This is a genomic window from Herbiconiux liukaitaii, assembly GCF_041927495.1.
GTDB classification, from domain to species: domain Bacteria; phylum Actinomycetota; class Actinomycetes; order Actinomycetales; family Microbacteriaceae; genus Herbiconiux; species Herbiconiux liukaitaii.
In genome coordinates, this window is the sequence record NZ_JBHFHG010000004.1 from 395,913 (window position 1) to 509,511 (window position 113,599).

Here is a 113,599-nt window from a genome sequence, read left to right on the forward strand (position 1 = left end):
CGAGGATGCGCCGGTCGCACCGGGCCGCGAGCTCCTCGTCGTGGGTCACCACGATGAGCGTGATGCCGCTCTCGCGGTTGAGGGAGAACAGGATGTCCTCCACCACGGCGCCCGTGGCGGTGTCGAGGTTGCCCGTGGGCTCGTCGGCGAAGATGATGCGCGGGTTGTTCACGAGGGCGCGCGCGATGACCGTGCGCTGCTTCTGCCCACCCGAGAGGTCGACGGCCTTGTTCTTCGCCTTGTCGGCCAGCTCGAGCTGCTCGAGAGCGGCGAGGCCCCTGCTGCGGCGCTCGCCGCGGGCGACACCTGCGATCTTCATCGGCAGCACCACGTTCTCGAGCACCGAGGCGTTGGCGGTGAGGAAGAACTGCTGGAACACGAACCCGAAGGTCTTGTTGCGGGTGCGGTTGAGGCGACGGCCGCGGAGGCCTGCGGTGTCGACTCCTTCGAGCTCCACCGTGCCCGAGGTGGGCGCGTCGAGGAGGGCCAGCACGTGCATGAGGGTCGACTTGCCCGATCCGCTCTTGCCCACGATGGCCACGCTCTCGCCCTCGAGGATGTCGAAGCTCACCCCCTTCAGCGCCTCGAAGCGGTTCTGGCCGCGGCCGTACGATCGGCGCACGTCCCTGACCGAGATGATGGGTGTCATGGTGTTCTCCTCCACAGCGCCCCGGTGTCTCCGGAGCTCTTCCAGGCTCGCCTCTGCGCCCCGCCGTCGCGTCGCCCAGCGGTGGACACCTCGTGTACCGCGATCGCGGTACGAGGGATGCCGCGTGGGGGTGAGTCGCCGGAGGGCGTTCCCCGGCACACTGGGAGCATGATCGAGGCGGAGGAGCGCATACCGGGCTTCGGAGCGCCTCGCCTGCGACCGCCCGTGTGGGTGGGCGACGTGGTGGCGGCGCTCATCGTGGTGGCCGCCGCGTTCACTCCGTTCCCCCAGGCCGAGTTCCGGCCGGGCAGCGCCCTCGCCTTCGCGCTCGTGATCGCGCCCGCGGCCTTCCTGCCGCTCCGCCGCCGGTGGCCCATCCCGGTGCTCGTGGCCGTGGTGGCCGTCTACGGTGCCGCGGCGCTCGCGGGCACGCTGTCGCCGGGAGTGGTGATCGCCGCGGCGATCGCGATGTTCGGGGTGGCCAACCGGTCGACCCGCCGCACCACCGGCGTGGTGGCCGCCATCGCCGTCGTGGCGGTGGTGCTGCTCGGCCTGTTCGCGGTGGTGGGGACCGTCTTCGATCCGCGCACCCTCCAGTTCGCCGTCACGATCGCCTTCGCCGCGGCGGCCGGGGATGCCACGCGGTCACGGCGTGAGTACATCGTGGCCATGACGGAGCGCGCCGAGCGGGCCGAGCAGACCAGGGAGGCCGAGGCGAGCCGCCGCGTGGCCGAGGAGCGCCTGCGCATCGCCCGCGACCTGCACGACGTGGTGGCGCACCAGATCTCCGTCATCAGTCTCAACGCCGGCGTCGCGTCGTCGACCCTCGAGTCCCGCCCCGACAAGGCGAGGGAGGCGCTCGGCACCATCCGGCTCGCCTCCCGCACCGTGCTCGGTGAGATCGGCACTCTGCTCGAGATGCTGCGATCGGGCGAGCAGGGCGAGAGCTCCCGGGCGCCCCAGCCCGGTCTCGACCGGCTCGACGATCTGGTGACGGGGTTCGCCGCGGTGGGCCTCGCCGTGACCACCCGGATCGAGGGCGACGTGTCGCGCGTCACGGGTGCCGTGGCTCTCGTGGCCTACCGCACCATCCAGGAGGGGCTCACCAATGCGCACAAGCACGGGGCCGAGGGGCGGGCGCACGTGCTGGTGCGTGTGGAGGAGCACGAGGTGACGGTCGTGGTGACGAACCCGGCGCCGGCCACCACCGCAGCGACCGCAACCGCAACCGCGACAGCGACTACGACCTCGACCGCGGCCGAGGGCCGCCCGGCAGGCGGCCACGGGCTGACGGGTGTGCGCGAGCGCGTCGCCTCGGTGCAGGGGAGCGTCGAGGCCGGCCTAGTGCCGGGCGGCTGGCGGTTGGCGGCAACCCTGCCGCTCGGCGAGGGGAGGGCGGCATGACGACCGTGCTCGTGGTCGACGACCAGTCCCTCATCCGCCAGGCCGTCACCGACATCCTCTCGTCCGAGCCCGGCGTGACGGTGCTCGGCGAGGCCGTCGATGGAGCCAGGGCCGTGGAGCTGGCCCGCGAGCTCCGACCCGACGTCGTGCTCATGGACATCCGCATGCCCGTGCTCAACGGCATCGGCGCGACCGCCGCCATCTGCTCCGACCCGGCGCTCGCCGAGACGAGGGTGCTCATCCTCACCACCTTCGAGGAGGACGAGTACCTCCTGGCGGCCCTCCGCGCGGGAGCGAGCGGCTTCATCGGCAAGGGCGCCGAGCCCGACGAGATCGCCCGCGCCGTGCGGGCCGTGCACGCGGGAGACGCGCTGCTCTCGCCCGCGGCCACGCAGAGCCTCATCACGCGCTACGTGCTGCCACCGGCTCCGGCCGCTGCAGGCGAGGGCCCCGCCCCCGTGCCGCCCGCGCTCTCCCACCTCACCGATCGGGAGGTCGAGGTGCTCTCGCTCGTGGCGCGCGGCCGCTCCAACCAGGAGATCGCCGACGAGCTCGTGATCTCCCCGCACACGGCCAAGACCCACGTGAACCGCATCATGACCAAGCTCTACGCCCACGACAGGGCCCAGCTCGTGATCACGGCGTACGAGAGCGGACTGGTGGCACCGGGCTCCTCCTGATTCCGGGAGGAACCCGGCCCCGAGTCCGTCTGGCCTACGCCCCCACCTCCGTGATGTGCAGCACGAGCGCCTGCTCGGGCGCGAGCAGCGGCAGCGGCAGGCCGGCGACGGCGAGCTGGCGCCCGGTCGCCACGACGGATCCCGTGCTCCACCAGGCGGGGGGCGCATCCTGGATGAACCGCACGGGCGCTCCGAGGTCCACCGGCGCCACGCGGTAGCGGCGCTCGGGGTCGAGCCCCGCGAACAGCGTGGGCGAGGGCACGGCGTCGCTCGACGACCCGAGCGCGACCACCGAGAACAGCGCCTCGGAGGCATCGCGCGCCACGACGCCGTGCACCCAGCGCAGCGGATCGGCGGGATCGTCGCGCACCACGGCCCCCGTGCGCAGCAGACCGCGGAACCGCTTGTAGACCGCGATCCACTGCGCCACCGCCTCGCGTTCGGCGGCGGTCGCACGCGTGAGGTCCCACTCGATGCCGGCGTGGCCGAACAGCGCCGTGGCGAGGCGGAAGCCGAGGTCGTGGGTGCGGCCCGTGGTGTGCGCGGTCGCCGCCCCGAGGTGGGCTCCGAAGTACTCGTGGGGCACGAGCAGCGTGGTGTACCGCTCGATCGTCTGCCGCTCGAGCGGGTCGTTGGTGTCGCTCGGCCAGACGCGGTCGGTGCGCTGCATCACGCCGAGATCGACGCGACCGCCTCCCGAGGAGCACGACTCGATCTCGAGGCCGGGGTGCCTGGCCCGCAGCTCGTCCATCAGCCGGTAGCAGGCGAGGGTCTGCGCGTGCGCCGATCCGCCGAGCAGATCGCGGTTCTGATCCCACTTGAGGTAGGCGATGGGGTACTCGTCGAGCAGGGCGTCGAGCTGACCGAGCACGTGCGCGAACGCCTCGGCGTTGGCGAGGTCCAGCACGTGCTGGTGCCGCCACGGCAGGGGCAGCCGGTCGCCGCCCGAGAGCACCCACTCGGGGTGCGCCCTGGCCACCTGCGAGTCGAGGCTCACCATCTCGGGCTCCACCCACAGCCCGAAGTCCATGCCGAGCGCGTGCACGCGGTCGACGAGCGGGTGCAGCCCCGCCGGCCACTTGACCGGATCCACGATCCAGTCGCCGAGAGCGCGGGTGTCGTCGACCCGACCGAGCATCCAGCCGTCGTCGAGCACGAAGCGCTCCACACCCACGGAGGCCGCGGTGTCGGCGAGCTCGCCGAGCCGCTCCTCGGAGTGGTCGAAGTAGACGGCCTCCCAGGTGTTGAGCATGACCTTGCGGGGGGCGTTCGGGTCGGTGGGGGACTGGGCGCGCGCGTAGGCGTGCAGTCGGGCGGAGAGGCCGTCGAGGCCCTCATCCGACCACGCGGTCACGAGCCACGGTGTGCTGTACTCCTCGCCGGGCTCGAGCACGAGCTCGCCCGGTTCGAGCAGCTCGCCGCCGCCGAGCATGCGGAGGCCGGTGGCCTGCGCCTCGGCCCAGAGCCGCTTGTCGCCGCTCCAGGCGAGGTGGGCGGCCCAGACCTCGCCGGAGCGGAAGCCGAAGCCGGGGGTTCCCGCCACGAGCAGGAAGGCGTCGTCGTGGCCGGGGCGGCCGTGCCGGGATTCGCGGAGCCAGGTGCCGTGGCCGAGCGGTCGGCGCTGCGGCTGGCGTTCGCGCGGCCAGCGGCCGGTGAAGTCGAGGAGTTCGGTGGCACGACCGGGCAGGGGCAGCATCGCGTCGAGCGAGTCGAGCTGCCAGGAGGCCGCGCCGGTGGTGAGGGCGCTGTCGTTGCGGGCGATCATGCGCATCCGGAGCACCCCGTGCTGGGTGAGCTCGAGCTCGATCGTCACACCGAGCTGCACCGGCACCGGCGCTGCCGCCTGGTCGGCCTGCTCGAGACGGATGACCACGGATGTCGCGGTCGGCCGCTCGACGCCGGCGAGCTCGAAGTGCGGAGCGCGCCCGGAGGTGCCGGCCACGGCGGATCCGCTCATCCCGGGCCGGCCCGACCAGCCCTCGGCGAGGCCGGGGAGGAGGCTCGGCCGAAGCGGAACGTCGATCGAGCTGGGGCTCACGGCGGGCGCGCGGGAGTCGGCGAAGTCGGCGAGCTCGCTCTCGGAGAGCTCGCCCAGGTCGGCGCCCCAGTGCAGCACGGTGGGAACGCCCGTGCCGCGGGCGTCCAGCACGATGCTGGAGCCCGCGGCACGGAGCAGGATCATTTCAGTGGTCACTCGGCGACGGGGATGCTCTGCGCCTCGAGGGCGGAGATCGTCTTCTCCTGACCGGACTGCAGGGCCTCGCTGAGGGTTCCGCTGCCACCGAGCGCGCGGCCGAAGCCGTCGGCGATGTCGGCGTAGGTCTGCGTCATGGTCGGGCCCCAGGTGAAGTCGGCGTCGACCTCGGTGGAGGCGTCGGCGAACACGTCGTAGATGGGCTGGTCACCGTAGAACGCTACGCCCTCGGAGAGCACGGGCAGGTCGAGACCCTCGACCGTGGCCGGGTAGAGGTTGGCCTCCTGGTTGAGCATGGTGAGCGCCTCGTCGGAGGTGTTCAGCCAGAGCGCGAACTGCGCGGCCTCGTACGGGTGGTCGGAGCCCTTCAGCACCGCGGTCGAGCTGCCGCCCCAGTTGCCGGCCGCCGAGGCGCCCGCCTCCCACTGCGGCATCGGCGCGACGGCCCAGTTGCCCGCGGTGTCGGGAGCGCCCGACGAGATCGAGTTGGCACCCCACACGGCGGAGATCCAGGTCCAGTCCGAACCGGTGTTGTAGGCGTTGTTCCACTCGTCGGTCCAGGCCGGAACGGTGGAGACGAGGCCGCCCGAGATGAGCTCCTGCCAGTAGTCGGCGACCTTCTCCGACTCGGGCGAGGTGAGGGTGACGTCCCATGAGCCTGAGGAGCTGTCGAACCAGCGGCCCTCGGCCTGCCAGACGAGACCGGCGAACCAGTTCACGTCGTTCTGCGGGAAGTTCGTGATGTAGCCGCCGGCTTCGCGCACGGCGGTCGCGGCGCTCGCGTACTCCTCCCACGTGGTCGGCACGGGGATTCCGGCCTGCTCGAAGAGGTCCTTGCGGTAGTACATGGCCATGGGGCCGGTGTCCTGCGGAATGCCGAAGACGGCGTCGTCCTCACCGAAGGTGACCTGGTTCCAGGTCCAGTCGATGAACTGGTCCTTGCTCTCGAGCACGTTCTCGCACGAGGCGATGTTCTCGAGGCCGTCCTGCACACGGAAGTTCGGCAGCGCGTCGTACTCGATCTGGCCGAGGTCGGGGGCGTTGCCGGCCTCGAGCTGGTTGAAGAAGTTCTGGTAGGTGCCGCCGTTGCCGTTCGGGCCCGTCTGCACGGTCACCTGGATGTCGGGGTTCTCGGCGTTCCAGAGGTCGACGACCTTGTCGATGCCGGGGATCCACGAGGTGTAGCTCAGCTCCACGGGGCCGTCGGCCGGCGCGCACTCGGCGGCGGCGCTCGAGTCCGATCCGCCGGAGGCGGCGCAGCCGGTGAGTGCGATCGCCGAGGCGACTCCCAGCGCGCCGATGCGCAGGATGTTCTTGGTGTGCATGTGTGTCCTATCTCTCTCAATGCGGGATGGTGCGGAGTTGTGGTGCGGGATGGATGGTGCTCTGGAATGGTGCGGGTCGGGTCTACTTGAGGCTTCCGCTGCCGAGGCCGGACTGCCAGAAGCGCTGCAGGCTCAGGAAGGCGATGATGAGCGGGATGATCGACATCAGGGCGCCGATGATCACGTAGGTGCGGATCTCGGGGATCTGGTTCACCTGCGAGTTCCAGGTGTACAGACCGAGCGTGACGGGGAAGAGCGCCTCGTCGCGCAGCATGATGAGCGGCAGGAAGAAGTTGTTCCAGATGGCCACGAACTGGAACAGGAAGATCGTCACGAGAGCCGGGGTCATCAGCCGCCTGGCGAGGGTGAAGAACGTGCGCACCTCGCCGGATCCGTCGAGCCTGGCGGCCTCGAGCAGTTCGTCGGGCACGCTCGCCGCCGCGTAGATGCGGGCGAGGTAGACGCCGAACGGGTTCACGAGGCTGGGCAGGAAGACCGCCCAGAACGTGTTGGTGGCTCCCACCTGGCTGAAGATGAGGAACAGCGGCAGGGCGAGGGCCGTGGCGGGCACGAGCACGCCGCCGAGCACGACGTTGAAGATGAGCTCGCGGCCCGGGAAGCGGTACTTCGCGAGGGCGTAGCCGCACATCGCCGAGATGACGGTGCCGATGAGCGCACCGGCGCCGGCGTACAGGATGCTGTTGAGCATCCAGCGCAGGTAGATGCCGTCGTTGTAGGCGAAGAGGTTGCCGATGTTGGTGAAGAGGTCGAAGTCGGCGAAGAGCAGTCCGTTGCTCGACCCGAAGTCCTCGCGGCTCTTCGTGGCCGAGGTGAACAGCCACCACACCGGGAGCAGGAAGTAGATGGTCGAGACGAACATCACGATCATGGCGGCGGTGCGCGACATGAGCTTCTCGCGCGGGGCACCGCTGCCACGGCGCTTGGTCGAGCGCTCGGTGGACGGACGCTCGGCCGACGAGCCCGCCGTCTCGGGGGAGAGGGTGCGGCTCATTGCTCGGCCTTTCGCTGGGTGAACTTGAGGAAGGCGAACGACAGCGCGAAGGTCGCCAGGGCGAGCACGACCGACATGGCCGCCGCGAGGTTGACGTTCGGCACCGCGGAGGTGGCGTAGACCGCCATGTTGGGCGTGAAGGTGCTCGACACCGAGGCCGTGAAGCTGCGGAACACCTGCGGCTCGGCCAGCAGCTGCAGCGTGCCGATGATGGAGAAGATGGCCGTGAGGGTGATGGCGGGCACCACGAGCGGGATCTTGATGCGCAGCGCGATCTGCAGCTGGCTCGCGCCGTCGAGCTTGGCCGCCTCGTAGATCTCGGAGGGGATCGAGAGCAGCGACGAGTAGATGATGAGCATGTTGTAGCCCACGTAGACCCAGGTCACGACGTTCGCGATGGCCCACAGCACGAACTGCGGCGAGAGGAAGTCGAACGAGCTCGTGATCGCGCTGAGCGGCGACAGGTTGGGGGAGTAGAGGTAGCCCCACATGATCGCCGCGATCACGCCGGGAACGGCGTAGGGCACGAAGAAGGCGAGCCGGAAGAACTTCTTGCCCTTCACGAGCGGCGAGTCGAGCAGCAGCGCCAGGATGAGCGCGATGCCGAGCATCACAGGCACCTGCACGGCTCCGAACAGCAGCACGCGGCCGACGGCGCTCCAGAACGCGTCGTTCTGGAACACGGCGATGTACTGCGTGAGGCCGCCGAACACCTCGGTGGGCGGGCCGAAGGTGCCGTCGCGCTCCACCACGAGCAGCGACTGGTAGATGGCGTAGCCGATCGGCAGCAGGTAGAACAGCGCGAACAGCACGCCGAAGGGGGTGAGGAAGAACAGGATCGCCCTGACGTGCTTCACGCGGGTCTTCGAGCGCCGCTTCGGCGTCGCAGAGCCTGCTGAGCCCGCTGCGCCCTCGGCGCCGGGGGTGGGCCGGGAGCCGGCCACATCGACGGTGGTCACAGGAGTTCCCTCACTTCTTCTCGGTCGTTCCGGGCGCCATCGGTGGGGTCGCCCTCGCTGCCGCCCTCGGCCGGCACGCTGTCGAGGCGCACCACACGCACGCCGCCGGCGGGCACCGTGAGGGTGCCGTCGACCTCGCGGCCCTCGATCAGCTCGGTGCCCGAGGCCGTGAGCCCGGCATCCGCCAGGCCGTGGTTGATGGCGAACAGGTAGCTGCCACGCTCCCCGCGCCGCAGCACGATCTCGAGCCCGGCCGCGGCCGAGGCGGGGTCGGTCGCGACGCCGGCCGCCGTGGCGGCGGTGCCGAGCGTCTGGGCAAGACTAGCGGCGTCGAGGCTCGTGGCGAGGTACCAGGCGGTGCCGTCGCCGAGGCTGTTGCGCGTGATCGCCGGGGTTCCCGGCAGAGGCCCATCGAGGTAGGAGGCGAGCGTCTCGGCGGTCGTGGTGCGCAGCTTCTCGGTCCAGATCGTGGCGCGCGATCCGTCGTCGAGCTCGACGGACTCACCCATGTGGAGGGGGAAGAACTCCTCCGTCGAGATGCCGAGCAGCTCGCGGAGGGCGCCGGGGTAGCCGCCCGTGCGCACGCGGTCCGTCTCGTCGGTGATGCCGCTGAAGAAGGTGACCACGGCGTGACCGCCACCGGCCACGAAGCCGGTGAGGCCGTCGGCGACCGCATCCGACATGCTGTGCAGCGCGGGGACCACGACCAGGCGGTAGCCCGAGAGGTCGGCGCCGGGTTCGACGACGTCGACCGTCACGCCGTTGGCGCGGAGGGCGGCGTAGGCCCGGTGCACCTGGTCGAGGTAGGCCACCTCGACCGAGGGGTGCGAGTCGAGATCGGTGATCCACCAGGCCTGCCAGCCGAAGACCAGGGCGACCTCGGCCACCACGCGGCTGCCCGTGACCTCGGCGAGGCGCTCGAGGGTCTCGCCGAGGCTCACCACGTCGCGCCACACGGCGGTGTCGGTGCCGGCGTGGGGGAGCATCGCCGAGTGGAAGCGCTCGCTTCCCTGCACCGAGGCGCGCCACTGGAAGAAGCTGATGCCGTCGGCGCCGCGTGCCACGTGGGTGAGGGAGTTGCGGATCATCTCGCCAGGGCCCTTGGCGATGTTGAGCGGCTGCCAGTTGACGGCGCTCGTGGCCTGCTCCATGAGCATCCACGGTGCACCGCCCGAGAGGCCGCGCGTGACGTCGGCGGCGAAGGAGAGCTCGGTGGTGGGGTCGGCCAGGCGGTGGTCGAGGTAGTGGTCGTTGGCGATGACATCCATCTCGCCCGCCCAGCTCCAGTAGTCGAGGTTGCGGATGTGCGCGGCGACCATGAAGTTGGTGGTGGCGGGCACCGCGCTGTGGCGGCGGATGACGGCGACCTCGGCCCGGTACTGCGCGAGCAGCTGGTCGGAGGAGAAGCGCATGAAGTCGACGGCCTGCGCGGGGTTGCCGGTCGAGACGGTGAGCATGGGGGTGCCGATGTGCTCCCAGGCCGCGTACTTCTGGCTCCAGAACGCCGTGCCCCACGCCTCGTTGAGCGCGTCGAGCGTGCCGTACCTGGCTTCGAGCCAGACCCGGAAGGCCGAGGCGGAGACGGCGCAGTGGCAGTGCGCGTTGTGGCAGCCGAGCTCGTTCGAGATGTGCCAGAGCTTCACGGCGGGGTGGGCGCCGTAGCGAGCTGCGACCTGCTCGACGAGGCCGAGGGCGCGCTCGAGGAAGATCGGCGAGCTCGAGCAGTACGCCTGGCGGCCGCCCACGTGGCGGCGGGTGCCATCGGCCATCATCGGCAGCGTCTCGGGGTGCAGGGCGGCGAGCCACGGCGGCGGCGAGCTCGTGCCGGTGCCGAGGTTCACCCCGATGCCGTTCTCGTGCAGCAGGTCGAGCACGCGGTCGAGGCGGCTGAAGTCGAACTGGCCGGGCAGCGGCTCGAGCTGCGCCCAGCCGAAGATGTTGATCGCCACGAGGGTGACGCGGGCTTCGCGCATGAGCCGCACATCGTCGAGCCAGACGGATTCGCTCCACTGCTCGGGGTTGTAGTCGGCACCGTAGGTGAAACGGTGGTCGCTCGAGCTGATGAGCTCGGAGACGGCGGTTGTGCTCACGGGCGGGTTTCTCCTAGGACGATCTCTGTGAACGCTCCCAGACGAGATGCCGACAACTCCTCATCGAGAGTCTGTGAACGCTCCCAGAGTAAACATCCCGACGATTTCTTGTCAACTCGGAATCGGATCGGCCGTCATTCCAGCAGGGGATCCGGGAGGCATCGGCCTCCGGATGGGGCGCTGCCGCCGGTTCGCGGGGGCACCGCTAAAGTGGGGCCATGGTCGGCCGCCGAAAGGATTTCCACCGCGCGACGATCAACGATGTCGCCCGGGTGGCCGGCGTGTCGCGCGGCACCGTCTCGCGGGTGCTCAACGCCGAGGTCTACGTGTCGGATGCGGCTCGCTCCGCCGTCGAGGCGGCCATCGGCGAGGTCGGCTACGTGCGCAACGCCGCGGCCAGGAACCTCGTGACCCGCCGCTCGCAGGCCATCGGGCTGATCGTGCACGAACCGCACTCGCTCTTCCTCGAAGACCCCAACATCGGCAGCATCCTGCTCGGCATCAACTCCGCGCTCTCGGAGGCCGACTACCAGCTGGTCTCGCTCGTGATCGAGTCCGATCGCGACAGCAGCCGCGTGGCGCAGTACCTCAGCGGGGGGTTCGTCGACGGCGTCGTCATCATCTCCGCGCGCGCCGACGACCCGATCGGCCAGATCGTCTCGGTCACGGGCATCCCCGCCGCCTTCGTGGGTCACCCGTTCGACATCGAGGGTGTTCCCTTCGTGGGGATCGACAACGTCGCTGCGGCCCGCGGCATCACCGAGCGCCTCATCGGCACCGGCCGCTCACGCATCGGCATGATCGCGGCCGGGCTCGACCGCGACTCCGGCCGCGACCGGCTGGCGGGTTTCACGGCGGCGATGGGCGACCGGTTCGACCCCGAGCTCGTGGCGGAGGTGCCGCTCTACTCGCACGGCAGCGGCGTCGACGGCATGCGACTGCTGCTCGAGAACCGACCCGATCTCGACGGCGTGTTCGCCTCCTCGGACGCCTTGGCCGCCGGCGCGCTCGACGTGCTGCGGGAGGCGGGCCGCTCGGTTCCGGGAGACGTGGGGGTGGTGGGGTTCGACGACAGCGCCTGGGCCCTGCGCACCCAGCCGCCGCTCTCGACCGTGCACCAGCCCGCCGGCCAGCTCGGTCGCCGGGCCGCCGAGCTCGTGCTCGCGCAGCTGCGCGGCGAGGAGGTCGGCACCGACGGGCTGCTGCTCGACACGAGCATCGTCTGGCGCGCCTCGGCCTGAGTCCGGCCTCCCCGTGCACGCAGGTCAGCCCGCGCGGCGCCGCCCGTAGAGCGAGATGACGATCAGGATGATGGCGCCGTAGATGAGCTGCTGGATGTTGGCGCCCAGGTTGAGCACGGTCACGAGCGTCGACACCTGCCCGAGCACGAGCGCGCCACCCACGGTGCCCACCACCGAGCCGCGCCCACCGAAGATCGACGCGCCACCCACCACCACCGCGGCCACCGAGGCCAGCAGGTAGCTCGCGCCCATGGTGGCGGAGGCCTGCTGGTAGTAGCCCACGATCACGATGCCCGCGAAGGCCGCGAGCACGCCGCTCAGCATGTAGCCGGTGATCCGGATGCGGTCGACGGGCAGCCCCGCGAGCCTCGCGGTCTCGGCGGCCGAGCCCACCACGAAGAGCGAGCGGCCCCACCCGGTGAACGACAGCACGAGCTGCAGCACCACCATGAGCGCGAGCCCGAGCGGCAGCACGGCCGCCATGGTGACGCCGAGGATCGAGATCTTCGCCGAGGTGATGGCGATCACGAAGTCGGGGGTCACGGTGAGCTCGGAGAAGTTGAACGCGAGCAGGATCACCCCGAAGAGCAGCCCGTTCATGGCGATCGTGGTGACGATCGGTGTGAGCCCGAGCTTGGCGATCACGGCGCCGTTGAGGAAGCCGATGAGCGCACCGGCCGCGAGGGCCGCCACGAAGGCGCCGATCGGTCCGAGCGGCCCCACGAGGGTGAGGAACGCGAGCGCCGAGAAGCCGATGGTGTTGGGCACCGAGAGGTCGATGCCGGCCTGGATGACCGCGATGGTCTGCCCGAACGAGGCGATCGAGAGGATGATCGCGAACGTCGCCGTGCCGATGAGCGAGTCGACCGTGATGAGGTTGGGGCGGATGATGCCGCCGATCACGAACAGCACGAGGAACGCCACGAGCGGCCACACGCTCCGCGGCACCCGCGAGAGCAGGGAGGCGTGCGAGCCGCGGGTCGAGGCCTCGGGATCGGGCCCCGAGGGGGCGGCGAGCGGCGGGGTGGAGGTGGTGGTCACGAGCGTGCCCCCTTCGCGAAGAACGCGGCTTTGCGCCAGACGACGGGGATGCCGACGACGGCGACGATGATGAGCGCCGAGATCACGTACTGCCAGTACGAGTTGACGCCCGCGAAGAACAGCAGGTTGCCGATGAGGCCGAGGGTGCAGGCGGCGAGGATGGTGCCGATGATGCTGCCCCGCCCTCCCGTGAAGGCAGCTCCCGCGAGGGCCACGGCGGCGATGGACGAGAGCAGGTAGGGGTCTCCGGATCGCGGATCGCCCGTGACGGTGGAGGCGGCCAGCATCATGGCGCCGAACGAGGTGATGACCCCGGCGAGGCCGAACGCGAGCAGCTTGGTGAGGCGCGCGTTGAGGCCGGCGGCCCGCACGCTCTCCATGTTCGACCCGACCCCGTAGAGGTGGCGGCCGAACGCGGTGCGCTGCAGCAGCAGCCACAGCAGCACCGCCACCACGGCGAGCCACACGAGCGAGACGGGCACGAACGGCAGCAGCTCGCCGCTCGTGGCGAGGTAGAGCTCGGTGGTGATGCCGCCGCCCGGGCGGTCGAGCACCTCGCGGGCGAGCGAGCCGAAGATGAAGGCGCTCGCGAGGGTGACCGCGATGGCCGGCAGCCCCGCGTAGGCCACGAGGAAGCCGTTGAAGAGGCCGCAGGCGAGGCCGACCCCCACCGACATGAGGATGGCGACGGGCACCGGCACGCTCTCGAGCTGCACCGCGAACACCACGTTGCAGAGGCTCATGATGGCGCCGATGGAGATGTCGATGCCACCGACGAGCACGATGATGAGCTGGCCGAGAGCCACGAGGGCGAGCGGCACCACGAGGTTGGCCGCGGTCTGCAGCTGGAACCGGGTGAGCAGCTCGGGATTGATGATGACGTAGACGACGAAGAACACCACGAACGCGCCGATGGGGGCGATGGCGCCCTCGCGGCGGAGCCGCACGATGCCCGTTCCGTTCCAGACCCGCGAGGGGAGGCCCGCCGGGGTGGGTCTGGGGGTCGGCTTGGGAGTGGGGGTGGAGGTGGCGGCGCTCATCCGGCGGGCCTTTCGGTCGAGGTGGAGGCGTTCTGCGCCGCGATGCTGCCGGTGGCCCCCACGGCGGCGCCCACGATGTTGTCGGCGGTGAGCCGGTGGTCGATGAGCTCGTCGGCCACCTGGCCCTGGTAGAGCACCACCACGCGGTGGCACACGTGCACGAGCTCCTCGACCTCGGTGGAGAACCAGAGGATGCCGACGCCCTGCTTCGCGAGCTCCACGATGGCGCCGTAGAGCTCCTGCTTGGCGCGCACGTCGATGCCGCGCGTGGGGTCGTGCAGCAGGATGACGCTCCGCGAGCGGTCCATCCAGCGCCCGAAGACGAGCTTCTGCTGGTTGCCGCCCGAGAGCGATCCGGCGAGTTCGTTGGGGCCCCGGGTGCGCACCGAGAGTGCGCCGAGCACACCGTCGATCCACCCGCGCTCGCGGGCCAGGCGGGGGCGGCCGCCGAGCTGGTGGGCCCGGAACCAGGGGGCGAGCAGGTTCTCGCCCACACTCATCTCGAGCGCGAGACCCTCGCTCTTGCGGTCCTCCGGCACGTAGCCGAGGCCGTTCTTGACCGAGCGCACGGGTGTGGTGCGCGAGATGCGGCGGCCACCCACCGTCCACGAGTCGGCGACGGCCGGAGTGGCCCCGAAGAGCGCGCGCAGCAGTTCGGCCTGGCCGTGCCCCTGAAGGCCCCCGATGCCGAGGATCTCGCCCGCGCCGAGCGTGAGGTCGATGCCGTGGAGGCCCTCCGCCCGCAGGTTCGAGACCGACAGCGCCACGGCATCCGTGGTGCGCGGGGGAGGGGAGGGGAAGAAGCGCTCGGCCTCGCGGCCGGCCATCATCGAGATGAGCTCGTCGTCCGTCCAGCCGTCGCGCACGAACTCGCCCGCCACGAGGCCGTCGCGGAGCACCGTGCCTCGGTCGGCGATCTCGGCGATCTCGCCGAGCCGGTGGGAGACGTAGATCACGCTGCCGCCCTGGGCGGTGAGCTCTCGGATGCGGTCGAAGAGCCACGAGACGCCGGGCGGCGTGAGGGCCGAGGAGGCCTCGTCGAGGATGAGCAGTCGAGGGGCGCCGGCGAGCGCCCTGGCGATCTCGACGAGCTGCCGGTCGGCGAGCGAGAGGGTGCCCACGGCTGCGCGCGGATCGATGTGCGGCAGGTGGAACGACTCGAGCAGCGCCTTGGCCTTCACCACCGACTTCTTCTGCGAGAAGCCCCTGAGCGGTGAGCCGTCGGGCAGCGAGAGGTTCTCGGCCACGGTCCAGTCGGGCACGAGGGCGAGCTCCTGGAAAGCGCAGCGCACGCCCGAGAGCCGCGACTGCCGCACGCTGCCGGAGGCGAGCGGTTCACCGGCCACCGTGATGGTGCCGGAGGTGGGGGTCACGGCCCCCGCGAGCATCTTGGCCACCGTGCTCTTGCCCGCGCCGTTCTCGCCCACGAGGGCGAGCACCTCGCCGGGGTTGCAGTGGAAGGTGACGCCCTGCACGGCCTTCACCGGGCCGTAGCTCTTCACCAGGTCGGTGGCCACGAGCAGCGGCGCCGCCGAGGGGGTGGGGTCGGTCACGAAGGACTCCGTTCGGGAGAGGAAGTGAGGGCACGGATGCCGCGGCGACGCCTGAGCGCACGCCGCGGCATCCGTGCAGGGGGGTCGGGCCTACGAGCCGGAGTAGAACTCCATGACCTGGTCGAGCGTGAGGTCGAGACCGGGGAAGTCGTAGCCGAGCTGGAAGTTAGAGGGCTTGTCGGCGATGCAGTACTCGGCCGCGTTCTCCTCGGTGATCTCGAGCGGCGGGAAGTACTGCTCCCGCTCGATCTCCTCGCCCTCGAGCAGTGCTACGGCCTGCTCGAGGCCCTTCGCGTAGATGGCGGGCTGGCCGAAGACCATGTTGCCCGTGAGGCCCTCGGGGGCGTACTCGGCCAGGGTGCAGGCCTCGCCGTTGTAGCCCGAGCCGCCGACGACGGGCACGAACGGGAGACCGGCGGCCTTGAAGGCCTCCGGAACGCCCTGACCGCCCGTGAGGAAGGAGTAGACGCCGCCGATGTCGGGGTTCGAGCGCAGGATGTTCGACATCGCCTCCTGCGCGGTGGCCTCGTTCCAGCCGTTGGTGTCCTGCGCCACGACGGTGGCGCCGCCGCCCTCGAGCGTCTCGATCACGCCGGGCATGGTGCCCTCGTTGAGCGGCACCCCCGCGAGGCCCTCGAGCACGGCGATGTTCTTGTCGTCGCCGAGGTTCTCGAGCAGCCAGTCGGCGCCGATGGTGCCTGCGCTGCCCCAGTCGGTCGAGACCACGTAGACGTCCTCGCTGTCGTACGGGCCGCCGTTGGCGATCACCGGGATGCCCTGCGCGGTGGCCTGGGTGATGGCGGCATCCGCGCCGGAGGAGGAGGCGGGGTCGAAGAGGATGAGGTCGACGCCGTCGGCGATGAGGTTCTGCATGGCCGCGTTCTGCTGCGCGGCGTCGTTGTCGTTGGTGCGGACGATCTTGAGCTCGACCTTGTCGGCGTACTCGGGCGAGGCCGCGAGGGCCTGCAGTGAGGCGAGGCCCATCTCGCGCCAGGCCTGGCCGCCGAGGGGCTGTTCGAAGCCGATCACGAACTTGCCGTCGTCGCCGCCGGCATCCGCGCTCCCGCCGCCTTCGGCGGGGGCGCTCGTGCAACCGGCGAGAAGGGCGAGCGACGAGGCGGCCGCGAGCAGTGCGGCCCCCTTCGCGAAGCGGTCTGTGCGCTGTGAGTGCATGATTTCTCCCTTGAAATCGAGTGGGTGATCGGGACACTAGCGCAAAAATGGCAGCGCTACCAGTAGCGCTGCCAAATCTCGCCCCCAACCGATATGAAGGAGAGTGCGCGAAAGGGTCAGGGCCCTCGGAGGTCGGCGATGACGGCACGCGCCGCGCGGTCGCCGGAGACGAGCGCGCCCTGGATGGACGCCGTGTCACGGTGGTCGCCCGCGAGGTAGAGGCGGGGGCCGACCCGGGGCGGGCGAGCCCGCAGGGGCGGTGGTTGAGCGGGGAGGGCGTGCGGGACGTCGTCGCGGCGGAGCAGCCTCCACGCCCCGACACCGGCCCCGGCGCCCCAGATCTCAGCCAAGTGGGCCCTTACGGATCGCTCGTCAGGAGCCGCGGCATCCGACCCCGGCAGCAGGCAGGTCGCCTCGATCAGGTGCTGCCCCGCCGGCGCATAGCTAGGCGCGGTGTGCGAGATGACCGCCGTGTTGACCACCGGCCCCCGTCGACGTCCGTCGACGGCCAGCATCCCGGATGCGGTGGGCGGCTCCTCCGCGTGGAACCACCAGGTCTGCAGGCCCCGCGTCGCGCGCTGTGGCGTTCCGGTCAGCCCGGCGGCGGCCTCCGGGCCGACCGCCACCACCACGGAGCCCGCCCGCAGGGTGTCGGCCCCCTCGACGTCGACGTCGACTCCCCCGGGCAGCGCGCGCACCCGTCGCACGGAGTTCTCCAGACGGATGTCGACCGAGAGCGCCCGGGCGCGGGTCGCGAGCTGCAGCGGAAGGGCCTGGATGCCCCGCTCGGGCAGGCCGGGCGACCCGAGCGCGAACAGGCGGACGAGCATCCGCACGAACGCATCCGAGGTGTCGAAGCGCGCATCGGCGATGACGCCCGACAGGAAGGATTCCAGCACCTCGTCGCGAAGCGGCCCCGAGAACCCGGCTCGATCCCACCCCTCGCGCACCGTGCGGTCGGATCCGTGGAGTGCTCGCCCGGGCGCGACGAGCGCGGGTGCGATCCAGCGCGCGAGACCCACGATCCCGCGCGGGGAGATGAGGCCGCTCCGAAGCGACGCCACGAGGCTCGTGGGGTGGCGCCGCGGATCGGCGATCGCGACGAGTCCGCGCTCGCGCCGCACCTGCACCCCGGCCGGGAAGCTCCGCATCCGGAGTGCCCGGGCGTCGGTCCACGTCCGGATCGCGGGATAGGCCGGGTTCAGCACCTGGAAGCCGCGATCGAGCAGGAAGCCGTCGATCGCGTCGGTGCGCTGCCGCCCCCCGACGTCGTCGCCGCCCTCGACGATGACGACGCCGTACCCCTCCTGTGCCAGTCGGATCGCCGCCCGCAGTCCGGCCAGACCAGCGCCGATGACCACCACGTCGTGCTGTGAATCCGTTGCCACGGTCGTCATCCGTTCTCGTGTGGTGGGAGACCCAGGACGATCAGAACGACGATGGCCCATGTGAGCGCCGAGAGCGCCACGGTCATGACGGCGACATCGCTCGGCCGGGCCGCCCGGGGGCGGCGCCAGGCGATCCACCAGCCGATGGCGGCCACCGCCAGAGCGGCGATCGTGACGATCCGCACACCGGAGGCGGGTGCGCCGGACGTGATCGTGGCGCCGATCTGCGCGAAAGCGATGACGCCCCAGGGCACGATGCCGAGCACCGCGGCCCAGGCGGTCGGCCGGCGCCGGCGCGGCGACGACCCGTCGTCGATCCCCAGCAGGCACACGCTCCCCGCGCCGAGGGCGAAGAGGGGGATGAGTTCCACCGGGTCGGCGATACCGTTCAGCCGGGCGATCAGGAAGATCAGGATGCCGAGCCCCTGCGACCACCCCGCGACCACGAGTGCACCCGGCCTCGCGGCCTCCGCCCTCGCGGCCCGCGGCCGCGCTCCGGCCGCGGCGAGCGCGTGCGCCGCGGCGCCGCCGAGCAGCATCGCGACGAGCGCCCAGCCGAGATCGACCGCCCCCAGCGAGGTGGTGACCGTCCGCTCGCCGTCGCGGAAGACGGCCTCGATCGGCAGGGCGACGACCCGCGCCGTGCCGATGAGCACGACCATGAGCACCACGGCCTGGACCGAGTAGATCAGGCTCGCCCAGCCCGTCGCGGTGCGCATCGTCGTGGCTGCCATGCTCCGACGATATCCGGATGACGCGGATTGTCGTTGACGGATGCCGCCCGCGACGATACCGTGGGGATGGCAGCGCTGCCAGTAGCGCTATCAGTCGCACTTCGCTAGTGTGATCGAATCGTCGCAACGACGCGATAGGAGACGATGTGACCCTCACACCCGACGTGGAGATCCGTACCCGCAGCCACCGCATCGGCTGCATCGGAGCCGGTGCCATCATGGCCGACCAGCACCTCGAGGCCTACCGCCTCGGTGGGTTCCCGGTCGTGGCCATCGCCTCGCGCACGAAGGCCAACGCGCAGGCCGTCGCCGACAGGTACGGCATCGCCACGGTGCACGACACCCCCGACGACCTCATCGCCGACCCGTCGATCGAGATCCTCGACATCGCGTATCCGCCCGACCTGCAGCCGGCCCTCATCCGTGCCGCGCTGAAGCAGCCGCACATCAAGGCGATCCTGGCCCAGAAGCCGCTCGCCCTGAGCCTCGACGAGGCCATCGCGCTGCGCGACGAGGCGGCGGCCGCGGGCAAGCCGCTCTCGGTCAACCAGAACATGCGGTACGACCAGTCCATCCGCTCGCTCAAGCAGCTGCTCGACGAGGGGGCGCTCGGCGACCCGGTGTTCGCGCAGATCGACATGCACGCGGTGCCGCACTGGCAGGGCTTCCTCGAGGGCTACGACAGGCTCACCCTCTCGAACATGAGTGTGCACCACCTCGATGCGCTGCGGTACCTCTTCGGCGACCCGAGCGAGATCAGCACCGTGGTGCGGCAGGATCCGCGCACCGAGTTCGAGCACGAGGACGGCATCGTGGTCTCGACCCTCCGCTTCCCGGGCGACGTCCTGGCGCTCAGCGTCGAGGATGTCTGGGGCGGCCCCCGCGAGGAGGGCTTCGACGACGACTTCTTCATCAAGTGGCGCGTCGAGGGCACGCGCGGCGTGGCCACGGGCACCATCGGCTGGCCGAACGGCACGCCCTCGACCATCCGCTACGCCTCCGCCCTCACGACCGACGGCAAGTGGGTCGAGCCCACGTGGGAGACCCATTGGTTCCCGCACGCCTTCATCGGCGTGATGGAGCAGCTGCAGCACGCCGTCGAGACCGGCGCCGCCCCCGAGCTCTCGGTGGCCGACAACGTCAAGACGATGGCGCTCATCGAGGCCGGCTACCGCTCGGTCGCCGAGAAGCGCCCCGTGCGCCTCGACGAGTTCACCCTCTGACCGGGCCCGGCCCCCGCCCACTTCGCTTTTCACCCACGAACACGACCACCGGACAACAAGGAGCAACGACGCCATGATCCAGCTGGGCATCTTCACCGCCTACTACCCCTACGACCTCAAGACCACCGCCGAGAAGATCCGCGCGCAGGGCTTCAACACGGTGCAGCTCGACCTGCACTTCAAGGATCTCGACCTGAGCGCCGGCCAGATCACGAAGGAGAAGGCGAAGCTGGTCAGCGACACCTTCCGCGATCACGACCTGCCGATCTCGGCCATCTCGGGCTACACGAACATCGTGCACCCCGACCCCGAGCGCCGTGCGGCCAACGTGGCGTACCTCAAGGAGATCATCCGCAACGCGCGCAACTTCGGCTCGAAGTACGTCATCTCGGAGTCGGGCACCTTCAACCCCGACAGCGAGTGGGACCACGACCCGCACAACCGCTCGGAGGACGCCTACGAGCAGGTGCGCACGGTGCTCGCCGAGCTCGCCCAGGAGGCCTACGACCACGGAGCCACGTTCCTCCTCGAGACCTACGTGAACAACGTCATCGGATCGGTGCGCGAGACCGTGCGCGTGTTCAACGACATCCGCACCCCCGGCCTCGAGCTGCTCATGGACCCCACCAACTACTTCGACGCGACCAACATCGACGACCAGGCGCTCGTGCTCAACGAGGTCTTCGACACCCTCGGCGACCGCGTGCGCGTGGCCCACGCCAAGGACGTCAAGCGCGCAGGCGACGACAAGAGCGAGAAGCACGCCGACATCGGCGACGACGACGCCCTGGCCTCGCACACCTTCCGCGGCGTCGGCGAGATCGAGCTGCCGGCCGCGGGCCTCGGCTCGCTCGACTACGAGCTCTACCTGCAGCGGCTCTCGGAGCAGAACCCCAACGCGCCGCTCATCATCGAGCACCTCGACGAGTCGGACATCCCCCGGGCCAAGCAGTTCGTCACGGATATCCTCAAGAAGTACACGATCTAGCCGGTATCGGGGAGCGGGACGAGAGGGAGAGACGTGCAGCAGAAGGTAGCGGTCATCACGGGAGCGGGCGGCGCACTCGGGCGGGCGACGGCGTTGCGGCTGGGGGCGGACGGCTTCGCCGTGGGTGTGCTCGGCCGGGCGAGCGACGACCTGTCCGAGACGGCGGCGCAGCTGGAGGCCGAGGGAGTGCCGGTGCGGGTGCTCGAGGTCGACCTCCGCGACGCCGCGGCGATCGAAGCGGCGATCACCTCGACCGAGGCCTCGTTCGGCCCCATCGAGGCGCTCGTGAACAACGCCGCGATCTACCCGTCGACACCCTTCCTCGAGATCCCGCTCTCCGAGTACGACGACGTGGTGACGGTCAACCAGCGCGGTTACTTCTACACCGCACAGGTCGCCGCCCGAGGCATGGTCGCTCGCGGCCGCGCCGGGCAGTCGGCCGGTGCCATCGTGAACGTGGGCTCGATCACCTGGAACGGCGGCTGGTCGAACCTCGCCAGCTACGTCTCCACCAAGGGTGCCGCCGTGGCGCTCACGAGGGCGCTCGCCCGCGAGCTCGGCGAGTTCGGGGTGCGCGTCAACGCCGTGGCCCCCGGCGCGTTCCCCACGAAGGCCGAGGAGATCCAGGGCGATGCGGCCGAGTACTCGGCGCACGTGATCGAGCACCAGGCGCTCAAGCGCCGGGGTGCGGATGCCGAGCTCGCGGCCGTGGTCTCGTTCCTCGTGGGCCCCGACTCGTCGTTCGTGACGGGGCAGACCATCAACGTCGACGGCGGCTGGGTGATGAAGTGATGGACGTCTTCGGATTCGACCTCACCCGCGAGCAGCTCGCGGAGCGCACGGGCGACCTCTCGGCCGTGGCCGGCATCCGCCAGGTGGTGCTCGACAACGGGGTGGAGCGGGGCGTGCGCGCCATCGACCTGCGCACCGCCGCCGGCCTCGAGCTCGAGGTGCTCGTGGACCGTGCCTTCGACCTCGGCTCCGCCCGCTTCAAGGGCGTGCCGCTCGGCTGGCGCTCGGGCAACGGCTTCCGCCACCCCGGCCTGCACGAGCACAACGACGAGGGTGGCCTCTCATGGCTGCGCGCCCTCGACGGCCTGCTCGTCTCGGGCGGCCTCGACCACACGCTCTTCGGCGGCGAGGTCGACGCCACGCGCTACAACTACCCGCCCAAGCAGAGCGTGAGCCACGGTCTGCACGGCCGGCTGACCGCCATTCCGGCGCGACTGCTCGAGGCCCGCGAGGTGCCTGGTGCCGTGGTGGACGGCGTGGCCGGGACCCCCGTGCTGCGCGTCGTCGGCGAGGTCGTGCAGGCCACCTCGTTCGGCGAGCACCTGCGGCTCACCCGCACCATCGAGCTCGACTTCGACGGCCGCGAGATCCGGTTGCACGACGTGGTCGACAACCTCGGCTTCGAGCCCACGCCGCACATGTTCCTCTACCACCTCAACTTCGGCTGGCCCTTCGTCGACGAGGGCACCGAGTTCGTGGCCCCCATCGCCTCGCGGCTCTGGACCTCCGACTCGGTGGCCGAGCAGGGCTTCTCGTACCGCACCCTGCCCGCCCCGCAGAAGGGCTTCGTGGAGCAGGTGTACGAGCACGAGCTCGTGGCCGGCCCCGACGGCGACCACCGGGTGGCACTCCTCGCCGCCGACGGCTCCCGCGGAGTCGAGGTGAGCTGGGCCTCGGCCGGCATGCCGCACTTCTTCGAGTGGCAGAACCTGCGGAGCGGCCAGTACGCCGTGGGGCTCGAGCCCTCCACCCACCACGTGGACGGCGATGGCGCGGCGCGCGACGACGGCTCGATGGTGTTCCTCGAGCACGGCGAGAGCCGCGAGTACCGCACCCGCATCCGCGTGCTCGAGGGCCGCGCCGAGACCGAGGCCGTGCGGGCCGCCATCCGCGCCATCGCGCCGCAGCCCGAGTAGAGGCCGTGCCGTGCTCCGCCCACCACCGAATCACTGTAGAATGTTAGCGCTGCCATCCGTTTCTCGCGGAGGTCGCCCCCCGACGACGAGGATCCACGCATGAGCGACTCACTCCCCACCGAGGCATCCGCCGCTCCCGAGGTGCTCTCGGGCATCCGCGTGCTCGACTGCTCGATCGCCATGGCCGGCCCGTTCGCCGCCCAGCGGCTCGGCGACCTCGGCGCCGACGTCATCAAGGTGGAGCCCACCACGGGCGAGTGGCAGCGCCACGCGGCGGCCGGCGGGGCCACGGGCAACCGGATCAACGTCTCGTTCCTCTCGCTCAACCGCAACAAGCGCTCCATCGGTGTCGACCTCAAGTCGGCCGAGGGCAAGGAGATCCTCTACGAGCTCGTGAAGACGGCCGACGTCTTCCTGCAGAACTACCGCCCGGGCGTCGCCGCGCGACTCGGCGTGGACTACGAGACGCTGCGCGAGCTCAACCCCTCGCTCGTCTACGTCTCGATCTCGGGCTACGGCGAAGACGGCCCGTACCGCAACCGGCCGGGGCAGGATCTGCTGCTGCAGGCCATGAGCGGCGCCATGCTCTCGGCGGGCAGCCACGGGCATCCGCCCGCCCCCGCCGGCCAGTACCTTGTCGACGCCGTCACCGCCTCGACCGCGTTCGAGGGAGTGCTCGCCGCGCTGTTCCACCGCGAGCGCACCGGCCAGGGGCAGCTCGTCTCGGTCAACATGCTCGATGCCATCACGACGCTGCAGATGCAGGAGCTCTCGGTGTTCACCGTCGGCGGCGTGCCGCAGACGCGCGGCGCCGAGCCGCACGCCCACGTCTACATCCGGGCGCCCTATGGCACGTTCTCCACCACCGACGGCTACATCGCGCTCGCCATGCCCGACCTCAACACGCTCGGCGAGGTGCTCGACGAGCCGTTCTTCCTGGGGCTCGACACCGAGACCGACAGCTGGAAGCACCGCGACGAGATCTTCGCGCGCACCGCAGCCCGACTCGCCACGGAGTCGTCGGAGCACTGGCTCGCCGCCCTCTCGGCCGTGGGCATCTGGGCCGGCCCCGTCTACGACTACCAGGCGCTCGTCGACGACGAGCAGATCAAGCACAACGGCACCTTCATCGAATACGAGCACCCCACCGAGGGGCTCGTGAAGACTCCCGGATTCCCGTACAAGCTCTCGGAGACGCCTGCGCGCATCGACAGGGGTGCGCCGCTCACGGGCGAGCACACCCGCGAGATCCTCGAAGAGCTGGGGTACGGCGACCGGGCCGAGGCGCTCATCGGCGCGGGCGTCGTGGCCGCCGAGCCCGAGCCCGAGCCCGAGCCCGAGGTCGAGGTCGCGGCCGCGGGAGCCGCCGCCGAGTCTGGTGCTGCGCCGGCTGTGCTCGACGGCGCACCCGTGCCCGCCGGGGAGCGGGCGTGACCTCCTACCGCGGCATCACCTGGGACCACCCCCGCGGGCGCAACGCCCTCGAGGCAGCGGCCCGGGATGCGGCGGCTCGGCAGGCCGCGGGCTCCGGGGGTGTCGACATCACCTGGAGCGCGCACTCGCTCGAGCACTTCGAGTCGCACCCCATCGACGATCTCGCGGCCAACTACGACCTCATCGTGCTCGACCACCCGCACCTCGGCGAGGCGCTCGAGAAGCACTCGCTGCAGCCGATCGACGCGGTGGTGGGAGCGGCGCGCATCGAGCGCTGGTCGCGCGAATCGGTGGGGCCCTCGTTCGACTCCTACTCGGCCGACGGCTACCAGTGGGCGGTGCCGCTCGACGCGGCCACCCAGGTGGCGGTGCACAGCACCACCCTGCTCGACCCCGCCGAGGTGCCGACCACCTGGCACGAGGTCGAGTCGCTCGCCGGCCGTGCCCCCGTAGCGCTCTCGCTCGCCGGGCCGCACGCCTTCCTGAGCTTCGCCTCGATCTGCGTGGCGTTCGGCGAGGAGCCGGGGCGGCGGCCGGGCACACCGCTCATCTCGAGCGAGACCGGATCGCGTGCGCTCGAGCTGCTGCGTTCGATCGGATCGCGGGCTCCCGAGGGAACGGCCGCGCAGAACCCCATCGCCCTGCTCGAGCGGCTCTCGGGGGCGGGCGGATCCGACGCATCCGACTCCTCGGGCGGATCCGCATCCTCGCGTGCATCCGGCCCATCAGGCGCGTCCGGTGACATCGCCTACATCCCGCTCGTCTACGGCTACGTCACCTACTCCTCGCCCACCGTGCGCTTCGTCGACGCGCCGGCCGGCTCGCCGGGCGGGCGTCGCGGATCGACGATCGGCGGCACGGGTCTCGCGGTGAGCGCTCGCTGCGAGGTGACCCCGGCGCTCGTCGAGCACATCGACTGGCTCATGTCGGCCTCCACGCAGACGGGCTTCATCCCGCAGCACGATGGACAGCCCTCTGCGCGCGCCGCCTGGGACGACGCCGAGGTCGACGCGGCGAGCCACGGCTTCTACCGCTCCACGGTCCGCACCATCGACGAGTCGTGGGTGCGCCCGCGCTACAACGGCTACATCCCGTTCCAGACCGAGGCCTCCGCCATCGTCCGCTCGGTCGTGGCGGGGGAGACCTCGATCGAGAGCGGCCTCACCGTGCTCCAGAAGGCGTTCGACGCCTCGAACGCCTCCGTCATCGAAAGGGTCTGACATGACCGATTCCGCCACGCCGCCGGCCACCGGCACCCCCGAGATCGTGCTCGAGCTCGACGCGCAGGTGCTCACGATCACGCTCAACCGGCCGCAGAAGCTCAACGCGGTGACGCAGGAGATGTCGGATGCGCTCGTCGAGGCCGCCGAGTGGGCCAACGACTCGGATGCGGTGCGCGCCGTCGTGCTCACGGGTGCGGGCGAACGGGCGTTCTGCGCGGGCTCCGACATCCGTCAGCTCGACAAGTACGCCACACCCTGGGACTTCCGCAACCGCGCCGACTACTGCGACGCCCTGCGGCTGCTGCGCAAGCCCGTGATCGCGGCCGTCAACGGCTACGCCTTCGGAGGAGGGCTCGAGACGGCGCTCACGTGCGACATCCGCCTCGCCTCCACCACGGCGTCGTTCGCGGCGCCCGAGATCAAGCTCGGCTGGATCGGTGGCGGTGGCATGAGCACGTTCCTCGGCCACTCCATCGGTGCGAGCAATGCGGCTCTCATGCTCATGACGGGCGATCCGATCGACGCCCAGCGTGCTCTCACCTGGGGGCTCGTCTCCGAGCTCGTGGAGCCCGCAGGCCTCGTGGCCAGGGCGCAGGAGCTCGCGCGCACCATCGCCTCCCGCCCGCCCATCGCGGCCGAGACCGCGAAGGCCAATCTGCGCGCGGCCTACAACCTGCCCCAGGACCAGGCGATCGCCTACGAGCGCGACCTGCAGACCGTCACCTTCGCCACCGAGGACGCCGCCGAGGGCCGAGCCGCCTTCGCCGAGAAGCGCGCCGGCACCTTCCACCGCCGCTGACCCGGCCGCCAGAACCCTAGGAGAGCACCATGACCGAGACAGCCAGCACCGGGCCCACCAGCGCCGAGCCCACCAGCGCCGAGACCACCACCGCCGAGACCGGCGCCGCCGAGACCACGGCCGCGCACTGGGCCGGCACCGCGGCCGAGGCCCTGCCCGCCGACGGCTACGCCGGCACGCTCCTCGGGCGGGTGTGGGACCCTGCGGTCGAGGGGCCGTCGCCCGTGCTCATCCGCGAGGACGGCGTCTTCGACCTGAGCGCCCGGTTCAGCACCGTGAGCGCGCTCGCCGAGACCGCCGACCCCGCCGCCGAGGCCCGTTCCGCCGCCGAGGGTGCACCCCGGCTCGGGAGCTTCGACGAGATCTACGCCAACACCCCGCCCGCCTCGCGCGACGGCGCCCGCCCGTGGCTGCTCGCCCCCGTCGACCTGCAGACCCTCAAGGCGGCAGGGGTCACCTTCGCCATCAGCATGATCGAGCGCGTGATCGAGGAGCGGGTGAAGGGCGACGCGGAGGCGGCGGCGAGCATGCGCGACAGCATCCTGGCCGAGATCGGCACCGACCTGCGCGAGGTGAAGCCCGGTTCCGAGGCGGCCATCGCCCTCAAGAAGTACCTCGTGGGCGAGGGGCTCTGGAGCCAGTACCTCGAGGTCGGCATCGGCCCCGACGCCGAGATCTTCACCAAGGGCCCCACCCTCTCGGCCATGGGCACGGCCACGCAGGTGGGAGTGCTCTCGACCTCGAAGTGGAACAACCCCGAGCCCGAGGTCGCGCTGCTCATCGACTCGACCGGCCGCATCGTGGGGGCGACCCTCGGCAACGACGTGAACCTGCGCGACGTGGAGGGCCGATCCGCTCTGCTGCTGCCGAAGGCCAAGGACAACAACGCCTCGTGCGCGCTCGGCCCGTTCATCCGACTCTTCGACTCCGAGCCGGGAGGCTTCGGTCTCGACACCGTGCGCGCTCTGCACGTCACGCTCGAGATCGACGGCGACGACGGCTTCCACCTCGACGGCAGCTCCCGCATGGCGGAGATCAGCCGCGACCCGGTGGAGCTCGTGGGGCAGCTACTCGGCCCGCAGCACCAGTACCCCGACGGCGCGCTGCTCATGCTCGGCACCATGTTCGCCCCCATCGTCGACCGTGACGAGCCCGACCGCGGCTTCACGCATCACACGGGCGACATCGTGCGGATCTCGGCGGCCGAACTGGGTAGTCTGGTCAATCAGGTCGAGGAGAGCGAGAGGTGCGAGCCGTGGGAGTTCGGGATCCGCTCGCTGATGAGGAACCTGGCGAGGCGGCAGCTGCTGTGACTCCTCCGCGCGTGGCGGCCTCGAGGCGCTCGACCAACACGGTCACGCTCGAAGACGTGGCGCGCCATGCGGGTGTCTCCCCGCAGACGGTCTCGCGCTCCATCCGCACCCCCGCCCTCGTCTCCGAGTTCACCCTCGAGCGTGTGCGCTCCTCCATCGACCAGACCGGCTACGTGCCCAACCTGGCCGCCTCCAACCTCGCGTCGAACCGCAGCATGACGGTGGCGGCCATCATCCCGGCCATCTCCGCCTCCGTGTTCGCCGACGCGCTGCAGGGGCTCGAGCAGGTTCTCGCGCCGGAGGGCTACCAGCTCTTCATCGGCTCCACCGGTTACCGGCCGGCCCACGAGGAGGCGCTCGTGCGCGCGTTCCTCGGCCGCCGCCCCGACGGCATCTTCATCGTGGGCACCAACCACTCGCCGGCCACCGACCACCTGCTGCGCGAGTCGAAGGTGCCCGTGGTCGAGGCCTGGGATCTGAGCGACGACCCCGTCGACAGCGTCGTGGGCTTCTCCAACCGGGAGGCGATCCGCGCGGTGGTGGAGTTCGCCATCGAGCGCGGCTACTCCCACCCCACCTTCGCCGGATCGCTGCAGCGCGGCGACTTCCGCGCCACGGCCCGACGCGCGAGCTTCGAGGAGTCGGTTGCGGCCCTGCTGCCCGGCGAACCCGTGCGGGTCGTCGACTCCGGCACGGCCACGGTCGACTACGAGACCGGCAGGCGGCTGCTCGACGAGGCGCTGCGCGCGCATCCGGAGACCGACGTGCTCATGTTCGCGAGTGACGTGTTCGCGGCCGGCGCTCTGCTCGAGTGCACGCGGCGGGGTCTGCGGGTGCCCGAGGACATCGCCATCACGGGATTCGGCGACTTCGAGATCGGTCGCCACCTCGTGCCGACACTCACCACCGTGGCCGTGCCCAACCGGCAGATCGGCACCGTGGCGGGCGAGGTGCTGCTCGCCCGCATGAACAACCGCTCGACCGCGACCTCGGCGGTCGACCTCGGCTTCTCGGTGGTGGCGCGCGAGAGCGCGTAGCCGCCCTTCCCCTTCTTCCACGTTCCCCTCTCCCACTCCACGCCTCCCCCCCTCACCTGAAGGACATGAAAATGTTGACCACGACGGATCCGCGTACCGGTGTTAGCGCTGCCACCGACCTCGAGCCCACGAGCACGGAGGGCGTCGACACGATCGCCCGCTGGGCGGAGGGCGCCGCCCACGAACTGCAGAGCAGGGGCCGCGAGTTCCGCGCGCAGCTGCTCGACGCCATGGCGGCGGAGGTGCTGTCGTCGCGCGACGAGCTCGTGGCCACCGCCGACGCCGAGACCGGCCTCGGCATCGCCAGGCTCACGGGCGAGGCCGGCCGCAGCGCCTTCCAGTTCTCGCTCTTCGCCGAGGCCGTGCGCGAGGGCTCGTTCGTGGAGGCCGCCATCGACCACGCGGGCGACACCCCGCTCGGCCCCGGACCGGATGTGCGGCGCATGCTCGTCTCCATCGGCCCGGTCGCGGTGTTCGGCTCGAGCAACTTCCCCTTCGCCTTCTCGGTGCTCGGCGGCGACGTGGCGTCGGCCATCGCCGCGGGCTCGCCCGTGGTGGTCAAGGCGCACGGATCGCATCCGCTCACCTCGCGCCTGTCCTACGAGGTGCTGCTGCGGGCGGCGCAGAGCGTGGGCGCCCCTCGGGGCACCTTCGGCATCGTCTACGGGCAGGTCGCGGGCGTCGACCTCGTCAAGCACCCCGCCATCAAGGCCGCGGGCTTCACCGGGTCGCTCGGTGCAGCCTCTGCCCTGCAGAAGGCCATCGACACGCGGCCCGATCCGATCCCCTTCTTCGGCGAGCTCTCGAGCATCAACCCGCTCGTGGTGTCGCCGGAGGCCGCTGCCGTGCGCGGCGGTGAGATCGCCACGGGGCTCTTCACCTCGTACACCGGATCGGCCGGTCAGCTCTGCACCAAGCCCGGCATCGCCTTCGTGCCGGCGGATGCGTCGGGGCAGGCGATCGTGGATGCGCTCGCCTCGCTCACGCGCGAGGCGCCTGCTCAGGTGCTGCTCAACGGGCGCATCCGCGGGTCGTTCGACGAGATCGAGGGGCGGCTCACGGCGGCGGGCGCCTCCGAGCTGGCTCGGGGTGTGGAGGCGCCGGCCGATGCGCCGGAGGGCTTCAGTGTGGCGCCGACCCTGCTCGAGACGTCGGCGGCCACGCTCGACGAGTCGCTCGCGGAGGAGTGCTTCGGTCCGCTCATCGTGGTGGCGCGGTACACGAGCTTGGACGAGGTGCGCGAGGCCTTCGGCCGCATCCCGCACTCGCTCACGGCGACGCTGCACGTGGAGGAGTCGGAGACGGATGTGGTGACCTCGCTCACGCCGACCCTCTCGGCGAACGCCGGTCGCGTCGTGTTCAACGGGTACCCCACGGGGGTGCGCGTCACGTGGGCGCAGCAGCACGGGGGGCCGTGGCCCTCCACGAACTCGCAGCACACCTCGGTGGGCGTCACCGCGGTGCGCCGGTTCCTGCGGCCGCTCGCCTGGCAGAACGCGCCGGCCGCCGCCCTCCCCGAGGAGCTCCGCGACGACTACACCGCCATCCCCCGCCGCATCGACGGCACCCTCCACCTGGCGGGCTGACGCAGCCCTGCTTCCCTCTGGTCGCGACGATCAGAGGGAGGCGGATGGGGGTGCGAAGAGGGCGGCCAGGCGGGCGAGGTCGGCCTGCACGAGGCGTGCGTCGGCGGCGAAGGCCTCGTCGGAGGTGCTGGGCAGCTGGAAGAGCGTGAAGACCACTTCGCTGCCGCCGTCGTTGGGCAGGATGCGCAGCGGGTTGTGGGTCACGGAGCCATCAGGCAGCACCACGTCGTGATCGAGGATCCCCTCGTCGACGGCCCCGGTGAACCGCACCTCCACGAGCCCCATCGGCGACTCCGTCACCCACCGCCCGCCCCCACCCGAGCCGTCGGGCTCCCAGCGGATGCCCGAGCTGAGACCCGCCGCCCACCGCGGCAGCTGCGCCGGATCGCCCGCCACGGCCGCGACCTCCGCGGGCGCGGCGTCGATCGACCGGGTGAGGTGCCGCACGTTCCACGTCATCCCCTGACGCTACGCCGTGCCGGCGAGTGCGTCACCCCGCACGCGGTCAGGCGTCGTCGGGCTCCGGGGTGTCCGGGGCGGGTGGGCGGCGGCGGATGCGGATGGGGCCGCGGGCGGTCGCCAGCTCGACCGGGGTGCTGCCCTGGGTGATGTCGACCTCGCCGCGGTCCACGAGGCGCTGCGCGGCCTGGCGGGCGGGCTCCATGAGCGGGCGCCAGTCGTCGGGGTCCACGGCACGTGCGGCATCGGAGGGGCAGATGGTGGAGGTGGCTGCGCGGCGGGAGAGCAGCTCGAGGATGGTCGTCTCGAGCCGCGCACCCACGTCGTCGCCGACGGGCTCAGGAGCGGGCATGATCCTCCTCGGCGTCGGTCTCTTCCTCGTCGAGGGCGGTGAGGGCCTCCAGGGCCTCGTGGGCGCGGGCGAGGCGGGCGGCGACGGGCTCCTCCCACCAGTACGGCCCGCGCTCGCCCAGGCCGTGCTTCGCGAGTCCCACGCGCTCGCGCGACGCCGCGACGGCAGGTTCGTCGCCGTGCCGCTTGGCCGCGCCCACTCCGGAGCGCCCTCTCCCCAGGTGCGACTTGAGCGCCATCACCACGTCCTCGGGCAGCGACGGGTCGGTGCGTCGCCAGCGCCGCCCGCCGATCACGAGCCAGCGCTCATCCTCGGTGGCAGCATCCTCCGCCGACTCCGCCGACTCCGCCATGCCGCACCTCCGAACCACGATCGCCGTCGACGCTACGCCCCGCCGCCCGCATCGCCCACCCTCCTGACCCCGCGCCTGGCATGCTGGAGGGATGTCTGAGGGAGAGCCGCCCATCGAGCTGACCGTCGAGCGGGTGCGCACGGGCGGCGGCATGGGGGAGCACTCGCTCGCGACCCGCGTCACGAAGGTCGTCACCCGCGAGGGAGAAGCGCAGGGCGCAAAGGGCCGGGACTTCGTGCTCATCGCCGGTGTGGGTGTCGCGGCCACGTACTTCGAGTTCCTCGCCCCCGCCCTCGCCAGACACGGTGACGTGTACGCGCTCGACCTCCCTGGCTTCGCCGGCATGAAGCGCCCCACCGCACAGCCCACCGCCGCCTTCTTCGCCGACCAGGTCGAGAGCGTGCTCGAGCACTACGGCCTCGAGAACCCCGTGCTCATCGGGCATTCGATGGGCACCCAGGTGGTGACCGAGGTGCTCCTCCGCCATCCCGAGTTCACCCACGGCGTGCTCGTGAGCCCCGTCATCAACGAGGCCGAGCGCACCCCCGCCGTGCAAGGCATCCGCTTCGCGCAGTCGGCCGTGCACGAGAGCCTGCACCTCATGCTCACGGCGCTCTCGTCGTACATCCTGTGCGGCGTGGTCTACTTCCTCACCGTGCTGCCGCACATGCTGCGCTACCGGCTGAGCGAGCGGATCGGGCTCGTCGAGGCCGAGACCCTGCTCATCCGCGGCGAGTTCGACCGCACCTCGCCCCGGCGCTTCCACTCGAGGCTCACGCGCTCGGCGCGGAGGGCGAGAGCGGTGCGCACGTGGGAGATCGGGGGAGCGGCGCACTCCATCATCAACGCGCACGCCGTGGGAGTGGCCGAGCTCACCGTCGCCCACGTCGACGGCTCGCTCGCCCGGCGCGGCCGCATGACGTCGTCGGAGGCGGCGGTGCCCCCGCCCAAGGTCGTCGACATCGCCATGGTGCTGGGCGCCACGGGCAGCCGCATCGCCGAATGGGTGAGCGCCCTCCGCGGCGACGAGGCCGGCGTGGGCCGAGCCAAGGCCGCCCACGCCAAGATCCTCTGGCGCGCCTTCGCCCCCTCCCGCGATAGGGGCTAGGCGGCCACGCGCCCGGGCTCGGGAGTCGCCGTCACCACCATCGGCGGGGCCTTCGACACGAGCAGCCACGCCGGCAGGATCGCCACGCACAAGAGCGGCAGCGCCACGAGACTCCCCGTCACCACGATCGCCAGGAACAGCGCGAGCCACCCGTCCCGACTGATCGCCAGCACGAGCCCGAGCACCCCGGCCGCCACGCACAGCGTGAGCGGCACCCCTGGCAGCACCAGATTCGCCAGGATGCCGAACGCCAGCCCCAGGAACACCGCCGGGAAGATGTGCCCACCCCGGAACCCGGCCGCCGCCGCCACGGCCAGCGCCACGAGCTTGACCGCGATGACGAGCAGCACCTGCCCCACCCCGAGCGACGACCGCGTCTCGAGCAGCTCGCCCATCTGGTCGAGCCCCTTGAAGAGCGTCAGCGGCCCCCCGAGCGCACCCAGGGCGCCGAGAACCACCCCGCCGAGCGTGATGTACAGAACGGGGTTGCCGATCCGATGGAAGAGCGGATGCAGCACCCTGAACACCAGGATGCACAGGATGCCGACACCCGCCGCGACCGTCGCGAGCACCGCGGCGCCCAGGATGTCGAGCTGCACCACGGTGTCGTAGGCGGGCAGGCCGAGCGCGAAGGTGGGTCGCGCGAGCAGCGTCATGGTGAGCGATCCGGCCCCGGCGGCCGCGAGCGGCAGGAACAGCCTGTCCCACAGCTCGCCGCCCGTCGGCAGCGCCGCCACGATGCCCGTGAGGATGAGCGCCGCCGCCACGGGCGTGCCGAACAGCGCGCCCACGGTTCCGGCCGCCGCGAGCATGACCGTGAGCTGCGGCGGCACCTTCGGCAGGAAGCGCGCCATCAGGGCCACGAACAGCCCCGCATTGATGGCGATGATGGGGCTCTCCGGGCCGAGGCTCACGCCTCCGGCGAGCCCGAGCACCGCCACGAGGGCGAGGGAGGGCAGCACCCTGAGCGGCTGCGGCGTGGAGATGAGCTCGGTGGTGGCGGAGTCCTGGCCGCCGTGGCCAGGCACGAACCGCACCACGAGCCCCACGGCGAGCCCGGTGAGGCTCAGCACCGCGAGGATGAACCAGCCGCTCGACGGATCGAGCCCGACCGCGGCCGGCAGCGCATCCCAGATGCCGTGCTCGAGCAGGCCGGCGAGCTGCTCGAGGCCGAACAGCACGAGTGCCGAGAGCACCCCGATCGCCACGGCCGGCACCGCGAGCACGAGCTGTCGACGCGTGGTGGGCCCGGATGCACCGCCGGCGGCCGCTGTGCCCCCCATGCCGCTCCCCGTTCAGACGCCCCTCGGAATGGACACCAGTATGGCGTCAGAGGGCCGGGATTGTCATCACGTGCGGCTGTCGTCGCCGACCTCGGCGGTGGAATCCGGCTTCTCCGGATCGTCGAGGTCCGGCCCGTCGGCGGGCTGCTCGATGCGCTCGAACTCGTCGATGAGCAGCGTCTCGGGCAGGAAGTGCCCCGTGCGATACGCCGCCCGGCCCGTCATGTGCGCCGAGGCGGGAGCGGTGAGCCCCTGGAAGAACACGATCGCCACCGCGAGCGTGACCGTGCCCACCGAGAAGTTCGAGATGGCCACATCCACCACGATGGCGATGAGCCCGAGGATCTGCGGCTTGGTGGCCGCGTGCAGCCGAGACAGCACGTCGGGGAACCGCACGAGGCCGATGCCTGCCGCGAAGCACATGAACGCCGAGAGCAGCACGAGCAGCACCGTGATGACATCGCGCACACCCACCCCGCTCACGCCGTCGAGGTCGAATCCCAGGTCGAGGTTCATGTGTCGTCCCTCGCGGAGACGAAGCGGGCCACGCTCACTGAGCCCACGATGCCGAACAGGGCGAGACCGAGCATCACGGGCAGGGTGTCGGTGTGCCCGTTGATGGCCATCTCGGCACCGAGCGCGCACATGACGGTCGCCACGAGAACGTCGGAGGCGATGATCCGGTCGAGCGCCGACGGCCCCTTGATGATGCGCCAGATGGCTCCGATGGCACCGACACCCATGAGGATCCCGGCGATGATGACGACGATGATCACGAGCGACCCCTTTCGGTGCCGGTGTCCGTGCCAGTGCCGGCGCCGGTGCCGTCGTCGGTGAGATCGATCGCGCCGGTTCCGACCCCGTACGGCGCCTCCGGATCGGGCACCGTCTCGATCTCGGCCCCCGCGGCGAGGGCGTCCTCCGACTTGCGCAGCCGCACCAGGTCGTCGTTCGACCCGGCCGCGAGGATGAGCCGCCGCTCGGTCGCGAGCACGGCCCGCCGCCGCGCCGGCAGCTCGTCGAGCGACGTGACGTCGAACGAGTGCAGGTAGAGGGTGGCGTTCTCGCGGTCGATGTCGAGCACGATCGAGCCGGGCACGAGCGCGATGGCCTCGGCCGTGAAGGTCATCACGAGATCCGACCGGGTGCGCAGCGGCACCGCGATGATCGCGTTCGAGGCCACGTAGCCGGGCTTCACGGCCACCCACGCGATCTGGATCGAAGCCACCACGATGTCGATGAGCAGCTTGGCCAGGAAGACCAGGGCACGCCACGGATTGATCCGCCCGCTCAAGCGCACGGCGGGCAGGAAGAACACCGCCGACACCACGAAGGCCAGCGCGACCCCCGTGATGAGCGCGAGCCACGTGAACTGCCCCCAGAGCAGCATCCACAGCAGCACGAGCCCGAGGAACGGCACGAGGCCGCTCGCGATGCGGGCGCGGAGCAGACGGGCGCGCGTGCGGGGGCTCACGGGGTGCTCCCCTCGAACACGGTGTCTGTGCCCTCGGGGAACACCGAGTCGACGTAGTTCTCGGGCGTCGCCACGTTGAACGCCGCGCGCTGCGCGAGGTCGAAGAGCGGACCGGCGAACACCGTGAGGCACAGCGTGAGCGCCACGAGCCCGGTGGTGGCGCTCACCATGAGCTTCGAGCGGCGCAGCCCTGTGTCGGAGGCGGTCGCCACGCCCGAGGGGGATCCGTTGGTGTCGTCCGGGCTCTCCTGCAGCGACTCCATGAGGGGTGACTCGTAGCCCTCCACGTCTTCCTTCGGCCGCCAGAACGCCATGTTCCACACGCGCATGAGGGCGTAGAGGGTGAGCAGCGAGGTGGCCGTGCCCGCCCCGATCATGACGTAGACGAGAGGGCTCGGGCTCGCAGCCCCCGCCTCGAACAGGCCGAGCTTGCCGAGGAAGCCGGAGAACGGCGGGATGCCGCCGAGATTGAGCGCGCCGAGGAAGAACAGGATCGCCACGAACGGCGCCTTCTTGAGCAGCCCGCCGAGCCGCGTGATCGACGTCGAGTGCCCCACCCGCTCGATCAGCCCCACCACGAGGAACAGCGCGGTCTGCACCAGGATGTGGTGCACGATGTAGTAGATCGTGGCCCCCGTGGCGAGCTCGGTGCCGATGGCGACACCGAAGATCATGTAGCCGATGTGGCTCACGAGGGTGAACGAGAGCAGCCGCTTCACATCCGCTTGCGCGATGGCGCCGAGGATGCCCACGATCATCGTCAGCCCGCCCACGATCAGCAGGGGAACCGCCAGGGGCACGTCGAAGAACAGCAGCTTGTCGGTGCGGATGACGGCGTAGACGCCGACCTTCGTGAGCAGCCCCGCGAACACCGCCGTGACGGGCGCGGGCGCGGTGGGGTAGCTGTCGGGCAGCCAGAACGAGAGCGGGAACACCGCGGCCTTCACGGCGAAGCCGATGAGCAGGGCGGCGCAGAGGATCATCTGGATGTCGAGCGGCAGGTCGCGCATGCGCTCGGAGAGCAGCGCCATGGTCACGGTGCCCGTCGCACCGTAGATGAGCGCGATGGCCCCGAGGAAGAGCAGCGACGACACGAGGCTCACCACCACGTAGGTCACTCCGGCCCGGATGCGCGAGCCCGTGCCGCCGAGCGTGAGCAGCACGTAGCTCGCCGCGAGCAGCATCTCGAAGCCCACGTACATGTTGAAGAGGTCGCCGGCGATGAAGGCGCCGAAGAGCCCGGCCGCGAGGATGAGGTAGGTGGGGTGGAAGATCGACACGGGGGTGTCGCGATCCCGGTCGGCGATGCCCTGGCCCACGGCGAAGATGAGCACGCCGAGCAGCACGAGCGCCGAGACCACGACCATGATGGCGGAGAGCCTGTCGACCACGAGCACGACGCCGAAGGGCGGCTCCCACCCGCCGACCTTCACCACGAGGGGCCTGCTGGTCTCGTCGACCACCGCGAGCAGCACGGCCGCCGCGATGGTCACGGCGGTGAGCGCGGTCACGCTGATGGCGATCTGCAGGCGCGGGTAGCGGCCGAGGATGAGGGTGATCGCGGATCCCACGAGGGGGATGATCACGAGGAGCGGGACGAGGGCGTTCATCGCATCACATCCCTCTCGTTCTCGCTGGGTTCCTCGGTGGCGGGCGGGTGGTCCTCGCTGCCGTCGCCGCCCTCCTCGAGCACGTGGCGCACGGCCTCGTCGTCGTCGTCGAGCGAGGCGTGGAACTGCTCGGTGGCCTCGGCCTCCATGGCCTCCTCGAGCTCCTCGTCGGCGAGCACGTCGTCTCCCTCGTCGCCGAGGTTGGAGAGCCACCACGAGCGGTAGATGAGCGCCAGGATGAACGCCGTGATGCCGAAGTTGATCACGATCGCCGTGAGCATGAGCACCTGGGGCAGCGGATCGACGATGTCGGCACCCGTGGTGTCGCCGTCGATGATCGGTGCCTGGCCCGACCGCCCCGACATCATGAAGATGAGCAGGTTGGTGGCGTTGCCCACGAGCAGGAAGCCGATGAGGATGCGGGTGAGGCTCTTCTCGAGCATCACGTAGACGCCCGTGCCGTACATCACGGCCATGAGCACCACGAGGGTGAGGGAAGCGCTCATCGGGCATCACCCCCCGCGCTCTGCGCGGCATCCGACCGGCTGGGGGCGGCATCCGCACGGCTCGGGGTGGAGCGGCCGCTCGTGTCGCTGCCGGCGACACGCCCTCGGGTGTCGGCCTCCTCGGCCACCACGGAGTGGTCGTCGGGCTTCGCGTCCACGTCGTCCTCCGCGAGCTGCCTGTCGACCTCGCCGCCGAGTGCGCGCAGGATGTCGAGCACCACACCGATCACCACGAGGTACACACCCACGTCGAAGATCGTGGAGGTGCCGAACGAGACGTACCCCACGAGGGGCAGCTCGGTGGAGAAGTAGGCGCTCGTGAGCACCTCGGCGCCCAGGAAGAGCGAGCCCACGGCGGTGCCGGTGGCCAGCAGCATGCCGGCGCCGAGCAGCACGCCGGGGCCGATGGGGAGCGTCTCGCCGAGTTCGTAGCGGCCGCCGGCGAGGTAGCGCGCGATGAGTGCGAGACCCGCCACGAGACCGGCCGCGAATCCGCCGCCCGGGGCGTTGTGGCCTGCGAAGAGCAGGAAGATCGACACCACGATCGCGGGGTGGAAGACGAGGCGCACGAGCACCTCGAGGATGAGCGAGCGGTTGGCGGGCGAGAGCGTCTTGCCGCCGAGCAGCCACGAGTGCTGCCTGTCCTCTGGCATCTCGTCCGAGGTGTGCGGATCGTCGACGAGCTGGATGCGCTGCGCTCCCTGGCGGCGGCCGCGCGATTCGCGGAGGCGCGGGATGGTGAAGTTGCGGCCCGTCACGAAGATGAGGCTCGCCACGCCCGTGGCCACGACGATGAGCACCGAGAGTTCGTTCATGGTGTCCCAGGCGCGGATGTCGACGAGCATGACGTTGACGATGTTCTGGCCGTGGCCCTCCTCCACGCTCAGGCGTGCGAGCTCCTCCGAGAGGTCGCCCACCTGGCGGGCGCCGAGCGCGACCATGCCCACGACGCCCATGGTCACGCCCACGAGGGTGCCGATGAGCGCCCGACGGCGGCGCCGCATGGGGCGGTTGTGCTGGGCGATCTTCACCGGCAGGCGGCGCAGCACGAGCACGAAGACCACGATCGTGACGGTCTCCACGAGAGCCTGGGTGAGGGCGAGATCCGGGGCGCCGTGGAAGGCGAAGAGCGCCACCATGCCGAAGCCCGTGACCCCCACGAGCAGCACGGCCGCGAGTCGGTGCGTGGCCCGCGCGGCCATGATGGCGGCCACTCCCATCGCGAGCGCCACGAACACCTGGGCCGGGTAGTCGAAGAGCACGATCTCGCTCGGCCAGGTGCGGTTGAAGGCCGTGGTGGCGCCGAGGCACAGCACGAACACCACGAGGATGGTGCCGAGGTACTGCGGCAGACCGCCCTTCTGCGCGAACAGGGTCACGCGGGCCGCGGTCTGATCGACGCCGCGCACGATCGTGACGTAGGTGCGCGAGGCGTCGATGAGGTGCGGCATCTTGCGCTGCAGCCTGGCGAACGGGCGGCGGATGGCGAACAGGCCGAGACCGCCGGCCACCACGAGCGCCGAGATGCCGAGCGCGGGCTCGAAGCCGTGCCAGAGGGCGAGGTGGTAGGTGCTCGGCACCTCTCCTGAGCCTCCGACGAACGCGAAGTCGGTGGTGTGCGGGATGCTGTCGGCGTAGACCTCGAGCGCCGTGCTGATGGGCCCGGCGAAGAAGCCGCCCGCGATGGTGGCGAGGGTGAGCACGATCGGGGCGAGCAGGATGGCCTTGGCCGGCGGGTGCGGTTCGTGGCCCGCCTCGCGGTGCGCGCGGTCGCGCTTGGCGGCAGCCGCATCCGCTGTCTCGCCTGACTCGCCCTTCTTGGTGAAGAAGGCCCCCCAGAAGAAGCGGGCGCTGTAGGCCGTGGTGAGCAGCGAGCCGATGCTCACGCCCACGAGTGCCACCCAGCCCCAGAGGTCGCCCTCCTCGCCCGCGTGGAGGAACGCCGTGAGCACGGCCTCCTTGGCCACGAAGCCGAGGAGCGGAGGGATGCCGGCCATGCTCGCCACGGCGATGAGCGCCACGGCCGCGAGCACGGGCCGGCGTCGGCCGAGGCCCGAGATCTCGCGCAGATCCCGTGTGCCCTCGTCGTGGTCGATGATGCCGACCACGAGGAAGAGGGTGGCTTTGAACAGGGCGTGGGCGAGCAGCAGGGCGGCACCGGCCAGTGCCGAGTCGCGGGTGCCGAATCCCACCACCACGGTGAGGAAGCCGAGCTGGCTCACGGTGCCGTAGGCGAGCAGCAGCTTGAGGTCGTACTGGCGGAGGGATCGCCAGGCGCCCACGAGCATGGTCCACACGCCGAAGGCCACGAGCACGGGCACCCAGCCGGGGGTGTCGGCGAAGCCCGGGGCGAAGCGGGCCACGAGGTAGATGCCCGCCTTCACCATGGCGGCCGCGTGCAGGTAGGCGCTCACGGGGGTGGGGGCGGCCATGGCGGCCGGCAGCCAGAAGTGGAAGGGGAGCAGGGCCGACTTCGAGAGGGCGCCCACGAGGATGAGCATGATGGCGGTCGTGACGAGGCCGCTGCCCTCCGGGGGGTTCGCCACGAGGGCCTCGATGGAGCTCGTGCCCGCCTCGGTGGAGAGCAGGATGATGCCCACGAGCATGGCCAGGCCGCCGAAGGTGGTCACGAGGAGCGCCTGCAGGGCCGCACCTCGGCTCTCCTTGCGCTCGGTGTAGTGGCCGATGAGGAGGTACGAGAGCACGCTCGTGATCTCCCAGAACATGAACATGATGTAGATGTCGTCGGCGGTCACGAGACCGTACATCGTGCCGGCGAACGCGAGCAGCAGGGCGGCGAACCGGCCGAGCTGGGGCTCGCGCTCGCTGAAGTAGCGGGCGCAGTAGATCAGCACGAGCGCGCCCACGCCCGTCACCACGAGGGCGAGCAGCCACGCGAGCAGGTCGACGCGGAACGAGAAGGCGATGCCGAGCTGGGGGATCCACGGCACCGACTGCACGGCCTGGCCGCCCTCGAGCACCGTTCCGGTCTGGCTCAGCGTGTACACGAAAGCCGCCGCCGGGAGGATCGCGACGAGGTAGAAGACCTTGGTGCCGAGCAGCCGGGTGAGTACGGGCGTGAGCGCTGCAAGCCCTGCGAACAGCAGCAGGACCAGGATCACGCGGACTCCTCGGGTCGGGGAGAGGGCAGGTTTCCCAGTCTACCTTGGGCTAGCGGTGGCCCGTGCCCGGGTGGTGGTTGTGGAGGGCGCTGTGCTCGGTCGGCGCCTGGCTCGGGGCGGGCGGCGCTGGGCGGGGTCGGTGGGGCCGGCGGGCCGGGCGGGTGCTGGGTGCGGCGTAGGCTCGGGCAGCATGAGCTCTGTTGCTGTGCACGCTGTTCCCGGGGGAGCCGACGGGGGGCCGTACGGGCTCGCGGTGACCGAGGACGGGGCCGTGTGGTGCACACTCGTGCACGGCGGGGCCGTGGTGCGGTTCGCGGCGGGTGCCGCCGGAGCGACCGGCCGTGCCGCCGGTGCTGCGGATGACGGTGCCGCGGCGGGGGACGGGTTCACTCGCATCGAGTTGGGCTCCGGGGCTCGGCCGTCGCAGGTGGCCGCGGCGGGGGAGGACTCCGTGTGGGTGACCGACACCGATGGTGGCCGGCTCGTGCTCGTCGGACCGGCCGGGGAGCTGCGATCCGTCGCCGTCCCCACCGCGGGCGCCCAGCCCTTCGGCGTGGTCTCCCTCCACGACGGCACCGCGTGGTTCACCGAGATGGCGAACGACTCGCTCGGGCGCATCGACATCCTGGGCGGGGTGGCCGAGTTCGCCGCCGGAACGTCGGGCGGTCTCGTGTCGATGCTCGCGGCATCCGGTGACTCGCTGTGGTTCACGGCGCACGAGGCCAACGCGGTGGGCTACGTGCGGGGCGGGGATGCCGCGCCCGTGCTGCACACGCTGCCGACTCCGGAGGCGGGGCCCGTGGGCATCGCGGTGGGCGACGACGGGGCCGCGTGGTTCTGCGAGATCCTGGCGGGGGCCATTGGGCGCATCGACCGCGCGGGCCGCATCACGGAGTACCCGCTGCCCGCGTCGGGCTCCAAGCCGCACGCGATCGTGGCCGATCCGCTCGGCTCGGACGGGGTGTTCGGTGCGGGGTGCTGGTTCACGCTGTGGGGGGCGAACCAGCTGGGGCATGTGGCGCTCGACGGATCGTTCTCGTTCGTCGACCTCGCGTCATCGGGGCACGACGAGCCGCACGGGCTGGCCGTGGCCGCCGACGGGGCCGTGTGGGTCGCGATGGAGTCCGGCGCGCTCCTCGAAGTCCGCCCCGCTCGCTGAGCTCACCCCGGTGGGGCGCCTGGGCGCGGCGGCTCAGGGGAGGGCTGCGGCGAGCGCGTGCAGCACGTGCTCGGCCGTGGGCACGCCGGATGCGCGCATCCGCTCGGTGCCGTCGGCGCCCGTGATGACCACGGTGGGTGTGGCGGTGATGCCGGCGGCCTCGCTCGCGGCCGGGTCGTCGGCCACGTTGATCTCGTGCCACTCGACCCGCTCGCCCACGAGCGGAGCGATGCGGTCGAGCGTCTGCCGCGTGCTCGTGCACGCGCCGCAGAAGCTCGAGGAGTAGAGGGTCACGCTGAGTTCCGACACCTCCTGCACAACCGCGGATGCGCCCCGCTGATTCCCCAGGCCGGTCGCGCGCGCGGAGCACGAGACCCGTCCACGATAGAATCAGCTGTCGACCGGCACCGTCCGTCGGGCACTGACAGAGGAACCGAGAGGGAATCCACATGCCAGCGATCGTGCTGATCGGCGCCCAGTGGGGCGACGAGGGTAAAGGCAAGGCCACCGACCTCCTCGGCAGTCGTGTCGACTACGTCGTCAAGTTCAACGGCGGCAACAACGCGGGCCACACGGTCGTGGTGGGCGACAAGAAGTACGCCCTGCACCTGCTGCCGTCCGGCATCCTCACGCCCGGTGTCACCCCGGTCATCTCCAACGGTGTGGTGGTCGACGTCGAGGTGCTCTTCCACGAGCTCGAGGCGCTGGGCTCCCGCGGGGTCGACGTGTCGAAGCTGCTCGTCTCGGCCAACGCGCACGTCATCACGCACTACCACCGCACGCTCGACAAGGTGACCGAGCGCTTCCTCGGCAAGCGCCAGATCGGCACCACGGGTCGGGGCATCGGGCCCGCCTACGCCGACAAGATCAACCGCGTGGGTGTGCGCATCCAAGACCTCTTCGACGAGGGCATCCTGCGCCAGAAGGTCGAGGGGGCGCTCGACCTCAAGAACCACATCCTCGTGAAGGTCTACAACCGCCGCGCCATCGAGGTCGACGAGGTGGTCGACGACCTGCTCTCCTACGCCGAGCGGCTGCGGCCCATGGTGGCCGACACCTCGCTCGTGCTCAACCAGGCGCTGAAAGACGGCAAGACCGTGCTCTTCGAGGGCGGCCAGGCCACCATGCTCGACGTGGATCACGGCACGTACCCGTTCGTCACCTCCTCCAACGCCACGTCGGGCGGGGCGGCCACCGGATCGGGTGTCGCGCCCAACCGCATCGACAGCGTCATCGCCGTCGTGAAGGCGTACACCACGCGGGTCGGCGCCGGCCCCTTCCCCACCGAGCTGTTCGACGAGTCGGGCGAGTTCCTGCGCTCCAAGGGCTTCGAGTTCGGCACCACGACCGGCCGTCCCCGCCGCACCGGCTGGTACGACGCGCCGATCGCCCGCTACACCGCGCGCATCAACGGTGTCACCGACTTCGTGCTCACCAAGCTCGACGTGCTCACGGGCCTCAAGACCATCCCGGTCTGCGTGGCCTACGAGGTCGACGGCAAGCGCGTCGACGAGGTTCCCGTCTCGCAGACCGACTTCCACCACGCGAAGCCCATCTACGAGGAGTTCGAGGGCTGGAGCGAAGACATCACGGGTGTGCGCGAGTTCGCCGACCTCCCGGCGGCGGCGCAGCGCTACGTGCTGGCCCTCGAGGAGATGAGCGATTCCCGTATCTCCGCCATCGGAGTGGGCCCGGCCCGAGACGCGATCGTCACCCGCCACGACCTCCTCCCCTAGCGCCGGCCGCAGCCGCCGCGCAGCGCCGAGGTAGTCGCAAGCCCGGTAGCCACGCGTCCGGCAACCGCCGTGCTGGTCTCCTCGACGATCCGCTACCTCGGCGATGATCGACGGTTCGGGTGGGTCAAACCACGGAGTAGCCGGCGGGGAGGGGGGTGCGGCCGGTGAGGGCGAGGAGGAGCGTGTCGCCGTCGCCTCGGGCCGCGGCGACACCGCAGGCGAGCGTGACGGTGGAGGCGACGGCGTCGGGCGACTGGCCGTGCGGGATGTCGAGGGCGCGGCCGAGATCGATCGAGTGCACCACGAGCTCGAAGACGCGTGTGCGCAGGTACTCGTGCAGCTCGATGCCGAGGCCGCCGATGGAGACGATGCGTTCCTGGTGCGCGGCGTCGATGAGCGCGGTCGCTCTCGTGATGGCGTCGGCCACCGCGCGCGCCGGATCGTCGCCGAGCCAGATGCCCGCCTCCACGCCGCGGTCGTGCACCGACGCGGGATCGGTCAGGTCGCGGTAGACGCGGGCGTAGTAGCTCTCGGCGTTCGGCACGTTCGGGAACCCGGGGTCGTCGAGCAGCAGATAGCTCTCGACCGTGAGGATGGCGCGAGTGGTGTGGCCCACGAGCGAGCGCACGGTCCACTCCCCGAGCGCCGGCGAATCCCACCGGTCACTCGGAACCCTCGTGACGAGGTCGTGGAACGCGGTGGAGGAGTGGAAGAACGTGGCGGCACTGCCCATCTCCCCATCGTGGCACAGCCCCACCCCCACCGGCGCGCGCGCCCGCGACGCACATCGGTGTGCACCTCTACTCGATGCGGCGCAGGCGCTCGGTGAGTCCGAGGCGCACCGTCGGCCACTCCGGCGCGATGATCGAGAAGACCACCACGTCACGCACCGTGCCGTCGCGCCACAGATCGTGGTGCCGCAGCACGCCGTCCTGCTTGGCCCCCAGTGCCTCGATGGCGGCGCGGGAACGACGGTTGTGCCAGTGCGAGCGCAGCTCGACCGCGATGCAATCGAGCTGCTCGAAGGCGCGCGAGAGCTGCAGCAGCTTGACCTCGGTGTTGAGCCCCGTGCCCTGAGCGCTCGGCGTGATCCAGGTGGAACCGATCTCGAGCCTCCGATCCTCCCGCCGGATGTTGAGGTACGTCGTCATCCCCACGGCCCGTCCATCCGACACCCGTCGTATGGTCCACGGCACCACGAGACCTGCCTCGTGCCGCACCAACCGCAGAGCGATGTCCTCCGCCATCCCCTCCGGTGAGGGCACCCGTGTGAACCAGAGATCGCCGAGCGGCGCGACCGCCTCGGCGAGCTCCTCGGCGTGCGACGGGTGCAGCGGCTCCAGCACGGCCAGGCGCCCGCTCAGCACCGGGATCTCCAAGAACTCCGCACCCACCATGCCCCCATGCTACGGAGGCCACCGACGGCTGAGCGCGTGCCCCACCGGGTGCGCGGCGCCACCGGCTGCCGTGCCCCACCGGGTGCGCGGGGGCGGCGGGGGCGGTGCCACACTGGGGGGATGGTCGCCACGATGCCCGTGCATGCCCCCCTGCAGGGCCGCTACATCCGTCTCGAACCGCTCACGCGAGAGGCCCTGCCCGAGCTGCACGCGGCCATCGGCCATCCGCAGGTCTTCGCGAGCGGCTACGGAGGCGGGCCGGAGGCGTACCGCGCCACTCCCGAGGAGTTCACCGCCTGGGCGGAGGGCTACTACCAGTGGCAGGGCGGCCTCGCCTACGCCATCCGTCTCACCGGAGGGTCCGACGACGGCCTGCTCGTGGGCACGACGACCCTGGGCGACGTCGATCCGGCGCTCGAATACGCGCACATCGGTTGGACCGCCTACGACCCAGGGGTCTGGGGCACCGTGGTGAACCCGGAAGCAAAACTCCTCCTCCTCTCCCTGGCCTTCGAGCACGGCTTCGGCCGCATCAAGATCCAGGCGGATGTGCGCAACGAACGATCGCAGGCCGCGATCGCCAAACTCGGCGCGACCTTCGAGGGCATCAGCCGGCGCGATCTGCCCCGCGCCGACGGCAGCTGGAGGGACTCCGCCGTGTTCTCGATCATCATCGACGACTGGCCGCGCGTGCAGGCGGGCCTGACGCAACGTGTGGAGAACCAGGGCGGCGGAGTGCCTGTGCAGAAGAGGACGACCTAGCCCCTCACCGGCACTGACCCCCGGCCGCCCTGAAGATCGGGAGAACGTGCACCCAACTCCGTGCAGACCACCCCCGATCAGTGATGAACTAGAGCCATGGAAGCTATCTACACCGCAATCGCCCATGCCTCAGGCGGAGGCCGCGACGGACACGTCCGCAGCGAAGACGACCGCCTCGACCTCGACACCCGCCCGCCCAAGGAGATGGGCGGATCCGGCGACGGAACCAACCCCGAGCAGCTCTTCGCCGCAGGCTACTCCGCCTGCTTCCTCGGTGCCGTGCACGCCGCCGGCCGCGAGCTCAAGCTCGACACCACCGACGCCGCCGTCTCGGCGAGCGTGGCCATCGGCAGCAACGGTGAGGGCGGCTTCGGCCTCGCCGTCGAGCTCGACGTCTACGTGCCGAACGTGAGCCCCGAGGAGGCCAAGCAGGTCGCCGACAAGGCCCACACCATCTGCCCCTACTCCAACGCCACCCGCGGCAACATCGAGGTCAAGGTCTCGATCGTCGAGTAGCGACTGCCATTCTCCCGGCGGCCGACTGCCAAAGCCCGCGAGGCTCGCGGTCGGCCGCCCGGGGCGACTCCCCCAGGCGGTAGTCTCTGGCGAGTGCCCCGCAACCGCCTCGCCGTAGCCCTCCAGTTCTCGGCACTCGGACTCATCTGGGGAGCCAGCTTCCTGTTCATGAAGGTCGCCCTCGAGGGTGTCTCGTTCGGACAGGTCGCCTGGACCAGACTCGTGCTCGGCGCCCTCACCCTCGGCATCCTGCTGCTCGTCACCCGCACACGGCTGCCCAAGGGTCGCGCCGTCTACCTGCACTTCGTGGTGATCGGTGCCTTCGGCTGCGCCATCCCATATCTGCTGTTCGCCTGGGCCGAGCAGTACGTCACCTCCGGGCTCGCGAGCATCTACAACGCGGTCACGCCCATCACCACCGCCCTCATGGTGACCCTCGCGTTCCGGGTCGAGCGTCTGGGGCGGGATCGGGTTCTCGGCGTGGTCGCCGGCATCGTCGGCGTCATCATCATCATCGGCCCGTGGACCTTCCTCTCGGGCAGCGCCGACGGCAGCGGCGGAGCACCCCACGGGGATCTGCTGCTCGAGCTCGCCGGTCAGCTCGCGTGCCTCGGCTCTGCCGTCTGCTACGGCTTCACGTTCGGCTACATCCGTCGTTTCGTGAGCGGCCGCCATCCGGTCTCCGGGCTCACCGCCGCGTTCCTGCAGGTGGGCATGGGGGCCGCGATCCTGCTCGTGCTCACGCCGTTCGTGGCCATCGGCTCCGTGCGGCTCGACCCCGCGATCGTGGGCAGCCTCATCGTGCTCGGCGTCGCCGGCACCGGGGTGGCGTACCTCTGGTACATGAACGTGCTCAACGCCTGGGGCCCGACCGCCACCTCCACGGTGACCTACCTGACTCCGGTGGTGGGGGTCGCCCTCGGCATCCTGCTGCTCGGCGAGACCCTGAGCTGGAACGCTCCCGTGGGGGCTCTGCTCGTGTTCGTGGGCATCCTGTTCGCCCAGGGGCGGCTGCGGATGCCGTCGCGGGGCTCGGGTGGTGCCGACGGCCCCGGTGGACCCGGTGGATCCGGTGGTCCCCTGGCCGGTGCGGGCGACTCGAAGGGTGCTCGCCGCGAAGCTGGCTAGAGTCTACGTATGGTCACGCACTCCTCGGCATTCGACGACGCACCCGACGACGACGGCCTCCACACGGAGGCTGCGGTGTACGCGCACCTGGAGAGCATCCGTCAGTCGATCGACAACATCGATGCGGCCCTCATCCACATGCTCGCCGAGCGGTTCAAGTTCACGCAGAACGTGGGTCGGCTGAAGGCCGAGCACGGGTTGCCGCCCGCCGACCTCGAGCGCGAGGCCCGTCAGATCAAGCGCCTGCGCTCGCTCGCCGAGGAGGCGCACCTCGACCCGGCGTTCGCCGAGAAGTTCTTGAACTTCATCGTGGCCGAGGTCATCCACCACCACGAGCGCATCGCCGACGGCAAGAAGCTCTGATCCGCGGCCACCGCGTTCGCGGCGGCTGCGGGGGCGTCAGACGGTGGCGGCGGGCGGGGCGACCGGGCCGAAGCGACCCGGGAGGGTCGCCGTGTGGGCGCCGGAGAGCTCGGCGATCGGCACCGTGAAGAGGCCCTGCACCTCGAGCGAGTCGGACTCCGCATCCGTGACCCCGATGCGCAGCACCGGGAACGAGCGGCCCTCGCACAGGCCCTTGAACTTGACGTCGTCTTCGCGCGGCACCGAGACGAGCACGCGCGCGGTCGACTCGCTGAACAGGGCATCGGATGCCGAGACGCCGTCGCGCTCCACGATCTCGTCGAGCCACACCCGGGCCCCGATGCCGAACCGCAGCACCGACTCGGCGAGGGTCTGCGCGAGACCGCCGTCGGAGAGGTCGTGCGCCGAGTCGATGAGGCCCTCGAGCGCACCGGCCCGCAGCAGCTCGGCGAGAGCGGCCTCGGCGGGCAGCGAGACCTCGGGCGGGAGCCCGCCGAGGTGGTCGTGGATGACGCCTGACCACGCCGAGCCGTCGAGCTCCGAGCGCGTGACGCCGAGCAGGTAGAGGTTCGACCCCTCGTCTTGCCAGCCGGAGGGCACACGGCGCGCCACATCGTCGATCACGCCGAGCACCGCCACCACGGGGGTGGGGTGGATGGGCTGCGAACCGGTCTGGTTGTAGAACGAGACGTTGCCGCCCGTCACCGGGATCTCGAGCTCGAGGCAGCCGTCGGCCAGACCCTCGACGGCCTTCGAGAACTGCCACATGACCTCGGGGTTCTCGGGCGAGCCGAAGTTGAGGCAGTCCGAGACCGCGACCGGCGTGGCACCCGTGACCGCCACGTTGCGGAACGCCTCGGCCAGCGCGAGCTGCGCACCACGGTAGGGGTCGAGCTGGCAGTAGCGGCCGTTCGCATCGGAGGCGAGCGCGAAGCCGAGACCCGACTCCTCGTCGACCCGGATCATGCCCCCGTCATCCGGGAACGACAGGGCCGTGTTGCCCAGCACGTAGCGGTCGTACTGATCGGTGATCCACGCCTTCGACGCCATGTTGGGCGAGGCGACGAGCTGCAGGAACTCCGAGCGCAGGTCTTCACCCGAGGTGGAGCGGGGGAGCCGCGAGGCCGAGTCGGCTTGCAGCGCATCGATCCACGCGGGGTAGGCCACGGGGCGCTCGTAGACCGGACCGTCGACGGCCACGGTGCGCGGCTCGACGTTGACGATCTCCTCGCCGTGCCAGTTGATGACGAGACGACCGGTGTCGGTGACCTCGCCGAGCACGCTCGTCTCCACATCCCACTTCGCGGTGACCGCGAGGAAGCCCTCGAGCTTCTCGGGCTGCACGATGGCCATCATGCGCTCCTGGCTCTCGGACATGAGGATCTCCTCCGCCGTGAGCGTGGGGTCGCGCAGCAGCACCTTCTCGAGCTCGATGAACATGCCTCCGTCGCCGTTCGAGGCGAGCTCGGAGGTGGCGCACGAGATACCGGCGGCGCCGAGGTCTTGGATGCCCTCCACGAGGTCGCCCGCGAAGAGCTCGAGGCAGCACTCGATGAGCACCTTCTCGGCGAACGGATCGCCCACCTGCACGGCGGGCCGCTTGGTGGGGCCGCCGGCCGAGAACGTGTCGGAGGCGAGGATCGATGCGCCGCCGATGCCGTCGCCACCCGTGCGCGCTCCGAAGAGCACGACCTTGTTGCCCACGCCGCGCGCGTTGGCGAGGTGCAGGTCTTCGTGGCGGAGAACGCCCACGCTCAGGGCGTTGACGAGCGGATTGCCCTGGTACACCTTGTCGAAGTAGGTCTCGCCGCCGATGTTCGGGAGGCCCAGGCAGTTGCCGTAGAACGAGATGCCGCTCGTGACGCCGTGCACCACACGCGCCGTGTCGGCCTCGTCGATGTCTCCGAACCGCAGCTGGTCCATGACGGCCACGGGGCGGGCGCCCATAGAGATGATGTCGCGCACGATGCCGCCCACGCCGGTGGCGGCTCCCTGGAACGGCTCGATGTAGGAGGGGTGGTTGTGGCTCTCGACCTTGAAGGTGACCGCCCAGCCCTCGCCGACGTCGACCACGCCCGCGTTCTCGCCCATGCCCACCATGAGGTTCTTCTTCATGGCCGGGCTGACCTTCTCGCCGAACTGGCGGAGGTAGATCTTCGACGACTTGTAGGAGCAGTGCTCGCTCCACATGACCGAGTACATGGCGAGCTCGCCGCTCGTGGGGCGACGGCCCAGGATCTCGCGGATCTTGGCGTACTCGTCGGCCTTCAGACCGAGGGCCTCGTAGGGCTGCTCCCGCTCGGGGGTCGCGATGGCGTTCTCGACGGTATCGGCATTGCTCACGCGGCCAGGACTCCTTGGATAGCGGGGGAGGGAAGCGCCTCGATTCTACCGGCCCGCCGTGTCGCACCCGTCAGGGGCTGCGAGCTGTGGATAACCGAGGGTGGGCTGGGGACTGGGGACAATGCGTGAAGCTGATTCACGGACTCGCGGGGTAGCGTCGCCTCCATCGCGCCGACCGTCCGGCCGCCGCTCCTCTCCCGGAAGAAGTCGATCGTGTCCCGCAACTGGCAGCGTTGGATCCCCGCAGTAGCCGTGCCGGCCGTCGTGGCCGTGGTGGCCGTCACCGGAGGGGTCGCCGCCTCCGCGAGTGCCGACCTGCCCGAGAAGACTCCGCAGGAGGTGCTGGCGCTCGTGGGCTCCAGCGACGTCACGGCGTTCTCCGGCACGATCGAGCAGAGCTCGGATCTCGGACTGCCCGACGTCTCGGCGCTCTCCGGTGGAACGGGTGGGTCCGGCGGATCCGGTTCCGGCAGCTCGGGCGACTCGACCGCGGCCGTCTCCGGTGCCCTCGAACTCGCCACGGGCAGCCACACCGCCCGCGTCTACGCCGACGGGCCCGAGAAGCTGCGGGTGCAGGTGCTCGACCAGCTCGCGGAGCGCGACGCCGTGAGGAACGGCGACGACCTGTGGCTCTACGACTCGGACGAGCAGACCGCGGTGCACGCGACCCTGCCGGAGCGCGATGGTGCCGAGGGCGCCGATGACGGCGCCGCCGCCGCCCTCCCCGGCGAGAACGGCACCGTGCCCACGCCCGACGAGCTGGCCACGAGGTTCCTCGACGCCGTCGACCCGTCGACGGATGTCTCGCTCGGCTCCGAGACCACGGTCGCGGGCCGCGATGCCTACGCCCTCGTGCTCACGCCCCGCACCGACGACACGCTCGTGGGCTCGGTCACGATCGCCGTCGATGCCGAGACGGGCATGCCGCTCGAGGTGCAGGTCTTCGCCCGCGGAACGTCGTCGGCGGCCTTCGAGGTCGGCTTCACCGACCTCTCGCTCGACACCCCCTCGGCCGACCTCTTCGAGTTCACGCCGCCTGCGGGCACCGAAGTCACGGAGAAGGAAATCGACGGATCGCATCAGGATGCCTCGGGCCCCGGCTCCGAGGGATCCGCCGATGCCTCGGCCCCCGGGTCGGGAGCCGCCACCGAGCCGACCGTGATCGGATCGGGCTGGGGTGCGATCGTCGAGACCGCTCTGCAGGGCGATCTGACCGAGCTCACCTCGAATCCGCTCTTCGCCCAGCTGGCCACTCCGGTCGACGGCGGCAGCGTGCTGCAGACCACTCTCGTCTCGGTGCTCCTCACCGACGACGGCCGGGTGCTCGCCGGCGCCGTGCCCGCCGAGCTCCTCCAGCAGGCCGCGGCCGAGTGACCACCCCGTCCGGCCGCCGCATGGCTGACACGGGGTTCGCCATCGAGACGTCCGGGCTGAGCAAGCGGTTCGGGCGGGCGGCCGTCGTCGACGGGATCGATCTGGCGGTACCGCGCGGGTCCGTGTTCGGGTTCCTCGGGCCGAACGGGTCGGGCAAGACCACGACCATCCGCATGCTGCTCGGGCTCGCGTCGGCCTCCGCGGGCGACATCCGGGTGCTCGGGCAGAGCATGCCCCGGCACGTCGCCGACGTGCTCCCTTCCGTGGGTGCGCTCATCGAGGGCCCCGGCTTCTACCCGTTCCTCTCCGGTCGGGCCAACCTGCACCGCCTCGACGCGGCCGACGGATTCGCCACCGCCTCGACGCGGTCGGCCCGCGTGGAGCGGGCGCTCGAGCGCGTGGGGCTCTCCTCGGCGGCCGGCAAGAAGGTGCGCGCGTACTCGCTCGGCATGAAGCAGCGGCTCGGCATCGCCAACGCACTGCTCACCCCGCGCGAGCTCATCGTGCTCGACGAGCCCACCAACGGGCTCGATCCGCAGGGCACGCGCGAGGTGCGCTCCCTCATCCGCTCGCTCGCCGCCGAGGGCACGACGGTCTTCGTGTCGAGCCACCTGCTCTCGGAGATCGAGCAGATGTGCTCGCACGTGGCCGTCATGCGCGCCGGGCGACTCGTGGCCCAGGGCGACCTCGACGACCTCCGCCGCGCCGGCGCCACCCGCGTGCGCCTCACGGTGGCCGCCCCCGACGCCGCCACGGCCGCAGCCACCCTCACCCGCCTCACCCTCCCCGCGGTCACCGTGACCACCGACGGTGGCGTCCAGGTGAGAGATGCGGGGGCGGGCGATGCGGGGGCGGGCGATGCGGGGCCGGGCGATGCCACGCTCGAGGCGGAGCTGCCCGAGAGCGTGCCCGCCGAGGCGGTGGTGGCCGCACTCGTGGCCGGAGGCGTGCGGGTGCGAGGCTTCGCCGCCGAACGCGCCTCGCTCGAAGACCTCTTCGTGCAGCTCACAGGGGAGGGGTTCGACGTTGTCCAGTGACGCAGCACCGCAGACCGGTGACAGCACCGGAGCCGGGCCCACCAACGCCGGCGCCGGGGCGACAAGCGCCGGTACCAGCGCCGCACCCACGCGCCCCCGCCGCGCCCTCGGCTGGGGCTTCTTCCTCTCCGAGCTCGCCGTGCTCTTCCGCCGCCGTCGCACCTGGGCCATGCTGCTCGCGCTCGCCGCTGTGCCCGTGCTCATCGCGGTCGCCATCCGCCTAACCGACGACGGCAGCGGCGAGGGCGGCGGCCCCGCCTTCCTCGACCGCATCACCCAGAACGGCCTCTTCGTGGCCACCACCGCGCTCGTGGTCGCCATCCCCCTCTTCCTCCCCCTCACCGTGGGCGTCGTCGCGGGCGACTCGGTGGCGGGCGAGGCAGGAGCCGGCACGCTGCGCTACCTGCTCGTGTCGCCCGTGGGGCGCATCCGTCTGCTCGTGGTCAAGTTCGCGGCGGCGGCCGTGTTCTGCCTCGCCGCGACCCTCGCGGTGACGGCGGCCGGCATCCTCATCGGGCTCGCGCTCTTCCCCGTGGGGCCCGTGGCGCTGGTCTCGGGAGACACCGTGAGCGTGGGCGAGTCACTGCTGCGCTCGCTGCTCATCGCCCTCTACATCACCGTGGGCCTGCTCGGCCTCTCGGCGATCGGCCTCTTCATCTCCACGCTCACGGATGCCCCGGTGGGCGCGATGGCCGCCACCGTGGTGGTCTCGATCGTGGCGCAGGTGCTCGGGCAGCTCTCGCAGCTCGAGTGGCTGCATCCCTACCTCTTCAGCTACTACTGGCTCGACTTCGCCGACCTGCTGAGGCAGCCCATCGAGTGGTCGTCGTTCAGCGCCAACGCGGTGCTGCAGCTCGCCTACGTGGCCGTCTTCGGTGCCCTCGCCTACGGCCGCTTCGCCACGAAGGACATCCTCTCCTAGACCCCGCTCGGAGCGGAGCCGCCGGGCGCCCAGCCGCCAGGTGCCCAGCCGAGCAGCGGCCCGAGCTGCTCCGCGATGTCGTGCAGCAGCTGCACGTAGTCCTCGGGCTCGAATGAGAACGGCAGCGCGAACGCCACCTCCTCCACCGCCCGGAACGTGGGATCGGCCAGCAGCCGCTCGGCGATGGACGACGACGAGCCCACCAGATCGGCGGCGAACAGCATGCGCTTCGGGCCGTGCGGCACCCCCACGCGCCCGGCCCGGGACGCCACATACGCCTCGTACCGCGCACGCTGCGACGGAGTCGCCGAATCGGTCGGGATGACCACGAGCCCCTGCGACACCCGCGCCGCGGAACCGGCCGGGTGCACGCGGCGATACGCCGAGACCTGCCGCCACTGGTTGTGCGCGAAGTCGTCGCCCTCCTCGCCCTGCACCACACTCGAGGTGAGCAGGTGGAACCCGTTGGCCCCCGCCCACTCCGCCGAGGCGAGACTCCCCGCCCCGTACCAGAGCCGCGAGGCCAGCCCCGCCGAGTGCGGCTGCACGGTGTCGGCGAACACCTCGATGCCGCGAGTGCCCGAGAAGTCGCTCACGGGTGATCCGCTCACGAAGCGCCGGAAGCGCAGCAGCCGCTCGTAGCCGAACTCCTCCTGCTCGAAGGTGTCGGGATAGATGGCGTCGCGGAACGCATCGACGTTCATGGGGGTGCCGGCCGAGAACCCCGGATTGATGCGGCCGTTCGAGAGCAGGTCGACGGTGGCCAGATCCTCGGCCAGTCGGAACGGGTTCTCGAGACCGATCGGCACCACGGCCGTGCCGAGCTCGATGCGGGAGGTGCGCTGCGAGGCCGCCGCCATGACGGCGACGGGCGACGAGATGCCGTACTGCAGGTGCCGCGAGCGCAGCCACGCGCTGTCGAAGCCGAGGCGCTCGCCAAGAGCGATGGTCTCGAGGGTGGCTTCGTGCCCGGCCACCGGATCCGCGGGGTCGAACACCCCGATGGTGAGGAAGCCGAGCCGACGCAGCGGGCGGTTCGGCGGCAGGTCCAAGCCCAGCTCGTGCATGCCGAGAGCCTAGACGAGCGCCGGCACGCGCTCGTCGGCGGGCGGCGCGGGCGGCGGGGTGCCGTCGCCGAAGGGCCGACCGCCGAGCTCCGACCGGTGGTGGGGCGTGAGCCACCCGCTCGGGTCGGGGCCGAGCGGCACCACCCCGGTGGGATTGATGTCGCGGTGCACCTTGTAGTAGTGGTCCTTGATCTGGCCGAAGTCGATCGTGTCGCCGAAGCCGGGGGTCTGGAAGAGGTCGCGAGCGTAGGCCCACAGCACCGGCATCTCGCTGAGCTTCGACCGGTTGCACTTGAAGTGCCCGTGGTAGACGGCGTCGAAGCGCGCGAGCGTGGTGAAGAGGCGCACATCGGCCTCGGTGATGGTGTCGCCCACGAGGTAGCGCTGCGTCGACAACCGCTCCGACAGCTCGTCGAGACGTGTGAACAGACGGTCGTAGGCCCGCTCGTAAGCCTTCTGCGACCCCGCGAACCCGGCGCGGTACACGCCGTTGTTCACATCGCGGAAGACGCCGTCGTTGACCTCGTCGATCTCGGCCCGCAGCGCCTCCGGGTAGAGGTCGGGCGCGCCGTCGCGGTGGAACTCGCCCCACTCGGTGGAGAAGTCGAGCGTGATCTGCGGATAGTTGTTGGTCACCACACGCCCGGACGGCACGTCGACGAGCGCGGGCACGGTGATGCCGCGCGGGTAGTCGCGGAAGCGCGCGAAGTAGGCCTCCTGCAGACGCTCGATGCCGAGCACAGGATCCACTCCGCCCGGGTCGAGGTCGAAGGTCCAGCTGCGCTCGTCGTGCGTGGGGCCGGGGAGGCCCAGCGAGATCGCCTGCTCGAGGCCGAGCAGGCGGCGCACGATGACCGTGCGGTTCGCCCACGGGCAGGCCCTGGCGGCCACGAGCCGGTAGCGACCGGCCTCCACAGGCCAGCCGTCCCTTGCGTCACGGGTGATGCGGTCCTCGATGTAGTTGGTGTCGCGGTCGAACTCGCCTGGCTGCACATAGCTCATGCTCCGACCCTACGTGGGGTGCCTGAACCTCAGTACAGCAGCGCCGCCCGCTCCATGCGTCCCGACGCCTCGCCCACGAGCGACGGATCGCGCGGATCCAGACGCAGCACCTCGGTACCGTCGGCCAGCGCGTCGAGCCCCACCCAGAACACGCTCGGGCTCTCGGTGGCGCCGAAGTAGTAGTAGCGGTGGGTCAGATCCGCCCCCGCGTGCCACCACGTCGGGTACACGCCGCCGTCGCTGTAGGGCGCTCCGAAGGGCACCGAGACGTTCGAGATGAGCTGGAAGACGTTGGCGACGGCCTGCTCCGGCGTGGCCGGCTGCGGCAGGTAGTGCAGGAAGTAGGAGGCGCGCACGAACCGGTCGCTCGAGGTGATGTCGCCGGGCGGCGGCAGCTCCCCGCCGAACGGGCGGTAGTTCGCGCGGTTCGCGAGCTGCTCGTCGAGGGTGGGGGAGTTCGACATCACCGTGAACTCACGGCCGTGGTGCACCACGAGGCGGCCGTCGATCGGCTCGATGATGGCGGAGTCGCCGCTCGGATCCTCGAGCGCGATGTGCACGCCGAGCTCCTGGCCCCGGAAGAGCGGCGAGAAGATGCGCACGTCGTCGATGCGGGCGATCGCCTCGGCTACCGTGGAGAAGCTGTCGAGCAGGTACTGCACCCAGAGGGCGTTGGCCACGGCGGGCCGCCCATCCGCCTCGGGGAACGACACGTCGGCGGGGTCGAGGTAGAGGGCGTGCGCGGCGAGGCCCTTCTCGTTGAGGCCGTCGACCGTGCCGAGGCCCCACATGCTCACCACCACGCTCGAGTAGGTCGAGGTCCAGCGGAGGGCCTCCGGATCGGGTCCGCCCGTGCGGGCCGTTCCCCGCGGCACGAACCACAGCTCGGGCTCGTCGCTCACCGCCCAGTCCATGCACCTGCTCACGGTCTTCGCGACGTCGCTGGTGTTGGAGAAGATCCGAGTGCACATGCTCGGATGCTATCGGTGCAGTCCGTCGTTCGGAACGCCCCCGTCCGGGCCGTCAGCCCGCGCCGTCAGCCTGCGCCGTCAGCCCTGGCCAACACCTCAGGGGCGGCCGAGTCCGAGCCGCAGGCGCAGGCGCTCCGCCGGATCGTTCTCATCGCGAGACCCCTGCGGCGCACCGGGCGGCATCGACCCGGGGTGCAGACCCTCCGTCATGGCCACGAGCGACCCGGGGATGGCGGTGCGGGTCTGGATGGCCCAGCGGCCGTCCTTCCGCACGAAGTGGTCGGCGTAGCGGCCGGACGAGATGGCCTCCACAGCACCCTGATCGCCCCCGGAGGCGGCCCCCGAGGGCGGCATCGCGTTCGGGTTGACGCTCTGCCAGGCCAGGAAGTACGTCTCCACGAACGCCGAGTCGTCCGAGACGAACTCGATCAGGGTGTTGGTGATGTGGTGCGAGGAGAAGGCGATCTGCTCGTGCCGCCCGCGCACCCACTCGATGAATCCGTCGACGTCGCCCTGGTAGGCCCCGTGGTCGTCGTAGCCGTCGGCGTGGTAGACCTCGCGGAGCTCCTCGAGGTCGAGCCGGTCGATGGCGCGGCAGAACTGGTTCACGCGATGCTGGATCTCCAGCCGATCGTGAAGCCGATCGGCGGAGAAGCTCTCTGAGGCCACGCAGTCAGCGTACCTGGACAGCCAGACTGAACAAGAAGTAGGGTTGTGTTTAGTCTGCTTGTACACCGAGGGAGCTGTAGAGACTATGGACGGATCGAGAATCGCGGTCGTGGGCACCGGCGCCAATGGTGCGTCGATGGGCGCCGACATGGTGCGAGCCGGGCTCGATGTGACGTTCATCGAGCAGTGGCCCGCCCACGTGAAGGCCATGCGCGAGAACGGCCTCGTGGTGCACCTCCCCGACGGCAGCACCGAGACCACACCCGTGGAGGTCTTCCACTTCTGCCAGGTCGCCGAGCTGCGGCAGCCCTTCGACATCGTCTTCGTCTCGGTCAAGAGCTACGACACCCGCTGGGCCACCGAGCTCATCAAGCCGCTGCTGCACGAGACCTCCGTGGTGGTGGGGCTGCAGAACGGCATGACGATCGACGACGTGGCCGACATCGTGGGGCCGGAGCGCACTCTCGGCGCCGTGCTCGGCATCGCGGCCAACATGTTCACGCCCGGTGTGGTCGTGCGCCAGGTGGCGCCCTCCGGCACCTGGCTCACGGTGGGCACCCTCGACGGCTCGCGCACGCCCGCCCTCGAGGCCGTGGCCGACGCGCTCGGGCACGCTGGGGCCATCTCGGTGTCGGACGACATCCGCTCGTCGAAGTGGATGAAGCTCATCGCCAACATCCCCGAGATGCTGCCCTCCGCCATCCTCAACGTGCCGCTGCTCACCGCCTCCCAGGCGGAGGGCGTGCGCCCCGTCATGGACGAGGCGTCTCGCGAGGCCTACCGCGTGGCGAAGGCGCTCGGCATCACGATGGTGCCGATCTTCGGCAAGACCGCGGCCGACGTGCCCGACGACGACCAGTACGGCATCGACCTGCTCGAGTCGGTGCTCGAGTCGTACTCCCTGCCCGACACCCGGGTGGCCGTGCTGCAGGACTGGGACAAGGGCCGCAGGGCCGAGCTCGACGCGTTCAACGGCTACGTCGTGGCGAAGGCCGCCGAGCTCGGCATCCCGGTGCCCGTGAACGAGGCCATCCTGGCGATCGCCCAGCGGGTGGAGCGGGGAGAGCTCGCGCCGGACCTCTCGAACGCGAGCCTGCTCGTGGACGTGCTCGCCGCCACCCGCTGAGTCCGGCGCACGCCAAACACTGAGGCGCTCAGCGCGCGGGCGCTCCCGCCAGCTCCAGCAGCGTCGGCAGGTTGTGCAGCCCCGGTTCGAGCTCCCCGCGCTCGATGCGCCCGGCCAGCTCCACCACGGCCTCGTTCACGGGCGCCCGCCCGCCCTGCGCCCGCAGCGTCGAGGCCACGAGCCCATTGAGCTCGCCGACCTCGCTGCGCCGACCCTTCATCCAGTCCTGCAGCACCGTGGTCTTGCTGTCGGGCATCCCGAAGCCACCGAGCAGCGTGTCGAGCAGCGTCTCGACCACGGTGGCGGGGTCGCTCACCGCCGCCGGTGTCAGCCCGAAGATCGGCAGCACGGGGTTGCCGAGGCCGATCGTCGCGTCGAGCGCCTCCTGACCCGAACGCAGCATGAGCTCGCGCATCTCGGGGATGGCGGCGGCCTCGACCATCGGCAGGCCCACGATGCCGGTCGTCACGAGCGTGGTGGCGTTGCTCACGAGCTTCATCCACTTGGCCGCCCGGATGTCGTCGACCACGTCGACGGCCCCCACGAGGTCGAGCAGCGCCGTGATCTCACCGAGTCGAGACGCCGTCGCCGGGTGGATGCTGCCCACCGCGAACCACGAGCGGTCGTGCGCGGAGTGGCGCTCGACCACGCCGGGGTCGAACATCATGGAGGTGATCTCGATGACGCAGCCGATGGTGCGCTCGGGCCCCACCACGTCGGCGATCGTGTCGACGGTCATGCCGTTCTGCACTCCCACCACGAGGCCGTCGGGCGCGAGCACGGGCTTGATGAGCTCGGCGGCCCAGCGCGAGTCGTAGGCCTTCATGAGCATGAGCACGATGTCGAACGGCTCGCGCACCTCGGCCACCTGGCAGAGGTGCAGCACCCGCACGCTCTGCTGCAGCGTCTCGCCCGGCATGCGGATGGTGGCGCCGTGCTCGCGCATCGTCTCCACGTGGGCCGGCCACTGCTCGATGAGCGTCACATCGAGGCCCGCCCGGGTGAGGTCGACGCCGATCGAGGCGCCGTTGGCCCCGGCACCGAGCACCGCGATGCGGCCACCGGTCATCCGACGGCGCCCCGATCGGGCTGCCCGCTCCCGGGCGGGAGCTCGCGCAGGGCGCTCAGCACGTCGACCGCCGACTTGCGCGGGCGCTCGCCCGCGAGCGCCATGCCGTGCTCGGCGAGCAGGTCGCTGCCGTCGCCCGAGTCGTGCCGCCCGAGCACGAACCACATGCCCTGGGTCTCCTGGTCGGTGTGGTTGATGTAGATGTGCGGGCGCAGCGAGTCGAAGCACAGCGAGTCGCCCGGTCGCAGGATGTAGGTGTCGAAGTCGAGCTTGAGCGTGAGCTCGCCGTACAGGATGAAGCCGTACTCGATGCCGGAGTGCCGCATGAGCCGGCCCTCGATCGAACTCGATCCGCCGGGAGCGTAGGTGGTGATGAGCGGATCGACGATGCTGTAGCCGCCCACCGCGAGCCGCTGCCAGGTGACGCCGTTCTCCATCTCGATGGTGGGGTTGTCCTCCACCCGCTGGATGGCCGAGGCGCCGGGGTGGGCCCTCGGGAAGTCGGCACCCCGGCGGGTCACGGGATCTTCGGGAGGGATCACGTTGCCCATGACCTCGTCGATCGAGATGCCGAGGTAGGTGACGATGGCGTAGAGCGTGCTCACCGAGGGGTGGGTCTTGCCCGTCTCCACCTGCGAGAGCAGGCTCGGGGAGATGCCGACGGCCGCAGCCACGGCGCGCAGGCTCAACCGTTTCTTCTCACGCACGGCCCTGAGTCCCGGCCCGAGTTCGCTCTTCATGTGCTCTCCGTCGTCAGTTCGACATGACTCTAGCGGCCAGAACTCACGAGAGCCTCAGTGGGCACCTCCCCTTCGGTGGCCACGATCGTGCGGAGCCGGGTGAGGCGTCGCCGCCTCGAGGCCCGCACGATGAGGAAGTCGGCCACGAGCAGGAGCACGAGCAGCACGCCGAGCACGAGGTTGTTGAGGTACGACGGCGCCGCGAGGGTGGCCATGCCGGCCTGCAGCGTCCCAGTGATGGCGACACCCACGACGACGTGCCCGATGGTGCCCACGCCGCCGTAGAGGCCGATGCCGCCGATGAGCGCCGCGCCCACCGCGAGCAGCAGCAGGTCCGGGAACCCCTCGGGGGCGGCGCTGCCGCCCTTGAGGCAGGCGATCGCCCCGGCGAGCCCCGCCGTGGCTCCCGAGATGCCGAACGCGAGCGTCATGGAGCTCGTGAGCGGCACACCCGCGGCGATCGCCTCGGTGCGGGCTCCGCCGATGGCGTAGATGTGCCGGCCTGGCCTCGTGTAGGCGAGGAAGACGCCGAGGATGACGAACACGATGATGGCGATGATGCTCGACGGCGAGAAGAACATCGCGAACCGCGCGTGCAGCGGGTCGGAGATCTCGAAGTCGGTGAGCACCACGGGCGCGTTGTCGCTCGCGATGTAGGCGAAGCCGCGGATGGCGATGAGGCTGCCGGCCGTGAAGACGAGCGAGTTGATGCCGAGCTTGGCGATGAGCCAGCCCTGCAGGGCGCCCAGCACGAAGCCGCCCACGACGGCCGTGAGAATGGCGACCACGAGACCGAACTGCGCCACCTCGATGGCGATCACACCCATGAGCGCGGCCGTCGACGCCACCGAGAGGTCGAGCTCGCCCGCGATCATCGTGACCGAGAGCCCGAGGGCCACGATCCCCACGAACGCGAACGACTCGAGCACCGCGTAGACCGACGACGGACCGCTGAAGCCCTTCGAGATGATGAGGAACGTGGCGATGACGGCCACGAGGATGATGATCCGCAGCCCGTATTCCCGGGAGGTGGTGGCGAGTGCACCGCGCATCAGATGGCCTTCTTCCGGATGACGTGGAGCACGGAGACCATCACGACGACGAGCACACCCACCGCGGCGAGGCGCACTCCGTGCGAGAAGTCGTGGAGCAGCATGACCTGGCTGAAGATCGCGATCATGAGGGCTCCGAGGGCGGAGCGGAGTGGTGAGCCGAATCCGCCCTGAATGGCGGTTCCACCCACGAGCACCGCGGCGATGACGTTGGAGGTGAGGGTGGGCAGGTCGAGGGTCGTGGCCTGACCGGCCTGGGCGGCCACCACGATCCCCGAGATGGCGGTGCCGATGCCGAACACCACGAACGCCGCGATCGTGGCCGAGCGGAAGGAGACCCCGCTGAGCCTGGCTGTCTCGCGGTTGGCTCCCGCGAGCGAGATCCGGCGGCCCGTCACCGTGCGATCGATGAAGAACGTGGTGACGATGGTGAACCCGATGAAGATGTAGATCGGCAGCGGCAGCCCGAGAGGGCTCGCGAGCGCGATCCACTTCGTGTCGACGGCCGGGGCGGAGACCACGCGTCCCCCCGTCACGAGGGTGGCGAGCCCGAAGATGATGGCGCCGGCCGCGAGCGTGGTGATCATGGGGTTGAGGCCGAGCGCCACGAAGGCCCCCTGCGCGAACCCGGTGGCGGCGAGGATGAGCACGACCAGCAGGATGGTGATGGGCAGCGGCACCCCCACCGCGAGCAGCGGGAAGAAGATCACGGCCGCGAGCATCGCCTGCTGCGTGACCGCGAGCGAGACGAGGTTGCCCGAGAGGGTCACTGGCGTGAGGCCGACCGCCGCGATGCCGATGACGGCGGTGTTGATGAGGATGCCGCGCAGGTTCTCGAACGAGAGGAATCCCGGCGTGGTCGCGGTCGCGATCACCAGGGTGAGCACGAGCAGCAGCGGCAGCGACCAGGTGATCACGAACTCGGCCCCGCGGCGAGACGGAGCGGGAGGACCCGCCGCGGCGACGGGCGCCGTCTCCAACTGTGTGCTCACTTCTCGCTCCTGTTCATGACGGCCGCCACGAGGGCGTCCTCCGTCCATTCGTCGGCGGGCCGCACGCCCACCATCTCGCCGTGGTAGAAGGTCGCGATGGTGTCCGAGAGGCCGTGGATCTCGTTGGTGTCCGAGCTCGAGACCACGACCGTCATCCCCTGCTCGCAGAGCCCGCGCAGCTTGGCGTAGATGTCGGAGCGCGCCCCCACGTCGACGCCCCGCGTGGGCTCCTCCACGAGGAAGAGCGTGGGGTCGTTGCCGAGCCACTTGGCGAGCGCGACCTTCTGCTGGTTGCCGCCGGAGAGCTTGCCCACGCTCGAGCCGAGGCGCTTGCTGTCGATGGCGAACGCCGTGGCGAGCGCTTCGGCGGCCGTGCGCTCCCTCCTCGTGCTCACGGTGCCCGCGGTCGAGACCGACGAGAGCCACGAGGAGGAGAGGTTCCTCACGATCGAGAGCCCGGAGAAGATGCCGCTGCGCTTGCGATCGGGGGAGCAGTAGGTGATGCCGGCGGCGAGGCCCTTCGAGCGGTCCTTCGCATTCAGCGGCGATCCGTCGACCGAGACGACACCGCCGAGGATGGGCGTCTCGCTCGCGAGCGCCTTGACCACGAGGTCGGCGCCCGAGCCCAGCTGGCCCGTGAGGCCGAGGATCTCGCCGCGGCGGGCGCGGAGCGACACGGGGGCGTTGAGGCCCGAGATCACGACGTCGTCGAGCACGAGTCGCTCGTCGCCCGAGACGGGCCGCCGCTCGGGGTACATGCTCTCGAGCTTGCGGCCGAGCATCATCTGGATGACGCCGGCCACGTCGATGTCGCCGATCTCCACGCTCGGCAGGCTGCGGCCGTTGCGGAAGATGCTCACCCGGTCGGCGATCGCGAAGACCTCCGGCAGGCGGTGGGTCACGTAGACCACGCTGATGCCCTTGCCGGCGAGCTTGCGCACCACCGCGAGCACCTTCTCCGTCTCGGCATCCGAGAGGGCGGCGGTCGGCTCGTCGAAGATGACGACCCTCGCCTCTCTCGCGAGCACCCTCGCGACCTCGAGCAGCTGCATCTCGGCCACCGAGAGCTCCTCCACCTTGGTCGAGGGGTCGATGTGACCGAGGCCCACCTCGGCGAGCAGCTCCTTCGCCTCGGTGCGCAGGCGACCCCTCGTCCAGAAGAACGGGGAGTGCGCCTTGCCGAGCACGAGGTTCTCGGCCACCGAGAGGGTGCCCACGGTGCTGTATTCCTGCTGCACCACGGCGATCCCGGCAGCCTGCGAGCGGGCGCTCGACGAGAGGGAGACGACCTCGCCGTCCATCGTGATGGTGCCCGTGTCGGGCGTCACGAGGCCGGAGAGCACCTTCACGAGGGTGCTCTTGCCCGCCCCGTTCTCACCGAGCAGTGCCACCACCTCGCCCGGCTTGAGGTCGAACTCCACGTCGATCAGAGCCTGCACGGCGCCGTAGCGCTTGCTGAGCCCCGAAGCCACCAGTCGCGGCTGCACGGGATCGCCGGTCATCACTGGCTGCCGAGCTCTTCGTAGCTGAGACCCCAGAACTCGAAGCCCTCGATGTCGGCGAGCCGGATCGGCGGGTTCGGCATGTAGGTGGTCTTGGCGGGGGCGTCGGCGGTGAGTTCCGGCTCGGTGGCCTCGAGCTCGAGGTTGACGACATCGTCGGTGACCTCACCAGAGGCCAGGTACTTCGCCACCGTCTGGATGATGAGCTTGCCCTCCACCACGGGTGACTGGATGACGGCGCTGTAGACCTGGCCGTTGAGCAGCGGCGTCTTGTCGCCTGCGTCGTTGCCCGCGATCACCCAGACGTCCTCGCCGGGGGTGAGCCCGTTCTGCTCCAGGGCGGTCACGACACCCGCCGCCATCGAGAGGTTCTGCGCGAACACGAAGTCGATGCCCTCGGAGGAGAACTTGGGGATGACCTGGCTCGCGATGTCGAACGCGCCCTGAGAGTCGAAGCCGGCTGCGGTCGGCTCGCTCGCGAGCAGGTTGAAGGGGGCGTCCTCGGTGGAGGCGAGCATGCCGTCGTGGCGGTCGATGCCCGACTGGTAGCCGGCGGGGAAGGTGATCTCGATGAGGTTGCCCTCCTCGGAGTTCAGCTGCTTGCCGGCCGCGAGGGCCTCCTCGCGAGCGGCCTCGAGCATGTCGCCCGCGGTCTCACCGATGCCGTAGGCGCGCACACCGGCGTAGGCCGTGATGTACTCCTCGCCCTCGGGGAGCACGGACTGGTTGACCTGGAAGACCGGGGCGATCTGCGAGAGCAGACGGCTCGAGTTGATGCCGGCCTGCGAGTTGGAGGGCCACCAGATGAAGGCGGCGGGCACCTCGCCGGTGGCGATGAACTGCTGCACCTGCTGGTCCTGCTCGGTCTGGTCGGTCTTGTTCTCGAAGATCTTGACCTCGAAGCCGAGCTCCTCGGCCTCGGCCTTGACGGATGCGGCCTCGTCCGACTGGTAGATGGTGGCCGTCGACGGCATGAACATGACGATGGTCTGGCCGCCGCCCTCGAGCGATCCGGATCCCTCGCCGCTCGCGGCAGCTCCTGCACCCGAACCGCCACCCGATCCGCCGTCGGACGAGCAGGCCGCGAGCCCGAAGCTCATCACCGCCGTCAACCCGATCGCTGCTGCCACCCGCGCGAAACGCGATTTCGATTGCCTCATTGCAACTCCCAGTGATGTCCTAAGCGGCGTCCTCGTTGACGCTGTTTACAACTACTACACGAAGTGTGCAGCCAAGTCGATCGTTTTGCGCGACATTCGTCGAGATCGTCAATACTCGTTGGCCACGAAGAGCTCCTGGGCGGGGAACTTGGTGAGCACCACGGGGCCCTCGTCGGTCACCACGATCTCCTCCTCGATGCGCGCCGCCGAGACGCCGTCGGAGGCCGGGCAGTAGGTCTCGAGGGCGAACACCATGCCGGCTCTGAGCTCCACGGGGTTCTCCAGGCTGTTGAGCCGCGAGATGATGGGCCGCTCGTGCAGCCCGAGCCCCAGCCCGTGCGCGAACTGCAGCCCGAAGGCCTCCATCTCGCTGTCGAACCCGAACTCCTCGGCCTTCGGCAGCAGGGCCGCGATCTGGTCGGTGCCCACTCCGGGGCGGATGGCCTCGATCCCGCGGTCCATCCACTCGCGCGCCCGCTTGTAGGCGTCCCGCTGCACCGTGGTGGCGCTGCCGACCCCGAAGGTGCGGTAGTAGCACGTGCGGTAGCCGTTGAAGGAGTGGATGATGTCGAAGAACGCCTGATCTCCCGGGCGGATGATGCGATCCGTGAAGTTGTGGGGGTGCGGATTGCATCTCTCGCCGGAGATGGCGTTGACCGCCTCGACCTGGTCGGAGCCGAGCTCGTAGAGGCGCTTGTTCGCCAGGGCCACGATCTCGTTCTCGCGGATGCCGGGCTTCAGCACGTCCACGATGTCCTGGTAGACGCCGTCGACCATGGCGGCGGCCTGGTTGAGCAGCACGATCTCGTCCTGTGACTTGATGACGCGCGCGTCGAGCATGAGCTGCTGCGCGTCGACCACGGTGAGGCCCTGCCGCTGCATCTCGAACAGGAAGGGCGGCTCCACGATGTCGATGCCCACGGGAGCGCCGGCCACGCCCGCCTCGGCGAGCAGCCCCTTGATCTCGGTCACTGCTGCCGCCATGAGTCCGGCGTCGGGGGCCACGGCGCCGCGGAACCCGAGGAAACCGGCCCGCCAGTTCTCCTCCGGCAGCCACTTCGAGTAGAGCTTGTGGTGCTTCACCGCCGAGCCGAAGTCCCACAGCACGGGCTCGTCGTCGCGCGTGAGCAGGCAGTAGCGGATCATCTTGTCGCCGAGGGCTCCGCCGATCCAGGTGCTCGTCGTGTAGCGGATGTTGTAGAAGTCGAACAGCAGCAGCGCGCCGCAGTCGCTCGCCTCGAGGGCGGCCTTGGCCCGCTCGAGACGGTAGCGCCGGAGGCGGTCGAAGTCGACGCGCTCCTCGTAGTCGACTCCCATGTGGCCTGGGGCGGCCAGCGGGCGGGGTGCGTTCATCGGCGATCTCCGTTCTCGGCGGGCGGAGGCCGCCGCGTGAGACGCGCGGACAGCGCCCGTGCTGTCCCGCACAGTGTATGTCCAGGCTGAACACAGGGCCAGGTTCGGGGCGTCCGCGGGCGCTATTCGGAGGCCCGAGTTAGCTAAGGGTTACCTCAGTTTCTGCTCAAGATCGGCGCAGGTTCGGATCAGTATCAGGCAAGGACGACACCTCCATACGGGTGCATTGAAATTCATAGAAAGGCAGATCAGGGATTGATTGTCTCTGCCAGCCGACGTGCTGACATCGACGATCCGGGGCCCAACCGGGCCCCATGGCCCCCTCTACTCAAGGCGGGTTCCGGCCGGTAGTGTCGCTCTCGACCCGGACCGGTCCCACGGATCACCCGCCGTGCGGTCCGCGGCATCATCTGATGCCGTATGTGTGATGCGCGTGGCATACCCCGAGCACCCCCGATGCTCGCCACGCGCATCACACTCTTCTTCCGGGATTACCCTTGAGCAAGTGACCTTCGCATCCTCCCTCCGACGCTTCGTCTGGGGTCGAGGAGCCGGTCTTCCGCGCGACGTGGTGGTGCTCGGCGTCGTGGCGTTCTTCGTGATGCTGGGCTTCGGCGTCGTCATCCCCGTGCTGCCCGTCTACGTGCGGAGCTTCGGCGTGGGCTACCTCGAAGTCGGCGCCGTGGTCTCGGTGTTTGCCGTGATGCGGCTCGTCGCCAACCCGTTCGTGGGGCGCCTCGTCGACGCCGCGGGGGAGCGCGTCATCCTGGCCATCGGGATCGGCATCGTGGCCGTCTCGAGCGCCCTCGTGGGCCTCGCCGACAGCTACCTGCAGGTGCTGCTGCTCCGCGGGGCCGGCGGCATCGGATCGGCCATGTTCTCGGTGGCGGCCATGACGCTGCTGCTCGCCTCCACCGACCCCTCGGTGCGCGGCAGGGCCGTGGGGTTCTACCAGGGCGGCTTCCTCATCGGAGGCATGGCTGGGCCCGCCGTGGGCGGGCTCCTCGCCGCCATCTCGCTGCAGGCGCCGTTCTTCTTCTACGCCGGAACGCTCGTGGTGGCGGGCGGGGTGGGCTTCGTATTGCTGCGGCGGCATATACGCACCGACGTGAAGACGGCCGAGCCACCGAGGCCGTTCCGCGAGGTGCTCAGGGATCGCCGCTACCAGTCGGCGCTGCTCGCGAACCTCGCTCAGGGCTGGTCGGCCATGGGGGTGCGCACCGCCCTCATCCCGGTGCTCGTGGTGGAGGTGCTGCACGGGGAGCCCGCCTGGACGGGCATCGCCTTCGCCGTGGCGGCCGTGGTGCAGACCCTCGCGCTCGTGCCGGCGGGGAGGTTCGTCGACACCGTGGGCCGGCGACCGGCCATCGCGGGCTCGTTCGCCGTGGGGGCCGTGGTGATGCTCGCCATCCCGCTTGTCGACTCGCTGTGGCTGCTCATCGTGCTGCTGTGCATCTACGGGGCGGCGGCGGCCTTCATGGGCACGGCACCGGCGGCCTCGGTGGGCGACGCGGCCGGCGGGAGGGGCGGCCAGCCGGTCGCGGTCTTCCAGGCGGTGGCGGATGCGGGGGCCATCGTGGGCCCCCTCGTGGCGGGCCTGCTCGTCGACGCGTTCTCGTTCGAGGCCGCCTTCGCCTCGGCCTTCCTCCTCATGGCCGCCGCCTCGCTCTTCGCCCTCCGCATGCCCCGCGGCGGCGCCCCCGAGCCCACTCCGGCACCCGTCGACGCGCCCGACCCCACCAAGGCGGCCTGACCCACGAGGGCGGCCTGACCCACTAGGGCGGCCTGACCCCGCTCGACTCAGTGGGCGGCGGACTGCGCGGCGAGCACCTCGGCGTAGCGGCCCTCCGCGGTCGCGAAGCGCTGCCAGTGCACGCGGCCCACGAGCACCTCCGGAGCATCGGGATGCGCCGTCAGCAGGCTCATGACCTCGTCGAGGAACTCCTCGAGCGGCATCGCGTAGTCGGTCTGGTCGAGCCCCATGAGGGTCGTGCCCACGGCGGGCGGCACGAGCTCGACGACCTGCACCGAGGTGCCCGCGAGCTGCACCCGCATCGACTCGGTGAACGCGTGGGTGGCGGCCTTCGTGGCGCTGTAGGTGGGGGTGGCCGGCAGCGGCACGAACGCGAGGCCAGACGAGACCGTCATGAACGTCGACGCCGGGCGCGTCAGCAGGTGGGGCACGAACGCCGCGGCGAGACGGATCGGCCCGAGCAGGTTCGTGGCCACCGTGCGCTCGGCGAGCTCGAGGAAGCCGGGATCGCGCAGATCCTCCGGCTGCATGATGCCCGCCATCGCGATCACGGCGTCGAGCGAGGGATGGGCGGCGAGCACCTCGGCGGCGGCCCGCTCGATCGAGGCGGGGTCGGTGGTGTCGATCTCGACGCCGACGAGGCCAGGGTGCTCCTCGGTGAGGCGGTCGAGCAGCTCGCGGCGGCGACCGCCGATGATGACGGTGCTGCCCGCGGCCTGCAGGCGGAGTGCGAGCCCCAGGCCGATGCCCGAGGTCGCGCCGGGAAGGAAGACGGTGGTTGAGGTGATGTCCATGACCCGAGTCAACGCTCCCCGACGCATCCGCACCAGGACAAGCGCAGCCACTGAACGCCATGCAGTGGCTGAGGCGACGGGAACCCGCGAGAGTGGGGGAGGCGCCGGATGCAGCGGTGCCAGGAGGGACGGCGATGGACCGGTCGGCATTCGGAGCGTTCGTACGCGGCAGGCGCGAGGCGCTGCAGCCCGAAGACGTGGGGCTCGGCCGCGGTGCGCGCCGCCGCACGAGCGGTCTGCGGCGGGAGGAGGTGGCCGGCCTCGCCGGCATGTCCTCCGACTACCTCGCGCGGCTCGAGCGCGGAGACGGCCCGCAGCCCTCCGAGCAGATGGTCGCGGCCCTCGCCAGAGGCCTCCGCCTCACCACGGGGGAGCGCGACCACCTCTTCCTGCTCGCCGGCCACCGCCCGCCCGCCCGAGCGGCGTCGAGTCGGCACGTGGGGCCCGGCCTCATGCGCATCCTCGACCGGCTGGCCGACGACACCCCCGCCCAGATCATGGGATCGCTCGGCGAGACCCTCGTGCAGACCCCGGCGGCCGTGGCGCTCCTCGGCGACCAGACCTCCCACACCGGCCCGGCGCGCAGTTCGACCTATCGCTGGTTCACCGACCCCGCGAGCCGCGACATCTACCCCGCGGAGGACCACCCGCGGCACGCTCGCGTGCAGGTGGCGCAGCTGAGGCGGTCGGCCGCGGTGCACGGCCCCGACTCGGAGCCCGCGGCCCTCGTGGCGCACCTGCTCGAGAGCGTCCCGGAGTTCGCCGCCCTCTGGGACCAGAACGACGTCGACGTGCGCTTCACCGAGGAGAAGCGCTTCGTGAACCCCGAGGTGGGCGAGCTCAGCCTCTACTGCCAGGTGGTGCACGACCCCGACCAGGCGCAGTCGCTGCTTGTGTTCACCGCGACCCCGGGCACCGAGAGCGCCGAGAAGCTCGCCCTGCTCGTGGTGCTCGGGGCCCAGGTCGTGCCCACACCCCTCCGCGTCACCGCCCTCTAGAGGAACTCGGCGAGGAAGCCGCGCATCGATTCGATGAGGGTGAGCCGGGAGGACGCACGCCGGTACTCGTGGCCCTCGCCCTCGAGCTCGAGGTACGAGACCGGGCGATCGAGTGCCCGCAGCGCGGCCACGATGCGGTGCGCCTCACCGATCGGCACGTTCGTGTCGAGCTCCCCGTGCACCACGAGCAGCGGCACGCGGATGCGGTCGGCCTGCTCGAGCGGTGAGATGGACCGCAGGAACTCGCGGTCATCCTCCGGGTGCCCGTACTTCGTCAAGGCGGCCGCTGCGATCCACGGCTCCGTCTCCTCGTAGAAGTGCAGCAGGTGCGACATGCCGCAGATGTCGACCCCCGCCGCGAACACTCCCGGAGTGAACGCGAGGGCCGCGAGCGTGAGGTAGCCGCCGTAGGAGCGCCCCGTCACCGCGATGCGGTCGGGCGCGGCCACACCGATCTCCACGAGGTGCCTGGCCGCGGCCGTCACATCGTCGAAGGCGCCCTGCCTGCCGTGCACGTCGTCGGCGTGCACGAACTCGCGGCCGAAGCCCGAGGAGCCGCGCACGTTGGGCGCGAACACCGCCACTCCCGAGGCCGCGAGCACCTGGTGCTGCGGGCTGAAGGTGGGCCGCTCCTGCGACTCGGGGCCGCCGTGCAGGTGCAGCATGGCGCGGCCGGGCACCGCGGGCGGCTCGGGCGAGCGCAGCAGCCACGGGGTGGGCGATGGCGCCTCGGAGTCGCCGAGGTCGTGGGTCTCGGGCACACGGTAGAGCCACCCCGTGATCTCGAGGCCGTCGCGCGAGCGGTAGCGCTCGAGCGTGGGCACCACGAGCCGCACGGGCGGCAGCTCGGGCACGGCGGTCACGCGCGTCCACGCGAAGCCCGCGGTGTCGAGCCGCCAGAGCTCACGGGGGCGCTGGGGGCCCTCCACGGCGAGCAGCACGCTGCCCCCGTCACGGCTCAGCACGGGGCTGGTCGCCACGGCTCCCGGCAGCCCGGGCACGGGCTCGAAGCGACCGCTCACGGTGTCGTAGAGCTCGAGCTCGCTGCGCCCCTCCACGTTCCACACGAGCAGCAGCATGCGCCCCTCGTCGTCGGCGTCGAGGGCCTCGAGCTCGGCGTCCGGTCGCTCCGCGAGCACCCGGGGCGGCCGCGACCAGTCGTCGGGATCGACCGGGTAGGCGATGAGCTGCCGCCGGGGCAGCCCCACCTCGGTCGCCGCGTAGATCATGCCGGGGGCGGCCTCGCCGGGAGGGGAGGGGCGGATGAACGCCACCTCGGTGGCGCCCGTCGCCGGGTGCGGCATGACCGGGTGGTCGACATCCGTCTCGCGGTCGACGACCACGCAGAACTCGCGGCCCCGCCGGCCGTCGCGCATCACGAGCATGCGCTCGTGCGCCGAGAGGTCGAGCACGTGGATGAGATCGCCGGTGGCGAGCAGGTCGAGCGATCCCGTGGCGGGATCGGCGAGGTAGGAGCGGGTGGGCTCGCCCGCCTCGGTGGCGGGAACGGTCACGACCACGCGGTGCCCGCTCCTCGTCCACGGGCCGAGCTCGGCGTGCCGCTCGGCGGGGCCTGAGACGCGCTTCGCGTCGGTGCCGTCGGGTCGCACCACCCACACCTGGGTGCGCACGCCGCCGTCGGTCGCCACGGCGCACGCGAGCCAGGCGCTGTCGGCCGACCAGCTCACCGAGATCACGGGGTCGCTCGAGAACGATACGAGCAGGGCCTCGGGGAGCTCCGTGGCGCCGGGATCCGGCACATCCTGCACCCACACCTCGGGCGAGCCGCCGCGATCGCTGATGAACGCGACCCTGGCGGCATCCGGGGTCATCGACGGGCCCCAGCTGCCCCAGGCTCCCACGAGCTGCTCGGCCAGGGTCTCGGACACTGTCTCTGTCACTTGGCTGCCCGTCATCGGATGCCGTGCTCCTGCAGCCACATCTCCAGCAGCGCGAGCTGCCAGAGCGCGTTCGAACCGAGCGTCGTGCGCGTGGTGTTGGGGTCGGCGAGCAGTCCCCGCACGGTGCCCTCGTCGAAGAGACCTCGCGCTCGGGCGGCCGGATCGCTGAGCGCGTCGCGCACACGCTCGAGGTAGGGCCCCTCGAGCTGGCGGATGGCCGGCACCGGGAAGTAGCCCTTGGTGCGGTCGATCACCTCGTCGGGCACGATGCCGCGGCTCGCGCGCTTGAGCACGCCCTTGCCGCCGTCGCTGAGCTTGAGGGCGGGCGGGATGGCGGCCACGAGCTCCACGAACTCGTGGTCGAGGAAGGGCACGCGCGCCTCGAGCCCCCACGCCATGGTCATGTTGTCGACGCGCTTCACGGGGTCGTCGACGAGCATCACGGTGGTGTCGTTGCGCAGGGCGGCATCCACCGAGGTCTCGGCGCCGGGCTCGGCGAAGCGGCGGCGGATGAACTCGGTCGGCGCATCCACGGGCGCCCCCTCGAGCCAGGCGGGGTTGAGCAGCGCGGTGAGCTCGGGCCAGCGGCGGTCGAAGAACACGCGCGAGTACGCCTCCACGGCGTCGGCCCGCGGAACGTCGGAGAGCGGCGGGTACCAGTCGTAGCCGCCGAGCACCTCGTCGGCGCCCTGGCCCGACTGCACCACCTTCACCGACTTCGACACGTCTTCGGAGAGCAGGTTGAAGGCCACGCAGTCGTGGCTCACCATCGGCTCGCTCATGGCGTGCACGGTGGCGTCGATGCCGGGCAGCAGGCGCGAGCTGTCGATCGAGATGCGGTGGTGGTCGGTGCCGAAGCGCTCGGCCACGAGGGTGGAGTACTCGAACTCGTCGCCCGACTCGCCGCCCGCCGAGTCGAACCCGATGCTGAAGGTCTGCAGATCCGTCTGCCCCGCCTCGGCGAGCAGCGCCACCACGAGGCTCGAGTCGATGCCGCCCGAGAGCAGCACCCCCACGGGCACGTCGGCCACCATGCGGCGCTCCACGGCGGTGCGGAGGCTCGCGATGACCGCGTCCTCCCAGTCCCGCTCGCTCCAGCCGGCCCTGTCGGCGTCGCGCACGAAGTCGGCGCGCCAGTAGACGTGCTCACGCGAGGTGCCGTCGGCCTCGATGACCCGCACGGTCGCCGGCGGCAGCTTGCGCACACCCGAGAGGATCGTGAGCGGAGCGGGCACCACCGAGTGGAAGGTCAGGTAGTACTGCAGCGCCTCGCGGTCGATCGACGCGTCGACGCCACCGCCCTCGAGCAGGGCGGGCAGGGTGGAGGCGAAGCGGATGCGCCCGCTCGAGGGCTCCTCGGCGAGGTAGAGCGGCTTGATGCCGAGCCGGTCGCGCGCGAGCACCGCGCGCCCGGAGGCGTGCTCCACGATCACGAACGCGAACATGCCGAGCAGGTGGTCGACGCAGTCGGTGCCCCACTCGGCGTACGCCTTGCCGATCACCTCGGTGTCGGAGTGCGAGAAGAAGCGGTGGCCCTTGCCCTCGAGCTCCTGGCGCAGCTGCCGGTGGTTGTAGATGCAGCCGTTGAAGGCCACGGTGAGGCCGAGCGCCGGGTCGACCATGGGCTGCGCGCCCGCGGCGCTCAGGTCGATGATCGAGAGCCGGCGGTGGCCGAGGGCTGCGCGGCCGTTCGACCAGAGGCCCGTGCCGTCCGGCCCCCGGTGGCGCTGGCAGGCCGTCATCCTGTCGACGGCGCCCAGGTCGGCGCTCGATCCGTCGAAGCGGAGCTCTCCCGCGAATCCGCACATGTCAGTGCTCCCATTCTGTGTTGTCGCTCGTCGGCGCGACGATCCACGTGTCCTTCGCACCGCCGCCCCTAGACGAGTTGACCACCATGCTCCCCGCCGGTGCCACGCGGGTGAGCGCGAGCGGGGCCACCACGAAGCCGCTCGGATGCGTGTCGCTCGCGTAGACGAACACCCGCAGGTCGACGTGCCGCGGCTCGAGCACGCTGCCCGCCGCTCCGGCGAGACCCGTGGCCGGCAGCGAGAAGGTGGGGTGCGACGAGAGCGGCACGACCTCCTGCGCCACCCACGCCGAAGGGTCGGCGGCGATGGCGGCTCGGCGCTCCGCCACGGCGGCGGCGCCAGCGGCGGGCCCGATGAGCACACCCTCCCCGCCGTGTCCGTCGACGGGCTTGGTCACGAGCTCGCCCACGCGCTCGAGCACCCCGCGCCGCTCGACCGCGTCGCGCGTGCGGTAGGTGGGCACCTGCTCGAGCAGCTGACGTTCGTCGAGGTAGTAGCCGATCATGGTGGGCACGTTGCAGTACATCGCCTTGTCGTCGGCCACGCCGTTGCCCGGCGCGTTCGCGAGCCGCACGGCGCCGGCGGCTGCCACCGCCATCACCCGCTCGCCGATCGGGTCGCCCGAGGAGCTCGTCGCCTCGGGCAGCTCGCCGTCGAGCCGCAGGTAGAGCGCGTCGATCCGCGTGCCGGTGGCACGGTCGACCACGTGATCCTCGGCCACGTCGATGTCGTCGACCCCGAGGAGCAGCAGCCCGGCACCCTCGGCCAGCGCGCGGTGCTCGAACCAGGCACCGCTCGCGGGGCCCGAGGAGAGCACCGCCGCCGTGCCGCTCGAGCCCTCCACGCCGAGCGCTCCCCTCAGCAGCGTGTACGTGCTCTCCGGGGCCAGCAGCTCGGTGGGGCGGGGCACGTTCGGCGCCACCTCGTCCATCATCGAGCGGATGGCGATGGCGTAGGCCGCGCCGCTCGGATTGCGCAGGTTGTCCTCGAGCACCCGCCAGCCGCCGAACTCGTTGCGCACGAGGTCGAAGCCGATCACGGCACTCCGCAGGCAGCCGGCGGGCAGTCGGCGGGCAGCATCGTGCCAGCCGGGCGCCCCCTCCACGTCGTCGCGCGGGATGACACCGTCGCCGAGGATCCGCTGCTCGCCGTACACGTCGCCGAGGAAGGCCTCGAGCGCGCGTGCGCGCTGCACGACCCCGGCCTCGATGGTGGCCCACTCGTGGGGGTTGATCACGCGGGGCACGAGGTCGACCGCGAACGGGCGGGGCCCATCGGCCGAGGCGAAGGTGAGATCGTGCTCGAGGATCCACGCGTCGGCCGCCCGCAGACTCTCGGCCACGGTTCCGCTCGTGAGGTTCTCGAAGTGCGCCACGATCTCCTCGTAGGCGGCGCGCGGCCGGGAGTTGGGGCCCACGGCCTCGTCTCCTGCTCGCGTGCGATAGGTGCGCAGCGCCGGAACGGCGGGCGGGATGCCGGAGGCCGGGCCCTGGGTCTCCTCCACGGCGAGCTTCACCACCGCGTCGAGCTCACCGCGCTCGGCGAAGGCCGCCCGCTGCCTGTCGGCGGAGTTGCCGCGGGCGAGCAGCGTGGTGGCGAGCTCGGTGACCTCCTCGAAGTCGCCGAGCTCCTCGAGCTGCGGCCGCAAGCGGCGGATGAGGTGCCGCACGGCGTGGGCCGCCGCCGTGGGGCGGGGGTGGGGCGTGTCGTCGAGCAGGTCGCCCGTGAGGCCGCTCCTGGCGGCCTGCCACATGGCGGCGCGGTGGATGGGCTCGGCCACGGGCACGAACGGCCGGCCGGCCTCGATGTCCTGCTCGGCCGCGCGCACCGTGGCGCGGAAGAGGCCGGCGATGAGCACGGCGTCGTCGACGATGGGGCACGCGTCGCACACCCGCAGTTCGAGCGTGGGGGCGTGCGCGGAGGGTCGCACCTCGAAGTAGGCCATCTTGTCGTCGGCGATCACACCCGTGGAGATGAGGTCGCTGAGCAGCTCGTCGTACTGGGCAGCGCTCGCGAGCGGGCCCGTGGAGCCCGCGCTCGGCCAGCGCTGCCAGATGATCGAGCGGATGCTCGAGTAGCCGGTGTCGTGCCCGTTCCAGTACGGCGAGCTGGCCGAGAGGGCGAGCAGCACGGGCAGGTCGCGCGAGACGCGCTGGGCGATGTCGATCGCGAGATCCCGATCCGACACCCCCACATGGATCTGGGTGCCGCAGATGAGCTGCTCGTCCACGAGCATGCGGTACTGCTCCTGCATGCGGCCGTAGCGGCCCGTGGTCGTGAGCTCGAAGTCGGCGAACTCGGAACGAGGCGCCGTGCCCACGCACGCGATGCCGATGCCGTCGGGGGCCGCCGCATCCACCACGCCCTTGCGCAGCCGCATGAGCTCGGTGCGGAGCCCGTCGAGACTCGAGACCACGTCGGTGTTGGTCTCCACCGTGGTGCGCTGGATCTCGGCCGAGTAGTTCTCGGCGGGCAGCCGCGAGAGCAGCTGCGGCGCCCTCGCCGAGAGCTTCCCGCTCTCGAGATCGATGAGGTGGAGCTCTTCTTCCGCGCCCAGCGTCAACTCCGCAGCCATGCCGCACACCCTACGGGGGGAGGGGCCCGATCGTCTGCTGTTCCCGCCGATTCGCCAGACGATGCTTCGAGCCTTGATAGCCTGGGCGAGACGGAAATGGAGAGGCACATGGCAGAGCTGCTGTACGGACTACTCGGCTTGATCACCCTGGGTGGACTGATCACGGGCCTCGCTGCGCTCGTCGCGATCATCCGCGCTCCCTACGACGAGAGCTGATCCGGAACGGCCGAACTGAACCACGCGCTCGCCGCTGTCAAGCCCGTAGCGGGTCGGTCGGCCGTCGCCGTTCACTGACAAGGTGCCCTTACCAGCTGCGCCCATCCCCGCTGTGCCCTCACCCGCTGCGCCCGTACCCGCGGTGACCGTCTCGGTCGTCATCCCCGTCAAAGACGATGCCGAACGCCTCGCGGTCTGCCTCAGGGCGCTGCGTCGGCAGACCGTGCTCCCCTCCGAGATCGTCGTGGTCGACAACGCCTCCACAGATGACTCGGCCGCCGTGGCGAAGGCCGGCGGCGCCCGGGTGGTGCGGGAGAACCGGCCCGGCATCCCTGCGGCCGCCTCGGCCGGCTACGACGCGGCGCACGGCGACGTCATCCTGAGGCTCGACGCCGACACCATCCCCTCCCCGACCTGGATCGAGGCGGCCGTCACGGCCCTCGCGCGTCGCCCGCGCGTCGGTGCGGTCACGGGGGGCGCGACGTTCTCGGGCGGTCCACGCTGGCTGCGCGGGGTGGGGGCCGCCGTGTACCTCGGTGCCTACTACGTGGCGCTCACTCCCGCCCTCGGCCACGTGCCGTTGTTCGGCTCCAACTTCGCGATGCGGCGGGAGGCCTGGCACACGGCCGCGTTCGCGGTGCACCGACGCGACCCCGAGCTGCACGACGACCTCGATCTCGCCTTCCATCTCGGGTCGCGCCGTCGCATCCGCTACGCCCCCGGCATGGTGGTGCAGATCTCGCACCGGCCGATGACCGACGCCTCGTCGATGGTGAAGCGGTTCCGCCGGGGCTTCCGCACGGTGTTCGTGCACTGGCCGCACGATCTGCCGTGGCTGCGCTGGGCCCGCTCCGTGTGGGGGCGGCTGGGGCACGGCACGTCGAAGGTGCCGGGTGCGCCTGGATCGCTCGGATCACCCGGATCGCGCGGATCGCGCGGGTCACCCGGATCGCTCGGCGGCGTCAGGCCTGCCGGGCTCGTCGCAGTGGCACGGCCGCCAGCACGATCCCGGCGATGACGGCGCCGAGTCCGCCCATCGCCATGTCGCCGATCGTGTCGTCGTACTCCACGAAGATCTCGCCGCTGATGAAGGTGTGACCGATCCACTCCACCATCTCCCACACGGCGCTCAGGGCGAGACCGAGGGTCGCTGAGAGCACGAGAGCGGTGGCGGGGGTGAAGCGGTCGTCGGCGGGATCCATCACGACTCCCATTTGGGCGAGCAGCAGGTAGAGCATCACGGCGATCACGCCCGTGCAGGCGAAGTGCACGAGCACGTCCCACCAGGGGATGCGGGTGTAGAGGTCGAGCACGTTGCTCCACCCCGCCACGAGCAGCAGCGCGCAGTAGACGATGTCGAAGCCGGGGCGCACCCCGAGGAACCTCGGCAGCAGCAGCCCGGGCAGCACGAAGGCGAGCACTCCGGCGTCTGTGGGGCCGAAGGCGATGGCCGCCACGAGCACACCCACGGCGCCGAGCACGCGGAGGGCGTCGGCGACCATCTCAAGCGCGCCGTGCGGGCGGCGGAGGAACGCGGCGATCATCGGATGCGGGGCCGCCTGCGCCGGGTCGATGGTCAAGAGGGATCGGGCAGGCGCAGCACGGCCTGCACCGACAGGTGGTCGGACGGCCAGGCGCCGCGGGGTCGGCGCGCGTTGAGGCCGATCCGCTCCACCCGCACGTCGGGGGTCACGGCGATCCAGTCGATCCGCTTGCGCTCGAGCCGCGGTGCTCGGTAGTTGGGGAAGGTGCCCCACTCGGGAGTGAGGCGCTTCTCGGCCGCACCCCACGCATCCACGAGCGTGCCGTCGCCGAGGAGCTCGGTGAGCGGGGCGGTGCGCTCGCCGCTGTTGAGGTCGCCCGTCACCACGGCGGGGAGCCCGCGGTCGGCCACGAGGAGGCGCACGAACTCCGCGGAGCGCACCCTCGCGCGGCGGGAGAAGTTGTCGAAGTGGGTGTTGACGGCGAGAAAGCGGGTGCCGGTGGTGCGGTCGCGCAGCTCGGCCTCCACGAGCACGCGCGGGGTGAGGTTGCCCCAGGATCGCGAGCCGTCGACGTCGGGGGTGTCGGAGAGCGCCACTTGCGACCAGCGCAGCAGGTCGAGCCTGGTGGAGTCGTAGTAGAGCGGGCAGCCCTCGCCCTGGCCGTCGGCGTCGCGGCCGTGGCCCACCCGGTTGTAGGTGCTGCCGAGGGCTGCGGAGAGGGCGCGGTCCTGGTCGGGGAGCGCCTCCTGGGTGCCGAGCAGGGCCGGGCGTTCGGTCTGCAGAAGCGTGGCCACGGCGGGGGCGCGCACCGACCAGCGGTCGGCGCTCCTCGGGCCGGCGAAGGGGCCGAGCTGGGGCAGGCGGCGGCGGATGTTGAAGCTCATGACGTGCAGCTCGGGCGGTTCGACCTGCCCGATGAGTGCTGTTCCGGTCATCCTCCGAGCCTACGGTGGTCGGGCCGGTCGGACGGCGATCCTGGCCGACCCGTTGCGGGATCACCCGAACCCGTCCACGGTTAGTGGGTTACCCGAACTGAAATGGAACTCACAGCATGAGCTTTATCGCCTTCCTCATTCTCGGCCTGATCGCCGGCGCCATCGCCAAGCTGATCCTCCCCGGCAAGCAGGGCGGCGGCATCATCGTCACCCTGATCCTCGGTGTGGTCGGTGCCCTTCTCGGCGGCTGGCTGGGCGGCCTCCTCTTCAACGTGAACCTCGAAGAGTTCTGGTCGATCCAGACCTGGGTCGTCGCCATCGTCGGCTCCATCGTGGTGCTGCTCATCTACGGCCTCATCTTCGGCCGCAAGAACCGCCGCGCGTAGAGCGCACTCTCCGTCGGCCGGCGGTGCTGCCCTCAGGGGCGGTGCCGTCGGCCTTCGTGTTTCTCGGGTTCTTCGTCTTTCTCAGGTTCTTCGTGTCCCGGGTGTTTCTCGGGTTCTTCGTGTCCCGGGTGTTTCTCGGGTTCTTCGTGGTCCCGGTGAGCGATGACCACCGTGGCGTCGAGCTCATCGGAGCGGCGGATCTCGGCTGGCAGGCCCGCTGAGAGGAAGATGCTCCGGGTGGCGGATGCCTGGGATTCGCTCGTCTCGATCAGCAAGTGCCCGCCCGGGGCCAGCCAGCGGCCGGCCTCCTTGGCGATACGGCGATGCACGTCGAGCCCGTCGTCGCCTCCGTCGAGAGCGACTCGTGCCTCGTGCAGCCTCGCCTCGGGTGGCATGGTGCGGATGGCGATACTCGGCACGTAGGGCGCATTCACCACGACCACGTCGAGACGCCCCACCAGCTCCCGCGGCAGCGCCTCGAACAGATCCCCCTGCCGCACCCGCTCCGCCCCCACATTGCGCCGAGCCCACTCCACGGCCGCGCCGTCCACGTCGCACGCCCACACCTCCCCCACCCCCGCGAGATCCGCCTCACCGGCGCGAGCGACCTCCCGCTCCGCGAGTGCCAGGCGGGCCGTGATCGCGGTCGCCACCGCGCCCGACCCGCAGCACAGGTCGAGCACCACGGAATCGTGACGCACGACCTCCATCGCGCACTCCACCAGGAACCGGGTGCGTGTGCGCGGCACGAACACCCCGGGCCCCACCAGCACGCGCAGCCCGTCGAACTCCGCCCACCCCAGCAGATGCTCGAGCGGCGCGCCACCCACGCGCCCGGCCACGAGCTCATCGAGCAGCGCGATCCCGCCCGCCCGCTCGGCCACCACCTCGACGATCAGTCGCGCCTCCTCCTCGGCGAACACGCACCCGGCCCCGCGCAGCCGCACCACCACCTTCTCGAACTCCGCCCCCGCATCCGCACCCGCCCCCGCACCCGCATCCGCGTCTACGTCCACATCCGCACCCGCACCCGCACCCGCATCCGCGTCTACGTCCACATCCGCACCCGCGTCCACGTCCGGATCCTGGCGCGAGGCGGCATCCGCGTCCGTGCTCACGGCGACGGCTCGGGGTCGGTGGCCATCGCGTCGCGGAGTCGCCTCGGGGCCCGGCTCTCCCAGGCCTCGCGGAGCAGCTCGCCGAGCTCCGCTTGCCCGATCCGCTCGAGGCGCACGAGCACCGACGCGTGACCGTCGTAGTGGGGCACGGTGAAGAAGGTCCCCGGATCCCGCTGCAGCAGTGCCTCGCGTTCGCCCAGGTCGGCGCGCCAGCACACGAGCACCCCGGGCTCCTCGTGCAGCCGTGCGAAGATGCGGCCGGCCACGTACCACGACGCCATGCCGTGCGAGGGCCGCTCCTCCACGGAGGGCAGCCCCATGGCCAGCCGTCGCACGTCGTCGTCCGCACTCATGCCCCCATAGTTCCACGGCCGGGCCCGCGGCTGAAGGTGGGCGGTAGGAGTCGCCGGGCGGGGAAGGGTGGTGGGCGCCAGCGGGGTGGGGTGGGCAATGTGGGCGGGGTGGTGGGCGCCGGCGGGGTGGGCGAAGTGGGCGGGCCGGGCAGGGTGGGCGTGGATAGGCTGGGTGGGTCGGCGGCGCGGAAGGAGCGGACGTGGCTCTGAGCGTGCGCACCCTGCTCGCCGACGGGCGGTTCCGGCTCGAGCTGGCTCCCGGCCCCTGGAACGCGGGCGACGCCGCCGCCGACGCGCTGCTCGACGCCCCGCTCACCTGGGCGCACAGCTCCGACCTCGCCGACCCCACGCCCTGGCTCGACGAGGGCCAGCTCCTCCTCACCGACGGCGCCCAGTTCGCCCCCGACGGCACGGTCTCCGACCGCTCCCTCCCCACCCGCCGCCCCGCCGCATCCGCCCCGCCCGCCAACGCCACCTTGCGCACCATCGCATCCGCCGGCACCGCCGCCTCGCCCGCCGCCGCATCCGCTCCGCCCGCCACGTCCCCCGCTGACCCGCCCGGCGCCGCCGCATTCGCCGCCACCGCCACCTCGCCCGCGCATGCGGCGGCGGCGGGGGGCGGCGGGGCGGGCGGGCCCGTGCGGGCGTATGTCGATCGGTTGAACGCGCGGGGGATTCGGGCGCTCGGGTTCGCCACCGGGGTCGTGCACGACGAGGTGCCTGCCGCCCTCGTGGAGGCGTGCGCCGCCACCTCCCTCCCCCTCCTCGTGATGGACGAGACCACCCCCTTCATCGGCATCGTCCGCTCCGTGGCCGACGCCATCGCCACCGAGCAGCGCGAGCGCCTCGAGTGGTCGCTCGACGCCCAGCGCGCCGTGGCCCGTGCGGCGCTCAGGGTCGACGGCCTCGGCGCCATCCTGCTCGAGCTCTCCCGCCGCCTCGACTGCTGGGTGGCGCTCTTCGACTCCGTGGGCAACGTGCTGCGCGTGCCCGGCCTGCGCGGCGTGCCGGCCGACCTCGACCGGGTGGTGGCGGATGCGGTGGCGTCGGCCCTCGGCAAGGGATCGCGGGCCGGCCTCAGCATCATCGAGGCGGGCGGAGGCATCTCGCTGCAGACGCTCGGGCAGCGAGGTCACCTGCGCGGCGTGCTCGCGGTGGGCGCGACCGAACCTCTCGACTCCGCGGGCCACGACCTGCTCGCGAGCGTGATCGGCCTCGCGAGCATCGCGCTCGAGCAGCGCCGCACCCTCGATGCCGCCAGGCGGCGCCTCCGCACGGGCCTCTTCGAACTCGTGCTCTCGGGCGTGGCCGACCGCACCGCCGGCGGTCTCTGGGGCCCCCTGCCGACCGAGCCCGTGAGGCTCGCCGTGGTGGTGGGTGAGGTGCACGGCCAGTCCCTGCTCGACGAGCTCGAGCTGCAGGCCGACGAGAACAGCGGCCGCCTCTTCTTCGCCGAGCGAGGCGACGAGATCGTGCTCGTGACCGAGCACGACGATCTCGCCGCCTCGCAGGCCCTCCTCGCCAGGCACGGCCTCGCAGCGGGGGTCTCGGGCCCGGTGTCGTGGCACGAGCTCACACGCGCGCTGAGCGAGGCCAGGCACGCCGCCGGATCCGTGACCCGGGACGCCCCCGTGGTGCTCTTCGAGCACCTCGCCGAGCAGGGCATGCACGGTCTGCTCGTGGCCTCGGGCGGCGACCGGGTGGCCAGGCGCATGCTGCAGCCCGTGCTCGACCTGCCCATCGCCGAGCGCGACACGGTGCTCACCACGCTGCGTGTGTGGCTCACGCACAACGGCGCCTGGGACCCCGCCGCGCGCGAGCTCGGCACCCACCGCCACACCCTGCGCAACCGCATCCGTGCCGCCGAGACACTCCTGGGCCTCGACCTCGACACCTTCGCCGGTCGCGCAGAGCTCTGGTCGGCCCTGCAGCTGGTGGCCTGACCTCAGTTCTGCGGGAACCCGAGGTTGATGCCCCCGTGGGAGGGGTCGAGCCAGCGCGAGGTGATGGCCTTCTGCTGCGTGTAGAACCGCACGCCCTCGGCGCCATGGGCCTTGGTGTCGCCGAACAGCGAGGCCTTCCAGCCGCCGAACGAGAACGTGGCGACGGGCACGGGGATGGGCACGTTGATGCCGATCATGCCCACCTGGATCTCGTTCTGGAACCGTCGCGCCGCCCCGCCGTCGTTCGTGAAGATGGCCGTGCCGTTGCCGAACGCGCCCGCGTTGATGAGAGCAACGCCCTCCTCGTACGACTGCACGCGCACGATCGACAGCACCGGCCCGAAGATCTCCTCGGTGTACACGCGCGACGACGTGGGGACCGAGTCGATGAGCGTGGGGCCGAACCAGAACCCGGCCGGGTCGCCGTCGGGCTGCACGTCGCGGCCGTCGACCACCACGGTCGCCCCGTCCGCGATCGCGACATCGACGTAGGACGCCACCTTGTCCCGGTGCGCCGCCGTGACGAGGGGCCCCATGTCGCAGCCGCGACGGCCGTCGCCGATCCGCAGCCCAGCCATGCGCTGTGAGATCTTGGCCACGAGCTCGTCGGCCACGGGCTCCACGGCCACGACGACCGAGATGGCCATGCACCGCTCGCCGGCCGAGCCGAAGCCGGCGTTGATGGCGGAGTCGGCCACGAGGTCGAGATCGGCGTCCGGCAGCACGAGCATGTGGTTCTTCGCCCCGCCGAGGGCCTGCACGCGCTTGCCGTGCTTCGTGCCCGTCTCGTAGACGTACTGGGCGATGGGGGTCGATCCCACGAACGAGATCGCGGCCACGTCGGGCGAGGTGAGCAGGCCGTCCACGGCCTCCTTGTCGCCGTTCAGCACGGTGAAGACACCGTCGGGGAGTCCGGCGTCCTTCCACAGCGCGGCGAGCCACAGCGCTGCCGACGGATCCTTCTCGGAGGGCTTCACGATGACGGTGTTGCCGGCGGCGATGGCGATGGGGAAGAACCACATCGGCACCATGGCGGGGAAGTTGAAGGGCGAGATGATGCCGACGACGCCCACGGGCTGCTTGGTGGAGTAGACGTCGATGCCCGTGGAGACCTGCTCGGAGTACTCGCCCTTGAGGTGGTGGGCGAGCCCGGTGGCGAACTCCACGACCTCCTGGCCGCGGTTGATCTCGCCGAGCGCGTCGGAGAGCTCCTTGCCGTGCTCGGACGTGATGATCTCGGCGAGCTCGCCCTTGCGAGCATCCAGCAGTTCGCGGAACTTGAACACGATCGACTGACGCTTCGTGAGCGACAGGTCGCGCCACGCGGGGAACGCGGCCACGGCCGAGGCGATGGCGGCGGCGATCTCGGCCTGGTCGGCGAGGGCGACACGCTTGGTCTCCACACCGAGGGCGGGGTCGTAGACGGGGGCCGTGCGGCCGGAGTGCGAGGGCGAGAGGGCGCCGTCGATCCAGTGGGGCACGACGGGGAGCTCGGAGGTGTCAGGCATACGCCGAGGCTAGGGGGCGGATGCGCGCCCGCGAGCTGCCAGATCGTCCATCGCGACGTGCGGCGCTGTACAGATCCGCGATCAGGTCAAACAGACCCATCAGATCAATCGATCAAGCCAGTTCAGGCCGGCAGTGCCGCTTCGATCGCCGCGATGATCGCCGGGTCGTCCGGCAGCGTGTTCGGTCGGAACCGCTGCACACCGGAGGGGGTCACGAGGAACTTCTCGAAGTTCCACTTGACGCGCCCGGCCTTGCCCTCGGCATCCGGCGTCTCGGTGAGCGTCTTGTAGAGCGGATGCGCCGAGCGCCCGTTGACCTTGACCTTCTCGAACATGGGGAAGGTGACCCCCCACGTCATCGAGCAGTACTCCTTGATCTTCTCCGTGTCGCCGAGCTCCTGCAGGAACTGGTTGCTGGGGAAGCCGAGCACGGTGAAGCCGCGGTCGCCGTAGCGCTTCTGCAGCTCCTCGAGGGTCTCGTACTGCGGCGCCAGGCCGCAGCGCGAGGCCACGTTCACGATGAGCCTGACCGGCGCGAAGTCGGCCAGGGTGGCGGGGGTGCCGTCGATCGTGGTCAGCGGGATCTCGTCGATGTTCACGCGCGTCACTCTACCCCCGGCCACTGACCGGTAGCCCTGACCTGCACCACACCCGCACCGGACCCGAAGCCCCGCCCCGACGACCTCCCAGGTGCGGCATCATCGCGCCATCTACTCTGAACGGCACATGGAACTCCTCACCGACATCGTGCTCCTCGCCGTGGCCGTGCTCGCGGTCATGGCCGGCTGGCGCCGCGGCGCTCTGGTGACCGCCGCCTCGCTCGCGGGCATCGTGGCGGGCGCCCTCCTCGCCACCCTCGTGGCGCCCACGGCGGTCGAGTGGCTCGCGGGTCTCGGCTGGGCGGAGGCCTGGCAGCGCGCGGTGGCGGCGGCCGCCGTGCTCATCCTGAGCATCTCGCTCGCCATCGGCCTGCTGACCCTCGTGGCGCGTCTCCTGCGCCGGGTCGTCGGCGTCGTCAAGATCGGCCGCGGCATCGACTCGCTCGGTGGCGCCGTGCTCGGCCTGCTCACGTGGGGCGTGGTGGTGTGGCTGCTCGCCGGGCTCCTGCAGACCACGGGCCTGCTGCCCGTCACGCAGCTCGTGCAGAGCTCGCGCGTGGTGGCGACGCTCGACGCCCTGGCCCCCATGCCCTCCGAGACCGCTCTCGGCAGCATCGGCGAGGCGCTCGACGGCTCCGGCTTCCCCGAGGTCTTCGCGTTCGACTCCGAGACCATCCAGGGCGCCCCTCCGCCCGATCCGAATGTGCCGGATGCGGTCAACGCCGCGGCAGGCGGCGTGGTCAAGGTGCTCTCCTCCGCCCCGAGCTGCAGCGGGGGTGGCGGTGCGGAGGGCAGCGGCTGGGTGGTGGCCGAGGATCGCATCGTCACGAACGCCCACGTGGTCTCGGGATCCGAGGAGCTCTACGTGCAGAAGGGCGGCATCGGCCGCCTGCTCGACGCCGAGCTCGTGGTCTTCGACGCCGATCGCGACCTCGCCGTGCTCGCGGTGCCCGGCCTCGACGCTGCCCCGCTGCCGCTCGGCACCGAGCTCGCCGCGGGCGACTCCGCCGTGGTGGCGGGCTTCCCCGAGAACGGCGCCTACAAGACCATCCCCTCCCGCGTGCGCGAGGTGCTCTCGGCGGTCGGCAGCGACATCTACGAGGAGGGTCCCGTCACGCGCGAGATCTACTCCCTGCGATCGGATGTGCGCCCAGGCAACTCGGGCGGCCCGCTCTTCGATGCGGCCGGCCAGGTGGTGGGTGTGGTGTTCGCACGCTCCACGATCGACGCCGAGACGGGGTACGCGATGACCCTCGACGAGATCGCTCCCGTGCTCGCGGCGGTCGGATCGACCGAGCCGGTCGCCTCCGGAGCTTGCTCGGGCTGACCCGTCACCGATCGGCCATCCCGAAGAGGTGCGCACAGGTATGTGTACACCGTTCACATGCTCTGCTAGCGTGTGCAGCACATCGAGCTGAGGAGACCGACATGACCACTCTGAACCCGTACATCAACTTCCGCGGCGAGGCCCGTGCGGCCGGCGACTTCTACCAGTCGGTCTTCGGCGGCGAGCTCACACGGAGTACGTTCGCCGACTTCCAGACCCCCACCGACGAGGCCGAGCAGGAGTGGATCATGCACTCCCAGCTCTCGACCGAGGGCGGCCTGACCTTCATGATCTCGGATGTGCCGACCGGCATGGAGTACACCCCCGGCAACAACATCTCGGTCTCGCTCAGCGGACCGAGCGAGACCGAGCTGCGCGGCTACTTCGACAAGCTCTCCGAGGGCGGCACCGTGGAACTGCCACTCGAGCAGGCACCGTGGGGAGATCTCTTCGGCCAGGTGACCGACAGGTTCGGCATCCACTGGCTCGTGAACGTGCTGGGCGCCGCGGCGTAGCGGCACGCCGGCCCGTCAGGACTTGGAGGTCTTCTCCGCCTTCTTGGCGGCCCGGCGCGCTTCGAGCGCCTCCTTCTCCGCCTTGAGCGAGGCGACGGTGGAGTCGGAGAGCCCCGGGTCGGGCAGCTCCACGAAGGGGCTGGTCGACCCCGTGCGCGAGTGCAGCACGGAGTCGTAGTGGATGACGGCGGCGCGCAGACGGGCGGTGGCCCTGTCGCGCTTTCCACGGTTGGCCTTCGGGTCCTCGAGCACGGACACGTGCTTCTCGAGGGCCCTCGTGAGGTCCTTCAGAACGGTGCGGGTCTTCTTCGGCATAGGCGACATTATGCCCGTCGAAAGTTAACGACCGAGCGCTCGGAGAGGATCGGGGGCATGCTGTCCTCATGATGACGACGACGCAGTCGACCGGCGAGCCGGAGACGACAGAACTCAAGAAGGTGATGGGCCCCAAGCTTCTCCTGCTCTTCATCATCGGGGACATCCTGGGCACGGGCATCTACGCCCTCACCGGGCAGGTGGCCGCCGAGGTGGGCGGGGCCGCCTGGCTGCCCTTCCTCGTGGCCTTCGTGGTGGCCACCATCACGGCGTGCTCCTACCTCGAGCTGGTCACGAAGTTCCCGCAGGCGGCCGGTGCGGCGCTCTACGCGCACAAGGCCTTCGGCATCCACTTCGTCACCTTCCTCATCTGCTTCACGGTGATGTCCTCCGGCATCACCTCCGCGTCGGCCGCCGCCGGCGCGTTCGCGAGCAACTTCGCCATCGGCTTCGGGCTCGGCGACGGTCCGGGCCTCGCGCTGTTCATCGCGCTCGGGTTCATGATCCTCATCGCCGCCGTCAACCTGCGGGGTGTGGCCGAGAGCGTGGGCCTCAACGTGGTGCTCACTCTCGTGGAGCTCTCCGGTCTGCTGCTCGTGCTCTTCATCAGCTTCTTCGCCATCTTCGGCGGCCAGGCCGACTTCTCCCGCGTGGTGGCCTTCGACACCCCCGACGACAAGAACGTGTTCCTCGCCATCTCCACCGCCACCTCGCTCGCCTTCTTCGCGATGGTGGGCTTCGAGGACTCGGTGAACATGGCGGAGGAGACGAAGAACCCGTCCAAGATCTTCCCGCGCACCATGCTCACGGGTCTCGGCATCACGGCGGTCGTCTACGTGCTCATCTCGATCGTGGCGGTGGCGATCGTGCCGGTGGGGGAGCTGGCCGGCAACGACACCCCCCTCGTCACGGTGGTGCAGACGGCGGCGCCGGACTTCCCCATCTCGGCGGTCATCCCGTTCATCTCGCTCTTCGCGGTGGCCAACTCGGCGCTCATCAACATGATGATGGCGAGCCGACTGCTCTACGGCATGAGCAAGCAGGGCGTGCTGCCGCCGTTCCTGTCGAAGGTGCTGCCGAAGCGCCGCACGCCGTGGGCCGCGATCCTCTTCACCACCGTGATCGCCCTGGCGCTCACCTCGTACGTGTCGATCGACCCCGACAACCCCATCGCCGTGCTGCTCGGTGGAACCACCTCGCTGCTGCTGCTCGCCGTGTTCGCGGTGGTGAACGTGTGCGTGCTCGTGCTGCGCAAGAAGCCCGTGGAGCACAAGCACTTCCGCACCCCCACGGCGCTGCCGATCGTGGGTGCCGTGGCGTGCCTCTACCTGGTGTTCCCGTGGACCTCGGGGCGACCCGTCGACCAGTACCTGATCGCCGGCATCCTGCTCGCCATCGGCATCCTGCTCTGGGTGGTCACCTTCCTGCACCGCAGGAAGAGCGGATACGGGGGAGCCGCCGCCCTCGACACCCAGGCGCTCAAGGTCGTTGAGAAGGGGCCCTAGGCCCCCAGCCCCGAAGACCTACGCTGCGAGCAGCGAGCGGAGCGCCGAGGAGAACATCGTGAGGCCGTCGACGCCCGAGCGCATGGCCACGGCCGTGTCGGGCCCGAAGCCGGGCTCGACCGCGTGCTCGGGGTGCGGCATGAGGCCCACCACGTTGCCGCGCTCGTTGGTGACGCCCGCGATGTCGTTGAGCGAGCCGTTGGGGTTGACCCCGACGTAGCGGAAGACCACGTGGCCCTCGCCCTCGAGCCGCTCGAGTGTCTCGGCCGAGGCGATGTAGCCGCCCTCGCCGTTCTTCAGCGGGATGGTGATCTCCTGCGAAGCGGTGTAGCCCGAGGTCCATGCCGTGGAGGTGTTCTCCACCCGCAGCACCTGGTCGCGGCACACGAAGCTGCCGTGGTCGTTGCGGATGAGCCCGCCGGGCAGCAGGTGCGCCTCGGTGAGCATCTGGAAGCCGTTGCAGATGCCGAGCACGGGAACACCGCGCTCAGCCGCCGCGACGACCTCGCGCATGATGGGCGAGTGCGAGGCGATGGCGCCTGCGCGCAGGTAGTCGCCGTAGCTGAAGCCGCCCGGCAGCACCACGGCGTCGACGCCCTGCAGGTCGTGGTCGCCGTGCCAGAGGGCCACGGCCTCGCCGCCCGCGAAGCGCACGGCGCGCTGGGCATCCCGGTCGTCGAGCGATCCGGGGAAGGTGACGACTCCGACGCGTGTGCTCACGCGAGGGCTCCCGAGGCGCCGGCGCCGCTGTGGGCGCCCGACTCGTCGAGCACGGTGATGTCGACGACGTCTTCGATCACGCCGTTCGAGAGCAGATCCTCCGCGATCTCGCGCACGGAGGCGAGCACAGCGGCGTCGACGGGGCCGTCGACGGTCAGCTCGAACCGCTTGCCCACGCGCACGTCGCTGAAGGTGCTGGTGCCGAGCCGCGCGAGGGCGCCGGCCACGGCCTTGCCCTGCGGGTCGAGGAGTTCGGCTTTGGGCATGACGTCGACGACGATCTTGGGCACGTGACTGCTCCTCGGGTCGGGCGGAGGGGACCCCGCCAGTCTACCGCCCCCGCCCGGTGGCGGAGGCGGAGGCGGCGGCGGGGGCGGAGGCCGCGACCACCATGCGGCCGAGCTCCCGACGCGTGCGGGCACCGAGCTTGCCCCGAGCGGTGTAGACGTGCGACTCGACGGTGCGCACCGAGAGGAAGAGCCGCTGGGCGATCTCCTTGTTGCTCAGGTGGCCTGCCACGAGCAGAGCGACCTCCAGCTCGCGCTCGGTGAGCTCCACCTGCTCGCACCCTGCGCCCGGCGGAGTCAGGGGCGAGAAGGAGAACGGAGCGGTTCCGAGCCCGGCCAGCCGCGCCGCCGTGGCGACGCCGGGGCTCGAGTCGTGCTCGACGTCCCTGCGCACCAGCCGGAGCCCGCTCTCGGTCGCCTCGCCCACGGATTCCTTCAGAAGAACGGCGCCGCTCAGTCTGTCGATCCGCTCCTGGTCGATCGCGGACGGCCGGTCGGGCAGTCCGCCCTCCCGGCGGATGGCGGCCGCCGCCACGGCCTTCTCCCTCGCCGCCTCGAGGTCGCCTGCCGCCGCCAGCAGCTCCGCCTCCACGGCCTGGCGGGCGAAGCGCACGAGCCGTTTGTTCGCGAGCCCAGCATCCTCCGAGCTCTCGAACACGTTCATGGCCTGATCGACGCGGCCGAGATCCGCCAACGCAGCAGCCCTGAAGGCGGCCACGATGGGCCGCCAGGCGGCGAACTCCACACGGTCGAAGCGGCGGAGGGCCGCGCCGAACTCGCGGTCGGCCCCCGCCGGGTCGGAGGAGAGCCCTCCCGCGAGCTGGCCGGCCACGATGTTCGCGAGGGTCAGGGCCGTGCGGTCGTCGCGCCTGGCGGCGATCTGGGCGGCTCGTCGCAACCGGACGAGCAGACTGGGCTTCGGGGTGCCGGCCAGCTGCATGCCGATCGCCTCGAAGGCCATGGCGGCCAGCTCGGCGGTGGTCGACCGCGGTCGGCCCGTCACGGCATCGCGGTTTGCGTACTCCGCCGCGGCGAAGGCCTTCGCGCTCTCGGCGAAGCGCCCGAGCTCGGCCAGGGCCGTGCCGGTCACCACCGACGCGCGCACCCGGGTGAGCGGGCTCACGCCGGCGGCGGTGAGCACTCCGGCCGCGAGCTCGATGGCGCGCTCCCACTCCATCTGCAGGCCTGCGGCCTCGGCGCGGCCCTGATCGATCTCGGCCAGCACGGCCGCATCCGGCACGACACCGGTCGAGGCGATCCACTCCTCGATCTCGTCGAACGTGTGCTCGCCGCGCACATCCCAGGTGACGAGGGTGGCCCACCAGCGCACGAGTCGCCGCAGCACCCCGGGCGTGAGGTCAGAGGCCGGGTGCTCGGTGAGCGCGGTGAACGCCTCCGGCATGCGGTGCAGCCTCGTGTACGCCCTCGAGGCCTCGATGAAGAGCGAGGGGCAGCCGTCCGTCTCGAGGCCGAGACGCACGTAGGCGAGTGCCAGGTCGGCGCGCCCTCGTGCGTTGGCGGAGCGGGCTGCGCTCGCGAGGATGCGGCAGCGCACCTCCTTCGAGACCTGATCGGGCGAGGGGATCCCCTCCCGGGAGGAGTACCAGGCGGCCGCGATGAGCTGGTCGACGGGAGCCCCCGGTGGGATCTCGGTGGTCACGAGGGCGCGACGGGCGATCGCGTCGAGCGCCGCATCGAGGCGCCCGGGCTCGAGCCGGCGTTCCGCCTCGCTCGCGAGCAGGGGGTTCGCCTGCAGGTGCTTCTCGGGCGAGCCGTCGGTGTGCACGGCGGAGCGGCTGATGAGCGTGTCGAGGGTCTGCGGGCGCATGCTCCTCGCCGCATCCGCGAAGGCGACGCCGGGCAGGCGGCCGATGAGTGCGAGGGTGAGACGCTGCTCGTGGGTGTACTCGGCGATCATCGAGGCGAAGGCGTCCGACAGGCGTGAGCCGGGGGCGGCCTCGAAGGTGGGGTCGAGCGGATCGCGGCCGGCCGCCACTCGCGAGGCCGCTTCGACCGAGAGCTCGCGCAGCAGCATGCGCGATCCGCCCGCCCGCACGATCAGGGCGCTCCGCGTGGCCGTGTCGAAGACCTCGTCGCCCACGAAGGCGGTGATGAGCTTCTCGGCGGCTCCGGGGTCGAGCGGATGCAGGTCGTACCGTGCAGCCCCTCCCTCGAGCCACAGATCGGTGATGGCGGCCGGGGCCGAGACGTCGAGCGCGCCCGCCGGGTCGGCGGTGACCGAGAGCAGCGCCGTGACCCGCCCGGTGTAGACGGCTCTGGCGATCACCGCGAGCGATTCCGGATCGAGGGCGTGCGCGTCGTCGACCACGAGCAGCAACCGGCCGTGGTCGTCGGGCCTGTCGTCCGGCCGGTCGTCGGCGAGTCGCGCGAGTCGCGCATCCCCGCTCGCCTGAAGGGCTCCGAGCGGCGTCTCGGTGAGCGGGGCGGCCGCCCGCGCGATCACCGGATCGGCGCCTCCCGCCCGCAGCGCGGAGACGATGGCGCGCGAGAAGTGGCTCTTGCCGGAGCCCAGAGCTCCCACCACGATGACGCTGCCGCCCGCTTCGAGCCGCTCGACGATCTCCGCGACGTTGCGGTCGTCTCCGACTATTCCGTGCTCGACTTCGTCTGACCCGTGTATTTTCTCGTCGCCGAAGCGACCTGATGTTCCTGTCACTGTGACCCCCACGATCGACAGTTGGCTACCCGATTGTCCCCCCACGGCGCTGCAGTCGACGTGTCCCGCACGTCGCTTCAACCCCAACCGGGGGGTCCCCTCAGACTACCTACCTGCGCCGAAGTCGCTAGTGGCTCGTGGGCATCCCAGTACTCAGTTGCTGAGTCGTCACTTACCGAGGAATACCGAGACGGCCGCACACGCCCTACCTCCTTCTGCGGAGCACCACCGACCCGGGATACCGGTCGGCACCGACGGCCTGCCGAAGGGCCACCGAGGGCGGGGCGCAGCCTGTCCGGCCGCCCCTACGTGGATCTCGTGGCGCCGGTCAGCGCCGTGCTGCCACCCGGCGCGACCGCCACCTTCACGATCGGCATCGTGCCGTCAGCACGGCGACCGCCCCCGTGGTGACCGCTCTGTCGAACCTGCTGTTCTTCCTGCCGGACGTGGTCTCGATCCAGGCCAACGTGCAGCCGGATCAGCCGGGGGGCAGCGGGGTCCACACCCCCGCGGACCCCGTGACCCGATCCAGCGCCCAGTACCTCGTGACGGCGCTGCAGCTCGAGCTGCTCAGCCTCGCACCCCTGCCGGGAGGACTCTCGACCCTGCAGTTCGGCACGGCCTCCGTCGGGCCGATCACGGCCCCATGACGAGCCCGTCTGCGGCGTGTCGCCCGGGATCCCGGGGTTGATCCGCTGACCCCCGTGCGGGTGACGGAAAGTCACTTACCTAGTGTTAACCTCCGCGAAATGTCCACTCTCTCTTGGCCTTCTAGCATGACCACATCCATGTGACCGGTCTGCAGTAGGAGAACCATGTCAAAGTCAGCCACGAGATCCGTAAGAACGGCTCTCGCGACGATCCTCGGAGGCGCGCTCATCGCGTCTCCGCTCGTAGGGGTCGCGACGTCCGCATCCGCCAGCGTCGACGGTACCGGTGTCGTGATCAATGAGATCTACACCAAGGGCGGATCGGCGAGCGCCCCGTACAGCAGCAAGTTCGTCGAGCTCTACAACCCGGGAGACGCAGCGGTCTCCCTCGACGGCTGGTCGCTGCAGTACCGCTCGAGTGGCGGCACCGGCGCAGCGAACGGCGTGGGCGCCCTCAGCGGCTCCATCGCCCCCGACGGCTACTACCTGGCCCAGATCACCGGCAACGGCGCAACCGGAGCGGCACTGCCGACCCCGGACATCGATCTCGGCTCGAGCATGAACCCCTCCGGCACCAACGGAACCCTCTACCTGGCCTCCACCACCACGGCGCTCACGCTGCCCACCGGTGCCGTGCCCGCCGGCACCGAGAACCTGATCGACCTCGTCGGCTTCGGCACCTCCAACACGTTCGAGGGCGCAGTCGTCGCCACGGTCGGCGCCAACGGCGTTCCCAACTCGCTCAACCGCACCGGCTTCGCCGACACCGACAACAACGCGACCGACCTCGTGGTGAGCGACGCGGTCACCCCGCAGTCCTCCGGCGGCGGAGAGCCCGAGCCGGAGCCCACCCCGACCCCCACGGCGTCGCCTGAGCCGACGCCCACCCCCACCCCCACCACCCCGGGCGACCCCACCGAGGGCACCACGCCCATCGCTGAGATCCAGGGCACGGGCACCGCGAGCCCCCTCGCCGGTCAGACCGTCTCGGCGCTCGGCGTCGTGACCGCGGTCTACCCCACGGGCGGCTTCAACGGCTACTACATCCAGACCGCCGGAACGGGCGGCGTGATCGACTACGCCACCCACACGGCCTCCGACGCCCTCTTCGTGTACTCGGCCTCCACCGCCGCCTCCGTGCAGATCGGCGACTACGTCCGCGTCACCGGTGCGGTCAGCGAGTACTTCGACCTCACCCAGATCACGGTCACCTCGGCGGCCGGTCTGCAGAAGCTCGACTCGGCGGGCGTGACCGCTCCCGCGGCCGCCGTCACCGCCGTGCCGGGTGATGCTGCTCAGCGCGAGTCGCTCGAGGGCATGATCGTCGCCCCCGAGGGCGAGTTCACGGTGAGCAACACGTACACCACCAACCAGTACGCCGAGATCGGACTCGCCACGGGCGACACCCCGCTCATCAGCCCCACCGAGATCGCTCGCCCCGGCAGCGCCGAGTACACCGCGGCCGTGGCCGACAACGCCGCTCGCGCGGTGACGCTCGACGACGGTGCCACCACGAACTTCCTCAACAACGCCAACAAGGGCATCGCGCTGCCGTTCCTCACCCAGAACCCGGCCATCACGGTCGGCTCCTCGGTGGCGTTCACCTCGCCGGTGATCTTCGACTACCGCAACAGCACCTGGAAGTTCCAGCCCACCACGCAGCTCACCGCCGCTGGTGCACTGCCCGCCACCTTCTCCGACGTGCGCCAGCCGCAGCCGGAGGACGTGGGTGGACAGATCGCCATCGCGAGCTTCAACGTGCTCAACTACTTCACCACCACGGGTGACTCCCTCACGGGCTGCACCTACTACACCGACCGCGAGGGCAACCCGATCACCGTGAACCGGGGCTGCGACGCCCGCGGCGCGGCGAACGCCGATGACCTCGAGCGCCAGCAGGCCAAGATCGTCGCGGCCATCACCGGTCTCGACGCCGACGTCGTCGCTCTCGAGGAGATCGAGAACTCGGCTCGCTTCGGCGACAACCGCGATGCCGCTCTCGGCACGCTCGTCGAGGTGCTCAACACCGAAGCCGGCAGCGACGTGTGGGCCTTCGTGCCTTCGCCCGCCGCCTCGGCCCTGCCCGCGAACGAAGACGTCATCCGCACCGCCTTCATCTACAAGAAGGCCGCCGTGGAGCCCGTCGGCGACTCGCGCGTGCTCATCGACGCCGCCTACTCGAACGCTCGTGCGCCCCTCGCGCAGGAGTTCAAGGCAGCGGGTGGCAGCGACGACGAGACGTTCATCGCCATCGTCAACCACCTCAAGTCGAAGGGTGACAGCGACCCGCCCGCCACGGGCGACAACGCCAACGGCATCCAGGGCGCCTTCAACGGCGACCGCACCCGCCAGGCGGCAGCGCTCCTCGCGTTCGCCGACGGCCTCGAGACCGAGCTCGGCACGAGCGACGTCTTCCTGATCGGTGACTTCAACTCCTACACGCAGGAGGACCCGTCGGTCGCCATCATGGACGCCGGCTACGTCGACCAGGGCACCAAGACCGGCAGCTACAGCTACTCCTTCGGCGGCCAGTCGGGTTCGCTCGACCACATCTACGCCTCGGCCTCGGCTGACGCCAAGATCACCGGTGCCGACATCTGGAACATCAACTCGGGAGAGTCGATCGCCAAGGAGTACAGCCGGTACAACTACAACCTGACCGACTTCTACTCCCCCGACGTCTACCGCTCGAGCGACCACGACCCCGTGGTCGTCGGCTACGACTTCGGAGAGCCCGCCGCCGCGACCGTCGACCTCAACCTGATCGACATCAACGACTTCCACGGCCGCATCGACTCCAACACGGTGAAGTTCGCCGGAACGGTCGAGCAGCTCAAGGCGGAGAACGAGAACTCGCTGTTCATCTCGAGCGGTGACAACATCGGCGCCTCGCTGTTCGCATCGTCGACCCAGGCCGACCAGCCCACCATCGACGTGCTCAACGCGCTCGGCCTCACCTCGAGCGCCGTGGGCAACCACGAGTTCGACCTCGGCTTCGCCGACCTCACCGATCGTGTGATCGGTGCGGACGACGCGCGCAACGCCGAGTGGGACTACCTGGGTGCCAACGTCTACGAGAAGGGCACGGAGACCCCGGCGCTCGACGAGTACACGATCCGCGAGGTCGACGGCCTGCGCGTGGGCATCATCGGTGCGATCACCGAGGAGACCCCGACGCTCGTCTCGCCCGACGGCATCGCCGACCTCGACTTCGGCGACCCGGTCGCTGCGGTCAACCGCGTGGCGGCTCAGCTCACCGACGGTGACGAGACCAACGGCGAAGCGGATGTCCTCATCGCCAGCTACCACGAGGGTGCAGGCGCCGGCCTCGTCGAGGGCTCGACCCTCGAGGAGGAACTGGCCGAAGGCGGAGTGTTCGCGGAGATCGTGAACGACACCTCGGCCGAGGTCGCGGCCATCTTCACGGGCCACACCCACAAGCAGTACGCCTGGGACGGCCCGATCCCCGGCTCCGACGCCACGCGTCCGGTGCTGCAGACCGGCAACTACGGCGAGAACATCGGCCAGGTCGTGCTCACGCTCGACGGCACCACGGGTGACCTCGAGAGCTACACGGCTCGCAACGTCGCCCGCACCACCACCGCCGACGCCGACCTCGTGGCTGCCTACCCGGCCGTCGCCGAGGTGAAGGCCATCACGGATGAGGCGCTCGCCTACGCGGCCGAGATCGGCAACCAGCCGAAGGGCTCGCTGACCGCCGACATCACCACCGCGTACAGCGGCGGCTCGGCTGCGAGCGGCACCTACACCGGTGGCGCACGCGACAACCGCGCAGCGGAGTCCACCCTGGGCAACCTGGTGGCCGACTCGCTCGTCTCCTCGCTCAGCAACCCCGAGCGAGGCGGTGCCCAGATCGGTGTCGTGAACCCGGGCGGCCTGCGAGCCGACCTGCTGTTCAAGGGCGACACCACCAGCAACCCGGCGAACACCGATGGCGTCATCACCTACGCCGAGGCCAACGCCGTGCTGCCGTTCGTGAACAACCTCTGGACGACCACCCTCACGGGTGCGCAGTTCAAGACGGCTCTCGAGCAGCAGTGGCAGACGGATGCGGCGGGCAACGTGCCTTCGCGCCCGTTCCTCAAGCTGGGTCTCTCGGACAACGTCGAGTACACCTTCGACCCCGACCGGGCTGCGGGCGACCGCGTGACCGGCATCTGGATCGATGACGTGCCGATCGACCCCGCGGCCTCGTACCGCGTCGGTTCGTTCAACTTCCTGCTGCAGGGAGGCGACAACTTCCGCGAGTTCGCCAACGGCACCGACACCCGCGACTCCGGTCTCGTCGACCGTGACGCATGGATCTCCTACCTCGAGGCCAACCAGGGCCTCACCCCCGAGTACGACCGCAAGGCCGTGCAGGTGACCGACGTCACCGAGGGCGAGCTCGAGCTGGGAGCCGAGTTCTCGGCCACCGTCTCGGGTCTCGACCTGACGTCGCTGGGCAGCCCGCTCAACACCTCGCTCACCGCCACCTGGACCGGTTCCGCCGCCACCTTCGAGCCCATCACCGTCACCGGTGGTGCCGCCGAGGTCACGCTGACCGTTCCGGCCGACGCCCCATACGGCGCCGGGGAGATCGTGCTCACCGCTCAGCCGAGCGGCACCGAGGTGCGCATCCCGGTCACCGTCGCCGAGCCCGAGCTCGTCGACCTGAACCTGATCGACATCAACGACTTCCACGGTCGTATCGATGGCAACACGGTCAAGTTCGCCGGTACCGTCGAGCAGCTGCGTGCTGCAGGCGGCGAGGAGAACTCGCTGTTCCTCTCCACGGGTGACAACATCGGCGCCTCGCTGTTCGCCTCGGCGACGCAGGGCGACCAGCCCACCATCGACGTGCTCAACGCACTCGAGCTCGACGCGAGCGCCGTGGGCAACCACGAGTTCGACCAGGGCTACGCCGACCTCACCGATCGTGTGATCGGTGCGGACGACGCGCGCAACGCCGAGTGGGACTACCTGGGCGCCAACGTGTACGAGAAGGGCACCCAGACACCGGCTCTGCAGGAGTACTCGCTGCAGGAGGTCGCCGGTCTGACCGTGGCCATCGTCGGTGCCATCACCGTCGAGACCCCCACCCTGGTGTCGCCCGCCGGCATCGCCGACCTCGACTTCGGTGACCCCGTCGCCGCGGTCAACCGGGTCACGGCACAGCTCACCGACGGTGACGAGTCCAACGGCGAGGCCGATGTCATCATCGCGGCCTACCACGAGGGTGCCGGAGCCGGCACCGTCGAGGGCTCGACCCTCGAGGAGGAGCTCGCCGCAGGCGGCGCCTTCGCGAACATCGTCAACGGCACCTCGGCCTCGGTCGACGCCATCTTCACCGGTCACACGCACAAGAAGTACGCGTGGGACGCCCCGGTGCCCGGTGTCGACGGCAAGACCCGCCCCGTGCTGCAGACCGGCAACTACGGAGAGAACATCGGCAACGTCGTGCTCTCGATCGACCCGGCCACGAGCGACGTGGTGAGCTACACGGCTCAGAACGTGGCGCGCACCACCACCGCTGACGCCGACCTGGTGGCCGCCTACCCCCGCGTCGCGGAGGTCAAGGCGATCACGGATGAGGCTCTCGCCTACGCCGCCGAGATCGGCAACCAGCCGAAGGGCTCGGTCACGGCCGACATCACCACCGCCTTCGGCGGCGGCTCGTTCGTCGACGGAGTCTGGACCGGCGGCGCTCGCGACGACCGGGCCTCCGAGTCGACGCTCGGCAACCTGGTGGCCGACTCGCTCGTCTCCTCGCTCAGCAACCCCGAGCGAGGCGGCGCCGAGATCGGTGTCGTGAACCCGGGCGGCCTGCGAGCCGACCTGCTGTTCAAGGGCGACACGTCCACCAACCCGGCCAACACCGACGGCGTCATCACCTACGCCGAGGCCAACGCGGTGCTGCCGTTCGTGAACAACCTCTGGACCACGTCGCTCACGGGCGCGCAGTTCAAGACCGTTCTCGAGCAGCAGTGGCAGACGGATGCGGCCGGCAACGTGCCGTCCCGCCCGTTCCTCAAGCTGGGTCTCTCCGACAACGTCGAGTACACCTACGATGCCGCGCGCATCGCCGGTGACCGTGTGACGGGGATCTGGATCGACGGGGAGCCGATCGTGGCCGACCAGTCGTACCGCGTGGGTTCGTTCAACTTCCTGCTGCAGGGAGGCGACAACTTCCGCGAGTTCGCCAACGGAACGGACACCCGCGACTCCGGTCTCGTCGACCGTGACGCATGGATCGCGTACCTCGAGGCGAACCCGGGCCTCACGCCCGAGTACGACCGCAAGGCCGTCACCGTCACCAACACCCCCGCCGCACCGGTCGAGCTGGGTTCCACGGTCACGTTCGACGTGTCAGGTCTCGACCTGACGTCGCTGGGCAGCCCGCAGAACACCTCGCTCACCGCCACCTGGACGGACTCCGCCGCGACCTTCGAGGCGATCCCCGTCACGAACGGCGCCGCCACGGTGTCGCTCACGGTTCCGGCCGACGCCCTGGCGTCGAGCGAGCTCGTGCTCACCGCACAGCCGAGCGGCACCGAGGTGCGTGTTCCGGTCGAGGTGAACAACGGTCGACCGCCCGTTCCCGAGGAGCCCACGACCCCGCCGGCGACGGTGCCTGAAGAGGCGCTGCCGGAGGATGTCTACGGCGACATCTCGATCGGTGTCGACGTCACCAAGCCGGGAGCCACGCTCTCCGTCTTCGTGGGTGTCGAGCACGCCAACGAGTGGGTCTCGGTGGTCGTCTACTCCGAGCCCCAGCAGCTCGGCGGCTGGCAGCTGGTCGCGGCCGACGGCACCGTCACGGTGACGCTCCCCGCCGACCTGGCCACCGGATCCCACAAGATCGCGGTGCTCACCGCGACCGGCGAGGTGCTCGGCTGGGTCGACTTCGAGGTCACCGACCTCGGCATCGAGACCGACCGCATCGGAGGCGCCGACCGCTACGAGGTCGCCGTCAACGCCTCGGAGGAGGGCTTCCCCGAGGGTGCTGAGACCGTGTACCTGGCCTCGGGCGAGGTGTTCCCGGACGCCCTGTCCGCTGCTCCCGCCGCGGCCAACGCCGACGGCCCGATCCTGCTGACCTCCGGTCAGTCGGTGCCGGCCTCGGTGCGCGCGGAGATCGAGCGGCTCGACCCGACGAACATCGTGATCGTCGGTGGAACCGCGACGGTGTCGAACCGCGTGGTCATCGAGCTCGCAGCACTGGGCAAGATCACCCGCATCGGCGGAGCCGACCGGTACGAGGCCTCGCGGAACATCGCCGAGGCAGCGTTCCCCGACGGTGCACCTGTGGCGGTCATCGCCACCGGCAGCACCTACGCCGACGCCCTGTCGGCGGGCGCAGCGCTCGATGGTCGCGGCCCGGTCATCCTGGTCGACGGATCCCGGTCGCAGCTCGACGGACCCACGACGGAGCTGCTCGAAGAGCTCGACGTCGCTGAGATCGTCGTGGTCGGCGGAACGTCGTCGGTCTCCGGCGGCATCGCCTCCGACGCCTCGAAGCTCGCCTCCACGGTGCGCCTCGGCGGTGCCGACCGGTACGAAGCATCTCGTTCCATCAACGAGTACTTCTTCGAATCGGCCGATCGTGTGCTGCTCGCCACGGGTGAGAAGTTCGCGGACGCCCTCTCGGGCTCGGGCCTCGCGCCCAAGCTCGACGCGCCGCTCTTCACCACCCCCGGCAACTGCATCCCGGTGGCGACGCTCAACCAGATCACGGAGCTCGGGGCCACCCGGGTGACGCTGCTCGGTGGCGAGGCCACGCTCACGGTGGCGGTCGAAGACCTCACCACCTGCGGCGTCGGGTAGTCACCTCCCCGTCGCCTGCGCGACACGCGCACCGTAGCCGCTAATTATGAATTGTTCATAATTAGCGGCTACGGTCGTTGTATGACCGAATCACTCGAGACGCGCATCCGTGATGCCGGCCTGCGGGTGACCGGTCAGCGACTGGCCGTGCTGGAGGCCCTCGAGGGCCTCCCGCACTCCGACGCCGACACGGTGCACCGCAGGGTCGCCCCTGCTCTGCCGGGGTTCTCCCTGCAGGCCACCTACGTCGTGCTGAACGCGCTCACCGCGGCGGGGCTTCTCCGCCGCATCGAGCCCGCTGGGTCGCCCGCCCTCTACGAGCGCCGCATCGGTGACAACCACCACCACGTGGTGTGCACCGGCTGCGGAGCGGTGGAGGACGTCGACTGCGTGCACGGGCAGGCCCCCTGCCTCGCACCGTCGTCGACGGGCGGCTTCGCCATCAGCTCGGCCGAGGTGACCTTCTGGGGGCTCTGCCCCTCGTGTCAGTCGCAGCATGTCAGCAGCATCACCATCCCCACCCCTTGAGGAGATCATGACCGACCAGAAGCCCACCTTCACCGGCACCACCACCAACTCGGGCGCACCCGTCGCCAGCGACGAGCACTCGCAGACCGTGGGCGCCGACGGCCCCGTGGTGCTGCATGACCACTACCTGGTCGAGAAGCTCGCTCAGTTCAACCGCGAGCGGGTGCCGGAGCGCGTCGTGCACGCGAAGGGCGGCGGAGCGTTCGGAACGTTCGAGACCACGGGCGACGTGAGCGCCTACACGCGTGCCTCGCTGTTCCAGCCCGGCGCCACCACCGAGCTGCTCGCTCGCTTCTCGACCGTCGCCGGCGAGCAGGGATCGCCCGACACATGGCGCGACCCGCGCGGCTTCGCGCTCAAGTTCTACACCGACGAGGGCAACTACGACCTCGTGGGCAACAACACCCCCGTCTTCTTCATCCGCGACGGCATCAAGTTCCCCGATTTCATCCGCTCGCAGAAGCGCCTCCCCGGCACCCACCTGCGCGACCACAACATGCAGTGGGACTTCTGGACCCTCTCGCCCGAGAGCGCGCACCAGGTGACCTGGCTCATGGGCGACCGCGGACTGCCCGCCTCGTGGCGCCACATGGACGGCTTCGGCTCGCACACCTACCAGTGGATCAACGCCGCCGGTGAGCGGTTCTGGGTGAAGTACCACTTCAAGACCGACCAGGGCATCGAGATCCTCTCGCAGGGCGCCGCCGACCAGATCGCCGGTGAGGACGCCGACTTCCACATCCGCGACCTCTCCGAGGCCATCTCGCGCGGCGACTTCCCCTCCTGGACGCTCTCGGTGCAGATCATGCCCTACGCGGATGCGGCGACCTACCGCTTCAACCCGTTCGACCTCACCAAGGTGTGGCCGCACGGCGACTACCCGCTGCACGAGGTGGGCACGATGACCCTCAACCGCAACCCGGAGAACTACTTCGCGCAGATCGAGCAGGCCACCTTCGCCCCCTCGAACTTCGTGCCCGGCATCGCGGCCTCGCCCGACAAGATGCTGCTCGCCCGCATCTTCAGCTACGCGGATGCCCACCGCTACCGCGTGGGCACCAACCACGCCGAGCTGCCCGTGAACGCGCCGCACTCGCCGGTCAACTCGTATTCGAAGGACGGCGCCATGCGCCACGACTTCGCGCCCGCCGACCGCCCGGTCTACGCACCGAACTCGTACGGCGGCCCGCACGCCGACGCGGCGGCGCACGGCAACGACGCGGGCTGGGAGTCGGATGGCGCACTCGTGCGCTCGGCCGCCACCCTGCACGCCGAGGACGACGACTTCGGCCAGGCGGGCACCCTGGTGCGCGAGGTGCTCGACGACGAGGCGCGGTCGCGACTGGTCGCCAACATCGCGGGCCACGTGTCGAAGGTCACGATCCCCGAGCTGCGCGAGCGCGTACTGCAGTACTGGGCCGCCGTCGACGTCACGCTCTCGCAGCGTGTCGCCGCCGCGCTCGAGCCCTCCGCCCCCGGTGCGGATGTCGCGCCCGAAGAGGTGGGGATCGGCCAGGCCTAGCAGCCTGCCGCCCGGCCGCATCCGATCCGCTACCCCTCGAGCCACTCCCGCAGTCGCTCGAGGGGCCAGGTGGTGAGGATGCGGTCGGCCGGCACCCCGGCGGCCTCGGCCCGCGCGGCCCCCAGGGGCAGGAACCCCTGGTGCCCGGGGGCGTGGGCGTCGCTGTCGATCGAGAAGACGCAGCCCGCCTCGAGCGCGAGCGCGATGAGGTCGTCCGGCGGATCCTGACGCTCGGGGCGCGAGTTGATCTCGACCGCCACGCTGTGCTCGGCGCACGCCGCGAACACCCGCTCTGCGTCGAACTCCGACGGCGGGCGGGTGCCGCGGTCGCCCTGCACGAGCCGGCCGGTGCAGTGGCCGAGGATGTTCGTGCGCGGGTTCTCGATGGCGCCGAGCATGCGCGTCGTCATGGTGGTGCGGTCGGTGCGGAGCTTGGAGTGCACGCTCGCCACCACGACGTCGAGCCGGTCGAGCAGCTCGGGCTCCTGGTCGAGTGATCCGTCGTCGAGGATGTCGACCTCGATGCCCGAGAGCAGGTGCACGCGCTCGGTGGCGGGCCGACTCTCCTCGCGCTTCTGCAGCGCTCCGACCTCGTCGAGCTGCTCGGCGAGACGCTCGGGGGTGAGCCCGTGCGCGATCTTCAGGTGCGGTGAGTGGTCGGTGAGCGCGAGGTAGTCGCGGCCGAGCAGTCGTGCGGCGTGCACCATGGCTCCGACGGGTGTCGTGCCGTCGGACCACTCGCTGTGCGTGTGCAGGTCGCCGCGCAGCAGGGCGGCGAGACCCTCGAGCGCGTCGCCAGGGCCGCTGCCCGGATCCGCCCTGTCTCGGAGCTTCTGCAGGTAGTCGGGCACGGCACCCTCAGAGGCCTGGCGCACCACGAGCAGCGTGGAGTCGCCGATGCCCTTGGTGCGGCGCAGCCGCCCATCCGCGAGGCGGGCCTCGACCTCCTCGGCCGAGAACTCGTCGAGCACCCCGGCGGCCCGCCGGAACGCCTTCACCTTGAAGCCGGGGGCGAGCTCGCGCTCGAGCCGGAAAGCGATCTCGGCGAGGGCGTCGTGCGGGCTCATCTCCCCAGTGTGCACCCGGGTGACGCGTGTGCACCCGGGCTACATTGGGGGCATGCAACCGCTGCAGCGCGTGACCGCACCCACCGTCGACGTGCTGTCGATCCTCGTCGAGACCGCCGGGCCCGTGTTCGGGCTCGAGATCATGAGGAGGTCGGGTCGGCCGTCGGGCACGATCTACCCCATCCTCGAGCGTCTCGAGCGGCAGGGCTGGATCACCTCGGCCTGGGAGGAGCACACCGACACGCAGCTGCGGCGCCGGAGGCTCTACACGTTCACACCCGAGGGCGCGGTCGCCGCTCGCGAGATCGTAGCCACGGCGACCGAGCGGCCCTAAAATGGCCGCATGATCGGATCACTCGACGTCATCGCCCTGGACTGCCCCGAACCCGCCGCCCTCGCTGCGTTCTACGCCGAGGTGCTCGGCATGGAGATCGTGGGAGACGGTGAGGGGGACTGGGTCGAGATCTCCCGCCCCGGTGGCGACGGGGTGCTCGCGTTCCAGAAGGTCGACGACTACACGCCGCCGGAGTGGCCGGGCCAGAAGGTGCCGCAGCAGCTGCACCTCGACATCCGGGTCGATGACCTCGACACCGGCGAGAAGGGTGTCCTCGCCCTCGGTGCCACGGCCACGGGCCAGGGCGAGCCGACGTTCCGGGTCTACCTCGACCCCGCCGGTCACCCGTTCTGCCTCGTCTCCTCCTCCGACTGAGGCGAGCGCGGCGTGCCCCCGTGTTCGGCGCGGGTGGCGGCGCGGTCTCGAGAGGGTGAGACCGCGACCTCGCGGGTCGCCGCGGCGAGGCCGGACACGGGCATGTCCACGTACATGCTCTCGGCGCGCTCCACGGCGAACGTCTCGTGCCAGATCCCCACGGCGCCAGGCGCCTTGCGGGCACGGCGGTTGAACGCCGCCCAGGCCGGCCGGTGCTCCGACGTGCTGTCGGAGGCGTACGCGTAGAGCTTCTCGAGCGACGTCCAGTACTGCACGATCACGGGCCCCCGCTGGCCCACGGTGAAGCGAACCCCCGCGAGGCCGGACTCCGGATCGCTCATGAGCTCGCGCAGCATCCTGGGCATCGCGGCGAACGCCGGGGCCCAGAGGTCGACGCGCCACGGGCGGTTCACCCGCATGCCGATGAGGAACACGACGAGCTCCCCCGAGTGCTCGTGGGTCATCCGCCTGCTCGTCTTCTTGTCCTTCACCGTGGCCATGATGCGTCCCTTCAGAACGGATAGTGTCGGTATCCATTGTGGATAGTTAGACTATCCATGTCAAGGAGGCACTCATGCGGATGTCCCAGCTCGCCGCGGCCGCCGACCTCCCGGTGGCCACGGTCAAGTTCTACCTGCGCGAGGGCCTGCTGCACGAGGGGAGACTCACCTCCCCCAACCAGGCCGACTACGACGACTCGCACCTCGAGCGGCTGCAGCTCGTGCGTGCTCTCGTGGGGCCTGCCCAGCAGAGCATCGCGAGCACCCGGCGCATCCTCGCCGCAATCGCGGACCCGCCGAGCTCGGCGCACGACCTGCTGGGCATCGCGCACGTGGCGGTCACGCCGGAGGCGGATCCGCGGTTCGTCGAGACCCCGCGGGCCGAGCGGCTGCTGGAGAGGCTGGGGTGGGGTGCCTCCGGGTGCTCGCCCGCGGCGCTCGGCGCGCTCGAGGCCGCACTCGACGGGCTCGAGGCGGGCGGCTTCGAGCTCTCCGACGAGGTGCTCGAGCGCTACGCCCACGCCATGATGGGGGTGGCGGAGGACGAGATCGCGGAGGGGCCCACGGATTCGGCGGAGGCGGCGGCGCGCTACGTCATCCTCGGCACGGTGCTCGTGGAGCCGCTGCTGCTGAGCCTCCGGCGCCTGGCGCAGCAGACGGCCTCGGCCAAGCGGTTCGGCTCCCGCTGACGGGGGCGACGCGCTCTCGGGCGCGCCCTACGCGCTCGCGGGCTTCAGCAGGATCGTGTTGTTCCAGGGGTCGGCGACCGTCACCGTGCGGCCGTCGTCGCGGGTCTGCAGGCCGTGGTGCCGCAGGCGCTCGTGCGTGGCGCCGAGCGACTCGGCATCCGGGAGCACGATCTCGACCTGGCCGAGGCCGAGCGTGGGCTGTCGGCGACCGGCCCCGCGGGAGTTCCACACGTTCATGGCCATGTGGTGGTGGTAGCCGCCCGCGCTCACGAAGAGCGCGGTGTCGAGTGCGATGGTGGCCTCGAAGCCGAGTGTGTCCACGTAGAAGTCACGGGCCTGCGCCACGTCACCGACCGAGAGGTGCACGTGCCCCACGGGGGCGGCACCCACCCTCGGGTCGTCGACGAGCGCCGGCGTGAGGTGCTCCTGCAGGAAGGCGTTCGGATCGAGGTACACGGTGCCCATATCGATCTGCCCGTGCGCCCAGCTCCACAGGCTGCGGTCGCGATCCCAGTAGAGCTCCACGCCGTTGCCCTCGGGGTCGTCGAAGTAGAAGGCCTTCGAGACCAGGTGGTCGGAGGATCCGGTGAAGGAGTGCGGGAAGCGCTGGGCCACCGAGTAGACCGCGGCGGCGAGGGCCTGCTCGGTGTCGAATACGATGGCCGTGTGGAAGAGCCCGGCGTCGCGCGGCCCGGGGTTCTTGAGCTCGGGCGCGTGCTGCAGCACGATCGAGGGAACGCCGCCGCGACCGAGCACGGCGGTGTCGCCCTCCTGCGAGAGCACGTCGAGTGTGACGGCGTCGCGGTAGTAGGCGACCATGCGGTCGAGGTGACCCACCCGGAGTGTGACGGCTCCCATGGTGGTGGCGGAAGCGAGGATCTCGGTGCTGCTCATACGGAGAAGAACAGTTGTAGGTACAACTACATTCCCGGTGCGCGGATGAGGAGGCCGTGGTGCTGCACCGTGATCACCGCGCCCACCACGGTTCCGCTCGGATCGCCGTCGAGCTGGATCTCCTGCGGGGTGTCGAACCGCACGCTCATGCGAGTGGCCTGAGCCCAGCGGATGGCGCGCGAGCGAGGTGTCAGCCGCACGAGCTGCCGCCCGACCCGCGTGCGGTGCAGCAGGCGGTTGAAGGTGAGGCGATAGCCGATGTTCGTCCAGCCCGATCCACGGCCTGGCCTAAACACGACCGCATCCAGCAGCCCGTCGTCGACCGTAGCCGCCGGCAGCAGCAGCAGGCCGGCGGGCAGGCTGCCGGAGTTGCCGACGATCACGGTGTGCGCCCGCGTGGCCACCTCGGGCTTGTCGTCGAGCCGGTAGACGAGATCGAACTGCCGGTTGCCGAAGACGCTCCTGGCGATCGGATCCGTGTACGCGAGCCACCCGATGCGCCGCTTGAGCGCCTCGTTGGTGTGGGCGGCCATGTGGGCATCGACGCCGATGCCTGTCATCACGAGGAAGGCCTTCGTCTCCTTCTCGCCGTCTGGCCGCTCGAACTCCACGACCCCCACGTCGATGGGCCGGTTCCGTCCCGTGAAGGCGATCTCCACGGCGGCCGCCAGATCGTTGAGCGGCAGGCGCAGTTCGCGGGCGAAGAGGTTGGCGGTGCCCACGGCGAGCAGCCCGAGCGGGATTCCGCTGCCGCTCAGCTCCTCCGCGGCGGAGCGGAGCGTGCCGTCGCCCCCGGCCACGAGGATGAGCTCGGGGCGGAGCTCGGCCGCGTCGCGCACGGCACCGCGCCCGTCGTCGGCCGCCGCGGTGGGGAACCAGGTCGACGGTGCCCAGCCGTGGATGGTCTCCGCGCGCTCCACCACGCGGCGGAGCGTCGTGACGTCGACCTTCGCGGGGTTGACGACGATCGCCGCGGATCGCCGAGCGGTCGGAGGAGCGCCATCCGGGTCGGCCGTGCGGGAGTCGTCCTTGCCGGCCGCGCGAACATCCTCCGGGCCGGCCGGCCCGTGTTCTGTGCTGCTCATCGTTCTGTGCTGCTCATCGTTCCGTGCGGGGCTCGGCGTCGATCTTGCGCAGGGCGTCGCGCTGGTAGGCGGCGCGGGCCGCGGGGTCGCCGCCGAGCCCGATGCTGTCGGTGCCGATCCGGTCGTCGAGCCAGTCCTGCACCTGACTGGGCAGCAGGCGGGAGATCCGCAGCACGGGGCCCAGCACGCGCGGCACGGTCACCGCGAACGGCCCGGAGCGGATGGACCGCAGCACCGCGCGGCTGACCTGCTCGGCGGTGACGGCGGGCACGAGCTTGGGAGGCGTGATGCCGGCGGCCAGCGGAGTGCGCGCGAGGTTCGGCAGCACCACCCGCACGGTCACCCCCGTGCCCCGGAGCTCGCGGCGCAGGGCATCGCTGAAGCCGATCACCGCGGCCTTGGCCCCCGAGTAGACGGCGAGGCCGGCGAGGGGCTTGAGCCCGGTGGCGCTGCCGATGTTCACGATGGTGCCCGAGTGGCGCGCGAGGAAGCGGGGGAGGATGGCGGCGGTGGTCTCCACCAGGGCTGCGTAGTCGACGTCGATGATCGTGCGCGCGAGCTCGACGCTCTGCCCCGCGAAGGCCCCCGTGGGCATGATGCCCGCGTTGTTGACCCAGACGTCGATGGGCCCGAGGGTCGTCTCGATCTCGTCGATGGTCTGCCGCACGAGCTGCCGATCGGTGATGTCGAGGCGCACCCCGGTGACTCCCGAGCCGAGCTCGGCGGCCGCCTCGAGGGTGGCCTTCTCGTCGAGGTCGCCGATCACCACGCGGTAGCCCGCGGTGCGGAGGTCGGCGGCGATGCGGCGGCCGATGCCGCGGGCACCGCCCGTGACGACGGCCAAGGGTCGTTCTGACATCAGCTGCTCTTCTCGGGTAGGGGAGCGGATCGGGGGAGCGGCGGTACCGGGGTGGATGACGCCGGCACAGATGCTGGCACAGATACCGGCACAGGCGCCGCCGGGCCGCGCTGCACACGCATCCCGAACACGATGGCGGCGTCGTGCAGCTCCACACTGAGGGCGGGCCGCACGCCTCGCAGCCACGCGAGCGGGCCGTCGTCGGCGAAGCGCCAGGCGGCGCGGAGCCCCGACACGCGGCCGATCACGAGGTTGCGCGACAGGGTGGTGCGCCCCTCGAGCCGCTGCAGGATGGGCAGTGCGAGCTGGTGCAGCCCCGGCAGCAGCGCACGGCCCCGGCGGGCGGCCAGCCCGGCGACGGTGCGACCGTCGACCAGCATGCGCACCTGGGTGCGGCGCCCCGCTGTCGTGCGCGCGAACCGGGCGAGGTGCTTCGGGATGCCCCAGAGCTCCCGACCGCCTCGCTTCGACGCCTCGCTGTCGACCCAGATCTGCGGGATCGTGACGCGCAGCCCGCCGCGCCCGAAGCTGGGCAGGGCGACGAGCAGTTCGTCGTACTCGAGGGCCCCGCCGGGCACGTACTCCACGGCAGCGACCCCCACCACGACCCGGCCGGCGATCCGCAGCGGCCGACGGCCGTCGGGGAGGTCGAACCCCACCGGCAGCGCCGAGGCGGGCACGAGGAACACGGAGACGAGCAGCGAGCCGCCCAGGTACCACGGCTCGGGCGGATAAGTCGGTTCCGGCACGTCAGCCCCTCCCTGTCGCCCGCTCTGCACCGCCAGCCTAAAGGATGGAGAAGACCGGCAACATGAGAATGGACCCGGCCATCCCGCTCGGCCGAGTCCCTTCTCTCACTGCGATCTCTCGCTACTCCAGGAGCTTGCCGCTCACCGACACCTCGTACATCAGCGCCTCGATCTCGGCGGGGATGGCGGGGATCTCCTCGCGGGTCACACCGTTCGGCGACCAGACCAGGTTGACCTGCATCGACTCGTCGAGCTCGGGGTAGTCGCTGCGGTTGTGGCACCCGCGGGTCTCCCGGCGCTCGAGGGCCGCCTCCAGGGTGGCTCGGGCGGCGAGGGCCGCCGACTTGAGGTCGAAGGCGTGCGCCAGATCCTGGTACCCCGCGATGTCGGGGTGCACACCGATGTCGGCGATCCGCGCCTCGATGGCGTCGAGCTCGGCGAGACCGGTCTTGAGGCCCTCCTCGTCGCGCACCACCCCGGCGTGCTGCGTCATGGTGTTGCGGATGGCACGCTGCAGCGCGCGCACGTTCTCGGTGCCGTCGGCCGCGAGCAGGCCCGCGATCTCGGTGCGCGCCACCTCGACCGCCGCAGCCGACCGGGTCTGGGCCGTGAGCGATGCCGAGTAGTCGGCCGCCGCCTGGCCCACGATCCGCCCGAACACGAGCAGCTCGATGAGCGAGTTGCCGCCGAGGCGGTTGGCGCCGTGCAGACCGGAGGAGGCCTCGCCGATGGCGTAGAGGCCGGGAACGTCGGTGCCGTGGTCCTCGGGACGCACCCACACGCCGCCCATCGAGTAGTGCGCGGTCGGCGCGATCTCGATCGGCTCCTTCGTGATGTCGAGCATCTGCAGCTCGAGCATCGTCTGGTAGACGCGGGGCAGGCGGGTCATGATCGTCTCGCGAGGCAGGTGCGAGACGTCCAGCCACACGCCGCCGTTGGGCGTGCCGCGCCCCTCCTTGATCTCGGTGTAGGCCGCGAGGGCCACACGGTCGCGGGTCGAGAGCTCCATGCGCTCGGGGTCGTAGCGGGCCATGAAGCGCTCGCCGAGGCCGTTGCGCAGGATGCCGCCCTCACCGCGGGCCGCCTCGGAGATGAGGGTGCCCGCCGCGTTCTCGGGCTCGATGATGCCGGAGGGGTGGAACTGCACGAGCTCGGGGTCGCGCAGGCGGCCACCGGCCTCGACGGCCAGGCGGAACGAGTCGCCCGTGTTCTCGTCGCGTCGGCTCGAGGTGCGGCGCCAGATGCGGTTGTGCCCGCCCGCGGCGAGGATGACGGCGTCGGCGTGGATGAGGTAGCGGGTGCCGTCTTCGACGTCGAAGCCGTAGGCGCCGAACACCGCACCGTCGTCGTTCACGAGGATGCGTGTGACGTAGACGGTGTCGAGGATGGGCACGTTCAGCTGGGCTGCCCGGTTCACGAGGGTGCGCTGGATCTCGAGACCCGTGTAGTCGCCGGCGAAGGCCGTGCGGCGGTAGGTGTGGGCGCCGAAGAAGCGCTGCGAGATGCGACCGTCGTCCTCGCGCGCGAACGGCATGCCGTAGCGCTCGAGGTCCTGGATGCCGCGGGCCGCTCCCTCGGTCACGATCTGCACGGTGTGCGGGTTCGCGAGCAGGTAGCTTTCCTTGAGGGTGTCGGCGGCGTGCTGCTGCCAGCTGTCGTCCGGATCCATGGTGGAGAGGGCGGCGTTGATGCCGCCGGCGGCGAGGGAGGTGTGGGCGTCGGACTTGGCGCGCTTGCCGAGGGCGAGCACGTCGACCCCGGCTTCGGCGAGCTCGATGGCGGCGCGGAGACCCGATCCGCCCGTGCCGATGACGAGGACGGTGGTGGAGATCTGACGTTCGGATGCGCTCATGACTTCACGCTAGGCGCGTGTGCTCGATTACTCCAATGCATATATAACGTGGCGAAGATGCACTTAGGCTATGGAAATGAACCTGGACCAGCTCAAGGGATTCGTGGAGATCGCGCGGCTCGGCACGTTCACGGAAGCGGCCTCGCAGCTGCACCTCGCCCAGCCCTCGCTGAGCCGGCAGATCGCGGCGCTCGAGCAGGATCTGGGGGCCGAACTGTTCCACCGCTCGCGCGGCGGCAGCACGCTCACCACCGCGGGGGAGTCGCTGCTGCCGCTCGCCAGGCGCATGCTCGCCGACGCCGGGTCGGTGCGACGCGAGCTCGATGAACTCGCGGGCCTCCGCCGCGGTCGGGTGCGGCTGGGGGCCACGCCCACGCTGTGCATCAGCCTCGTGGCCGAGGTGCTGAGCGCGTTCCACGCCGCGCATCCGGCCATCGAGCTGCACCTCTCGGAGCACGGGTCGAGACGACTGCTCGATGAGCTCGCGGGCGGGGAGCTCGATCTCGCGCTCATCACCACCTCGGACGCGTCGTCGGCCGAGCGCTTCACGGTGGCGCCGCTGCTCGTGGAGGAGCTCGTGGTGATCTCGGCGGCGGCCGCCGACCCGGTGACCTCAGGGCCATCGATCGCGCTCGCCGACGTGGCCGCGCTGCCGCAGATCGTGTTCAGTGCGAGCTACGACCTGCGCGGGGCGACGGATGCGGCGTTCGCGGGGCAGGGGCTCGTGCCCTCCGTGGTGCTCGAGGGTGCCGAGATGGATGCGGTGCTGCGGTTCGTGGAGCGCGGGCTCGGAGTGGCGATCGTGCCGGCGATGGTGCTCATCGATCGCCCAGGGCTGCGTTCGGTGCGGCTCGAGGGGCCGACCCTGACACGCACCATCAGCCTCGCGCGGCCGGCGGACGTGACGCCGACGGCCGCGGTGGGCGTGATGCAGCGCACCATCGCGTCGACGGCGGCGGCCTTCGCGGCACGCGCGGGCGCCACCATGCGGCCCGCGGGCTGAAGCGGGACCGCCTTGGGACGCAAAAGGGGGCCGCCCTGATGGACGGCCCCCTTGCTGATGCGATGGGTCAGAACGCGCAGGCGGTGAGCGACTGCACGGCGGGGCTCAGCGAGGCGGTGCCGCCCAGCAGGGTCACGCGGTTCGGGTCGAGCGTGCTGAGATCCTGCAGCACGCCGGTCGGCACGCACTCGGTGGGCACCACGTAGAGCGGCGCATCCTTCGAGGCGGCCAGCACGGCGCCCGCGAGGGCATCCGGGAACGTGTACCCCGTGGCGATGAACACGTCGTCGGCCGCGGTGAACGCATCGCGGTTGATGGCGATCGACGCCTGGAAGCGGTCGGCTCCGGAGAGTCGGGTGACAGGCGCCACGCTCTTCAGCGACGTCTCGATGCCGGTGGAGACCGAGGCCGGTCCGCCTGCGATGGTGACCTCCTCCACACCGAGGTCGGTGAGGATTGCGGTCGTCTCGGTGTCGACGGTCGAGGCGGTGCCGGGCACCAGCACCACCGGGAAGCCGGCGGATCCGGCCGCCGCACTCGCGGAGAGGGCGTCGGGGAACGTGGCGCCGGTGGCCACGTAGGCGTTCGTGGCCGACTCGAAGGCGTACTCGGTCACGGATCGCGAGACCGCGTACCGGTCGGCTCCGTCGATGCGCACGGCTCCGTCGGTGGCGAGGGCCTCGAGCTGGGTGAGCACCGCGGGCTCGATGGACTTCGGGCCGCCGACGACCACGATGTTCTTGGGGTTCAGACGCTCGAGCTCGGCCTCGACGACGGGCAGCAGCCGGTCGGCGGTGGTGAGCAGCAGGGGTGCGTCGTCGCTCGCGGCGGCCGGTGCGGCGCTCAGGGCGTCGGCGAAGGCGGTGCCGTTGGCGAGGTAGACCACGTCGGAGGTGGTGGGGTGCGACTTCTGCGCGATCTCCACCGCCACGTCGTAGCGGTCGGCGCCCTCGATGCGGGTGGGCACGGCGGTGCCGAACGAGATCGGCGTGTAGGTCTCGAAGGGCGCGTAGACCGCGCCGCCACCTGGGTAGGTGTAGATGCCGTAGTTGCCGTCGGCGAGTGCACCGGCGTAGTCCTTCTGCACGGTGATCTCGACCTCGAACGACCCGTCGGCGTTGATCGCCACACCGCCGGCGGCGGCACCGCCCACGGTCTGCACGTCGGCGGCATCAACGACCCACTTGAGGCTCTCGGCCGTGCGGATCGTCGGCCGCGCTGAGCCGGGTGCTTCGGCGGAGGGCTTCCAGTTCTCGGCGAAGCTGCCGAAGGCAACGTACGCACCGGCGAACTTGCCAGCGAGCGGGGGGCGGCTGCCGTTGGTCGCCGGGGCGTTGGCGGAGAAGCCGGTGCCCTTCACGGTGACCACGTCGGTGTCGGGGTTGAGCCCCTCGGTCTTCGAGACCGTGACGGCCGGCACGACCACGGGGGCCTGCACCGTGTAGGTGGAGCTCAGCGGCAGGGCGACTTTCGCCGCGTCGGCCGATCCGCCGCTGGAGTACCAGTAGGAGGACTGGCCGGTGAGGCCCTGGAAGTCGACGAAGCTCTGCGGGAACGAGCCGAAGTAGGCGGAGTCGGTGACCTGCGGCGATCCGCCGGCGGGCGCGGTGACCGAGACGCCGAGGTAGTCGGGGTCGATGGTGAAGCCGGTCTCGGTGACGTCCACACCGGAGAGATCGGCGAGCACCACCTCGGTGTCGGGAAGCGTGACGAACTTGGACGGGTCGTCCATGTCGGATCCGTAGCCGCTCAGGGTCGCGGTGACCGTGCCGCTGCCGTCGGCGACGTCGAGCACGGGGTCGCTCACGTAGAACTGGGTCATGCCGCTGTAGAAGGCCACGGTGAAGTCGCCGTCCCAGCTGATCTCGGCGGTGTCGGTCTCCGTGTCCACCGTGCCCGTGCCGGCGGCGATGGTGACCCGGTTCTCGCTGTAGCGCTTTGCGGTGGGGCTCAGGATGGGGACTCCCGCGGAGTCCGTGGTGAGACCGGCCCAGGTGGAGGTGGCGTAGCTGCCGTCGGCCTGCTTCTTCTGCAGCACGACGTTGCCGTCGGTGGCCTTCCAGTCGCTCTCCACGATCGTGTCGGCTGCGCTGGTCTTGGGGATCTTGCCCGCACCCAGCAGGTTGAAGGTGCCGGGGGCGAAGGCGCGGTTGCCGGTCTCGTTCGAGACGCCCCACTGGAAGACGGCGTCGGAGACGGTGCCTGCGGTGACGGCCGCGGCGGCGGTG

General features: G+C 70.8%; 99 protein-coding genes and 2 pseudogenes (2 of these 101 only partly in view). 42 read left to right on the forward strand and 59 right to left on the reverse strand.

Annotation, left to right across the window (positions count from 1 at the left end):
- Positions 1 to 649 carry the 5' portion of an ABC transporter ATP-binding protein gene (locus ACEXQC_RS09515; RefSeq protein WP_374820889.1) on the reverse strand. Its footprint begins 47 nt before the window's first position, so 649 of the gene's 696 nt are visible here — the first part of the coding sequence; the start codon lies at positions 647 to 649; the stop codon falls past the left edge of the window.
- 168 nt (positions 650 to 817) lie between these two features.
- Between ACEXQC_RS09515 and ACEXQC_RS09520 the strand changes: the two genes are divergently transcribed.
- Both ACEXQC_RS09520 and ACEXQC_RS09525 read left to right on the forward strand, forming a co-directional pair.
- Positions 818 to 2,053 carry a sensor histidine kinase gene (locus tag ACEXQC_RS09520; RefSeq protein WP_374820892.1) on the forward strand — a complete coding sequence of 412 codons (1,236 nt, stop codon included), beginning with the start codon at positions 818 to 820 and terminating at the stop codon, positions 2,051 to 2,053.
- Complete coding sequence (locus ACEXQC_RS09525) at positions 2,050 to 2,733, forward strand: response regulator transcription factor (protein ID WP_374820895.1); 684 nt, start codon at positions 2,050 to 2,052, stop codon at positions 2,731 to 2,733. The genes ACEXQC_RS09520 and ACEXQC_RS09525 overlap by 4 nt, the downstream gene beginning before the upstream one ends.
- 34 nt (positions 2,734 to 2,767) lie before the next feature.
- On the opposite strand, the gene ACEXQC_RS09530 is transcribed toward ACEXQC_RS09525, so the two are convergent.
- The 5 genes from ACEXQC_RS09530 to ACEXQC_RS09550 all read right to left on the reverse strand — a co-directional run bounded on the left by ACEXQC_RS09530 (position 2,768) and on the right by ACEXQC_RS09550 (position 10,313).
- The gene (locus ACEXQC_RS09530; RefSeq protein WP_374820898.1) at positions 2,768 to 4,927 is read right to left on the reverse strand and encodes an alpha-galactosidase; all 2,160 of its coding nucleotides are present in this window, start codon (positions 4,925 to 4,927) and stop codon (positions 2,768 to 2,770) included.
- On the reverse strand, positions 4,924 to 6,252 hold the full coding sequence (locus ACEXQC_RS09535; RefSeq protein WP_374820902.1) for an ABC transporter substrate-binding protein: 1,329 nt from the start codon (positions 6,250 to 6,252) through the stop codon (positions 4,924 to 4,926). Before ACEXQC_RS09535 ends, ACEXQC_RS09530 begins: the two co-directional genes overlap by 4 nt.
- Before the next feature lie 82 nt (positions 6,253 to 6,334).
- Entirely contained in the window at positions 6,335 to 7,264 is a 930-nt protein-coding gene (locus tag ACEXQC_RS09540; protein ID WP_374820907.1) for a carbohydrate ABC transporter permease, read from the reverse strand.
- Positions 7,261 to 8,121 (reverse strand): carbohydrate ABC transporter permease, encoded by an 861-nt coding sequence (locus ACEXQC_RS09545; protein ID WP_374822046.1) that lies wholly within the window; start codon positions 8,119 to 8,121, stop codon positions 7,261 to 7,263. The genes ACEXQC_RS09540 and ACEXQC_RS09545 overlap by 4 nt, the downstream gene beginning before the upstream one ends.
- Before the next feature lie 98 nt (positions 8,122 to 8,219).
- Positions 8,220 to 10,313, reverse strand: a complete 2,094-nt coding sequence (locus tag ACEXQC_RS09550) for a beta-galactosidase (RefSeq protein ID WP_374820910.1) — start codon at positions 10,311 to 10,313, stop codon at positions 8,220 to 8,222.
- 218 nt (positions 10,314 to 10,531) lie between these two features.
- On the opposite strand from ACEXQC_RS09550, the gene ACEXQC_RS09555 reads away from it, so the two are divergent.
- Complete coding sequence (locus ACEXQC_RS09555; RefSeq protein ID WP_374820913.1) at positions 10,532 to 11,554, forward strand: LacI family DNA-binding transcriptional regulator; 1,023 nt, start codon at positions 10,532 to 10,534, stop codon at positions 11,552 to 11,554.
- A 24-nt stretch (positions 11,555 to 11,578) separates the two neighbouring features.
- Here ACEXQC_RS09555 and ACEXQC_RS09560 read toward each other — a convergent pair whose 3' ends face one another.
- The 6 genes from ACEXQC_RS09560 to ACEXQC_RS09585 all read right to left on the reverse strand — a co-directional run bounded on the left by ACEXQC_RS09560 (position 11,579) and on the right by ACEXQC_RS09585 (position 18,483).
- Entirely contained in the window at positions 11,579 to 12,595 is a 1,017-nt protein-coding gene (locus tag ACEXQC_RS09560) for an ABC transporter permease (RefSeq protein WP_374820916.1), read from the reverse strand.
- The gene (locus ACEXQC_RS09565; RefSeq protein ID WP_374820918.1) at positions 12,592 to 13,635 is read right to left on the reverse strand and encodes an ABC transporter permease; all 1,044 of its coding nucleotides are present in this window, start codon (positions 13,633 to 13,635) and stop codon (positions 12,592 to 12,594) included. Before ACEXQC_RS09565 ends, ACEXQC_RS09560 begins: the two co-directional genes overlap by 4 nt.
- A complete protein-coding gene (locus ACEXQC_RS09570; RefSeq protein WP_374820921.1) occupies positions 13,632 to 15,188 on the reverse strand; it encodes a sugar ABC transporter ATP-binding protein in 1,557 nt (518 codons plus the stop codon). The genes ACEXQC_RS09565 and ACEXQC_RS09570 overlap by 4 nt, the downstream gene beginning before the upstream one ends.
- 90 nt (positions 15,189 to 15,278) lie before the next feature.
- On the reverse strand, positions 15,279 to 16,361 hold the full coding sequence (locus ACEXQC_RS09575; protein ID WP_374820924.1) for an ABC transporter substrate-binding protein: 1,083 nt from the start codon (positions 16,359 to 16,361) through the stop codon (positions 15,279 to 15,281).
- 116 nt (positions 16,362 to 16,477) lie between these two features.
- Entirely contained in the window at positions 16,478 to 17,749 is a 1,272-nt protein-coding gene (locus ACEXQC_RS09580; RefSeq protein WP_374820927.1) for an NAD(P)/FAD-dependent oxidoreductase, read from the reverse strand.
- A gap of 5 nt (positions 17,750 to 17,754) precedes the next feature.
- A complete protein-coding gene (locus ACEXQC_RS09585; protein ID WP_374820929.1) occupies positions 17,755 to 18,483 on the reverse strand; it encodes a hypothetical protein in 729 nt (242 codons plus the stop codon).
- Between the two features lie 146 nt (positions 18,484 to 18,629).
- On the opposite strand from ACEXQC_RS09585, the gene ACEXQC_RS09590 reads away from it, so the two are divergent.
- The 10 genes from ACEXQC_RS09590 to ACEXQC_RS09635 all read left to right on the forward strand — a co-directional run bounded on the left by ACEXQC_RS09590 (position 18,630) and on the right by ACEXQC_RS09635 (position 30,014).
- On the forward strand, positions 18,630 to 19,706 hold the full coding sequence (locus ACEXQC_RS09590) for a Gfo/Idh/MocA family protein (RefSeq protein WP_374820932.1): 1,077 nt from the start codon (positions 18,630 to 18,632) through the stop codon (positions 19,704 to 19,706).
- A gap of 73 nt (positions 19,707 to 19,779) precedes the next feature.
- Complete coding sequence (locus ACEXQC_RS09595; RefSeq protein ID WP_374820935.1) at positions 19,780 to 20,694, forward strand: sugar phosphate isomerase/epimerase family protein; 915 nt, start codon at positions 19,780 to 19,782, stop codon at positions 20,692 to 20,694.
- Positions 20,695 to 20,727: 33 nt separating this feature from the next.
- Complete coding sequence (locus tag ACEXQC_RS09600) at positions 20,728 to 21,486, forward strand: SDR family NAD(P)-dependent oxidoreductase (protein WP_374820938.1); 759 nt, start codon at positions 20,728 to 20,730, stop codon at positions 21,484 to 21,486.
- Positions 21,486 to 22,622 carry an aldose 1-epimerase family protein gene (locus ACEXQC_RS09605; RefSeq protein ID WP_374820941.1) on the forward strand — a complete coding sequence of 379 codons (1,137 nt, stop codon included), beginning with the start codon at positions 21,486 to 21,488 and terminating at the stop codon, positions 22,620 to 22,622. Before ACEXQC_RS09600 ends, ACEXQC_RS09605 begins: the two co-directional genes overlap by 1 nt.
- Positions 22,623 to 22,721: 99 nt before the next feature.
- Complete coding sequence (locus tag ACEXQC_RS09610; RefSeq protein ID WP_374820944.1) at positions 22,722 to 24,056, forward strand: CaiB/BaiF CoA transferase family protein; 1,335 nt, start codon at positions 22,722 to 22,724, stop codon at positions 24,054 to 24,056.
- Complete coding sequence (locus ACEXQC_RS09615) at positions 24,053 to 25,276, forward strand: ABC transporter substrate-binding protein (protein WP_374820947.1); 1,224 nt, start codon at positions 24,053 to 24,055, stop codon at positions 25,274 to 25,276. The genes ACEXQC_RS09610 and ACEXQC_RS09615 overlap by 4 nt, the downstream gene beginning before the upstream one ends.
- Position 25,277: 1 nt before the next feature.
- A complete protein-coding gene (locus tag ACEXQC_RS09620) occupies positions 25,278 to 26,078 on the forward strand; it encodes an enoyl-CoA hydratase/isomerase family protein (protein WP_374820949.1) in 801 nt (266 codons plus the stop codon).
- Positions 26,079 to 26,107: 29 nt separating this feature from the next.
- Positions 26,108 to 27,391 (forward strand): fumarylacetoacetate hydrolase family protein, encoded by a 1,284-nt coding sequence (locus tag ACEXQC_RS09625; protein WP_374820952.1) that lies wholly within the window; start codon positions 26,108 to 26,110, stop codon positions 27,389 to 27,391.
- Entirely contained in the window at positions 27,388 to 28,428 is a 1,041-nt protein-coding gene (locus tag ACEXQC_RS09630) for a LacI family DNA-binding transcriptional regulator (RefSeq protein WP_374820955.1), read from the forward strand. The genes ACEXQC_RS09625 and ACEXQC_RS09630 overlap by 4 nt, the downstream gene beginning before the upstream one ends.
- Positions 28,429 to 28,499: 71 nt before the next feature.
- Complete coding sequence (locus ACEXQC_RS09635; RefSeq protein WP_374820958.1) at positions 28,500 to 30,014, forward strand: aldehyde dehydrogenase (NADP(+)); 1,515 nt, start codon at positions 28,500 to 28,502, stop codon at positions 30,012 to 30,014.
- Between the two features lie 30 nt (positions 30,015 to 30,044).
- On the opposite strand, the gene ACEXQC_RS09640 is transcribed toward ACEXQC_RS09635, so the two are convergent.
- The 3 genes from ACEXQC_RS09640 to ACEXQC_RS09650 are packed head-to-tail and all read right to left on the reverse strand — an operon-like array spanning position 30,045 to position 31,177.
- Positions 30,045 to 30,473: an SRPBCC family protein gene (locus ACEXQC_RS09640; RefSeq protein WP_374820960.1), complete on the reverse strand. Its 429-nt coding sequence runs from the start codon at positions 30,471 to 30,473 to the stop codon at positions 30,045 to 30,047.
- Between the two features lie 46 nt (positions 30,474 to 30,519).
- On the reverse strand, positions 30,520 to 30,825 hold the full coding sequence (locus tag ACEXQC_RS09645; RefSeq protein ID WP_374820963.1) for a DUF3253 domain-containing protein: 306 nt from the start codon (positions 30,823 to 30,825) through the stop codon (positions 30,520 to 30,522).
- Positions 30,812 to 31,177: a biopolymer transporter Tol gene (locus ACEXQC_RS09650; RefSeq protein WP_374820966.1), complete on the reverse strand. Its 366-nt coding sequence runs from the start codon at positions 31,175 to 31,177 to the stop codon at positions 30,812 to 30,814. The genes ACEXQC_RS09645 and ACEXQC_RS09650 overlap by 14 nt, the downstream gene beginning before the upstream one ends.
- Before the next feature lie 91 nt (positions 31,178 to 31,268).
- Here ACEXQC_RS09650 and ACEXQC_RS09655 point away from each other — a divergent pair, with 91 nt between their 5' ends.
- The gene (locus ACEXQC_RS09655; protein ID WP_374820969.1) at positions 31,269 to 32,285 is read left to right on the forward strand and encodes an alpha/beta fold hydrolase; all 1,017 of its coding nucleotides are present in this window, start codon (positions 31,269 to 31,271) and stop codon (positions 32,283 to 32,285) included.
- Here ACEXQC_RS09655 and ACEXQC_RS09660 read toward each other — a convergent pair.
- The 7 genes from ACEXQC_RS09660 to ACEXQC_RS09690 form a co-directional block, all read right to left on the reverse strand.
- Entirely contained in the window at positions 32,282 to 33,568 is a 1,287-nt protein-coding gene (locus ACEXQC_RS09660) for an ion channel protein (RefSeq protein ID WP_374820972.1), read from the reverse strand. The two genes, ACEXQC_RS09655 and ACEXQC_RS09660, sit on opposite strands and share 4 nt — an antisense overlap.
- Positions 33,569 to 33,634: 66 nt before the next feature.
- Entirely contained in the window at positions 33,635 to 34,084 is a 450-nt protein-coding gene (gene mnhG, locus ACEXQC_RS09665; RefSeq protein WP_374820974.1) for a monovalent cation/H(+) antiporter subunit G, read from the reverse strand.
- Complete coding sequence (locus tag ACEXQC_RS09670; RefSeq protein ID WP_374820977.1) at positions 34,081 to 34,344, reverse strand: monovalent cation/H+ antiporter complex subunit F; 264 nt, start codon at positions 34,342 to 34,344, stop codon at positions 34,081 to 34,083. The genes mnhG and ACEXQC_RS09670 overlap by 4 nt, the downstream gene beginning before the upstream one ends.
- Entirely contained in the window at positions 34,341 to 35,042 is a 702-nt protein-coding gene (locus tag ACEXQC_RS09675; protein ID WP_374820980.1) for a Na+/H+ antiporter subunit E, read from the reverse strand. The genes ACEXQC_RS09670 and ACEXQC_RS09675 overlap by 4 nt, the downstream gene beginning before the upstream one ends.
- Complete coding sequence (locus ACEXQC_RS09680; protein WP_374820983.1) at positions 35,039 to 36,652, reverse strand: Na+/H+ antiporter subunit D; 1,614 nt, start codon at positions 36,650 to 36,652, stop codon at positions 35,039 to 35,041. Before ACEXQC_RS09680 ends, ACEXQC_RS09675 begins: the two co-directional genes overlap by 4 nt.
- Entirely contained in the window at positions 36,649 to 37,158 is a 510-nt protein-coding gene (locus ACEXQC_RS09685; RefSeq protein ID WP_374820985.1) for a sodium:proton antiporter, read from the reverse strand. Before ACEXQC_RS09685 ends, ACEXQC_RS09680 begins: the two co-directional genes overlap by 4 nt.
- Positions 37,155 to 40,280, reverse strand: a complete 3,126-nt coding sequence (locus ACEXQC_RS09690; protein WP_374820988.1) for a Na+/H+ antiporter subunit A — start codon at positions 40,278 to 40,280, stop codon at positions 37,155 to 37,157. Before ACEXQC_RS09690 ends, ACEXQC_RS09685 begins: the two co-directional genes overlap by 4 nt.
- A gap of 190 nt (positions 40,281 to 40,470) precedes the next feature.
- Here ACEXQC_RS09690 and ACEXQC_RS09695 point away from each other — a divergent pair, with 190 nt between their 5' ends.
- The gene (locus ACEXQC_RS09695) at positions 40,471 to 41,439 is read left to right on the forward strand and encodes a Vgb family protein (RefSeq protein WP_374820991.1); all 969 of its coding nucleotides are present in this window, start codon (positions 40,471 to 40,473) and stop codon (positions 41,437 to 41,439) included.
- A gap of 33 nt (positions 41,440 to 41,472) precedes the next feature.
- Here ACEXQC_RS09695 and ACEXQC_RS09700 read toward each other — a convergent pair whose 3' ends face one another.
- Positions 41,473 to 41,757 (reverse strand): glutaredoxin family protein, encoded by a 285-nt coding sequence (locus ACEXQC_RS09700; protein WP_374820994.1) that lies wholly within the window; start codon positions 41,755 to 41,757, stop codon positions 41,473 to 41,475.
- A gap of 131 nt (positions 41,758 to 41,888) precedes the next feature.
- Here ACEXQC_RS09700 and ACEXQC_RS09705 point away from each other — a divergent pair, with 131 nt between their 5' ends.
- A complete protein-coding gene (locus ACEXQC_RS09705; protein ID WP_374820997.1) occupies positions 41,889 to 43,175 on the forward strand; it encodes an adenylosuccinate synthase in 1,287 nt (428 codons plus the stop codon).
- A 124-nt stretch (positions 43,176 to 43,299) separates the two neighbouring features.
- On the opposite strand, the gene ACEXQC_RS09710 is transcribed toward ACEXQC_RS09705, so the two are convergent.
- Both ACEXQC_RS09710 and ACEXQC_RS09715 read right to left on the reverse strand, forming a co-directional pair.
- Positions 43,300 to 43,908: a maleylpyruvate isomerase family mycothiol-dependent enzyme gene (locus ACEXQC_RS09710; protein WP_374821000.1), complete on the reverse strand. Its 609-nt coding sequence runs from the start codon at positions 43,906 to 43,908 to the stop codon at positions 43,300 to 43,302.
- A 67-nt stretch (positions 43,909 to 43,975) separates the two neighbouring features.
- Entirely contained in the window at positions 43,976 to 44,572 is a 597-nt protein-coding gene (locus ACEXQC_RS09715; RefSeq protein ID WP_374821003.1) for a GNAT family N-acetyltransferase, read from the reverse strand.
- A gap of 120 nt (positions 44,573 to 44,692) precedes the next feature.
- Here ACEXQC_RS09715 and ACEXQC_RS09720 point away from each other — a divergent pair, with 120 nt between their 5' ends.
- The 4 genes from ACEXQC_RS09720 to ACEXQC_RS09735 all read left to right on the forward strand — a co-directional run bounded on the left by ACEXQC_RS09720 (position 44,693) and on the right by ACEXQC_RS09735 (position 47,341).
- Positions 44,693 to 45,334, forward strand: coding sequence for a GNAT family N-acetyltransferase (locus ACEXQC_RS09720; protein ID WP_374821006.1), 642 nt, complete (start codon positions 44,693 to 44,695; stop codon positions 45,332 to 45,334).
- Positions 45,335 to 45,430: 96 nt separating this feature from the next.
- Positions 45,431 to 45,850: an organic hydroperoxide resistance protein gene (locus ACEXQC_RS09725; RefSeq protein ID WP_374821009.1), complete on the forward strand. Its 420-nt coding sequence runs from the start codon at positions 45,431 to 45,433 to the stop codon at positions 45,848 to 45,850.
- Positions 45,851 to 45,943: 93 nt separating this feature from the next.
- Positions 45,944 to 46,978, forward strand: a complete 1,035-nt coding sequence (locus tag ACEXQC_RS09730; protein WP_374821012.1) for a DMT family transporter — start codon at positions 45,944 to 45,946, stop codon at positions 46,976 to 46,978.
- 9 nt (positions 46,979 to 46,987) lie between these two features.
- Complete coding sequence (locus ACEXQC_RS09735) at positions 46,988 to 47,341, forward strand: chorismate mutase (RefSeq protein WP_374821015.1); 354 nt, start codon at positions 46,988 to 46,990, stop codon at positions 47,339 to 47,341.
- Positions 47,342 to 47,377: 36 nt separating this feature from the next.
- Here ACEXQC_RS09735 and purL read toward each other — a convergent pair whose 3' ends face one another.
- Entirely contained in the window at positions 47,378 to 49,684 is a 2,307-nt protein-coding gene (gene purL / locus ACEXQC_RS09740; protein ID WP_374821018.1) for a phosphoribosylformylglycinamidine synthase subunit PurL, read from the reverse strand.
- A gap of 213 nt (positions 49,685 to 49,897) precedes the next feature.
- Between purL and ACEXQC_RS09745 the strand changes: the two genes are divergently transcribed.
- The 3 genes from ACEXQC_RS09745 to ACEXQC_RS09755 are packed head-to-tail and all read left to right on the forward strand — an operon-like array spanning position 49,898 to position 53,017.
- The gene (locus ACEXQC_RS09745; RefSeq protein WP_374821021.1) at positions 49,898 to 51,058 is read left to right on the forward strand and encodes a LolA family protein; all 1,161 of its coding nucleotides are present in this window, start codon (positions 49,898 to 49,900) and stop codon (positions 51,056 to 51,058) included.
- 20 nt (positions 51,059 to 51,078) lie between these two features.
- Complete coding sequence (locus ACEXQC_RS09750; protein ID WP_374821024.1) at positions 51,079 to 52,095, forward strand: ABC transporter ATP-binding protein; 1,017 nt, start codon at positions 51,079 to 51,081, stop codon at positions 52,093 to 52,095.
- Complete coding sequence (locus ACEXQC_RS09755; protein ID WP_374821027.1) at positions 52,085 to 53,017, forward strand: ABC transporter permease; 933 nt, start codon at positions 52,085 to 52,087, stop codon at positions 53,015 to 53,017. Before ACEXQC_RS09750 ends, ACEXQC_RS09755 begins: the two co-directional genes overlap by 11 nt.
- Here ACEXQC_RS09755 and ACEXQC_RS09760 read toward each other — a convergent pair.
- The 4 genes from ACEXQC_RS09760 to ACEXQC_RS09775 all read right to left on the reverse strand — a co-directional run bounded on the left by ACEXQC_RS09760 (position 53,014) and on the right by ACEXQC_RS09775 (position 56,726).
- Entirely contained in the window at positions 53,014 to 54,084 is a 1,071-nt protein-coding gene (locus tag ACEXQC_RS09760; RefSeq protein WP_374821030.1) for an LLM class flavin-dependent oxidoreductase, read from the reverse strand. The two genes, ACEXQC_RS09755 and ACEXQC_RS09760, sit on opposite strands and share 4 nt — an antisense overlap.
- A gap of 9 nt (positions 54,085 to 54,093) precedes the next feature.
- Positions 54,094 to 55,086: a glutathione S-transferase family protein gene (locus ACEXQC_RS09765; RefSeq protein WP_374821033.1), complete on the reverse strand. Its 993-nt coding sequence runs from the start codon at positions 55,084 to 55,086 to the stop codon at positions 54,094 to 54,096.
- Positions 55,087 to 55,115: 29 nt separating this feature from the next.
- Positions 55,116 to 56,057, reverse strand: coding sequence for a linear amide C-N hydrolase (locus ACEXQC_RS09770; RefSeq protein WP_374821036.1), 942 nt, complete (start codon positions 56,055 to 56,057; stop codon positions 55,116 to 55,118).
- A 96-nt stretch (positions 56,058 to 56,153) separates the two neighbouring features.
- Positions 56,154 to 56,726, reverse strand: a complete 573-nt coding sequence (locus ACEXQC_RS09775) for a nuclear transport factor 2 family protein (RefSeq protein ID WP_374821039.1) — start codon at positions 56,724 to 56,726, stop codon at positions 56,154 to 56,156.
- 85 nt (positions 56,727 to 56,811) lie between these two features.
- Here ACEXQC_RS09775 and ACEXQC_RS09780 point away from each other — a divergent pair, with 85 nt between their 5' ends.
- On the forward strand, positions 56,812 to 57,852 hold the full coding sequence (locus ACEXQC_RS09780; protein ID WP_374821042.1) for a ketopantoate reductase family protein: 1,041 nt from the start codon (positions 56,812 to 56,814) through the stop codon (positions 57,850 to 57,852).
- 28 nt (positions 57,853 to 57,880) lie between these two features.
- Here the strand turns inward: ACEXQC_RS09780 and ACEXQC_RS09785 are convergent, their stop codons facing one another.
- The 7 genes from ACEXQC_RS09785 to ACEXQC_RS09815 form a co-directional block, all read right to left on the reverse strand.
- Positions 57,881 to 58,921, reverse strand: a complete 1,041-nt coding sequence (locus tag ACEXQC_RS09785) for a ketopantoate reductase family protein (RefSeq protein ID WP_374821045.1) — start codon at positions 58,919 to 58,921, stop codon at positions 57,881 to 57,883.
- Complete coding sequence (locus ACEXQC_RS09790) at positions 58,918 to 59,661, reverse strand: helix-turn-helix domain-containing protein (protein WP_374821048.1); 744 nt, start codon at positions 59,659 to 59,661, stop codon at positions 58,918 to 58,920. The genes ACEXQC_RS09785 and ACEXQC_RS09790 overlap by 4 nt, the downstream gene beginning before the upstream one ends.
- A 29-nt stretch (positions 59,662 to 59,690) precedes the next feature.
- Positions 59,691 to 60,713, reverse strand: a complete 1,023-nt coding sequence (locus ACEXQC_RS09795) for an ABC transporter permease (protein WP_374821050.1) — start codon at positions 60,711 to 60,713, stop codon at positions 59,691 to 59,693.
- Entirely contained in the window at positions 60,713 to 61,705 is a 993-nt protein-coding gene (locus ACEXQC_RS09800) for an ABC transporter permease (RefSeq protein WP_374821053.1), read from the reverse strand. Before ACEXQC_RS09800 ends, ACEXQC_RS09795 begins: the two co-directional genes overlap by 1 nt.
- The gene (locus tag ACEXQC_RS09805) at positions 61,702 to 63,207 is read right to left on the reverse strand and encodes a sugar ABC transporter ATP-binding protein (protein ID WP_374821056.1); all 1,506 of its coding nucleotides are present in this window, start codon (positions 63,205 to 63,207) and stop codon (positions 61,702 to 61,704) included. Before ACEXQC_RS09805 ends, ACEXQC_RS09800 begins: the two co-directional genes overlap by 4 nt.
- Complete coding sequence (locus tag ACEXQC_RS09810) at positions 63,207 to 64,367, reverse strand: sugar ABC transporter substrate-binding protein (protein ID WP_374821059.1); 1,161 nt, start codon at positions 64,365 to 64,367, stop codon at positions 63,207 to 63,209. The genes ACEXQC_RS09805 and ACEXQC_RS09810 overlap by 1 nt, the downstream gene beginning before the upstream one ends.
- 108 nt (positions 64,368 to 64,475) lie before the next feature.
- Positions 64,476 to 65,720: a M24 family metallopeptidase gene (locus ACEXQC_RS09815; protein WP_374821062.1), complete on the reverse strand. Its 1,245-nt coding sequence runs from the start codon at positions 65,718 to 65,720 to the stop codon at positions 64,476 to 64,478.
- A 505-nt stretch (positions 65,721 to 66,225) separates the two neighbouring features.
- Between ACEXQC_RS09815 and ACEXQC_RS09820 the strand changes: the two genes are divergently transcribed.
- Entirely contained in the window at positions 66,226 to 67,473 is a 1,248-nt protein-coding gene (locus tag ACEXQC_RS09820) for an MFS transporter (protein ID WP_374821065.1), read from the forward strand.
- A gap of 47 nt (positions 67,474 to 67,520) precedes the next feature.
- Here ACEXQC_RS09820 and ACEXQC_RS09825 read toward each other — a convergent pair whose 3' ends face one another.
- Complete coding sequence (locus tag ACEXQC_RS09825) at positions 67,521 to 68,267, reverse strand: SDR family oxidoreductase (RefSeq protein WP_374821067.1); 747 nt, start codon at positions 68,265 to 68,267, stop codon at positions 67,521 to 67,523.
- A 134-nt stretch (positions 68,268 to 68,401) separates the two neighbouring features.
- Between ACEXQC_RS09825 and ACEXQC_RS09830 the strand changes: the two genes are divergently transcribed.
- A complete protein-coding gene (locus ACEXQC_RS09830) occupies positions 68,402 to 69,265 on the forward strand; it encodes a helix-turn-helix transcriptional regulator (protein ID WP_374821070.1) in 864 nt (287 codons plus the stop codon).
- Here ACEXQC_RS09830 and ACEXQC_RS09835 read toward each other — a convergent pair.
- Genes ACEXQC_RS09835 through ACEXQC_RS09845 form a run of 3 tightly spaced genes read right to left on the reverse strand, consistent with a single transcriptional unit; the run spans position 69,262 to position 75,549 of the window.
- Positions 69,262 to 71,166 (reverse strand): S9 family peptidase, encoded by a 1,905-nt coding sequence (locus tag ACEXQC_RS09835; RefSeq protein ID WP_374821073.1) that lies wholly within the window; start codon positions 71,164 to 71,166, stop codon positions 69,262 to 69,264. The two genes, ACEXQC_RS09830 and ACEXQC_RS09835, sit on opposite strands and share 4 nt — an antisense overlap.
- Positions 71,167 to 71,177: 11 nt before the next feature.
- Positions 71,178 to 72,974 (reverse strand): N-acetylglutaminylglutamine amidotransferase, encoded by a 1,797-nt coding sequence (locus ACEXQC_RS09840; protein WP_374821076.1) that lies wholly within the window; start codon positions 72,972 to 72,974, stop codon positions 71,178 to 71,180.
- Position 72,975: 1 nt separating this feature from the next.
- Positions 72,976 to 75,549 (reverse strand): glutamate--cysteine ligase, encoded by a 2,574-nt coding sequence (locus ACEXQC_RS09845; protein WP_374821079.1) that lies wholly within the window; start codon positions 75,547 to 75,549, stop codon positions 72,976 to 72,978.
- Between the two features lie 298 nt (positions 75,550 to 75,847).
- Between ACEXQC_RS09845 and ACEXQC_RS09850 the strand changes: the two genes are divergently transcribed.
- Complete coding sequence (locus tag ACEXQC_RS09850; RefSeq protein WP_374821082.1) at positions 75,848 to 76,783, forward strand: glycosyltransferase family 2 protein; 936 nt, start codon at positions 75,848 to 75,850, stop codon at positions 76,781 to 76,783.
- On the opposite strand, the gene ACEXQC_RS09855 is transcribed toward ACEXQC_RS09850, so the two are convergent.
- Together ACEXQC_RS09855 and ACEXQC_RS09860 are read right to left on the reverse strand one after the other, a co-directional pair.
- Positions 76,728 to 77,345 carry a DUF2238 domain-containing protein gene (locus ACEXQC_RS09855; RefSeq protein ID WP_374821085.1) on the reverse strand — a complete coding sequence of 206 codons (618 nt, stop codon included), beginning with the start codon at positions 77,343 to 77,345 and terminating at the stop codon, positions 76,728 to 76,730. The genes ACEXQC_RS09850 and ACEXQC_RS09855 overlap by 56 nt on opposite strands.
- On the reverse strand, positions 77,342 to 78,184 hold the full coding sequence (locus tag ACEXQC_RS09860; RefSeq protein ID WP_374821088.1) for an endonuclease/exonuclease/phosphatase family protein: 843 nt from the start codon (positions 78,182 to 78,184) through the stop codon (positions 77,342 to 77,344). The genes ACEXQC_RS09855 and ACEXQC_RS09860 overlap by 4 nt, the downstream gene beginning before the upstream one ends.
- 116 nt (positions 78,185 to 78,300) lie before the next feature.
- Between ACEXQC_RS09860 and ACEXQC_RS09865 the strand changes: the two genes are divergently transcribed.
- Positions 78,301 to 78,570, forward strand: coding sequence for a GlsB/YeaQ/YmgE family stress response membrane protein (locus ACEXQC_RS09865; RefSeq protein WP_374821091.1), 270 nt, complete (start codon positions 78,301 to 78,303; stop codon positions 78,568 to 78,570).
- 32 nt (positions 78,571 to 78,602) lie between these two features.
- On the opposite strand, the gene ACEXQC_RS09870 is transcribed toward ACEXQC_RS09865, so the two are convergent.
- A complete protein-coding gene (locus ACEXQC_RS09870; RefSeq protein ID WP_374821094.1) occupies positions 78,603 to 79,688 on the reverse strand; it encodes a putative protein N(5)-glutamine methyltransferase in 1,086 nt (361 codons plus the stop codon).
- A complete protein-coding gene (locus ACEXQC_RS09875) occupies positions 79,685 to 80,041 on the reverse strand; it encodes an MmcQ/YjbR family DNA-binding protein (protein ID WP_374821097.1) in 357 nt (118 codons plus the stop codon). Before ACEXQC_RS09875 ends, ACEXQC_RS09870 begins: the two co-directional genes overlap by 4 nt.
- Positions 80,042 to 80,241: 200 nt before the next feature.
- On the opposite strand from ACEXQC_RS09875, the gene ACEXQC_RS09880 reads away from it, so the two are divergent.
- The gene (locus tag ACEXQC_RS09880; protein ID WP_374821100.1) at positions 80,242 to 81,984 is read left to right on the forward strand and encodes a helix-turn-helix domain-containing protein; all 1,743 of its coding nucleotides are present in this window, start codon (positions 80,242 to 80,244) and stop codon (positions 81,982 to 81,984) included.
- Positions 81,985 to 81,986: 2 nt separating this feature from the next.
- Here ACEXQC_RS09880 and ACEXQC_RS09885 read toward each other — a convergent pair whose 3' ends face one another.
- Both ACEXQC_RS09885 and ACEXQC_RS09890 read right to left on the reverse strand, forming a co-directional pair.
- Positions 81,987 to 83,492: a CoA-acylating methylmalonate-semialdehyde dehydrogenase gene (locus tag ACEXQC_RS09885; RefSeq protein WP_374821103.1), complete on the reverse strand. Its 1,506-nt coding sequence runs from the start codon at positions 83,490 to 83,492 to the stop codon at positions 81,987 to 81,989.
- A 122-nt stretch (positions 83,493 to 83,614) separates the two neighbouring features.
- Complete coding sequence (locus tag ACEXQC_RS09890) at positions 83,615 to 84,091, reverse strand: glutathione peroxidase (protein WP_374821106.1); 477 nt, start codon at positions 84,089 to 84,091, stop codon at positions 83,615 to 83,617.
- Positions 84,092 to 84,218: 127 nt separating this feature from the next.
- Here ACEXQC_RS09890 and ACEXQC_RS09895 point away from each other — a divergent pair, with 127 nt between their 5' ends.
- Positions 84,219 to 85,418 carry a MarP family serine protease gene (locus tag ACEXQC_RS09895; RefSeq protein WP_374821109.1) on the forward strand — a complete coding sequence of 400 codons (1,200 nt, stop codon included), beginning with the start codon at positions 84,219 to 84,221 and terminating at the stop codon, positions 85,416 to 85,418.
- 101 nt (positions 85,419 to 85,519) lie between these two features.
- A complete protein-coding gene (locus ACEXQC_RS09900; protein ID WP_374821112.1) occupies positions 85,520 to 85,933 on the forward strand; it encodes a VOC family protein in 414 nt (137 codons plus the stop codon).
- Between the two features lie 15 nt (positions 85,934 to 85,948).
- Here the strand turns inward: ACEXQC_RS09900 and ACEXQC_RS09905 are convergent, their stop codons facing one another.
- A complete protein-coding gene (locus ACEXQC_RS09905) occupies positions 85,949 to 86,248 on the reverse strand; it encodes a hypothetical protein (protein WP_374821115.1) in 300 nt (99 codons plus the stop codon).
- Between the two features lie 68 nt (positions 86,249 to 86,316).
- On the opposite strand from ACEXQC_RS09905, the gene ACEXQC_RS09910 reads away from it, so the two are divergent.
- Positions 86,317 to 87,753 (forward strand): APC family permease, encoded by a 1,437-nt coding sequence (locus ACEXQC_RS09910; RefSeq protein WP_374821118.1) that lies wholly within the window; start codon positions 86,317 to 86,319, stop codon positions 87,751 to 87,753.
- 18 nt (positions 87,754 to 87,771) lie between these two features.
- Here ACEXQC_RS09910 and purQ read toward each other — a convergent pair whose 3' ends face one another.
- Genes purQ through ACEXQC_RS09925 form a run of 3 tightly spaced genes read right to left on the reverse strand, consistent with a single transcriptional unit; the run spans position 87,772 to position 91,437 of the window.
- Complete coding sequence (gene purQ, locus ACEXQC_RS09915; protein WP_374821120.1) at positions 87,772 to 88,473, reverse strand: phosphoribosylformylglycinamidine synthase subunit PurQ; 702 nt, start codon at positions 88,471 to 88,473, stop codon at positions 87,772 to 87,774.
- Positions 88,470 to 88,763, reverse strand: a complete 294-nt coding sequence (purS, locus tag ACEXQC_RS09920) for a phosphoribosylformylglycinamidine synthase subunit PurS (RefSeq protein ID WP_374821123.1) — start codon at positions 88,761 to 88,763, stop codon at positions 88,470 to 88,472. Before purS ends, purQ begins: the two co-directional genes overlap by 4 nt.
- Positions 88,764 to 88,803: 40 nt before the next feature.
- Entirely contained in the window at positions 88,804 to 91,437 is a 2,634-nt protein-coding gene (locus ACEXQC_RS09925; protein WP_374821126.1) for a helix-turn-helix transcriptional regulator, read from the reverse strand.
- A 215-nt stretch (positions 91,438 to 91,652) separates the two neighbouring features.
- Between ACEXQC_RS09925 and ACEXQC_RS19150 the strand changes: the two genes are divergently transcribed.
- From ACEXQC_RS19150 to ACEXQC_RS09955, 6 genes and pseudogenes are all read left to right on the forward strand, one after another.
- Complete coding sequence (locus tag ACEXQC_RS19150; protein WP_510186165.1) at positions 91,653 to 92,087, forward strand: hypothetical protein; 435 nt, start codon at positions 91,653 to 91,655, stop codon at positions 92,085 to 92,087.
- Positions 92,088 to 92,252: 165 nt separating this feature from the next.
- Positions 92,253 to 96,347 (forward strand): annotated as a pseudogene (locus ACEXQC_RS09935) (ExeM/NucH family extracellular endonuclease); the annotation flags it as partial.
- A 381-nt stretch (positions 96,348 to 96,728) separates the two neighbouring features.
- A pseudogene (locus ACEXQC_RS09940) lies at positions 96,729 to 98,708 on the forward strand (bifunctional metallophosphatase/5'-nucleotidase); the annotation flags it as partial.
- A gap of 267 nt (positions 98,709 to 98,975) precedes the next feature.
- Positions 98,976 to 99,914, forward strand: a complete 939-nt coding sequence (locus tag ACEXQC_RS09945; RefSeq protein ID WP_374822049.1) for a cell wall-binding repeat-containing protein — start codon at positions 98,976 to 98,978, stop codon at positions 99,912 to 99,914.
- An 81-nt stretch (positions 99,915 to 99,995) separates the two neighbouring features.
- Positions 99,996 to 100,442 (forward strand): Fur family transcriptional regulator, encoded by a 447-nt coding sequence (locus tag ACEXQC_RS09950; RefSeq protein WP_374821132.1) that lies wholly within the window; start codon positions 99,996 to 99,998, stop codon positions 100,440 to 100,442.
- 7 nt (positions 100,443 to 100,449) lie between these two features.
- On the forward strand, positions 100,450 to 101,964 hold the full coding sequence (locus ACEXQC_RS09955; RefSeq protein ID WP_374821134.1) for a catalase: 1,515 nt from the start codon (positions 100,450 to 100,452) through the stop codon (positions 101,962 to 101,964).
- 29 nt (positions 101,965 to 101,993) lie between these two features.
- On the opposite strand, the gene ACEXQC_RS09960 is transcribed toward ACEXQC_RS09955, so the two are convergent.
- Positions 101,994 to 103,031 (reverse strand): PHP domain-containing protein, encoded by a 1,038-nt coding sequence (locus tag ACEXQC_RS09960; RefSeq protein WP_374821137.1) that lies wholly within the window; start codon positions 103,029 to 103,031, stop codon positions 101,994 to 101,996.
- Positions 103,032 to 103,083: 52 nt separating this feature from the next.
- Between ACEXQC_RS09960 and ACEXQC_RS09965 the strand changes: the two genes are divergently transcribed.
- Positions 103,084 to 103,365, forward strand: coding sequence for a PadR family transcriptional regulator (locus ACEXQC_RS09965; RefSeq protein WP_374821140.1), 282 nt, complete (start codon positions 103,084 to 103,086; stop codon positions 103,363 to 103,365).
- Positions 103,366 to 103,374: 9 nt separating this feature from the next.
- Positions 103,375 to 103,740 carry a VOC family protein gene (locus tag ACEXQC_RS09970; protein WP_374821142.1) on the forward strand — a complete coding sequence of 122 codons (366 nt, stop codon included), beginning with the start codon at positions 103,375 to 103,377 and terminating at the stop codon, positions 103,738 to 103,740.
- Here ACEXQC_RS09970 and ACEXQC_RS09975 read toward each other — a convergent pair.
- Complete coding sequence (locus tag ACEXQC_RS09975) at positions 103,707 to 104,240, reverse strand: DUF4188 domain-containing protein (RefSeq protein ID WP_374821145.1); 534 nt, start codon at positions 104,238 to 104,240, stop codon at positions 103,707 to 103,709. The two genes, ACEXQC_RS09970 and ACEXQC_RS09975, sit on opposite strands and share 34 nt — an antisense overlap.
- 74 nt (positions 104,241 to 104,314) lie before the next feature.
- Between ACEXQC_RS09975 and ACEXQC_RS09980 the strand changes: the two genes are divergently transcribed.
- Entirely contained in the window at positions 104,315 to 104,929 is a 615-nt protein-coding gene (locus ACEXQC_RS09980; protein WP_374821148.1) for a MerR family transcriptional regulator, read from the forward strand.
- A 27-nt stretch (positions 104,930 to 104,956) separates the two neighbouring features.
- On the opposite strand, the gene ACEXQC_RS09985 is transcribed toward ACEXQC_RS09980, so the two are convergent.
- The 5 genes from ACEXQC_RS09985 to ACEXQC_RS10005 all read right to left on the reverse strand — a co-directional run bounded on the left by ACEXQC_RS09985 (position 104,957) and on the right by ACEXQC_RS10005 (position 110,368).
- Positions 104,957 to 105,823, reverse strand: a complete 867-nt coding sequence (locus ACEXQC_RS09985) for a VOC family protein (RefSeq protein WP_374821151.1) — start codon at positions 105,821 to 105,823, stop codon at positions 104,957 to 104,959.
- Between the two features lie 26 nt (positions 105,824 to 105,849).
- Positions 105,850 to 106,908, reverse strand: a complete 1,059-nt coding sequence (locus tag ACEXQC_RS09990) for a diacylglycerol/lipid kinase family protein (RefSeq protein WP_374821154.1) — start codon at positions 106,906 to 106,908, stop codon at positions 105,850 to 105,852.
- A 13-nt stretch (positions 106,909 to 106,921) separates the two neighbouring features.
- The gene (locus ACEXQC_RS09995) at positions 106,922 to 107,767 is read right to left on the reverse strand and encodes an SDR family NAD(P)-dependent oxidoreductase (RefSeq protein WP_374821157.1); all 846 of its coding nucleotides are present in this window, start codon (positions 107,765 to 107,767) and stop codon (positions 106,922 to 106,924) included.
- Positions 107,767 to 108,516: an acetoacetate decarboxylase family protein gene (locus tag ACEXQC_RS10000; RefSeq protein ID WP_374821159.1), complete on the reverse strand. Its 750-nt coding sequence runs from the start codon at positions 108,514 to 108,516 to the stop codon at positions 107,767 to 107,769. Before ACEXQC_RS10000 ends, ACEXQC_RS09995 begins: the two co-directional genes overlap by 1 nt.
- A 121-nt stretch (positions 108,517 to 108,637) precedes the next feature.
- Positions 108,638 to 110,368, reverse strand: coding sequence for an FAD-dependent oxidoreductase (locus ACEXQC_RS10005; protein ID WP_374821162.1), 1,731 nt, complete (start codon positions 110,366 to 110,368; stop codon positions 108,638 to 108,640).
- 76 nt (positions 110,369 to 110,444) lie between these two features.
- On the opposite strand from ACEXQC_RS10005, the gene ACEXQC_RS10010 reads away from it, so the two are divergent.
- Positions 110,445 to 111,371, forward strand: coding sequence for a LysR family transcriptional regulator (locus ACEXQC_RS10010; protein WP_374821165.1), 927 nt, complete (start codon positions 110,445 to 110,447; stop codon positions 111,369 to 111,371).
- A 67-nt stretch (positions 111,372 to 111,438) separates the two neighbouring features.
- On the opposite strand, the gene ACEXQC_RS10015 is transcribed toward ACEXQC_RS10010, so the two are convergent.
- A protein-coding gene (locus ACEXQC_RS10015; protein ID WP_374821168.1) for a cell wall-binding repeat-containing protein crosses the window boundary here: on the reverse strand, positions 111,439 to 113,599 show its 3' portion. 143 nt of this gene lie beyond the right edge of the window; only the last 2,161 of its 2,304 coding nucleotides appear in the window; its start codon lies beyond the right edge, outside the window; it ends in the stop codon at positions 111,439 to 111,441.

Coding starts and splice junctions, on each gene's coding strand:
- mnhG (WP_374820974.1), bottom strand. CDS start 34,084: ATGAACCTCGACCTGGGATTCGACCTCGACGGCGTGAGCGGGGTGGGT.
- ACEXQC_RS09895 (WP_374821109.1), top strand. CDS start 84,219: ATGGAACTCCTCACCGACATCGTGCTCCTCGCCGTGGCCGTGCTCGCG.
- ACEXQC_RS09585 (WP_374820929.1), bottom strand. CDS start 18,483: ATGGCAGCCACGACGATGCGCACCGCGACGGGCTGGGCGAGCCTGATC.
- ACEXQC_RS09725 (WP_374821009.1), top strand. CDS start 45,431: ATGGAAGCTATCTACACCGCAATCGCCCATGCCTCAGGCGGAGGCCGC.
- ACEXQC_RS10005 (WP_374821162.1), bottom strand. CDS start 110,368: ATGAGCGCATCCGAACGTCAGATCTCCACCACCGTCCTCGTCATCGGC.
- ACEXQC_RS09950 (WP_374821132.1), top strand. CDS start 99,996: ATGACCGAATCACTCGAGACGCGCATCCGTGATGCCGGCCTGCGGGTG.
- ACEXQC_RS09565 (WP_374820918.1), bottom strand. CDS start 13,635: ATGAGCGCCGCCACCTCCACCCCCACTCCCAAGCCGACCCCCAGACCC.
- ACEXQC_RS09980 (WP_374821148.1), top strand. CDS start 104,315: ATGCGGATGTCCCAGCTCGCCGCGGCCGCCGACCTCCCGGTGGCCACG.
- ACEXQC_RS09765 (WP_374821033.1), bottom strand. CDS start 55,086: ATGAGCTATGTGCAGCCAGGCGAGTTCGACCGCGACACCAACTACATC.
- ACEXQC_RS09750 (WP_374821024.1), top strand. CDS start 51,079: ATGGCTGACACGGGGTTCGCCATCGAGACGTCCGGGCTGAGCAAGCGG.
- ACEXQC_RS09995 (WP_374821157.1), bottom strand. CDS start 107,767: ATGTCAGAACGACCCTTGGCCGTCGTCACGGGCGGTGCCCGCGGCATC.
- ACEXQC_RS09595 (WP_374820935.1), top strand. CDS start 19,780: ATGATCCAGCTGGGCATCTTCACCGCCTACTACCCCTACGACCTCAAG.
- ACEXQC_RS09810 (WP_374821059.1), bottom strand. CDS start 64,367: ATGAGGCAATCGAAATCGCGTTTCGCGCGGGTGGCAGCAGCGATCGGG.
- ACEXQC_RS09815 (WP_374821062.1), bottom strand. CDS start 65,720: ATGAACGCACCCCGCCCGCTGGCCGCCCCAGGCCACATGGGAGTCGAC.
- ACEXQC_RS09985 (WP_374821151.1), bottom strand. CDS start 105,823: ATGAGCAGCACCGAGATCCTCGCTTCCGCCACCACCATGGGAGCCGTC.
- ACEXQC_RS09860 (WP_374821088.1), bottom strand. CDS start 78,184: ATGACCGGAACAGCACTCATCGGGCAGGTCGAACCGCCCGAGCTGCAC.
- ACEXQC_RS09785 (WP_374821045.1), bottom strand. CDS start 58,921: ATGACCGGTGGCCGCATCGCGGTGCTCGGTGCCGGGGCCAACGGCGCC.
- ACEXQC_RS09970 (WP_374821142.1), top strand. CDS start 103,375: ATGATCGGATCACTCGACGTCATCGCCCTGGACTGCCCCGAACCCGCC.
- ACEXQC_RS09900 (WP_374821112.1), top strand. CDS start 85,520: ATGACCACTCTGAACCCGTACATCAACTTCCGCGGCGAGGCCCGTGCG.
- ACEXQC_RS09875 (WP_374821097.1), bottom strand. CDS start 80,041: ATGAGTGCGGACGACGACGTGCGACGGCTGGCCATGGGGCTGCCCTCC.
- ACEXQC_RS09805 (WP_374821056.1), bottom strand. CDS start 63,207: ATGACCGGCGATCCCGTGCAGCCGCGACTGGTGGCTTCGGGGCTCAGC.
- ACEXQC_RS09760 (WP_374821030.1), bottom strand. CDS start 54,084: ATGCACGAGCTGGGCTTGGACCTGCCGCCGAACCGCCCGCTGCGTCGG.
- ACEXQC_RS09655 (WP_374820969.1), top strand. CDS start 31,269: ATGTCTGAGGGAGAGCCGCCCATCGAGCTGACCGTCGAGCGGGTGCGC.
- ACEXQC_RS09610 (WP_374820944.1), top strand. CDS start 22,722: ATGAGCGACTCACTCCCCACCGAGGCATCCGCCGCTCCCGAGGTGCTC.
- ACEXQC_RS09680 (WP_374820983.1), bottom strand. CDS start 36,652: ATGAACGCCCTCGTCCCGCTCCTCGTGATCATCCCCCTCGTGGGATCC.
- ACEXQC_RS09720 (WP_374821006.1), top strand. CDS start 44,693: ATGGTCGCCACGATGCCCGTGCATGCCCCCCTGCAGGGCCGCTACATC.
- ACEXQC_RS09620 (WP_374820949.1), top strand. CDS start 25,278: ATGACCGATTCCGCCACGCCGCCGGCCACCGGCACCCCCGAGATCGTG.
- ACEXQC_RS09650 (WP_374820966.1), bottom strand. CDS start 31,177: ATGGCGGAGTCGGCGGAGTCGGCGGAGGATGCTGCCACCGAGGATGAG.
- ACEXQC_RS09705 (WP_374820997.1), top strand. CDS start 41,889: ATGCCAGCGATCGTGCTGATCGGCGCCCAGTGGGGCGACGAGGGTAAA.
- ACEXQC_RS09605 (WP_374820941.1), top strand. CDS start 21,486: ATGGACGTCTTCGGATTCGACCTCACCCGCGAGCAGCTCGCGGAGCGC.
- ACEXQC_RS09715 (WP_374821003.1), bottom strand. CDS start 44,572: ATGGTGGGTGCGGAGTTCTTGGAGATCCCGGTGCTGAGCGGGCGCCTG.
- ACEXQC_RS09865 (WP_374821091.1), top strand. CDS start 78,301: ATGAGCTTTATCGCCTTCCTCATTCTCGGCCTGATCGCCGGCGCCATC.
- ACEXQC_RS09525 (WP_374820895.1), top strand. CDS start 2,050: ATGACGACCGTGCTCGTGGTCGACGACCAGTCCCTCATCCGCCAGGCC.
- ACEXQC_RS09905 (WP_374821115.1), bottom strand. CDS start 86,248: ATGCCGAAGAAGACCCGCACCGTTCTGAAGGACCTCACGAGGGCCCTC.
- ACEXQC_RS09520 (WP_374820892.1), top strand. CDS start 818: ATGATCGAGGCGGAGGAGCGCATACCGGGCTTCGGAGCGCCTCGCCTG.
- ACEXQC_RS09625 (WP_374820952.1), top strand. CDS start 26,108: ATGACCGAGACAGCCAGCACCGGGCCCACCAGCGCCGAGCCCACCAGC.
- ACEXQC_RS09965 (WP_374821140.1), top strand. CDS start 103,084: ATGCAACCGCTGCAGCGCGTGACCGCACCCACCGTCGACGTGCTGTCG.
- ACEXQC_RS09635 (WP_374820958.1), top strand. CDS start 28,500: ATGTTGACCACGACGGATCCGCGTACCGGTGTTAGCGCTGCCACCGAC.
- ACEXQC_RS09960 (WP_374821137.1), bottom strand. CDS start 103,031: ATGAGCCCGCACGACGCCCTCGCCGAGATCGCTTTCCGGCTCGAGCGC.
- ACEXQC_RS09845 (WP_374821079.1), bottom strand. CDS start 75,549: ATGGCTGCGGAGTTGACGCTGGGCGCGGAAGAAGAGCTCCACCTCATC.
- ACEXQC_RS09955 (WP_374821134.1), top strand. CDS start 100,450: ATGACCGACCAGAAGCCCACCTTCACCGGCACCACCACCAACTCGGGC.
- ACEXQC_RS09640 (WP_374820960.1), bottom strand. CDS start 30,473: ATGACGTGGAACGTGCGGCACCTCACCCGGTCGATCGACGCCGCGCCC.
- ACEXQC_RS09685 (WP_374820985.1), bottom strand. CDS start 37,158: ATGAGCGCTTCCCTCACCCTCGTGGTGCTCATGGCCGTGATGTACGGC.
- ACEXQC_RS09770 (WP_374821036.1), bottom strand. CDS start 56,057: ATGTGCACTCGGATCTTCTCCAACACCAGCGACGTCGCGAAGACCGTG.
- ACEXQC_RS09795 (WP_374821050.1), bottom strand. CDS start 60,713: ATGCGCGGTGCACTCGCCACCACCTCCCGGGAATACGGGCTGCGGATC.
- ACEXQC_RS09830 (WP_374821070.1), top strand. CDS start 68,402: ATGGACCGGTCGGCATTCGGAGCGTTCGTACGCGGCAGGCGCGAGGCG.
- ACEXQC_RS09840 (WP_374821076.1), bottom strand. CDS start 72,974: ATGTGCGGATTCGCGGGAGAGCTCCGCTTCGACGGATCGAGCGCCGAC.
- ACEXQC_RS09645 (WP_374820963.1), bottom strand. CDS start 30,825: ATGCCCGCTCCTGAGCCCGTCGGCGACGACGTGGGTGCGCGGCTCGAG.
- ACEXQC_RS09710 (WP_374821000.1), bottom strand. CDS start 43,908: ATGGGCAGTGCCGCCACGTTCTTCCACTCCTCCACCGCGTTCCACGAC.
- ACEXQC_RS10010 (WP_374821165.1), top strand. CDS start 110,445: ATGAACCTGGACCAGCTCAAGGGATTCGTGGAGATCGCGCGGCTCGGC.
- ACEXQC_RS09540 (WP_374820907.1), bottom strand. CDS start 7,264: ATGAGCCGCACCCTCTCCCCCGAGACGGCGGGCTCGTCGGCCGAGCGT.
- ACEXQC_RS09575 (WP_374820924.1), bottom strand. CDS start 16,361: ATGCACTCACAGCGCACAGACCGCTTCGCGAAGGGGGCCGCACTGCTC.
- ACEXQC_RS09555 (WP_374820913.1), top strand. CDS start 10,532: ATGGTCGGCCGCCGAAAGGATTTCCACCGCGCGACGATCAACGATGTC.
- ACEXQC_RS09790 (WP_374821048.1), bottom strand. CDS start 59,661: ATGAAGAGCGAACTCGGGCCGGGACTCAGGGCCGTGCGTGAGAAGAAA.
- ACEXQC_RS09990 (WP_374821154.1), bottom strand. CDS start 106,908: ATGAGCAGCACAGAACACGGGCCGGCCGGCCCGGAGGATGTTCGCGCG.
- ACEXQC_RS09660 (WP_374820972.1), bottom strand. CDS start 33,568: ATGGGGGGCACAGCGGCCGCCGGCGGTGCATCCGGGCCCACCACGCGT.
- ACEXQC_RS09695 (WP_374820991.1), top strand. CDS start 40,471: ATGAGCTCTGTTGCTGTGCACGCTGTTCCCGGGGGAGCCGACGGGGGG.
- ACEXQC_RS09735 (WP_374821015.1), top strand. CDS start 46,988: ATGGTCACGCACTCCTCGGCATTCGACGACGCACCCGACGACGACGGC.
- ACEXQC_RS09535 (WP_374820902.1), bottom strand. CDS start 6,252: ATGCACACCAAGAACATCCTGCGCATCGGCGCGCTGGGAGTCGCCTCG.
- ACEXQC_RS09975 (WP_374821145.1), bottom strand. CDS start 104,240: ATGGCCACGGTGAAGGACAAGAAGACGAGCAGGCGGATGACCCACGAG.
- ACEXQC_RS09780 (WP_374821042.1), top strand. CDS start 56,812: ATGGACGGATCGAGAATCGCGGTCGTGGGCACCGGCGCCAATGGTGCG.
- ACEXQC_RS09910 (WP_374821118.1), top strand. CDS start 86,317: ATGATGACGACGACGCAGTCGACCGGCGAGCCGGAGACGACAGAACTC.
- ACEXQC_RS09885 (WP_374821103.1), bottom strand. CDS start 83,492: ATGCCTGACACCTCCGAGCTCCCCGTCGTGCCCCACTGGATCGACGGC.
- ACEXQC_RS09825 (WP_374821067.1), bottom strand. CDS start 68,267: ATGGACATCACCTCAACCACCGTCTTCCTTCCCGGCGCGACCTCGGGC.